The organism is Mesorhizobium sp. M0016 (assembly GCF_040324035.1).
Lineage (GTDB): Bacteria > Pseudomonadota > Alphaproteobacteria > Rhizobiales > Rhizobiaceae > Mesorhizobium.
This window is the reverse complement of sequence record NZ_JAMYVM010000025.1, coordinates 1-92,361: the sequence shown is the minus strand read 5'-3', so window position 1 is coordinate 92,361 and position 92,361 is coordinate 1. Positions and strand designations below refer to the sequence as shown.

General features: G+C 60.6%; 76 protein-coding genes and 1 pseudogene. 45 read left to right on the top strand and 32 right to left on the bottom strand.

Going from position 1 to position 92,361, the window contains the following annotated elements; genetic code table 11:
* Both NKJ88_RS27365 and NKJ88_RS27360 read left to right on the top strand, forming a co-directional pair.
* Window positions 1-214, top strand: a 214-nt coding sequence (locus tag NKJ88_RS27365; RefSeq protein ID WP_352446311.1) for a hypothetical protein, incomplete at its 5' end; no start/stop codon positions are given.
* A gap of 269 nt (window positions 215-483) precedes the next feature.
* Window positions 484-1,344 (top strand): SH3 domain-containing protein, encoded by an 861-nt coding sequence (locus NKJ88_RS27360; RefSeq protein WP_352446309.1) that lies wholly within the window; start codon window positions 484-486, stop codon window positions 1,342-1,344.
* On the opposite strand, the gene NKJ88_RS27355 is transcribed toward NKJ88_RS27360, so the two are convergent.
* The 3 genes from NKJ88_RS27355 to NKJ88_RS27345 all read right to left on the bottom strand — a co-directional run bounded on the left by NKJ88_RS27355 (window position 1,325) and on the right by NKJ88_RS27345 (window position 5,311).
* The gene (locus tag NKJ88_RS27355; RefSeq protein ID WP_352446307.1) at window positions 1,325-3,754 is read right to left on the bottom strand and encodes a caspase family protein; all 2,430 of its coding nucleotides are present in this window, start codon (window positions 3,752-3,754) and stop codon (window positions 1,325-1,327) included. The genes NKJ88_RS27360 and NKJ88_RS27355 overlap by 20 nt on opposite strands.
* A gap of 79 nt (window positions 3,755-3,833) precedes the next feature.
* Window positions 3,834-4,874, bottom strand: a complete 1,041-nt coding sequence (locus NKJ88_RS27350) for a hypothetical protein (RefSeq protein WP_352446305.1) — start codon at window positions 4,872-4,874, stop codon at window positions 3,834-3,836.
* Between the two features lie 152 nt (window positions 4,875-5,026).
* A complete protein-coding gene (locus NKJ88_RS27345) occupies window positions 5,027-5,311 on the bottom strand; it encodes a hypothetical protein (protein ID WP_352446304.1) in 285 nt (94 codons plus the stop codon).
* Window positions 5,312-5,840: 529 nt separating this feature from the next.
* Here NKJ88_RS27345 and NKJ88_RS27340 point away from each other — a divergent pair.
* The 9 genes from NKJ88_RS27340 to NKJ88_RS27300 are packed head-to-tail and all read left to right on the top strand — an operon-like array spanning window position 5,841 to window position 15,074.
* Window positions 5,841-6,113: a hypothetical protein gene (locus tag NKJ88_RS27340; RefSeq protein WP_352446302.1), complete on the top strand. Its 273-nt coding sequence runs from the start codon at window positions 5,841-5,843 to the stop codon at window positions 6,111-6,113.
* Window positions 6,114-6,131: 18 nt separating this feature from the next.
* Complete coding sequence (locus NKJ88_RS27335) at window positions 6,132-7,571, top strand: NAD(P)-binding domain-containing protein (RefSeq protein WP_352446300.1); 1,440 nt, start codon at window positions 6,132-6,134, stop codon at window positions 7,569-7,571.
* Window positions 7,572-7,595: 24 nt separating this feature from the next.
* On the top strand, window positions 7,596-8,771 hold the full coding sequence (locus NKJ88_RS27330; protein WP_023670851.1) for an acyl-CoA dehydrogenase family protein: 1,176 nt from the start codon (window positions 7,596-7,598) through the stop codon (window positions 8,769-8,771).
* A 13-nt stretch (window positions 8,772-8,784) separates the two neighbouring features.
* Complete coding sequence (locus NKJ88_RS27325; protein WP_023830927.1) at window positions 8,785-10,140, top strand: LLM class flavin-dependent oxidoreductase; 1,356 nt, start codon at window positions 8,785-8,787, stop codon at window positions 10,138-10,140.
* 10 nt (window positions 10,141-10,150) lie between these two features.
* Window positions 10,151-10,492 (top strand): DUF3088 domain-containing protein, encoded by a 342-nt coding sequence (locus NKJ88_RS27320; protein WP_023727409.1) that lies wholly within the window; start codon window positions 10,151-10,153, stop codon window positions 10,490-10,492.
* Window positions 10,493-10,496: 4 nt separating this feature from the next.
* A complete protein-coding gene (locus NKJ88_RS27315) occupies window positions 10,497-11,678 on the top strand; it encodes an acyl-CoA dehydrogenase family protein (RefSeq protein WP_352446297.1) in 1,182 nt (393 codons plus the stop codon).
* Window positions 11,675-13,030, top strand: coding sequence for an LLM class flavin-dependent oxidoreductase (locus NKJ88_RS27310; protein WP_352446295.1), 1,356 nt, complete (start codon window positions 11,675-11,677; stop codon window positions 13,028-13,030). The genes NKJ88_RS27315 and NKJ88_RS27310 overlap by 4 nt, the downstream gene beginning before the upstream one ends.
* A gap of 37 nt (window positions 13,031-13,067) precedes the next feature.
* A complete protein-coding gene (locus NKJ88_RS27305) occupies window positions 13,068-14,162 on the top strand; it encodes an LLM class flavin-dependent oxidoreductase (RefSeq protein WP_352446293.1) in 1,095 nt (364 codons plus the stop codon).
* Window positions 14,163-14,213: 51 nt separating this feature from the next.
* Complete coding sequence (locus tag NKJ88_RS27300) at window positions 14,214-15,074, top strand: NADPH-dependent oxidoreductase (RefSeq protein ID WP_352446291.1); 861 nt, start codon at window positions 14,214-14,216, stop codon at window positions 15,072-15,074.
* 6 nt (window positions 15,075-15,080) lie between these two features.
* Here NKJ88_RS27300 and gcvA read toward each other — a convergent pair whose 3' ends face one another.
* The gene (gcvA, locus tag NKJ88_RS27295) at window positions 15,081-16,094 is read right to left on the bottom strand and encodes a transcriptional regulator GcvA (RefSeq protein WP_352446289.1); all 1,014 of its coding nucleotides are present in this window, start codon (window positions 16,092-16,094) and stop codon (window positions 15,081-15,083) included.
* A gap of 335 nt (window positions 16,095-16,429) precedes the next feature.
* Here gcvA and NKJ88_RS27290 point away from each other — a divergent pair, with 335 nt between their 5' ends.
* Window positions 16,430-18,025 carry an ABC transporter substrate-binding protein gene (locus NKJ88_RS27290; protein ID WP_023824720.1) on the top strand — a complete coding sequence of 532 codons (1,596 nt, stop codon included), beginning with the start codon at window positions 16,430-16,432 and terminating at the stop codon, window positions 18,023-18,025.
* A gap of 94 nt (window positions 18,026-18,119) precedes the next feature.
* The gene (locus NKJ88_RS27285; RefSeq protein WP_023727404.1) at window positions 18,120-19,715 is read left to right on the top strand and encodes an ABC transporter substrate-binding protein; all 1,596 of its coding nucleotides are present in this window, start codon (window positions 18,120-18,122) and stop codon (window positions 19,713-19,715) included.
* Between the two features lie 80 nt (window positions 19,716-19,795).
* On the opposite strand, the gene NKJ88_RS27280 is transcribed toward NKJ88_RS27285, so the two are convergent.
* Window positions 19,796-21,250, bottom strand: a complete 1,455-nt coding sequence (locus tag NKJ88_RS27280; RefSeq protein WP_050593973.1) for an FAD/NAD(P)-binding protein — start codon at window positions 21,248-21,250, stop codon at window positions 19,796-19,798.
* 197 nt (window positions 21,251-21,447) lie between these two features.
* Here NKJ88_RS27280 and NKJ88_RS27275 point away from each other — a divergent pair, with 197 nt between their 5' ends.
* Together NKJ88_RS27275 and NKJ88_RS27270 are read left to right on the top strand one after the other, a co-directional pair.
* Window positions 21,448-22,806: an LLM class flavin-dependent oxidoreductase gene (locus NKJ88_RS27275; protein WP_352446286.1), complete on the top strand. Its 1,359-nt coding sequence runs from the start codon at window positions 21,448-21,450 to the stop codon at window positions 22,804-22,806.
* Window positions 22,803-23,894: a rhodanese-like domain-containing protein gene (locus NKJ88_RS27270; protein ID WP_023727401.1), complete on the top strand. Its 1,092-nt coding sequence runs from the start codon at window positions 22,803-22,805 to the stop codon at window positions 23,892-23,894. Before NKJ88_RS27275 ends, NKJ88_RS27270 begins: the two co-directional genes overlap by 4 nt.
* A gap of 33 nt (window positions 23,895-23,927) precedes the next feature.
* Here the strand turns inward: NKJ88_RS27270 and NKJ88_RS27265 are convergent, their stop codons facing one another.
* The 5 genes and pseudogenes from NKJ88_RS27265 to NKJ88_RS27245 all read right to left on the bottom strand — a co-directional run bounded on the left by NKJ88_RS27265 (window position 23,928) and on the right by NKJ88_RS27245 (window position 30,335).
* Window positions 23,928-25,190, bottom strand: coding sequence for an FAD-dependent oxidoreductase (locus NKJ88_RS27265; RefSeq protein WP_023727400.1), 1,263 nt, complete (start codon window positions 25,188-25,190; stop codon window positions 23,928-23,930).
* Window positions 25,191-25,198: 8 nt separating this feature from the next.
* Window positions 25,199-26,414, bottom strand: a pseudogene (locus tag NKJ88_RS27260) (acyl-CoA dehydrogenase family protein).
* Window positions 26,415-26,429: 15 nt separating this feature from the next.
* Complete coding sequence (locus NKJ88_RS27255; RefSeq protein ID WP_023701127.1) at window positions 26,430-27,467, bottom strand: ABC transporter substrate-binding protein; 1,038 nt, start codon at window positions 27,465-27,467, stop codon at window positions 26,430-26,432.
* Between the two features lie 9 nt (window positions 27,468-27,476).
* On the bottom strand, window positions 27,477-28,661 hold the full coding sequence (locus tag NKJ88_RS27250; RefSeq protein ID WP_023670870.1) for an LLM class flavin-dependent oxidoreductase: 1,185 nt from the start codon (window positions 28,659-28,661) through the stop codon (window positions 27,477-27,479).
* A 63-nt stretch (window positions 28,662-28,724) separates the two neighbouring features.
* On the bottom strand, window positions 28,725-30,335 hold the full coding sequence (locus tag NKJ88_RS27245; RefSeq protein WP_023701125.1) for an ABC transporter substrate-binding protein: 1,611 nt from the start codon (window positions 30,333-30,335) through the stop codon (window positions 28,725-28,727).
* A 313-nt stretch (window positions 30,336-30,648) separates the two neighbouring features.
* On the opposite strand from NKJ88_RS27245, the gene NKJ88_RS27240 reads away from it, so the two are divergent.
* The 8 genes from NKJ88_RS27240 (at window position 30,649) to NKJ88_RS27205 (ending at window position 37,755) form a co-directional block, all read left to right on the top strand.
* Window positions 30,649-31,635 (top strand): ABC transporter permease, encoded by a 987-nt coding sequence (locus tag NKJ88_RS27240; RefSeq protein ID WP_352446284.1) that lies wholly within the window; start codon window positions 30,649-30,651, stop codon window positions 31,633-31,635.
* Window positions 31,635-32,633, top strand: coding sequence for an ABC transporter permease (locus NKJ88_RS27235; RefSeq protein WP_352446282.1), 999 nt, complete (start codon window positions 31,635-31,637; stop codon window positions 32,631-32,633). The genes NKJ88_RS27240 and NKJ88_RS27235 overlap by 1 nt, the downstream gene beginning before the upstream one ends.
* A 2-nt stretch (window positions 32,634-32,635) precedes the next feature.
* Window positions 32,636-33,631 (top strand): ABC transporter ATP-binding protein, encoded by a 996-nt coding sequence (locus NKJ88_RS27230; protein WP_352446281.1) that lies wholly within the window; start codon window positions 32,636-32,638, stop codon window positions 33,629-33,631.
* A complete protein-coding gene (locus NKJ88_RS27225; RefSeq protein WP_352446279.1) occupies window positions 33,609-34,556 on the top strand; it encodes an ABC transporter ATP-binding protein in 948 nt (315 codons plus the stop codon). Before NKJ88_RS27230 ends, NKJ88_RS27225 begins: the two co-directional genes overlap by 23 nt.
* 20 nt (window positions 34,557-34,576) lie before the next feature.
* Window positions 34,577-35,632: an aldo/keto reductase gene (locus tag NKJ88_RS27220; RefSeq protein ID WP_352446277.1), complete on the top strand. Its 1,056-nt coding sequence runs from the start codon at window positions 34,577-34,579 to the stop codon at window positions 35,630-35,632.
* Between the two features lie 61 nt (window positions 35,633-35,693).
* Complete coding sequence (locus tag NKJ88_RS27215) at window positions 35,694-36,332, top strand: NAD(P)H-dependent oxidoreductase (RefSeq protein WP_352446275.1); 639 nt, start codon at window positions 35,694-35,696, stop codon at window positions 36,330-36,332.
* A 407-nt stretch (window positions 36,333-36,739) separates the two neighbouring features.
* Window positions 36,740-36,931: a hypothetical protein gene (locus tag NKJ88_RS27210; RefSeq protein ID WP_023670878.1), complete on the top strand. Its 192-nt coding sequence runs from the start codon at window positions 36,740-36,742 to the stop codon at window positions 36,929-36,931.
* A 638-nt stretch (window positions 36,932-37,569) separates the two neighbouring features.
* Entirely contained in the window at window positions 37,570-37,755 is a 186-nt protein-coding gene (locus tag NKJ88_RS27205) for a hypothetical protein (protein ID WP_023681021.1), read from the top strand.
* A 173-nt stretch (window positions 37,756-37,928) separates the two neighbouring features.
* Here the strand turns inward: NKJ88_RS27205 and NKJ88_RS27200 are convergent, their stop codons facing one another.
* Window positions 37,929-38,132 (bottom strand): hypothetical protein, encoded by a 204-nt coding sequence (locus tag NKJ88_RS27200; RefSeq protein ID WP_155921622.1) that lies wholly within the window; start codon window positions 38,130-38,132, stop codon window positions 37,929-37,931.
* A gap of 371 nt (window positions 38,133-38,503) precedes the next feature.
* Entirely contained in the window at window positions 38,504-38,875 is a 372-nt protein-coding gene (locus NKJ88_RS27195) for a response regulator (protein WP_023670881.1), read from the bottom strand.
* Window positions 38,876-39,368: 493 nt separating this feature from the next.
* On the opposite strand from NKJ88_RS27195, the gene NKJ88_RS27190 reads away from it, so the two are divergent.
* Window positions 39,369-40,061, top strand: coding sequence for a N5-glutamine methyltransferase family protein (locus NKJ88_RS27190; RefSeq protein WP_023824730.1), 693 nt, complete (start codon window positions 39,369-39,371; stop codon window positions 40,059-40,061).
* Between the two features lie 54 nt (window positions 40,062-40,115).
* On the opposite strand, the gene NKJ88_RS27185 is transcribed toward NKJ88_RS27190, so the two are convergent.
* Genes NKJ88_RS27185 through NKJ88_RS27165 form a run of 5 tightly spaced genes read right to left on the bottom strand, consistent with a single transcriptional unit; the run spans window position 40,116 to window position 47,745 of the window.
* On the bottom strand, window positions 40,116-40,382 hold the full coding sequence (locus NKJ88_RS27185; RefSeq protein WP_023824731.1) for an acyl carrier protein: 267 nt from the start codon (window positions 40,380-40,382) through the stop codon (window positions 40,116-40,118).
* A 55-nt stretch (window positions 40,383-40,437) separates the two neighbouring features.
* Entirely contained in the window at window positions 40,438-41,994 is a 1,557-nt protein-coding gene (locus NKJ88_RS27180) for a class I adenylate-forming enzyme family protein (RefSeq protein WP_031199694.1), read from the bottom strand.
* A complete protein-coding gene (gene asnB / locus NKJ88_RS27175) occupies window positions 41,984-44,011 on the bottom strand; it encodes an asparagine synthase (glutamine-hydrolyzing) (RefSeq protein ID WP_352446271.1) in 2,028 nt (675 codons plus the stop codon). Before asnB (NKJ88_RS27175) ends, NKJ88_RS27180 begins: the two co-directional genes overlap by 11 nt.
* Window positions 44,012-44,017: 6 nt before the next feature.
* Window positions 44,018-44,998, bottom strand: coding sequence for an NAD(+) synthase (gene nadE, locus NKJ88_RS27170; RefSeq protein ID WP_280790677.1), 981 nt, complete (start codon window positions 44,996-44,998; stop codon window positions 44,018-44,020).
* Complete coding sequence (locus NKJ88_RS27165; protein ID WP_502904773.1) at window positions 44,995-47,745, bottom strand: AMP-binding protein; 2,751 nt, start codon at window positions 47,743-47,745, stop codon at window positions 44,995-44,997. Before NKJ88_RS27165 ends, nadE begins: the two co-directional genes overlap by 4 nt.
* A 341-nt stretch (window positions 47,746-48,086) precedes the next feature.
* Between NKJ88_RS27165 and NKJ88_RS27160 the strand changes: the two genes are divergently transcribed.
* Window positions 48,087-48,812, top strand: coding sequence for an AAA family ATPase (locus tag NKJ88_RS27160; protein ID WP_023670888.1), 726 nt, complete (start codon window positions 48,087-48,089; stop codon window positions 48,810-48,812).
* Window positions 48,813-48,891: 79 nt separating this feature from the next.
* Here NKJ88_RS27160 and NKJ88_RS27155 read toward each other — a convergent pair whose 3' ends face one another.
* Both NKJ88_RS27155 and NKJ88_RS27150 read right to left on the bottom strand, forming a co-directional pair.
* Entirely contained in the window at window positions 48,892-49,104 is a 213-nt protein-coding gene (locus NKJ88_RS27155; protein ID WP_023670889.1) for a DUF768 domain-containing protein, read from the bottom strand.
* An 87-nt stretch (window positions 49,105-49,191) separates the two neighbouring features.
* Window positions 49,192-50,670 (bottom strand): M10 family metallopeptidase C-terminal domain-containing protein, encoded by a 1,479-nt coding sequence (locus NKJ88_RS27150; RefSeq protein WP_023681029.1) that lies wholly within the window; start codon window positions 50,668-50,670, stop codon window positions 49,192-49,194.
* A gap of 992 nt (window positions 50,671-51,662) precedes the next feature.
* On the opposite strand from NKJ88_RS27150, the gene NKJ88_RS27145 reads away from it, so the two are divergent.
* The 6 genes from NKJ88_RS27145 (at window position 51,663) to NKJ88_RS27120 (ending at window position 62,006) form a co-directional block, all read left to right on the top strand.
* Entirely contained in the window at window positions 51,663-52,889 is a 1,227-nt protein-coding gene (locus NKJ88_RS27145) for a glycosyltransferase family 4 protein (protein ID WP_352446268.1), read from the top strand.
* Window positions 52,886-54,145, top strand: coding sequence for an O-antigen ligase family protein (locus tag NKJ88_RS27140; protein ID WP_352446266.1), 1,260 nt, complete (start codon window positions 52,886-52,888; stop codon window positions 54,143-54,145). Before NKJ88_RS27145 ends, NKJ88_RS27140 begins: the two co-directional genes overlap by 4 nt.
* A 1-nt stretch (window position 54,146) precedes the next feature.
* Complete coding sequence (gene asnB / locus NKJ88_RS27135; protein WP_352446264.1) at window positions 54,147-56,144, top strand: asparagine synthase (glutamine-hydrolyzing); 1,998 nt, start codon at window positions 54,147-54,149, stop codon at window positions 56,142-56,144.
* Window position 56,145: 1 nt separating this feature from the next.
* Window positions 56,146-58,341, top strand: a complete 2,196-nt coding sequence (locus tag NKJ88_RS27130; RefSeq protein WP_352446263.1) for a GumC family protein — start codon at window positions 56,146-56,148, stop codon at window positions 58,339-58,341.
* Between the two features lie 69 nt (window positions 58,342-58,410).
* Window positions 58,411-60,579 carry a polysaccharide biosynthesis C-terminal domain-containing protein gene (locus NKJ88_RS27125; protein WP_031356120.1) on the top strand — a complete coding sequence of 723 codons (2,169 nt, stop codon included), beginning with the start codon at window positions 58,411-58,413 and terminating at the stop codon, window positions 60,577-60,579.
* A 221-nt stretch (window positions 60,580-60,800) separates the two neighbouring features.
* Window positions 60,801-62,006, top strand: coding sequence for an acyltransferase family protein (locus tag NKJ88_RS27120; RefSeq protein WP_050589855.1), 1,206 nt, complete (start codon window positions 60,801-60,803; stop codon window positions 62,004-62,006).
* A gap of 49 nt (window positions 62,007-62,055) precedes the next feature.
* Here NKJ88_RS27120 and NKJ88_RS27115 read toward each other — a convergent pair whose 3' ends face one another.
* A complete protein-coding gene (locus tag NKJ88_RS27115; protein ID WP_023737042.1) occupies window positions 62,056-63,192 on the bottom strand; it encodes an NAD-dependent epimerase/dehydratase family protein in 1,137 nt (378 codons plus the stop codon).
* Between the two features lie 159 nt (window positions 63,193-63,351).
* Window positions 63,352-64,029 (bottom strand): helix-turn-helix transcriptional regulator, encoded by a 678-nt coding sequence (locus NKJ88_RS27110; protein WP_023689781.1) that lies wholly within the window; start codon window positions 64,027-64,029, stop codon window positions 63,352-63,354.
* Window positions 64,030-64,283: 254 nt separating this feature from the next.
* On the opposite strand from NKJ88_RS27110, the gene NKJ88_RS27105 reads away from it, so the two are divergent.
* Window positions 64,284-66,002: a PAS domain S-box protein gene (locus NKJ88_RS27105; RefSeq protein WP_023824741.1), complete on the top strand. Its 1,719-nt coding sequence runs from the start codon at window positions 64,284-64,286 to the stop codon at window positions 66,000-66,002.
* Between the two features lie 101 nt (window positions 66,003-66,103).
* On the opposite strand, the gene NKJ88_RS27100 is transcribed toward NKJ88_RS27105, so the two are convergent.
* On the bottom strand, window positions 66,104-66,781 hold the full coding sequence (locus NKJ88_RS27100; protein ID WP_023670902.1) for a LuxR C-terminal-related transcriptional regulator: 678 nt from the start codon (window positions 66,779-66,781) through the stop codon (window positions 66,104-66,106).
* Window positions 66,782-67,415: 634 nt separating this feature from the next.
* On the opposite strand from NKJ88_RS27100, the gene NKJ88_RS27095 reads away from it, so the two are divergent.
* From NKJ88_RS27095 to NKJ88_RS27055, 9 genes are all read left to right on the top strand, one after another.
* Window positions 67,416-68,144: a nucleotidyltransferase family protein gene (locus tag NKJ88_RS27095; protein ID WP_023681041.1), complete on the top strand. Its 729-nt coding sequence runs from the start codon at window positions 67,416-67,418 to the stop codon at window positions 68,142-68,144.
* A 49-nt stretch (window positions 68,145-68,193) separates the two neighbouring features.
* Window positions 68,194-69,345 (top strand): DegT/DnrJ/EryC1/StrS family aminotransferase, encoded by a 1,152-nt coding sequence (locus NKJ88_RS27090; protein ID WP_023824742.1) that lies wholly within the window; start codon window positions 68,194-68,196, stop codon window positions 69,343-69,345.
* Window positions 69,342-70,016, top strand: coding sequence for a sugar transferase (locus tag NKJ88_RS27085; RefSeq protein WP_023681043.1), 675 nt, complete (start codon window positions 69,342-69,344; stop codon window positions 70,014-70,016). The genes NKJ88_RS27090 and NKJ88_RS27085 overlap by 4 nt, the downstream gene beginning before the upstream one ends.
* A gap of 44 nt (window positions 70,017-70,060) precedes the next feature.
* The gene (locus NKJ88_RS27080; protein WP_023711226.1) at window positions 70,061-71,065 is read left to right on the top strand and encodes an SDR family NAD(P)-dependent oxidoreductase; all 1,005 of its coding nucleotides are present in this window, start codon (window positions 70,061-70,063) and stop codon (window positions 71,063-71,065) included.
* Entirely contained in the window at window positions 71,062-72,339 is a 1,278-nt protein-coding gene (locus tag NKJ88_RS27075) for a hypothetical protein (protein ID WP_023824744.1), read from the top strand. Before NKJ88_RS27080 ends, NKJ88_RS27075 begins: the two co-directional genes overlap by 4 nt.
* The gene (locus NKJ88_RS27070; protein ID WP_023824745.1) at window positions 72,326-73,585 is read left to right on the top strand and encodes a polysaccharide biosynthesis/export family protein; all 1,260 of its coding nucleotides are present in this window, start codon (window positions 72,326-72,328) and stop codon (window positions 73,583-73,585) included. The genes NKJ88_RS27075 and NKJ88_RS27070 overlap by 14 nt, the downstream gene beginning before the upstream one ends.
* Window positions 73,586-73,655: 70 nt before the next feature.
* Window positions 73,656-74,570 carry a class I SAM-dependent methyltransferase gene (locus NKJ88_RS27065; protein ID WP_245260104.1) on the top strand — a complete coding sequence of 305 codons (915 nt, stop codon included), beginning with the start codon at window positions 73,656-73,658 and terminating at the stop codon, window positions 74,568-74,570.
* A gap of 334 nt (window positions 74,571-74,904) precedes the next feature.
* Window positions 74,905-76,617, top strand: coding sequence for a type I secretion system permease/ATPase (locus NKJ88_RS27060; protein WP_023824747.1), 1,713 nt, complete (start codon window positions 74,905-74,907; stop codon window positions 76,615-76,617).
* Window positions 76,618-76,688: 71 nt separating this feature from the next.
* Window positions 76,689-77,984 carry an HlyD family type I secretion periplasmic adaptor subunit gene (locus NKJ88_RS27055; protein ID WP_348528062.1) on the top strand — a complete coding sequence of 432 codons (1,296 nt, stop codon included), beginning with the start codon at window positions 76,689-76,691 and terminating at the stop codon, window positions 77,982-77,984.
* Window positions 77,985-78,273: 289 nt separating this feature from the next.
* On the opposite strand, the gene NKJ88_RS27050 is transcribed toward NKJ88_RS27055, so the two are convergent.
* A complete protein-coding gene (locus NKJ88_RS27050) occupies window positions 78,274-79,704 on the bottom strand; it encodes a coiled-coil domain-containing protein (protein WP_352446257.1) in 1,431 nt (476 codons plus the stop codon).
* 772 nt (window positions 79,705-80,476) lie between these two features.
* Between NKJ88_RS27050 and NKJ88_RS27045 the strand changes: the two genes are divergently transcribed.
* Window positions 80,477-80,704 (top strand): aminotransferase class I/II-fold pyridoxal phosphate-dependent enzyme, encoded by a 228-nt coding sequence (locus NKJ88_RS27045; RefSeq protein WP_352446255.1) that lies wholly within the window; start codon window positions 80,477-80,479, stop codon window positions 80,702-80,704.
* A gap of 1,074 nt (window positions 80,705-81,778) precedes the next feature.
* Here NKJ88_RS27045 and NKJ88_RS27040 read toward each other — a convergent pair.
* On the bottom strand, window positions 81,779-82,291 hold the full coding sequence (locus NKJ88_RS27040; RefSeq protein ID WP_352446253.1) for a response regulator: 513 nt from the start codon (window positions 82,289-82,291) through the stop codon (window positions 81,779-81,781).
* Between the two features lie 229 nt (window positions 82,292-82,520).
* Here NKJ88_RS27040 and NKJ88_RS27035 point away from each other — a divergent pair, with 229 nt between their 5' ends.
* The 3 genes from NKJ88_RS27035 (at window position 82,521) to NKJ88_RS27025 (ending at window position 83,330) form a co-directional block, all read left to right on the top strand.
* Window positions 82,521-82,766, top strand: coding sequence for a hypothetical protein (locus tag NKJ88_RS27035; RefSeq protein ID WP_023729558.1), 246 nt, complete (start codon window positions 82,521-82,523; stop codon window positions 82,764-82,766).
* A complete protein-coding gene (locus NKJ88_RS27030) occupies window positions 82,759-82,986 on the top strand; it encodes a hypothetical protein (RefSeq protein WP_245263537.1) in 228 nt (75 codons plus the stop codon). Before NKJ88_RS27035 ends, NKJ88_RS27030 begins: the two co-directional genes overlap by 8 nt.
* Before the next feature lie 98 nt (window positions 82,987-83,084).
* Window positions 83,085-83,330, top strand: a complete 246-nt coding sequence (locus NKJ88_RS27025) for a hypothetical protein (RefSeq protein WP_023670916.1) — start codon at window positions 83,085-83,087, stop codon at window positions 83,328-83,330.
* Window positions 83,331-83,399: 69 nt separating this feature from the next.
* Here NKJ88_RS27025 and NKJ88_RS27020 read toward each other — a convergent pair whose 3' ends face one another.
* The 8 genes from NKJ88_RS27020 to NKJ88_RS26985 all read right to left on the bottom strand — a co-directional run bounded on the left by NKJ88_RS27020 (window position 83,400) and on the right by NKJ88_RS26985 (window position 92,320).
* Window positions 83,400-83,633 carry a hypothetical protein gene (locus tag NKJ88_RS27020; RefSeq protein WP_352446251.1) on the bottom strand — a complete coding sequence of 78 codons (234 nt, stop codon included), beginning with the start codon at window positions 83,631-83,633 and terminating at the stop codon, window positions 83,400-83,402.
* A gap of 439 nt (window positions 83,634-84,072) precedes the next feature.
* Entirely contained in the window at window positions 84,073-84,312 is a 240-nt protein-coding gene (locus tag NKJ88_RS27015) for a hypothetical protein (protein WP_023696398.1), read from the bottom strand.
* A gap of 101 nt (window positions 84,313-84,413) precedes the next feature.
* On the bottom strand, window positions 84,414-85,166 hold the full coding sequence (locus NKJ88_RS27010; RefSeq protein ID WP_023729554.1) for a GGDEF domain-containing protein: 753 nt from the start codon (window positions 85,164-85,166) through the stop codon (window positions 84,414-84,416).
* Between the two features lie 165 nt (window positions 85,167-85,331).
* Window positions 85,332-86,045 (bottom strand): thermonuclease family protein, encoded by a 714-nt coding sequence (locus tag NKJ88_RS27005; RefSeq protein WP_352446249.1) that lies wholly within the window; start codon window positions 86,043-86,045, stop codon window positions 85,332-85,334.
* 13 nt (window positions 86,046-86,058) lie between these two features.
* Window positions 86,059-87,258 (bottom strand): ABC transporter substrate-binding protein, encoded by a 1,200-nt coding sequence (locus tag NKJ88_RS27000; protein ID WP_352446247.1) that lies wholly within the window; start codon window positions 87,256-87,258, stop codon window positions 86,059-86,061.
* 98 nt (window positions 87,259-87,356) lie between these two features.
* Window positions 87,357-88,106, bottom strand: coding sequence for a lytic transglycosylase domain-containing protein (locus tag NKJ88_RS26995; protein ID WP_352446245.1), 750 nt, complete (start codon window positions 88,104-88,106; stop codon window positions 87,357-87,359).
* Window positions 88,107-88,140: 34 nt separating this feature from the next.
* Entirely contained in the window at window positions 88,141-88,464 is a 324-nt protein-coding gene (locus NKJ88_RS26990; protein ID WP_352446313.1) for a hypothetical protein, read from the bottom strand.
* A gap of 130 nt (window positions 88,465-88,594) precedes the next feature.
* Window positions 88,595-92,320: an SPM autocatalytic domain-containing protein gene (locus NKJ88_RS26985; protein WP_352446243.1), complete on the bottom strand. Its 3,726-nt coding sequence runs from the start codon at window positions 92,318-92,320 to the stop codon at window positions 88,595-88,597.
* Window positions 92,321-92,361 lie beyond the last annotated feature (41 nt).

Below are 92,361 nucleotides of genomic sequence, written 5' to 3'. Positions count from 1 at the left end.
CGACGGCGCTATCACCATGAAGGAATGGCTGACCTATGCCGAGACCCGAGTGCCTGGGCTCTATCAGGACGTGCTCGCCGGCAAGGTCAGGACGACCAGAGACTCAAGCCCCGATCCCAACCTCCTCGAGGACACCACCCGCCACGCCCAGACACCAGCTCTGTTCGATTTTGTGAGAGCGGCAGCACAGGGCACTATAGTGGCAACTCAGTAAACGGTGTTGGGATACTTGCGCTGTAAGTCGTTTGTTGTTTCTGTAAAACGGCTTCTCGTTCAATTTATCACTGGATCTTAACGAAGTCACTATTGAACCGCACGAGCGAGATCCTTGGTGACGCTGTCGAGCGTCAAGAAATCATTTGAAAGCAGCGTGGACATATCACCGAAGCCATCGCCAAAATCAGCCCGCGAATGCTTGCTTGAAAGCTAATAACGCTGCTATCGTCAAAACAGCGTTGAGTTTTTCATTGAGGCAATCGGTTGATGGTCAGGGCATTTTTTTGGTCAATAATGCTGACATTTTGTTTGCTTTATAGCAACATGCAAGCGGAGGCTGCAGTCTGTGTCGTTGCTGACCCAACGGGAACGCGTCTTAACTACAGAGACCAGCCTAGTGGAGCTATTCTCGGGAGTTTGAAGAATGGATTGACTGTATTCAGCAAGGATCGCGAAGGAAGATGGGTATCTGTAGTGGATATTTCAGGATTTTCCATTGGATATGTATATAGCATGTATATTAAATGTAACGATTTCTCAGTATCAAGTAAATACCCCGTACTGCTTGGGTTTGACCAGCTTAGAAACCTGGGTATTGACTACAGTAATAAACCCAAAAATAAATCTAAGGAATGCTTTTATATAGGTGATGGTCTTATAAATTTAAGGGTTTATAGAGAAGTTCTTCGCCGTTTAGAGACTAGTAAGATTGATTTCGATGCGTACTGCTTCGTAACCAGGGCTGATGGGTTAAGATTTGACCCGGAGACCGGCGCTCGACTTAGGACGATGTGGCCATATGAACTAGGAGAAGAATTCCAGTTCGAATTCCCTCTCGAAGTTCCACGCTGCCTTAGGAAAGCAAAGGTTCGAATTCGCCCCTCGGGCTGGTTTGCGCAGATCTCGTTTGCATCTTGTGATTTGCGTTACAATCCGGTGACGGGCGCCTCAATTTCGGATGCGGATAAAGAATTTCTTCTAGACAAAGGATTGAGGCTTTCTGGTGAGGCTGGGCCTGAGCCCAGTGAGACCTCCGTCGCATCTGTGCGAAGTAAGAAGCCGGCAACATCATCCCAACTGCGAGAGTTGAAGAAGGCTCTTGAGCAGCCTAGCGAGCCTGTGCGCTGATATCGTCGATAGTTTGAAGGCGGGTGCGTGTTCTGGATGCCTCGGCATCGAGGTTGGCCGCCTCGAATGCAAGCAGAGCACTCGCACACGCATCGCGCGCGGTTTTCAAGCGGAATCTTCCTTGCGAGAACTTGTACTTCTGGAAAAGGCCGAGGCACAAGCTGTCTTGGGCATAAGGCAAATACCTTGCGACGCGGTGGGTGTTGAAAACTTCGATTGCGACCTGAACATTTTTAATGCCGGCATCGATTTCTAACTCGGAAAACGATATTGCCCCACGGACTATTCTTGCGTACCCGAGATTGTTTTGCGTCAACGACCAAGCAATCGGCGAGGCGTCCCTTGTCCGATATGAAAGTGCCAGTTCGAACGCATCGATCGCTTGCCCAAGATAAGTCTCATCGGAACGTCGGTCACCGAGTTGCAGCAACACGATTCCCAAGTTATTCTGGAGTTTCGCCCATTCAGGTCCAGGCGTCATTCCGTCTAAAGCTAGCTTGTCGTTGATTGCGGCCTCAAGGAATGCACGTTCGTCGCTCGAATGCCTCCCGAGTGTTTCCAAGGCGCTTCCAAGTCCGCTTAGGAGGCGTCGACGCTTGTTCCGCAAATCGTCAGGCGCCTGCGCTAGGGCTGTCCGATAAGTTTCTATCCCACTCTCAATCTGAGCATTGGAGTTTTCCAGCACCCCGAGCGTGACTTTGGCAGATGCGAGATTGCCCAGAATGTCCGAACGTTCTGCGGCGTCAGACATGGTTGCGAAGCTCAGCAGTGCTCGTTGATAGCCTGTAATTGCAGATTGAAGTGAAGTTGGATCGTCGGGATACAAGATCTGCAAAGCGTTGGCGTTACTGTTCTCGACTTCAGCGCGGGCCCTCGACGTTGGGGAAGAGTGTTCACGTGCCATTTGGATTGCGGTCATGATTCTGCCAGCCACAGCCTGGTTATTCTTTAATTCAAAATACTCTAGCAATGTATCTGCCTCTGATAGCTTCGCCCAAGCAGCGAAAGCGTCATCCCATTTTTCTGCAATCTCAAATGCTACCGCATAATCATTGGAAGCGTCCAAGTACTCAAGTCGCAGCATCTTCGTTTCGGCACTTCGAGCGTATACGGCGGCGTCTTCGATATTTCTCTCGCGCAGCTTATCCTCCTCGTCTTCGCGCGATGGTCTTACTTCATTGACGCGTGCTTTCGCACGCTCGCGTAGTTCATTGGCTTTGTTTAGTAGGCCGTCTTGCTCTGCACTATCGGCAAGGGCAGTCAATCGGACGATTTCTGCGTCGGGACTATCGATTGCTTTGCGTTCGGCAAGTAATCTTTTCAACCTCTCTGCTTCGGAGTGCAGCACTCTCTCTAGCTCGGCTGGATCGTTCGGCACCTCGGCGCCAAGCGCCCTCAGCATGCCGTAGAGCGCGTCCATTGGCACCTCGACGTCGGCTGCAGCGGTCTCGACCTGACGGCGTTTCGCGTCCGGTATCAGGGCTATGGTTAAGAGTAGCTGACGGCGCTCTTTGAGGATATCACCTTCGTCACCGGTAGGTGGCGCAGGAGCCCTTCCGAAGTATAGAAAGCGCCGCAGGCTGTCGTTCACCCAAGGCCGCTGCCTTCCGTTGGTCTTGAGATAGACTTCCTCGGTGACGAATCGCATGACCGTGCCAAATTCCTCGCCTGACATGGCATCAAAATGTTTTAGTAGTGCAGCGGCGTAGGGGCTGTTGCCGCCGGGCTCCCCGTCGAGAGCCGCATAACCAGGGGCAGCAGCGAACCCGATGATCGTGCCTAGACTGTCGCTTCTCCCTTCACTGCCGCGGAGGGGAGTAGCGTCGCGAGTGGCGCCGAGGCCGGCCTTTGCGATCGAGACAGGTGCGCTACCAGGCGACAATTTTAGCTTTGCACCGTCCGGGAACGGGTTGGTGCGGCAGGCATCGAGGAGCACGATGGTGATTGGTACTATTGCCTGTAGTTGCCCGACAAAAGTTGACAATGGAACCAACTTCTCCTTTGCATCATAGAGCGCTGAAAGGTCGCTATCGACGGGAACTAGGAAGTTTTCACCACCCCCCTCGATGCCGTGGCCCGAATAATAAAGCAGGGCGACATCGGCGCCTTGAGCATCGTCGACAAAATCCTCAAGGTCGCGCGTCAGACGCTTGAGGTCGAGATCGCTAGCCACATGGATCTTGAAGCCGAGACCAAAAAGCAACTGCTCGACGGCGCGAGCGTCGTTCGGCGGATTGGTGAGATGCGACAGTTTCTTGTAGTCGCCATTGCCGATGACCAGAGCCACACCCTTCAGCGTGTCTGATCGGGCGGACTGGAATGGGACCAGTGCAACAAAGAAAAGCAGTAGCAGTCGTAGTGTCAAGACTTGCTCCGAAAACTTGCGCCTCGCCATGACGACATTGCTCAAGTCCATCCCGTAAGGCAAGCTGTGCAAGTAAGATCCCCTCGCGAGCTGTATAAGTTTCCCTCTGCGTCGGGCGAGCCGGTCAATAACTCCAGGGGCTTTTCGGGGGCGCCGGATCGCCCTCTGGGTCGTGCAAGTCATCCGGATCGGGGAAGAGGTTTTGTTCTCGTAGGTTCGACGTCAGCACGTCAAGCTCGTTCTGCGCTTCTAAGTGTGCCAGCCGCTGTTCCGCCCATGCGGTCATCCCAAGATACTCGGAACTTGCTTCGGGGAGAAACTCACTCGCCTTGGCAATCGTGGTCCGAAGGTCGGCCGCTTCCTTTTGCTCGGCCAACCAACGAAGGAAGCTTAGCCTATTTGCCTCGCGCTCCTGGCGTTTTTTGTGAAGCTCCCGCCTATTCGCCAAATGCCTGCGACGGCGCTCTTCCGCTTCCCGCTCCTCCCGACGAGCTTTTTCAAAGGCCAGGTGGAAAAGAATGCCATCTGCCATCGGCTCAAGCGTGGCTTCCAAGCTTTGATGCTTGCCGTCATTCCAGCGCTTGCGGGCGCCATCTGCCAGGCTGAGTTTCCCCGAATAGATATAATCGTATTCCAGCCAGAAGCTCTCCGGGTAAAGCCATTGACCCCGCCGCTGGGCTATTTCACGGCGCCTCTCGTGCTCTTCCTGCCTTTTGCGCTCAGCAGGCGTGGGAACCTGCTTTTCCCGATTGCGGGCTTCGCTAATCTCAAGCCGCACATCGTCGGGACCAATGGCGGTCTTTATTCCCTTCTCACCGTGGCTGAGCATGATGTCTCGTTGATCGAGAGCAAGAGCTAAGTGATGGAGAACTGATATCAGCCGGGACACGGAGCTCTTGTGCACCCTCACACCAGGAACTGACACCTCGCCGTACTGGTGCGGGTTCGCAGATCTCAGCACCGCAACTGTGCTGGCCGCCGCCTCGATCGCAAAGGCGACATATGGCTTCACGGGCGGTTTGTAAGCACCAATGTGGACGGTCTCTAAAGTCGGATTGTCGATTTTCGAAAGCGGCGTTTTCGTTGCAGATTGGCCCGCTTCGAATTTTGCCCAATAGCCGCGGCCAGGAACCGGTATCTGGTAACGCGCGCAAGTCTTGGCCAATCTCGGTCCGAAATGTCGAACTGCTGGGCGAGTGTGGCTATGGGTGTCGACCAAACGAGGTCATACAATTCTTGTCTGGTAAAAGTGCGCTGCATGTAGCTATCGAGGCGATAGGACCGATCGCAACAACCCAGTCGCACTTCCCGTTAAAGTCAAGCAAATGATGGAAGCGCGCGACACAGTAGTCCCAACTCGGTGACGCCGGTTGCTTCTTGCTCCTTCGATTGAATTCGCTGTTCGTGGGCGAAAAATTCGCTGTTCACAACGCTAGGGAATTCACTGCTAAATCCTTGAATTGGCTCAGTGATTTCCCGCAAAAAATCGGGCTGCGGGTCCCAAAAGGCGAAAAATTCGCTGTTTTTTGGCGTTATCAGGGAAAACAGAGCAGAGACCGGTTCGTACGTGACTGTCACCACCACCAGTTCATTATGTATCAATATCTTACGCCTAATTATTTGAGTTTGAATTGAGCGTTATCGGGTAAATCTATGGCTTCTGGGCAAAATGGTTTTGGGGCCCGTTCGTCAATTTTCTCCGTCTCGTTGATGGCACCGTCACACCTAGCTCAAGCCCCTGGGTTCGAAATACCCTGCAACGATGCGTGCGGCAATCGGGCGGCAACGACGTGCAATTAGGCGGGTTCTGAACTCGGCCGCAGTCTCAAAATGCGCTTGCCAGTTCGGTTGATCTGTGCGGATCTGGCAGCCAATTCCGACAGAATTCTCTTCCCCAGCCCGGACAGGTAAAGGCTGAGGCAACCATGAGAATGGTAATCGTTAATGTCCCCAACCGCATCGTTTTCCATCGGTCGTGCTTTGAGATAGATCTCAATCGCGACCGCGACAGCGCCGTGTACTTGACGCCGGTGCAGGCTCAAGGCGTGGTGAGAGCCGCCACCAATCGAAGTCTTCGAGGTCTCCTTTCGGGTGCATGACGCGTTTTTCCACACGTGGGCTCGACCCCTACTTGGGTGAAGTGTCGGAAACGCAGCGTACTCCTTTCAACGGGCAAGAATTGCAGCGGAATCCGACGCGGGCAACCGAGCGTTCAGATTATGTCAGTCCTGCGCGCCAATTGTTCGCTTGTCATCACGGATTGCAGGTGGTGCCGAATATCCGGCAGCAGCCCGGTGACGCTCCGATTGTGCCGTTGGATGCAAGTGAAAAAAACTACCGGGCAATCAAAGCAGACATTTCTGGACTGTTTGCCGACCGGGGCGGAGTTTGGTGTAACGCTTGAACTTCAGCCAGGACCGAAATGGCCTTACCGTCCGATCCAGATCACGACGCCCGCGAAACACTTCGACTGATCGGTCCCGATCCGCAAAATTGGGTGCCGGATCGGGAGGGCATCGACCACAATGTCTTTGTCGTTGGCGGCGGGCAGACGGGCGCGACCTTCGCCTTCGCGTTGAGGCGGGCCGGCATCGGCAAGGTCACGGTCATCGATGCGGCGCCGGATGAGGGCAAGGCCGGCGTCTGGCTCACGCATGCGCGGATGAACCGGCTGCGAACACCAAAGGGCCTGCCGGGACCGGAACTCGGCCTGCCGGGCCTGAGCTTTCAGTCCTGGTACGAAGCGCGCCATGGTGCCGAAGCCTATGCCGGCTTCGACCGCATCGCGCGGACGGATTGGGCGAATTACCTGAAATGGTATCGCGACTTTCTCGGCATTGGCATTCGCTACGGCACGCGTCTCCTTCGCATCGAGCCGGCTGACGGGTATCTTCGCCTCCACCTCGATGCCGGCGGCACGCCATTGATCGAAACGGCGCGGAAGATCATTCTGGCCAATGGCTTTGGCGGCAGCGGCGGTCCAATGATACCGGCGGTGCTCGCTGCTCTGCCCCAGGGCTTTGTCGCACACAGTTCTGCGGCAATCGATTTTGCCTCGCTCAAGGGCAAAGCGGTCGCTGTCGTCGGGTCGGCGGCTTCGGCATTCGATGCGGCGGGGACAGCCCTTGAGGCCGGCGCGCAATCGGTGCGCCTGTTCGCGCGGCGCACCAGTATCGCCAGCGTGCCGATCAACCGCGTGCGGGGTTATTCCGGCGCCTATGACAACTATCCGCGCTTGCCCGATCCGGTGCGGTGGCGCCAGGCACTGCGCTTCCGCGAGGCCGGTTCGACGCCACCGCCCGATGCCGTGGAGCGGGTGGTGCGGCACAAGAATTTCCACCTGCATCTCGGTGCCCCCTGGACGAATGCGGATATCGACGGCGGCAAGGTCGTCACCGACATCGGCGCCGAGACGTTCGCTTTCGACTTCGTCATCGCCGGCACCGGCTATTTCGCCGACCCGACGCGCAAGCCGGAATTTAGCAATTTCGCCGCCTCGATCCGGCTGTGGCGTGACCAATACGCGCCGGCGGAAGGCGAACTGGATGAATTTTTCGGCGCCCATCCCTATCTCGGCCTCGGCCATGAATTCCTTGAGAAAGCGCTGGGGGAGGCGCCGTTCCTGAGGAACATCCACGTCTTCAATCCAGGCGGCTTCGTCAGTTTCGGCCTGCCGATCGGCGATGTTCCCTCGATCAGGCGCGACGTGCCGGCTGTCGTCGCCCGCATCAGCCGCGATCTCTTCCTTGCCGATCTCGACAGCCATGAGAGCCGCATAACCGGCAGCCATCCGGCCGAGTTCGGGGAGGAGGCCTACGCCTCTGCCGTCTGGCGGCCGGCACAGACCATTGCGGCGGAATAGACGCATTTCCATGGACAAACGCCGATGACCTTCAGCCCTGACCTTTCCGACCCGTTCGTCGCCACGGCGGTCGAGCTGCGCACCATCTTCGATCGCGATGCGGTGGCGCGCGACAAGGCCGGTGGACGACCGGTCGAGCAGATCCGCCTGCTCAAGGAAAGTGGACTGCCGTCGGCGCAGATTCCCAAAAACTATGGCGGCAAGGGCGCGCCCTGGCTGTCGGTGCTGCGCGTCGTGCGCGAATTTGCCCGCACCGATGGTTCGCTAGCCCATCTCTACGGCTACCATCATCTGCCGCTCAACGGCGTGTTGTTTCGCGGTACGGACGCGCAGAAGGACCAACTGCTGACACGCTCGGCCCGCGAGAACTGGGTCTGGGGCAATTCCGGCAACGCCATGTCGAAGACCTCTACGGCCAGGCGCAACGGCTCGGGCTGGATCCTGAACGGCTTCCGGCCGTTCTCTTCCGGCTCGCACATCGCCGACTATATCCAGGTGGCATGGGAAGACGGCCAGGACCGCCTGGCAGCTGCGATCCCGGCCGATCGTGAAGGTATCGTCATCGAGGATGACTGGGATGGCGTCGGCCAGCGGCAGACGGGTTCCGGTAAAGTCACGTTCAAGGATGTGCATATCGGTGATGACGAACTAATCGGCTCGCCCGCCGTGCCGCTGACGCCGTTCCAGACGCTGATTTCACTCTTCCAGCAGGCGGTCCTGCTCAACCTCTTCGTCGGCAGCGCGCAAGGAGCGCTGAGCGAAGGCCGCGACTATACGGTCTCGCAATCGCGACCCTGGGTCTATTCCGGCTATGAGAACCACACCGACGATCCGTTCGTTCAGCGCAAATATGGCGATCTCTATATCCGCACGCTGGCTGCCGCCGAACTCGCCGATGTGGCGGCGCGCAGCCTCGATGCCGCCTATGGCAAGGGCGAGGCCTTGACCCTGGAGCAGCGCGGACAGACGGCGATCGACCTTGCCACCGCCAATGTCTATGCCGGGCAAATCGGTCTCGACGCATCGAGCGAGGTTTTCGAGGTGATGGGCGCCCGCTCGGCCACCAAGGCCAATGGCTACGACAGGTTCTGGCGCAATGTGCGCACGCACACGCTGCACAACCCGGCCGAATACAAGAAGCGCACCATCGGCACCTGGTTGCTGACCGGGGAATTCCCGGTCGGCGGGTTGTATCGCTGAGGAGGCGCGGAAAATGGCCAGGCGCAAGGACAAGCTCAAGCTTGGAGCGTTTCTTCTCTTCACCGGCCACCATGTGGCGGCATGGCGCCATCCACAGGCGGCCGAGGGGACCAGCCTCGGCGACTATGTCGAACTGGCCAGGCTCGCGGAAGCGGCCAAATTCGATGCGATCTTCTTTGCCGATGGCGTCGCGGCGCGGCTGAGCAATCTTGAGGCTGCCAGCCGCAAGGCGCATAGCGGCGTCTATCCGTTCGAGCCCATTACGCTGCTGTCGGCGCTGTCGGCGGTGACCACCAACATCGGCCTGATCGCCACGGCTTCGACCAGCTATTCCGATCCCTACAATCTGGCCCGCCAGTTCGCGTCGCTCGACCATCTGAGCGGCGGGCGCGCCGGCTGGAACCTCGTCACCTCGTCCGATCCGGATGCGGCATTCAATTTCGGCCACGATACGCATATCCAGCACGGCGACCGCTACGATCGCGCCGAGGAATTCGCCGATGTCGTGCTTGGCCTGTGGGACAGCTGGGAGGATGATGCCTTCCCGCGCGACAAAGTGAGCGGGCGCTATTTCGACAGGGACAAGCTGCATGTGCTGAACCACAAGGGCCAGCACTTCAGGGTGCGCGGTCCGCTGAACACGCCGCGCACGCCGCAAGGCCATCCGGTCGTCGTCCAGGCGGGCGCGTCCGGCCCCGGTAAGGAGCTGGCGGCGCGCACCGCGGAAGCGATTTTCGCCGCGCAGATCACGCTCGATGAAGCCACCGCCTTCTATGCCGACGTCAAGGGCAGGCTCGGTAAGTACGGCCGTTCAGAGGATGATCTGAAAATCCTGCCAGGCATCTTTCCGGTCGTCGGCCGCAGCGAAGCCGAGGCGCAGGAAAAGTTCGAACAGCTGCAGGATCTCATCCAGCCGGAAGTGGGCCTCGGTCTGGTCTCGGCGCTGGCCGGCGGCTTCGATCTGACCGCCTATCCGCTCGACGGGCCGGTGCCGGAACTGCCGGAGACCAATGCGGGCAAGAGCCGGCAGGCGCTGGTCATCGATCTGGCGCGGCGCGAGAAGCTGACGATCCGGCAGCTCTATTTGCGCATCGCCGGCGCTCGCGGCCACTGGCAGGTGGTCGGCACGCCACAACAGATCGCCGACACGATCGAAGAGCGCTTTGAGAATTACGGCGCCGACGGCTTCAACATCATGGCGCCGATCATGCCCGGCGGCTTGAAGGATTTCATCGAGTTGGTGGTGCCGGAACTGCGCCGCCGTGGCCTGTTCCGTCGGGAGTATGAGGGCAGGACCTTGCGCGACAATCTCGGCCTGAAGCGGCCGGCAAACCGTTTTTCGCGGCATGCCGCTGCGGCGGCGGAATAGGAATGAGCCGATGGCGCGAGACACGCTCTTTCTCATCCAGCCGGGTTTCGCCGACCCAAAGCATCCGGGCCAGACCTTCGTCTGCCCCTATTCCAACAAGGTCGAAGGGCTGCTCGCAGCCTTTCCCGATCTTGCCGCCAGGCTGGACGTCGAGCGCGTGCCGTTCGCAAGGCCGAGGGGTAAGGTCATCGATACGCTCGGCGAACGCCACCAGTCGCTGCCGGTGCTGGTCGTCGGCGGTGATCCGCCAGCCGACCTACCGACCGCCAAGGGCAAGGTCTTTGCCGACGACACAAGGCGCATTCTTGCGCTGCTTGCCGAGCGCCACGGCTTCCCGCATCTGCATGAGTGACCTGATGAGCTTCGATCCCGATACCTCCAATCCATGGGTCGCCAAGGCGGTCGAGCTGCGCGACATCTTTGCCCGCGACGCGGTCGAGCGCGACCAGCTTGGCGGCAGGCCCGTTGAACAGATCCGCCTGCTCAAGGAGAGCGGCCTGCTCAGTATCGTCATTCCCAAGGAATTCGGCGGCGCCGGCGAACCCTATTCGACGGCGCTGAAGATCGGCCGCGAGTTCGCCAAGGTCGACGGCTCGATCGGCCACATCTACGGCTACCATTTCAGCGCGCTGATCGCCGCAAGGCTCAATTCGGACGAACCGCGCTCAGCCGATCTGCTGCGGCGTTCGGCTGCGGGCGACTGGTTCTGGGGCAACACCGGCAACAGCTTTTCCAAGACGCTGTTCGGCCGCAAGGATGGCGAGTGGACGATCGTCAGCGGCTTCAAGCCCTTCGCCTCCGGCTCGCATGTCGCCGACTATCTTTCGACCTCTTGGGAAGACGAGCTCAGCGGCGAGCGGAAGTTCGCGGCCATCCCGGCGGATCGTGAGGGCATCACCATTCTCGACGACTGGGACGGCATCGGCCAGACGCAGACCGGCAGTGGCAAGGTCGCCTACAAGGATGTTAGGATCCATGACAACGAACTGGTGCGCGGCTGGGTCGACGCGTCGCTGCCGATCCGCACCATCGGCCCGCTGCAGCAGCAAAGCGTGCTGCTCAATGTCTTCATCGGCACCGCCCAGGGCGCACTGCTAGCGGCACGCGACTACACGCTCAACAGCTCGCGACCGTGGATGTATTCCGGCGTCGAGCGCCACATCGACGATCCATGGATCAAGCGGCAATATGGCGAGCTCTGGGTCAAGACGCGGGCGGCAACGGTGCTGGCTGATCGCGCTGCGGCGGCGATCGATCATGCGATCGCGCGCGGCAAGGCGTTGACCGAGCAAGAGCGCGGGGAAGCGGCGGTTGCAGTTGCCGCGGCCAACGTGCTGGCCGGCAATGTCGCGCTCGAAGTCACCACCGAGATCTTCGAGGTGATGGGCGCGCGCTCGGCGGTGCGCAAATACGGCTTCGACCGTTTCTGGCGCAATGCGCGCATCCACACCTTGCACAACCCCGCCGAATACAAGGCCCGCACCGTCGGCACCTGGTATCTGACCGGCGCCTATCCCGAGCCCGGCGTCTTTCGATGAGCGACCGGCAGCTCCACCTCAATGTCAACATCCTGCACGCCGGCTTCTCGCCGGCGGCATGGCGGATGGACGGGGTCGACCCCTATGCCGCCTTCACCGTCGACCACTATGTGCAGGTGGCGAAGATCGCCGAGCGCGCCAAGCTCGACGCTATATTCCTTGCCGATCAGGCGGCAATTTCGGATCGCATCGACTATCGGCCGATTACATCGCTGGAACCGACCATCGTGCTGGCGACGATAGCCGCCGCGACCGAGCGCATCGGCCTGATTGCGACGGCATCGACCAGCTTCAACGAGCCCTACAACATCGCCCGTCGTTTCGCGACGCTCGACCATGTCAGCGGCGGGCGCATCGGCTGGAACATCGTGACCACGGCCGATCCCGCCTCGGCCCGCAATTTCGGCCTGACCGGCGCGATAGATCATGGCCGGCGCTACGAGCGGGCCGCCGAATTCACCGAAATAGTCAAGGCGCTGTGGGACAGCTGGGAGGACGATGCCTTCATCGGCGACGTCGCCAGTGGGCGCTTCGTCGATGCCGCCAAGGTTCACGCCATCGAGCACGAGGGCGCGCATTTTTCGGTGCATGGGCCGCACAATGTGCCGCGCTCGCCGCAAGGGCATCCGGTGGTCATCCAGGCCGGCGGTTCCGATGACGGCAAGGAGCTCGCCGCGCGCCACGCCGAAGCGGTGTTTTCCGCGTCGCAATCGTTCGAGGAGGCGCTCGCCTACGCAAAGGAGCTGAAGGCCCGGGCTGTCGCCCGTGGCAGAAGCGGCGGCGTGCCGCTCAACCTCGCCGGTCTGGCCACCATCATCGGCAGCACCGAGGCGGAAGCGGAGCGGCGGCAGGAAGAACTGTGGGACCGCATCCCGCTCGACTACAGCCTGACGCGGCTGTCGGGCGTGCTCGGCATCGACCGCGAGCGGCTGAGGCTCGACGAGAAGCTGCCTGACGTCATCCCGCTGCCGCCCAACGGCGGCCACACCTTCTTCAAGGCCACGCTGGCACTTGCCCGCAACAACGATTTCACCGTTCGCCAACTGATCCGGGCGCTCAACGGCAGTACCGGCCACCGCACCGTTGTCGGCACGCCGGAGCAGATCGCCGACGATATCGAAAGATGGTTTGTCGCCGGCGCCGCCGATGGCTTCAACCTGATGCCTGACGTGCTGCCGACCGGGCTGGAAGTCTTTGTCGATACGGTCGTGCCGATCCTGCGCCGGCGCGGCCTGTTTCGCAGCGACTATGAAGGGCGCACGCTGCGCGACCATCTGGGCCTTATCAGGCCTGAAAGCCGTTTCGCGCCGCAGCCGCACAAGGCGTCAGGGTTGCTCGGGGCCACCCATTGAACGATCATCAAACGATAACGGCGCGGAAGGCCCGACAATGAGCGCTGATCCCGAATGTCTCTGGTACATCCCGAACCAGGTCGATCCCGGTCACCGCGGCGAGCCGGCCGTCGAGGACCACAACAGCCTGGAGACGCTGACCAGCCACGCAAAGGCGCTTGAGGAACACGGCTGGAAGGGCGCGCTGATCGGTACCGGCTGGGGCCGGCCCGACACGTTTACCGTCGCCGCCGCGCTCGCCGCGCGGACCACCTCCTTCGAGCCGCTCATCGCGATCCGCCCGGGTTACTGGCGGCCAGCGCACTTCGCATCCGCGGTCGCCACGCTCGACCAGCTGACCCGCGGTCGCGTGCGTATCAACATAGTGTCGGGCAAGGACAACCTCGCTGCCTATGGCGACAGCGAAGGCGAGCAGAACCATCGCTATGCCCGCACCAGAGAGTTCATGCGGCTGGTTCGCAGACTTTGGACCGAAGAGAACGTCACCTTTGCCGGCGAGCACTTCAAGGTCACCGGGTCTACCGTCATGCCCCGCATCCCTGTCCGTGGAAACCGTCGCCATCCCAGGCTCTATTTCGGCGGCGCGTCGGAGGCGGCCGAGCGCGTCTCGGCCAGCGAGGCCGATGTCCAGCTGTTCTGGGGCGAGCCGCTCGACGGCGTCCGGGAGCGGATCGAGCGGCTCAAGGCCTTGAGCCGGGAACTTGACCGGGACCTCCCACCTCTACAATTCGGGTTGCGGGTCACCACGCTGGTCCGCGACACCACCGGGCAGGCCTGGGCGGACGCCGAGGCGAAGGTCGCCGAAATGGCAAAGGGCCAGGGCGCCGGCTGGAATGATCATGGTCGGGCGGTAGCGGTAGGCCAGCAGCGTCTGCTCGATCTCCACACGCGCGGCGAGGTGCTGGACGACAATCTCTACACTGCGCCGGGCAAATATGGCGGCGGCGGCGCCGGCACCACCTGGCTGGTCGGCTCGGCCGCCGACGTGGCCAGTTCGCTCGGCAAGTACCGGGATCTGGGCATCACGCATTTCGTGCTCTCGGACACGCCGTATCTTTCCGAGATCAAGCGGCAAGGCGACCAGTTGCTCCCGCTGTTGCGCAATAGGGTCCAAGCCGCGCTTGTTGAATGACGTGGGGTTGTCAGAACACCGAACGAGCCAGATCGCCAAATAGGGACGACAATGCCACAGCCGGCCGCCTTCAGCATCCGCCCTTCCGACGCCGACCTGCGCGGTGAAGCAGCACTAAGGCGGCGTTACCGGGCGCCGCAAGAGGCGAACACTGCAAACTGGAACGAAGCCCTCGAGGCGATCCTTTCACATCGCTCGGTCCGCAACTATCTCGCCAGGCCTCTGCCCGAAGGGACGCTCGAACTGATCATCGCTGCCGCCCAGTCGGCGCCGACCTCGTCCAATCTGCAGGCGTGGAGCGTCATCGCCGTCGAGGATCCGGCGCGCAAGGCGCGGCTTGCCGGACTGGCGGCGGTCAATCGCCATATCGAGCAGGCGCCGTTGCTGCTGGTTTGGCTGGCCGACCTGTCACGGCTGCGCGCCATTGCCGAGGCAAACAGCCGGGCGGGCGAGGGGCTCGATTATCAGGAGAGTTTTCTGCTGGCCGTGATCGACGCAGCACTTGCCGCGCAGAATGCCGTGGTGGCAATCGATGCGCTCGGGCTCGGCTCCTGCTACATCGGCGCCATGCGCAATCATCCTGAGGCCGTGGCGCAAGAGCTCGGCATGCCGCCGGAAACCGTGGCGGTGTTCGGCCTGACCGTTGGCTGTCCCGATCTCCTGGCTGCGACCGACATCAAGCCCAGACTGCCGCAGCGTGTTGTGCTGCATCGCGAGCGCTATCAGTCAGGCGTCGATCAGGACGATCTCGCAGCGTACAACCTGACGCTTCGCACCTTTCAGCAAGAGCAGTCGATGCCCGTTGTCGACTGGACCGACCTGATGTCGAACCGCATCGGCAGCACTGCGGCGCTGAAGGGCCGTGATCGCCTGGGTGATGCGCTCAAGGCGATGGGCTTCAAGCTTAAATAGCCAAGGCTATTCGGCGGCGACGACGATGGCGATGCGCGCCGGCAGTGCTGCCGGCGGTGTGAAGTCGAGTGCGCCAACCCTTCGCGCCTCAGCCTTCAGCCAGCCATGGAAGCGCTCGACGGTCGCGAGCTTCGCCTTGTGTGGCGTCGTCGCGAAGTAATAGGAAAACTCGACCGGCTGCGGCGAGCCGAAAGGGCTGACCAGCCGCCCTGCCGCAAGGTCAGGCTCGGCCAGTCGGAATTTGCCGAGACCGATGCCCTTGCCGGCAACCGCGGCGTCGAGTACCAGCGAGGACTGGCTAAGCCGTATGCCACCGTCGACAAGGCGGCCGGACAGGCCGTTGGATCGCAGCCAGCCCTTCCAGTCGGGGCAACTTGGATCGCGCTCCGGCCCGTCCTCATGCAGGATCGGCGCGTTACGCAGCCCTTCCGGTCCACGGAAGAGGCCGTGCGTGCGGGCAAATTCGGGGCTGCAGACAGGCAGCACCGCTTCCGAGAACAGCCGTTCCGTGATGAGGCCGCTATAGGCGCCCGAGCCGTAGCGGATGACACAGTCGATATCTTCGCTGGCAAAGTCGGCAAGCCTTGTCGATGCATCGACCAGTACTTCGAGTCCGGGCACCGCCTCACGCAGCGCGTCGAGGCGCGGGATCAGCCATTTGCTGGCGAAGGAGGGCGCGACCGACACCTTGATCGGCGCATCCTCCTCGTCGCCGGAAATACGCGCGACCGATTCGACAACGACGTCGAAAGCCTCGGTGAGCCCGGGCATCAGCGCCTGACCGGCCGAGGTCAGCAAAAGCTCGCCCCGGTTGCGCTGGAACAGCGGTTGCCCCAGGTGATCCTCCAGCAGGCGGATCTGCTGGCCGATGGCGGCGGGCGTGACATGGAGTTCTTCCGCCGCTCGCGTAAAGCTCAGATGGCGGGCGGTTGCGACAAAGGCGCGAAGCGAGGTCAGCGGCGGAAGTCTCGCCAGCGTCGGTCGTAGCTTCCTCGGTTTGGCGCGAATGAGATCAACCATGAGGCGCATTCAACACGTTCGGACCCGGCGCGACGAGGGCGGGCTTTGCGCCAAAGCGCGCGGCGGAAAATTTCGTTTGCCGCAGCGTCGCGCCAGCGGGAACGGAAATCTAAAAAATCGCAATGTCTACTATTCTTGTAGAATAAGACGGGCAGCACCGATTTGGGTGTCGGTCGGCTTCGCAGGCCTGGAATGAACCAGTCGTGCAAAGCGGCGCTTTCGGCCGACGATAGAAAATCATTCTTCCGGTTTTGCGCGACGGCAGGGATCATTGCGTCGAGGCGCCGGAGTGCGTTCGGCCGCCGGATGCAATCCGTTTTCCGGAGCCCAAGACCATGTCTGTCAATCGTCGTCATTTCAACCAGCTCTTGCTGCTTGGGGGTGCGAGTTTCGCATTGCCCGGCCTTTCCTTTGCAGCCGAAGGCACGCCCGTTCAGGGCGGCACGCTCAACTGGGCCTACTATCCCGATCCGACGTCGCTGATCGCCATCAACACCTCGTCGGGCACCGGCCAGGCGATCGGCCCCAAGGTGAATGAAGGCCTGCTTGATTTCGCCTACGACCTCACCCCGAAACCGCTGCTGGCCACGGAGTGGTCGATCAGCGATGACGGCCTGCGCTACACCTTCAAGCTGCGCCAGGGTGTCAAGTGGCATGACAGCAAGGACTTCACCTCGGAAGATGTTGCCTTCACCATCTTCCGGCTGAAGGAGGCGCATCCGCGCGGCCGCATCACCTACCAGAACGTGACAGCGGTCGAGACGCCCGATCCGCACACCGCCATTGTCGTGCTTTCGAAGCCGGCGCCCTATCTGATCACGGCGCTGAGCAGTTCGGAATCACCGATCGTGCCGAAGCATGTCTACGAAACGTTCAAGCCGGCAGAACAGCCCAAGCTGGAACAGACGATCGGCACCGGCCCCTTCGTTCTCAAGGAATGGGTGCCCGGCAGCCATCTGATCTTCGATCGCAATCCGAACTATTGGGATGCGCCAAGGCCTTACCTCGACCGCGTCGTGCTGCATGTCATTCTCGACCCGGCGGCACGCTCGGCGGCTCTTGAAACCGGCGAGATCGATATCGGCGCCAATCCCGTGCCGCTGGCCGATATCGAGCGGCTGAAGGCCAACCCCGCTTTGGTCGTCGACACCAACACCTATGCCTATTCCGGCCCGCAGCAGCAATTGTTCTTCAACTACGAGAACGAAATCCTGACCAAGCGCGACGTGCGTCTGGCCATCGCCCACGCGATCGACCTGCAGAAGCTGGTCGACATTGCGCTCTATGGCTATGCGCAGGTATCGCCAAGTCCCATCAGCACGGCACTGCCCAAATGGTATGACCCCAGCATCAAGGCGCGCGAACCCGACCCCAAACTGGCGGAGAAACTGCTCGACGATGCCGGCCATCCGCGCGGCGCCGACGGCACGCGCTTTAAGCTCCGGCTCGCCTACAACGCGTTCCTGCCGGCGTCCTATGCCGATTTCATCAGGCAGTCGCTGGCAGTGGTCGGCATCGACGCCGAGATCCTGAAGCTCGATCTGTCGACGTTCCTGAAGACCGTCTACACCGACCGCGCCTGGGACCTGGTGGTTGAGTCGCTGTCGAACACCTTTGATCCGACGCTCGGCGTCCAGCGCGCCTACTGGTCGAAGAATTTCAAGATCGGCCTCGTCTTCTCCAACGCCAGCCACTATGCGAACCCCGAGGTCGACCAGATCCTCGAAGCCGCCGCAATCGAGCCCGACGAAACGAAACGGCGCGAGCTCTGGTACAAGTTCCAGCACATCATCCATGACGACGTGGTGTCGGTCGACCTCGTTGCGGCCGGTGCCCAGATTGTTGCCAACAAGAAGGTCAGGGATTTCGCACCCGGAGCGCAAGGCATCAACAACAGCTTCGCGCAGATCTGGCTCGCGCCAAACGCATAGGCGCTCGGATTGCCTTGCCTTGGATCGGTGCGTGAAACCACCGATCCCGACTTTTCCCCATAAAGACAAATCGCGCAAACGCGGAGTACCGACCATGACCATCAACCGACGCTTGTTCAATCAGTTCCTGCTGCTGGCCGGCGCGAGTACCGCCCTACCTGCCGGGGCCTTTGCCGAAGACGCCAAGCCGGTGGCGGGCGGCACGCTCAATTTCGTCTACTATCCCGAGCCCAACCAGATCGTTTCCATCAACACCAGCGCCGGTGGACCGGCCACCATCGGGCCGAAGATTTTCGACGGCCTGCTCGCCTACGACTACGACCTCAATCCAAGGCCGCAACTGGCCACCGAATGGTCGATCAGCGATGACGGGCTCGAATATGTCTTCAAGCTGCGGCCGGGGGTGAAATTCAGCGACGGCCATGATTTGACATCGCAAGACGTGGCCTTTTCGATCTCGCGGCTGCGTGAAGCGCATCCGCGTGGACGCATCACCTTCCAGAATGTCACCGACGTCGACACGTCGGATCCGCATGTGGTGAAAATCAAACTGTCTAAACCGTCCGCCGCGCTGATCTCGGGGCTGGCCGCGACGGAATCGCCCGTCGTGCCCAAGCACATCTACGAGAAGCTGAAGCCGGCGGACGATCCGTCCTTCGAGCAGATCATCGGCAGTGGACCGTTCGTGCTCAAGGAATGGGTCAAGGGCAGCCACATCATCGTCGAGAAGAACCCGACCTATTGGGATGCGCCAAAACCCTATCTCGACCGGATCATCTTCCGCTTCATCACCGATTCCGGCGCGCGCGCCGCGGCACTCGAGACGGGTGAAGTCGACATCGGCCCGAACCCGGTGGCGTTTGCCGATCTGGAGCGGTTCAAGGCGTTGCCGCAGTTCGTCGTCGATAGCACCGTCTTTGCCTATAGCGGCCCGCTGCACCAGCTGATCATCAACCTGGAAAACCCGATCCTGAAGGAGAAGAAGGTCCGTCAGGCAATCGCGCATGCCATCGATCTCGATGCGATCAATGCCATCGTGTTCTACGGCTATGGCCAGGTGTCGCCGACACCGATCAGCGTCGTCAACAAGAAGTATTTCGATCCCGATGTGAAGGCGGCGACCGTCGATACGGCGCTGTCGGAAAAACTGCTCGACGAGGCTGGCTTCAAGCGCGGAGCGGACGGCATCCGCTTCAAGCTCAGGCTCACCAACAATCCCTACAATCCGTGGGGCTATGCCGACTTCCTCAAACAGGCACTGGCCAAGATCGGCATCGACGCCGAGATCCAGAAATTCGACTTCGGCACCTATGTCAAAACCATCTACACGGATCGCACCTGGGACCTGTCGACGGAATCCTGCGGCAACATCTTCGACCCGAGCGCCGGTGCGCAACGGCTCTACTGGTCGCAGAACATCAAGATCGGACTGCCATTCTCCAACGGCGCGCACTACGAGAACCCTGAGGTCGACCGGCTGCTGGAGGCCGCATCGGTGGAGCTTGACGAGGCCAAGCGCAAGCAGCTGTTCTTCAGGTTCCAGGAGATCATCGCCGACGAGTTGCCGATCATCAATCTGATCGCACCGCCGACCATCATCATTGCCCGCAAGACCGTCAAGAATTACGCGCCGGGTGCTGAAGGCCTGTCGGCCAGTTTCGCAGACGCATATATCGATCCGAACGCCTGAACCCGGCGGACATCAGCAAGAAAAGGGGCCGCGTCTCGACGCGGCCCTTTTCGATTCTATTGTCTTGAGGTGCAGAACGGTCAGGCCAGAGCACGCAGCCTTGGGCTGGAGCCGACCAGAAGGCCGGCAAGGGCGATGGCTTGCGCTAGCTGTTCGCCGATGGAACTCGATTCCCAGGCGACGCCGCGCAGCGGATGGCCGATGGCAAACAGATTGCCGTGGGTCCTGCCGTCGCCGGAAATCACCTGGCCGTCATGCGTGGCGTCGATGCCGAACCCGGTCGCATGCGGCCTGACGATGCCGTTCTCCAGCAGGCTCTGGACAAACGGATCGGCGATCCGCCGCCAGTCATGCTCCTGATGGCCCCGGCAGTTGACGACACCGTCGAAACGCAGCCGTTCGACCGCGCCGCTATCGCGCCAGCGGATCTCGGCGACAATGCCGCCGGCTCGCGGATGCAGTGCCAGCACCCGTCCGGCGCCGCCCGCCCAACGGCCTTGGCTTTGCGCCAGTGCGACGCGCTCAAAGCTCGGCGGCGCCGCTCGATGCGCGGTGACGTCCCAGAAAGCGCGCAGATGGCGTGCGAACTTCAGGCGCTCCTTGTCGGTAGCGCCTTGCCACAGAGCCAGGATCCACGGCCGGATCGTCAAAGGCAGCCCTTGCCAGTCCAGCCCGGCGGCCTCGATGGCCCGGCGTTCGGCCTTTACCAAGGCAAGAAGCGCCCTCGTGGTTTTCGGCAGCGGCCGCCCGGTAAGAAAATCGCGCCACGCTTCGGTATTGCGCCGAGGTTCGACGATCTGTCCGCGCCGCGACACGACGCGATAGCTGCCCTTGAAGCCGCGCGCCTCCATGCTGGCGACGACGTCGACCATGCTGAGACTCGAGCCGATCAGCAGCAATTGCCTGCTGCCGGCAAGCCGGTCGAGCGCCGCCGGATTCCAGGGGTTGGCGACATAGCGGGGATCGCCGACGATGGCTGCTTCCGTGGCGGACGGCTCGCTCTGGAACACGCCGGTCGCCAGGACGACCTCATCGGCCAGCAATTGCTGGCCATCGCTGGTGCCGACGCAGACACCACATGGACCGGTCAGCATGTCTATTGCCGAGGCGTTGATGTGGCGCAATGAGGAACGCCCGTCCGCGTCTTTGGTCGCTCTCGTCAGTTCGGACTGGACATAGCTGCCGAACAGCCAACGCGGCGGACTGGAGTCCGGGACATCTGCGGGCGGCGCCCAGCCATGCTCCGGCCCATTCGCCATGAGCCAGCGAACGAGATGATCGGGGTCATCAGGATGCAGCGAGAAGATGCGCGCCGCGCCATTGACCAAATGTTGCGGGTCGATGGTGCTGTAGGCGACGCCGCGGCCGAGCTCGGCCCGGCGCTCGATGATGGTGATTGCCAGCGGCTCGGTCGAACGGTCGAGCAGCTTGATCGCGGTAACCGCGCCGGCAAAGCCGCCGCCAATGATGATGATTGAACGAGGGATCGAGCGCGAAGTGCTGATTAAAGGCTGGGAGGACGGGGTATGAAGCATCAAGGACCTTTGTGACGCCGACGGTGCGTGGCTCTAGCCGATCACTGCGGCGGCGACCATCGTGCTGTGCCCCAACCCGATGTCAAAAAACAATAATTGCCAGTCGGCGAAAGGCATTCTTTCGCGCAGTGGGGTTGGCAGGCGCTAGAGATGAAAACCATAGCGCGACCAGCCTGAGAACGCCACGAGAGCCGACCATGACTGAAGATCGAAAGATGAGGCTTGGCGCCTTTGTCCGAGGGCCTGGCCATCATGTCGCCGCTTGGCGCCATCCCGATGTGCCGGCCAATCCTGGCCTGAGCTTCCAGCACTATGCAGACGCCGCGCGCTCCGCCGAGCGCGGCCTGTTCGACATGGTGTTTCTTGCCGACAGCCTCAGCGCGCGCAATGGCGAGCAGCCGATCGAGACTTTCGAACGCACCGGCCATGTCGTGCATTTCGAGCCGCTGACGCTGTTGTCGGCGCTCTCGACCATCACGCGGAGGATTGAGCTGGTGGCAACCGCCTCGACCACCTATTGGGAGCCGTTCCACCTGGCGCGGCTGTTTGCCTCGATCGACCATCTGAGCGGCGGCAGGACAGGCTGGAACGTCGTCACCTCGGCCGACGCTCCGGCGGCGGCGAATTTCAGCCGCGACCAGCATCCCGTTCATGCCGACCGCTACGACCGCGCCGAGGAGTTCGTCGCCGTGGCGCAGAAGCTGTGGGACAGCTGGGACGACGATGCCTTCGTCGCCGACAAGGTTTCGGGGATCGCCATCGACCGGCATGGCATCCATGCGCCTGACCATGTCGGCCGGCATTTCCGCGTCAAAGGCCCGCTCAACGTCGCCCGCCCGCCGCAGGGCCACCCCGTCATCGTCCAGGCCGGTTCGTCCGATGCTGGCCAGCATTTTGCGGCGCGCACGGCGGAGGTGGTCTTCACCGCTCATCCGACCATCGACTCGGCGCGGGGTTTCTACAGCGAGCTGAAGGGCCGGCTGGGGTCGTTCGGCCGCTCCGCCGACAGCTTGAAGATCATGCCCGGCGTCTTCCCGGTCGTTGCGCCGACGCGCGCGGAAGCCGAAGACAAGTTCGACGCCATCCAACGGCTGGTCGATCCGGTGGTCGGCGTGGCGCTGGTTTCCGGACTGCTCGGTGGCGTCGATCTTTCCGGCCATCCGCTCGACGGGCCGTTGCCGGAACTCGGCAGTTCCGATGCGGTGAAGAGCCGCCTGAAAGTCGTTTCCGAATTGGCCGCGAGCCGGAACCTGACGATCCGGCAATTATATCTCGCCGTTGCCGGCGCGCGCGGCCATTTCCAGATCGTCGGCACGCCAAAAGATGTCGCCGACATGATGGAAGAGTGGTTCACCGGCGGTGCGGCGGACGGCTTCAACGTCATGCCGCCGATCCTGCCAACGGGCCTCACCGATTTCGTCGATCTCGTCATCCCGGAGCTGCAGCGGCGCGGCCTGTTCCGCACCGCTTACGAAGGCAGCACGCTGCGCGAGAATCTCGGCCTTGCGCGTCCGGTCCGTGGCGTTGCCGAACATCAGCAGAGGAAGGCCTCATGAGCGCGAGCACGATCGATTGGAAAATTTTTCGCCAATGGCTGGCCGATGGCGAGGAACTGGCGGTGCTGGATATCCGGGACAGAGCGGCAGTCGGATACGCGTCGCCGCTGTTTGCCACCAATCTGCCGGCGGATCACGTCGAAGCGGAGATCGACCGCTTCATCCCGCGCAAATCGGTGCGCACCGTGCTGGCCGATGACGGCAGCTGCGTTGCCGAGCAACTTGTCGAACGGTTGTCCGGGCATGGTCGCAGCCAGCTTTTCGCACTGGCCGGTGGAATTCCTGAATGGACGAAAGGCGGCGTGGACGGCTTGCCGACCTTCGACACGCCGGGCGTCGATTTTTCGCTGGCGATCCGCGACGAGAAGGGAACGCCGGTCATCACCGTAGACGAACTTGAAGCGCTCAAAGGCCAGGGCGCCGACGTGGTGATCCTCGACAGTCGAACGGTGGCGGAGTTCGACAAGGACCATGTGCCGGGCGCCATCAGCGTGCCGGGCGCCGAACTGGTGCTGCGCTTCGCCGACCTGGTGCCGTCGCCGGAGACGCAGGTGGTCGTCTCCTGCGCCGGCCTGCCGCGCGCCATCATCGGCGCGCAGACGCTGATCGACGCCGGCGTGCCCAACAAGGTCGCCTATCTGCACGACGGCACCAAGGCGTGGCGCGAGGCCGGCCTCGAGCTGGAAACCGGCAGGACCGCTGCCTATGGTCCGGCCAGCGAGGACGCCAAGCGTTTCGCCGGGGAGCACATCGCAAAGCTTGCCGAGGGCGACGGTTTTCCGCGCATCGATGCGGCGACGGCCGCAGCCTGGGCGAGGGACGACAAGCGGACAACCTACCTGCTTGACGTGCGTACGCCGGAAGAGTTCGCCGAAGCGCATATTCCGGGGTCGATCACGTCGGAGGGTGGGCAGTTGCTCGGGGTCGCCTATCGCACCATCGCCGTGCGCGGCGCCCGCATCGTGCTGATCGACGATCTGCTTGGCGTCCGCGCGGCGACGACGGCGCACTGGCTGCAGCGGCGCGGCTTCGAGATCGCCATCCTCTTGCACGACTTCCAGTCGGCGAGCCTGGTGGAAGCGGCGTAAGGTAGGAGCACTGTCAGGCGATTTTTCGGGCTGCTATTCGGCGGCTTCCTGTTGACGGCGGCGGCCTGAGAGCACGTTCTTCTGCATCGCCGTCAGCGAAGAACGCACGGCTTTGGCGCCGTGCTCCAGCAATCTGGCCTCGTAGTGCGACAGTGCCTGGAGAAGCGGCTTGTCGCCGCGTTTGGCGGCCACGAGTTCGGGCACCAGCAAGCCGGCGTCGTAGATCGCGGTGTTGCCGCCGAGCGCGCGGAAATAGGTCATGGCGTGGATGGCGTCGCCAAGCAGCGTGACCCGTTTCGTCGGCCATGGATCGACAGGCTCGGAGCTGTGGACATGCAGCAGCGCCACTGTCGACGGATCGGTGTGGCGGATGAGGTTGAGGATCTCCGGATGCCAGTGGCCGATCTTCGAAACCAGCAGGTCGAGCAGGTCGGCACCGGAGAGCTTTGCCAGCATTTCATCCGTGGCCAGCTCGCCCTTTTCGTATGCGGTGTTCCACCAGACATAGCTGGTGGTGTTGTTGAAATGGAAACCGGCAATGTCCTTGTGGGTGTCGTCGTCCAGCCCGATCAGCCCATATCTACGATAGGCCTCGACATTGACGCGATGGCTGGTGACCATCAGCCCGTGACCTTCCGACGGCCGGATGCCGGCATTGTAGTCGAGCAGCAGCGGCGAGATCTGGTGAAGGGCTGCGGCATGCAGCGTCATCTTGCCGGCCAAGCGCCTGACGCCGGTGTCGAAGCTTCGCGCATGCGGCACCAACTGCTGGCGCACGCGCGAGCGGGCGCCGTCGGCGCCGACCAGCACATCGGCATGGATTGTCGAGCCGTCCTCGAAATGCGCTGTTACCGAACCGTCCGGCTGCTCCTCGTAGCGTGAAAAGACCTTGCCATGGCGCACGACACCGTCGAGGCCGGACAGCAGCACCTGGCGCAGCGTGATGCGGCTCACCGACTTTTCGATATGCGTGTCGTCAACCTCGCCCTGCGCATTGCCGCCACCCCAGGCATCCTCGCCCAAGGTTTCGAAATTCTCGTCGAGCAGGATGTTGCGGTCCGGCGCCTGGCCGAGCGTGGCGACAAAGGCTTCGTAGAGTTCCGGCGGCAGATTGGCGATCAGCGAATCGATGCCGCGCTGGCGGATGCGCAGGCGGAAACCCTGGACATAGTCGGTGCGGGCGCGATCCTTCTCGAAGACGGCGACGCCGATGCCGTTCTTCTTCAGGCCCTGCGCCAGTGTCAGGCCGCCAGGGCCTCCACCGACGATGGCGACTTCGACATGTTCGGATGCCATGACGCCGCTCACCCGACCGCCTTGAGCCTGGGTTTGACAGCAACAGCCGGCGGCTCGGCTACCTGAGGGGCAGCGTGGCGGCTGAGCGCCGCTTTGGCGGCGATCGTGCGGATCATGTGGTTCTGTGGTGCATGCGAGCGCGCGGTCAGCGTATCGCGATGGTGGCGCTCGAGCTGGAAGTCTCTGTTGAGGCCGGGATTGCCGGCAAGCTCCAGCGCCAGCGAGGTGACGGCAACGGCATTGTCGATGACGACATGCCTGACCGTCATGCCGTCGGTGCCGACCGGTCGGCCGGCATCGACATCTTCGGCGAGCGAACGCAGCAGCCGCGTGCTGGTCGCAAGCCGAACCTCGATGTCGCCCAGCCCCGCCTGGATGTGCGGCACCGTCGATAGCGGCGCGCCGAGGCTCGCCGGCGCGTGCGTGGTGACGAAGGAGGCCAGCCGGTCACGGGCCGCGCGGGCCGCACCATGGTAGACAGCGCCGATCAGCGAAAAGAAGAACGCTGTCGGCCCTTCTTCACGCCTCAGCGGTTCAGACGCCGGCTGTGCCTCGGTAATGTCTTCGGCAGGCACCACGACATTGTCGAGGATGACATCGTCGCTGGCGGTGGCCCGCATGCCGGCGGCATTCCATGTCTTTTCGACGCGCAATCCCGGCGCATTGGTCGGCACCAGGAACGAGGCGAGGCGCGGTTGCGGCTCGTCGGTCAGCGCCAGCAAGTTCACCCATTTCAGAATGGGAATGCCGGTGACGTAATTCTTGTGGCCGGATATCCGCCAGACATTGCCGTCGCGCCGGGCAATGGTTTCGGGCGGCTTGCCATGAGCGGGCGAGCCGATCCCCGGCTCGGCCTGCGCGGCGTTGATCAAAGCAGGGCCGAGGCGGCCGGCCTCGACAATCCGCTGCACCAGATGGCGCGGCCATTTGCCGGATTTCCGCAGCGCGTACTGGCTTGTAATGCATGGCCAGCACCAGCGCCGTCGACGGCTCGCCACGGCCGATCTCGGCGATCACTGCCTGGGCTTCCACCAGCCCGCCACCGAGGCCCCCATGCTCGCGCGCCGTCACCAGGCCAAGCAGCCCGGCCTGGTGAAGCCGGTCGAAATTGGCGAACGGAAAATCCCCGGTCGCGTCGTGATGCGCGGCGGTCATCGCGAAGTCGTTGGCAAGGCCGGCTGCCGTGTCGAGGAGTTGTGGAAACTCGGGAATGGTCGAGGTCATGAAGCTGGCTTCCTCTCAGGCGGCGGCGCGAATGGTCACCAGATCGAGCGGCCGGCGATCGACCCATTTCTCGACGTCGAAATCGCTGGCGAGAAAACCCCAGTCGCACAGGAAATCCTTGTAGTGGGAAACCGCCGCGATGAGCTCGGGCTGCAGCCCGAGGCCGAGATGTTTGTGGACATCCGGACCGTTGGCCGCCAGCACCTGCTCTTCGGTGGCGCCGGATTCGCGGGCAACGAAGCGCCGCGTCTCGTCGGGATGCGCCTCGGCCCAGGCGCTGGCGCGCAGGATCGTCTCGATCAGCCGAGCGATCAGTTCGGGGCGTTCTTTTGCCAGCAAATCGTCGACGGTCAGCACGCGCGGCGAACCGGAATTGATGCGGATATTGGGCTCCGGGTGGAAGCCGAATTCGGCGACCTGGATGGCGCCGATCAGATTGGCGACATTGATGCCGGCCGTGCCCTTGACATAGATGGCGTCGACGTCGCCACGGATCAGGGCTGCTGCCTCCTCGCCATAGGCCTGCTTGCGCTTGAGGCCGAACAACGATGGCCCTTCCTGGCTGTCGAGCACACTGTCGGTCAGCGCGATGTCGACGATCTCGACGTCGGCATGGCTGAGGCCCTCGAGCGACAGCGCCGATACCAGGCCCTTCAGCGCCGTCGCCCGCATGAAGTCGACGATGCCTTCGGGACGCCGGGCGATGCCGAAGCGGCGGCCTTTTAGGTCTCTGGTCGTTTTGATGCCGGAGCCGGGCAAGGCGATGATGGCCTGGAACTCGTCGGTCCAGGTGATGCCGACGAGACGCGTCTTGCGCCCTTCGGAACGGGCACGGATCGGCGGCACGTTGCCGCCGTGGCGGAATGACCAGTCGAGCGTGTGGTTGAAATGGCTTTGGCGGATATCGCGGTTGGGCGAGTCGATGATCGACTTCAATTCGATCCCTTCCTTGCGGAAGGTTTCGTCGAGAAGCCCGAGTTGTGCCGCAAGTCCGACAGGCGTCGGCACCGGGCAGCGTGTGTACCAGATTTCGGAGATCGCAGTCGTGGTCATGATTGCTCCTCAGACGTTGCGCAGGCCGGCCTGCTTCATCAGCGGCAGGATGTTCTCGCCGAAGAATTCGAGATCCGGCTTGAAGTCGAAGAAGGACAGTTGCAGTCCGTCGATGCCGGCGTCCTTGAGCTTGACGAACTGGTCGACGATCTGCTCGGGCGTGCCGATGAGATAGATGTTGCCGCCGACCTTGGCGTAGGGATCGTCACGGCCTTCTCGACCTTTCCAGGCCTGGGCGTCGCTGTTGAAGGTCTGGAAGCCTTTCGGCGTGCGGCTGTCGGCATGGGCGACGATCTGGTCGGCGACCGCCCAGGCTTCCTTCTCGGTCGGACGGCTGATGACCAGCGGGTTGAGCAGCGTGCGCACGGTGCGGCCGACACCGAGGGCCGCGTCCTTTACCTTCTTGGTATGCGCCGGCAGCGCCTCCAGCGCGCTGGCTATGTCTGAGCCGGCCGGGCTGGTGACGAAGACGATGTCGGAGTAACGGCCGGCAAAGGAAATGCCGGCGTCGGAGCCGGTGGCGTTGACCAGGATCGGCCGGCCGTAATTCGGCTTCGGCGTGACAAAGCCGCCGTTGAGCTTCCAGCTCGATTCTCCGGAGAAGGAGAAATTCTCGTCGTCCTGCCACAGCCGCTGCAGCACTTCGACAAACTCGGCGGCGAGTTCGTAGCGGCGGTCATGCTCGATGCGGTTCCAGCCGAACATCTCGTGTTCGACGGCGCGATGGCCGGTGACCACATTGATGCCCCAGCGGCCGCCGGAGATGTGGTCGAGAGTAGCGCCGAATTTCGCCAGATGCAGCGGATGCCACGGGCCGTAGAGAACATGCATGGTCGAGATCAGCATGATCCTCTTGGTGATCGCGGCCATGGCTGCGATGGACACGAAACTGTCAAGCGCCTGGCCGTTGAAGACACCGCCATAACCACCCTTGGGCAGCCATTGGCTGAGGGCAAAGACAAGGTCGAAGCCAAGCTCTTCCGCCCTGAGCGTCAGGTCGCGATTGTAGTCGAAGCGCCAGTCGGTCGAACGCTCCAGGGTCGAGTTGGTCCAACCACCGGCCTGGATCGGCAGGAACAGCCCGAGCAGCACCGGCTGCTGAAGCGCTTTCGACAGCGGGCTGTCGGGATAATCGGTGGGCGCCCTGAAGAAGGGCGTGCCGACGATGGAACCAGGCTTATGGGCGAGCGTCATGGCGAACTTTCTCGGATGGAGGCAGGGAACCCGTGCGTGAAGACCGCGCACGGGTTTGGCGGATCAGGCGACGATGTGGGCTGTTGCGAGGGAGCCGGCATTGCCCTCGGCGCCTACCGTGTGGTCGGCGATGCGCTTGTTGTAGAGGGTGATTTCCGGCTGGCTGACGATGCCGATGTCGGGCAGGTCCTCGACCAGGATCTGCTGGATCGCGGCCCATTGCTCGAAGCGCTTTTCGTGGTCGACCTCGACAGCGGCCGCTTCAAGAAGTTCATCGACCTTGGGGTTGCTGTATTTCGAGCCATTCGAGAACGGCACGCCCGGCTTGAAATTCTTCGACCAGTAGAGGCGCTGCACGCCGACCGTCGGGTCGAACAGATTGCTCATGCCGTTAAAGGTGAAGTCGAAATCACGGTCGGTGTAGATGCGCTTGGTGTAGGTGGCGAAATCCTGGCTGCGCACGGTGACCGCGATCCCGACCGCGGACAGCGCCTGCTTGATGTATTCAGCGCCACGCTTGTAGGTCTCACCGCTCGGAACATAATCGTGGACAAGCTTGAGCCGGACGCCGTCGGCGTCGCGCGGCAAGCCTGCCTGGTCGAGCAGTTTCTCAGCGGCAGCAATGTCGACCGGATAGGTCTTCAGGTCGGCGACGAACCACTTCTTCAGATTGGGATTGATCGGGCCCGGAATGGTCGCGCCATAGCCGTAGTTGATGGTGTCGCGGATGATGTCGCGGTCGATGACATGGGCGAAGGCGCGGCGGACGCGAACATCCTGGAAATAGGGTTTCTCCAGGTTGAACTCGACCCGGCTGATGCCGTTGGAATACTGGTAACCCTGCTTCTCGAAGCCGATATGCGGCAGCGTTTCGAAGCGCTGCAAATCGCTGTACGGGATCGGCGTTGCCGGCGCCAGGTCGATCTCGCCGGTCTCGAGCGCCAGTGCGCGTCCCGAGGCGTCCGGAATGAAACGCACGATCAGCCGGTCGAGATAGGGGCGCGGTGCATCCCAATAGCCGGGGTTGCGTTCGTAGACGATGTGGCTGCCACGGACCCATTCCTTGAAGACGAATGGGCCGGTGCCGATCGGAGCCGTGTTGACCGGATTCTCGGCGGCCTTGCTGCCGTCATAAAGATGCTTCGGCACGATCGGCGTTTCGGCCGCGGCCAGCGCCGTGATCAGGTAAGGTGCCGGCTTCGACAGAACCAGCGTCACGGTCAGCGGATCCGGCGTCTGGATTTCGACAAGGTTGAGGAAGGTGTTGCGGCCGCGCGGATGAACCTCCTTGATCGTGGCGATCGAATAGGCGACGTCGGCAGCGGTGAATGGCTGGCCGTCATGCCACTTCACGCCTTCGCGCAGCTTGAATGTGTATTGCAGGCCATCGTCGCTGACCGACCACTGCCTGGCCAGCGATGGCCGCGGCGTGAGATCGAAATCATAGGTCAGCAGGCCCTCGGTGGTCTTTGCCGAGACGTAGACCGAATTGAATGCGGTGTGGGCGATCGTCGTCAGCACCGGCGGGTCGGCCGAGAGCAGCAGCGTCGCCGTCCCACCCTGTTTCGGCTCGGCTGCGTAGGCACTGCGCGATGCGGGCAACAGGGTGGCTCCGAGCACTGTCGCCGAAAGGCCGAGGAACCTGCGGCGGTTCGGAATGAGGAAATGAGACATCGCGCCCTGGTCCTTTTTTGCTGCCGACCCCGATCGACCGGTTGTCGGCCGCCGGGTGAAAAATCCGTCGTTCCAAGAGCGGGGCCGTTTGTGAAAAGATTTGGCCGATCCGCTCCCGCACGTAAGATTTCATACTTCAAATGGCTATTTTTGTAGCATGAAATGAAATTCTATTCTGCAATGCTGCCATTTGCAGAACAAAATTTCTTAAATCAGGTTTGACAATGTCTATAAATCTTGTCAACTAAAAAGCACGGAACTTCCGGGAAACAGCAAACCCGCATCGTCAGCCACAGCCGGGATAGCGAAAACGATGTCGACCCTGACGCGCATTGGCAGAACCTTCCGGCGCACGGCCATCCAGGCGGTGCCAACCGTTCTGGGCATCGTCATCCTGAACTTCTTCCTGCTGCAGCTTGCGCCGGGCGATGCTGCCGACGTCATGGCCGGCGAGGCCGGTTCGGCCACGGTGGAAACCATGGCTGCGCTGCGCGAGCGCTTCGGGCTCGACAATCCGCTGCTCGTCCAGCTGTTCAACTATCTCTACAACCTGGCGCATTTCAGCCTCGGCTTTTCGCCGCGCTACGGCATGCCGGTCGCCGACCTGATCGGCCAGCGGCTGCCGGGCACACTGTTGCTGATGGCGGTGGCGCTGAGCATCGCCATCGCACTCGGTCTCGTCCTCGGATCGTTGATGGCGGTGTTTTCGGGACGCCTGCCGGATCGTCTGCTTTCGGTCGTTTCGCTGCTGTTCTATTCGATCCCGGGCTTCTGGATCGGCTTGATGCTGATCGTGCTGTTCTCGGTCAAGCTCGGCTGGCTGCCGAGCGGCGGTTCGGGAACCATCGGCAGCAACCTGACCGGCCTTGCCGGCCTGTGGGACAAGGTGCGCTACATGATCCTGCCGGCGCTGTCGCTGGCACTGTTCTACGTGGCGATCTATGCGCGGCTGACGCGTGCGGCGATGCTGGAAGTCCAATCGCAGGACTATGTGCGCACCGCCGCCGCCAAGGGCTTGTCGCCAACCATCATCACCATCCGCCATGTCCTGCGCAACGCGCTGATCCCCATCACCACCATGGCCGGCATGCATGTCGGCGGCATGCTTGGCGGCGCCGTTGTTGTCGAGACCGTCTATTCCTGGCCCGGCCTCGGGCGTCTCGCCTTCGAGGCGGTCATGGGCCGTGATTTCACCGTGCTGCTCGGCATCCTTTTGTTGTCGTCATTGCTGGTCATCATCGCCAACGCGACCGTCGACCTTCTGCACGCCTGGCTCGACCCCCGCATCGGAGTACGCTGATGGCTTCCACCGACTTTGCCGCCGGCGACATCCGCTCCCGCGGTCTCTATGGCGACGCTCGCGAGCCTGCGGCACCGGCTGAACCCGAGGCGAAGAGCTGGAGCAATCTTCACGCGCCCGACGCGCGCTCCGCCTCTGCGGCGTCGGTACCGATTGCAGCCGGCGGCCGGGCGCTGAGGATTTTCCTGCGCAATCCCAACGCCATGTTCGGCGTGGTGTTCCTGTCGCTGGTCGTGCTCGCAGCATTGCTGGCGCCCGTCGTTTATCCGGCCGATCCGCTGTCGATGGTGGCGCGGCCCTTCCTTTGGCCGGGGCAGAATCCTGGCTTTCCGCTGGGCACCGATTCCATGGGCCGCGACGTGCTTTCCGGCATTCTGCACGGTGCGCGGATTTCGCTGTTCGTCGGCCTGGTGGCGACAGCACTTGGCCTGAGCTTCGGCATCCTTGTCGGCGCCACCGCCGGCTATTTCGGCGGCTGGATCGATGACGTGCTGGTGCGCCTGATCGAGATCTTTCAGACCATACCGAGCTTCGTGCTTCTGGTCGTCATGGTGGCGATCGCGCAACCGACGGCGCTTGTCGTGACGGTGGCGATCGCCGTCATCACCTGGCCGACGGTGGCGCGGCTGACCCGCGCCGAATTCCGCGCCATTCGCGAAAAGGATTTCGTCATGGCCGCGCGCAGCCTCGGCTATGGCCATGCCCGCATCATCTTCCGCGAGATACTGCCCAATGCGCTGCCGCCTTTGATCGTGACCTCGTCGGTGATGGTGGCAACCGCAATCCTGATGGAATCGGCGCTGTCCTTCATGGGTCTCGGCGATCCCAATGTCGTCAGTTGGGGCTCGATGATCGGAGCGGGGAGGGAGCTGATCCGCACCGCCTGGTATCTGACCGCACTGCCAGGGCTTGCGATCGTCTTCACCGTGCTGGCGCTGAACCTGATCGGCGATGGCCTCAACGACGCGCTCAATCCGCGCTTCTCGCAGGAGCGCTAGAGATGGCTGCCTTGCTCAGGGTCGACAATCTTACGGTTCGTTTCCCGACCACCGAGCCGGTCAGCCGGCTGAGCTTCGAGGTTGGCGAAGGCGAGACGCTGGCGATCGTCGGTGAATCGGGCTCCGGCAAGTCGCTGACCGCACTTGCCCTGATGCAGCTTCTGCCGCGCTCGGCGAAAATCCCCAATGGCAGGATCGAATTCGCCGGCAGGGACCTGCTCGACCTCGACCAGAAGGCGATGCGCAATTTGCGCGGGCGCGAGATCGCCATGATCTTCCAGGAGCCGATGACTTCGCTCAATCCGGTGCTGACCATCGGCCGGCAGATCACCGAGGTGCTGACGCTGCACGAAGGCATACGCGGACAGGCCGCACGGAACCGTGCCATCGAGCTTCTCAATCTGGTGCGTATTCCCGATCCGCAGCGGCGCATCGACGACTATCCGCACCAGCTTTCCGGTGGCATGCGCCAGCGAGTCATGATTGCCATTGCCGTTGCCTGCCGTCCGCGCCTGCTGATTGCCGACGAACCTACGACGGCGCTGGATGTGACCATCCAGGCGCAGGTGCTCGATCTGCTCGATACGCTGCGCCGCGAACTGTCGATGGCTGTCGTGCTCATCACCCACGATCTCGGCGTCGTCGCGCAGTGGGCCGACAAGGTCGTCGTCATGTATGCAGGACGCAAGGTTGAACAGGCGCTGCCCGGCGCGCTGTTCAGAATCCCGCTCCATCCCTATACGCGCGGCCTGCTGGCCGCTTCGCCAAGGCTGAAGACCAATCTGCACTACCGCGACGCCAGGCTGACGGAGATACCCGGCAGCATCGTCTCGGCCGCTGGCGAGAAAGGCTGCCCGTTCCGGCCGCGCTGCGCGGTGGCGCGCGATAGCTGCGCCCATTTCGTGCCCGACCTCGTCGAGGTGAGCGAGGATCGCCTCGTCGCCTGCCCCTACAGCTTCATTCCGGAGGTTGCGCATGGCGCTGCTCTCGGTCTCTGACCTCTCCACGCATTTCCACGCCCAGGGCGGCGCGCTGCGCGCTGTCGACGGCGTTTCCCTCGAGGTCGGGCGCGGCGAGACGGTTGGTCTCGTCGGCGAAAGCGGCTGCGGAAAATCGACGCTCGGCAAGACCATCATGCGGCTGGTCGACCCGACCAGCGGCAAGATCGAGTTCAACGGCACCGACATCACCGTTCTCGACGCGCGCCGGCTGAAGGCGGCGCGCCGCAACATCCAGATGATTTTTCAGGACCCGTTCGCGTCGCTCAATCCGCGTCACACGATCGGCGACATCCTGACCGCGCCGCTGAAAGTCCATAGCATCGGCAACAAGGCCGAGCGGCGCAAGATTGTAGAGGATATAATCGAGCGCGTCGGTCTGCCCAAGGATTCACTTGGCCGCTACCCGCATGAATTTTCCGGTGGTCAGCGCCAGCGCATCGGCATCGCCCGGGCACTGATCCTCAATCCGGAACTGGTCGTCTGCGACGAGCCGGTGTCGGCACTCGACCTTTCGATCCAGGCCCAGATCCTCAACCTGCTGGTCGACATGAAACGGCAGCTCGGCCTGTCCTACCTGTTCATCTCGCATGATCTGTCGGTGGTGCGCTATTTCGCCGACCGGGTGCTGGTCATGTATCTCGGCCGCATCGTCGAAAGCGCCGACAATGCGGCGCTGTGGACCTCGCCAAAACATCCCTACACGCGCGCCCTGATGGACGCCGTGCCGGACCCGGCGCGCCGGCGCCAGGCGGCACCCCTCCATGGCGATCTGCCGAGCCCGCAGAACATCCCCAGCGGTTGCCGTTTCCACACGCGCTGCCCGCTGGCGACGGATCTCTGCCGTTCGCAAGAGCCTGCATTCCGGGCGATCGCGGCGGGGCATCACGTCGCTTGCCACTACGCCGAAGCAACCCTCAACTGAAAGTTCAACGGAGCAAAACAATGTCCGATTACCGCTATCTCGGCCGCAGCGCCCTGAAGGTTTCCCCGCTCAGCCTTGGCACCATGATGTTCGGCGGGCCGACCGAGGAGACGGTCGCGCACCGCATCATCGACAAGGCGCGCGAGCAAGGCGTCAATTTCATTGACACCGCCGACGTCTACCACAATGGCAAGTCCGAGGAAGTTGTTGGCCGCGGCATCAAGGCGACGCGCGATCATTGGGTGGTGGCGACCAAATTCGTCAACTCGCATGACAAGGGTCCCAATCTCGGCGGCCATTCACGCAAATGGGTGATCCAGACCGTCGAGAACAGTCTGCGGCGCCTGGGAACAGACTACATCGACCTGTTCTATTTCCACCGCGCCGTCTTCGATGCGCCGCTGGAGGAGCCGGTGCGGGCCATCGCCGACCTGATCCGCCAGGGCAAGCTGCGCTATTTCGGCGTGTCGAACTTCCGTGGCTGGCGCATCGCCGAAGTCGCGCATCTCGCCGATGAACTCGGCATCGACCGGCCGGTGGCCAGCCAGCCGCTCTACAACATCGTCAACCGCACCGCCGAGGCCGAGCAACTGCCGGCGGCAGCCTATTTTGGTCTTGGTGTCGTCTCCTACAGCCCGCTGGCGCGCGGCGTGCTGACCGGCAAATACGAGCCCAACCAGGCGCCAGCCGCCGACACTAGGGCCGGGCGTGGCGACAAGCGTATCGCCGAGGCCGAGTGGCGCCCGGAATCGATCGAGATCGCCAGGCAGATCGCGGCGCACGCAAAGTCGCGCGGTGTCTCGGCCGCCGATTTCGCGCTGGCCTGGGTGCTCAACAACCGGCTGATCACGGCGGCGATCGCCGGTCCGCGCACTGAGGAACAGTGGGACAGCTACGCCAAGGCGCTGGACTTCAGGCTGACCGCCGAGGACGAGGCCTTTGTCGACCGCCTCGTCACCGCCGGCCATGCCTCGACGCATGGGTTCAACGATCCGAGCCATCCGGTCGAAGGCCGTGTGCCGCGTTCCGAGCCGGCCGCACCGATCCCGCTGACGCGGCCTCTGCGCGCCGCCTGACGGTCAGCTGTGGACTGGCGGGGCCGGCGGCCCGGTCAGAGTCTCCAATCATTTCGCACAGATGAGAGAGACCACGAATTTCCATGTCGAACGGCTGCGCCAGAACATCGTCGTGTTGTCAGGCAACACCCATAGGCCGTCGAAATCACGGAGGCTGGCGCATCATCTGGGTGAGGCACTGCGCGAAAAACTGTCGGTCACAGTGAATTTCCTCGATCTCGTCGATGCCGGCCGCGGTCTGGGTGCTGCGTTCACGCGAAAGGAATCGACGCCGGAGGCGCTGGATGTGGTGGCCGCGGTCGAACAAGCCGACGCGCTGATCGTGACGACGCCGGTCTATAATGGTTCCTATGCTGGCCTGTTCGACCTCATCGATCCGCTGGCACTCGTCGATCGCCCAGTCCTGATCGGCGCGACGGGAGGCGGCCAGCGCCACGCGCTGGTGGTCGAACACCAGCTTCGCCCGCCGTTCGGCTTCTATTCGGCGCTGAGGGTGCCGAGCGTCGTCTATGGCAGCGACAGCGATTTTGCCGACGGCAAGCTTTTGGATCCAACGGTCCTGGGCTGGCCGCACAGGCCGTGGACCAGTTCGCGACGTTGCTTTCAGCGCGGCAGCCGAAGAGCCAACCGGTCAGGCTGGCTTCAGGCTGACGGGTATCGGGCTCGGCCAGGTGCCGGCTGCCTCGGCAAACGGAACTAAGGGGTTCGGGAAGGTCGTGAACATCTTTTAGTGTAGTAGGGTGATGGCTGCCTGGAAGTTTCGCTATTCGTGTTCCATCTGAAGGCCAAACACCGAGCGTTCGGTGCTTTGGCCGTCCTCGGAACCATACGGAACGATGCGGGAAGATTTCTGATTTTTGCCCGCGAAAAACCCAACAAAATCGACGATTTTCGTTCGCCCTCCGGGCCTACCAGTCGCCTTGATGAACAAGGCTTTGCGTCGAGGGTAGACAACCTGGTTAGACAGTCGGTCAGACAAACCGCTTCAGAAGCTTCGCCATGCCCTCCACGGCGAGCCGCTCCTGCTCCGTATCGACTTTTTTATTGAAATCCCGAATTCGGTGGCCTTACAAGACCGATGTTGCCATTGCTCGTAGGTCGGCTGTGATGGATAACGTGGTTCCATTCCGCAAGGCCGTGCCTTGCGTCGAAGTGACAGAAACCTGCGGCGAATGGTTCGTCCGCGTGGTTGAGAAAGATCAGGAAATTGCCAGGTCATTCAATCAGGAATCGTTCGCGTTGTCCTTTGCAGAAGGCCAGCGGATACGCCTAGGGCTAGCGAAGGTCGTGCGCCTGTAGGGCGCTGTGGGGCGGCATTGTAGGCATTCAAGCATGAGCGGAACCTAATTTGCAGCCGCAAATTAATGTCCAATGAATGAACTCCCAAACCGGAAAAAACTCGTGCCTGACCCTCAACCTCGGCGCGGCTCCAACAAAGGTGTGTTGCTAGCGGCTGCAGCGCTGCTGTTTGCCTTTCTCGCTCTTATTCTGTTTGGGTTTTTTCAGTAAGTGCGCGCGGCGCCGGCTTCCTAGAGAGGGCAGAGCACCTGCCGACGTGATCTTCGATCGCTCGCGTCCTTGCGGCGGGGCGACTATCCAAGCCGGCTCGGTTCGTCGCTCCTGACGGGTTCGGCGGTCCCACCACAGCAGGATGATCATTCGGCAATTTTTGGCAGCGCCGGTATTCAACTCACGCCCAAAGCGATTGAACTGAAGCTGGCCGTCGATGTCGTGACTGACGCAGCATGAGCCGAACAGGCGAGGCAAGCGCAAGCCTTGGGGCCCAACCTCAGACAGACGAAGCACGCTCGTGCAGTCTGGAGACAGCGCAACGAGTTATTCATTCGGGCGCCTTCGCATCACCAGCGGAACGAAAGAGTTAACTGGCGGTTTACTAGGGAAGGATTGCAGGACGAAAAACATTGAGGACTTCTGCCATGACAATGTTGTTCGAACCACTCGACTCTGAAGGTTACAAGCGCAGCGTGGTCTACCATGCGGCACGCTTGTCCATGCTCCACAATCGAATGCTGAAGCGTTTCGACAAGGTCGATAAAGCGGCTGAAAAGGTTGAAGCCGAGGTGGAGCTGTTTGATGAAGCTGTTCGCACTCTTTACGAATGAGCGGCATGTTGACCGCCGACGTTCCTGCTAGCGCGTATACGGGCGCGGGGTTCACCGTTGCGTCACCAGGCGATGTCGCGCCGCGTATTTGGGCTTGATAAGCACGATCTAATGTATACGATTCACCCAGCCGGCCTGGCTCCCCCGCCATCGGGCCGGTCAGGCCCGACGGTTCAACGCACCACCCCAAACGACTGTCGGGCCGCCAGGACGCTCACTGCGCAGCCGGGTTCATGCTTTGCCTTTTTTTCTCGAAAAGCGCGAGCTTGGTCATATAACCAATTCTGATTTTTGCATGGCATTGGGTGCAGTTGAAGTTGGATATCACCTTCAACCACGATCCCTTTTTTATGATGACATGAGAACAGTTTGGACATTCCAGTTCCAGGTACTCGTCCCCCATATCGTTTGAAATCGGCACTACGACACTCCCCAACAGTTGCCCGTGAAACTTGCGCTTCGAGATCGGCCGGCACCTCCGTGCTCAAACCCCGAACGTGGGTCCTTGGCAGATGTTCCGCAATCCGACCTCTGGCGACCGGGATCGGACCTAAGTCCAAATCGCCGCCAACAGGCCGAGAAGTGGAACCCCGGCGGATGCTTTTTGAACGCTGAATTTCCGTCCTCGCCGGTCGTAGTCCGCCGTCCTCATGGCCAAAGCGCCAATGTTGCCCTTTGTGAGACTGACCTCGTCCGGCCTACCAGGTCGCCAGGGCGCAACTCCGGTAATAATGCGGCGGAGCGAATGTCAGCGCGAAGCTGTGCGCAGGGACGCCAACTCGCTCACAGCAGCAAGGATGACAGCATCGGTTGCCGGCTTCGGCAGGAATCTGCAGTCGCGGAAAGCCGCGGGAACGTCGGCGGGGCCAAATCCCGACAAGAAGGCAAAGGGGATGCCTCGCGCCTGCAATATCCTCGCCACCGGCAGACCCGTTTCACCGTTCAGCTGGATGTCTAGCAACGCCACGTCAATCTTGTCCGATTCGACAAGACGCAGAGCGGCGGATACCGACGGCACAGGTCCGACCACCTGATAACCGGCGCGACGCAGCCGCGCGGCAGTGTCCTGCGCGACTAGCCATTGATCCTCAACAATCAGAACACTCACGCTTTCGCTCACGGCCCCTCTCTGCGATTGACCGGAAATGAGATGTCGATCCGAGACCTTCGGACAGTTGTTTCGACATGTCCGCAAACCTATAGGTAACCTCTCCATGCAGCAAGGTGAGGCTGATACTGGAGCGGAGGCGCTTCCACCGACCACTTGCTGAATTACTGGAGCCGAAGATTAGCGCGTCAATGCAGCTGCGGTCCGCCTCCGCTCCATCAGAGTTGGATAGGCGTTTACCCTCTCCACGATCCGCAAAATCTAAAAGCCTCCGTACCACGCCATTGGCTCTTCAAAGCATCAGCAGCACCTCTCTCTCTCTCTCTCTCCATCTTGGGCGACCTGAGATTGCGATCGGTCAATGAGCGTCAGAAGTGCGATGCACCGAGTTTGTGCCTGCAGTTTTTCGAAGGAAAGGCTTGAGAATTCATGATTTCGGAGCAGGTTTGGCTGGCGCATGAGCGCCGCAGATCTATACTGGGGAGATCAAGCGATGGGGTCGGCCATGAGCAAAGAGTTCAGTGTAGCTGATGCCTATGGCGCCGGCCGCGCCATCTTCATGGGACTTGAACTTCTGGTTTCGCCCGGTGCGCTCGTCCCCAGACCTGAGACCGAGTTGCTCGGCAAGACCGCGCTTGGTGTGTTGCATCAGATGAACCTGCCGGCTCCGCGCATAGTTGATATGTGCTGCGGCACTGGGAATCTGGCGTGCTCGATCGCCTACCATGTGCCCAGCGCCCTTGTCTGGGCAAGCGATCTCACCGATGAATGCGTCGAAACGGCACGCCGCAACACCTCACATCACGGCATGGCTGAGCGTCTTTCGGTGCTTCAGGGCGACTTGTTCGACTCTCTCATCGGCCTTGGGTTAGACGGAACTATCGACGTAATCGTCTGCAATCCGCCTTACATTTCTGAAAAGCGGCTCGAGGGCGACCGCGCCCATCTGATCGAGCTTGAGCCGCGCGAGGCGTTCGCAGCCGGCCCTTACGGCCTGAGCATTCATATGCGCGTACTGAAAGACGCACCGCGATACCTGCGGCGTGGCGGCATCCTGCTCTTCGAGGTCGGGCTCGGCCAAGACCGACAGGTAGCGGGTCTGCTGGAACGCAGCAAGGCATTCGAGAACATCCGTTCGGTCTCGAACGAAGCGGGCGAGGGCCGGGTGGTCCTGGGGCAAGTCAAGACGCAGGCATGAATCCTGCGAGAGTCAGACCAAATACGGGGCTGCTCTGGGCGTTACGCTTACCCATCAGTTCATTTTGCGGATGATGTATTGCTCGATCCCCTGGATGGAATCGAGGTTTTCAGGCAGAAGTTCGCTGTCCTCGACGATAATGCCAAAGGTCTCCTCGATGAAGCCGATAATCTCAAGCACACCCGTCGAGTCGACAATGCCTTGATCGAGCAAGGATGCGTCATCCAGCAATGCCTTGACGTCGCTGACGTAGAAATTTGAAACCAAGAAACTACGAATCTGCTCGCTGTAGATTCCGGTGCGTTCCTTGATGGTCAACATGAATTCGTCCTCCGTGGCGTCACCATTAAATCAGCGACTTGGTTCTGGCCCCGCATCATGACAGCGCCGTTTTCTTGAGTTTTCCCGTGTCCGTCATCGGCAGGTTCGCCACAACGACGATGGATTTCGGGACCATGAAGTTTTCCAGACGCTTCTGGCACTCCTTCTGCAGTTCCCTTTCGCCAATGGCTCTTCCATGCTCCATCACCACAAAGGCTTTCACCGCTTGCCCGAGGAGTTCGTCGGGAACACCGATGACAGCCGCTTCCCGGACTCCTGGAATGTCCATGAGTACGTTTTCCACTTCCCTTGGCGCCACCTTCTCGCCTCGCGACTTTATGATCTCATCCCCACGGCCAACGAAGTAGAGGTAACCCTCCGTATCCATCCGGCAGTAGTCGCCGGTGTATAGGACCTGCTCGCCGGGCAGCGGGCCGGGTTTGAGTTTCCTGGCCGTTGCCTCGGGCTTGCCCCAATACCCGTTCATCACCGTTGCGCCGCGAATGACGAGTTGGCCGACAACGCCTGGGCCTATCCGCCTGTCATGCTCGTCAACGATCCACATCTCCGTATTCGGGATTGCGATCCCTACGCTCAATGGCTTTCGCTCGAGGTCCTCTGGCGGCAAATAGGTGCAACGTTTGCATTCGGTGAGACCGTACATCGAATAGATGCGTGCACCCGAAAACAGCTCGCGAAGCATGAAAATATGCTTGAGGGGTAGGGCTGCCGCAGTGTTTGTGACGTAGCGGATGCTCGAGAAATCCTGGTCTTTGAGGGACCTGAGTTCGGAGAGTGCGGCAAAGATTGTGGGCACGCCGGGAAAGCCCGTAATGCCCTCCTGCCTGATCAACCCGAGGATCTGTGCCGGGAAAGCGAACGAGCGTTCGAGCACCAGCCGGGCGCCGGTACGAAAAGCCATGATCATCTGGTACAGTCCATAGTCGAAGGCGAGGGGTAGGACATTGAGGATCACCTCGTCCTCGGCAATCGCCAGGTAGGAAGCGATAGACGCGCACGCGGTCATCATGTTTCTGTGCGTCAGCATCACGCCCTTGGGTTCGCCCGTCGACCCGGACGTGTAGATGATGGCTGCCAGATCAACATCGATGCACTGCCGTGCCGGCGGCGTATCCGCGCCATTGGCGAGGGCGGCGTCCCAGCGCACGGCAAACGGCAGCTGGGCGAGTTCGACGTCGTCGATCGGTCCCGATACGATCACCCGCAGAAGTGACGGGCAGCCGCGCGCCGGCTCGCGGAAGATCGCGTGCAGATGGCCGTCCGTGATGAGCGCCGTCGGCCGGCAGTCGTTGAGCAGATAATCGAGCTTGTCGCTCTTGGTGAGCGGGTTGACGATGCACACCACCGCATTCGCCTTTAGCACCGCCCAGAAGCTAACCACCGTCTCGACGGTGTTGTCGGCGAAGATCATCACGCGATCGCCACGAACGACTCCGGATGCGGCCAGGTCCCGGGCGATCGCGTTGGCTCGCGTTTCGAGTTCGAGGTAAGTGACACGCTGCCTGTTGCACACCAGCGCCACCTTACTTCCGTGTCGGACGGCGGAATGGGCGAGGTAGTCATGCAGCAGTGGTACGGCATCATGCAACATACAGGCGCTCTTCCCGATGTTCGCAGTCGACGTCGACGCTGAGCGTGCATTCGAGCGTTGCACTGGGACAACCCGCGACGAACTGCTGATGAAGAAGTTGGGTCGACAACACGCCGACCAGCGCCATGTTGTCGGCATTGGACAGGTCGCCATCGCCAGTTCTGGCCTGGCATTTGGCAAGCAGGTGCGTGACCGCCTTTGGATCGAAGACATTCGCCTCGCGCAGGGCCGCCTGCGAAACCGCCTCGCGAGCGTAATCCGGAGCGTCTGCGCCGACGAAGCAAAGCGCGTTGGGCGCGCGGAAGGGCTGCTTCTTGCGGGCTACGATCTCGGAGGGCAGGATGGGTGCCGCCATGCGCTTCAGCACGTGCTTTTCGTCGAGGCCGCGGAGTTTGAAGGAGGGTGGCAGCGAATTCGCGAGCCTCACAAGTTCATCGTCCAGGAACGGGAAGCGCCCCTCGACGGAGTGAGCCATCAGCATCCTGTCGCCTTGCGAGGAAAGCAGATAGCCCGACATCAGTGTTTGCACCTCGAGATACTGGTCCTGCGCAAGGGGACTCCAACGGGCAAACTGCGCGGGCAGACGGGCGAGCAACTCGGACACGGCGTCGCGGCCCTGCGTTCGAGCCCGCATATCGGCCGTAAACAAGCGCTTGATGGCCCTGGTGGTTTGCCAGCGGGTTTCATGAGCAAAGCCCGGCGCGTCGTAAGCCTGAATATTTCGCCCGAAGAACTGACGCGCCATCGCCTGCTGTTGCACCGGCGAGCGGGTGAGATAGGGGTAAAGGCGTTCCAGGAGCCGAGAGCGTCGTGTCGAAGTCGGGTGGCGCCCCCAGAAGCGGCGGACCTTGCCTTCGCGGAACAGGTCGTAGCCGGCGAACATTTCGTCAGCGCCTTCGCCGGTCAGCACGACCTTGATTCCACGCTCGCGCACCAGGCGCGAGAGCAGGAAGAGTGGCGCCGGGGCAGTCCTCAGTATCGGGCGTTCGGTGTGTCGGATTACCTCCGGAAAGATTCCGGCTATATCTCTGCGCGAAACGACCACTTCATGGTGCTCACTGCCGGTCGCCTCGGCAACCATTCGCTGGAAGCGGGTCTCGTCATATTCGGCGTCGGCAAAACGCAAGGAGAAGGTTTGGAAGCGCTCGCCCGCGAAGCGCCTCGCGAGCGTGGCCACAAGCGAACTGTCCAGCCCTCCGGAGAGGTAGCATCCGACAGGCACGTCGGCGCGCACCATTCTGAGCGCCGTCGCGGCCTCAAGAGCGCTAGACACGCGGTCCACCGCGTCATCGCTGGACCCGGTGAACTCGCCCTGCCGCGATCCGAACTTGTCGGGATAGGAAGGCTGCCAAAAAATCCGCTCACGAACGGTGCCATCCTGATAGATGCGGACATGACCCGGCTCGAGTTCGTTGATTCCGTGGAAAACTCCTTGCGGCGGAACGACCGTCCAGAGCGTGAACGTCTGATCGATGCCGGCTGGATCAAGGGCGCGAGGTATGGTTCGATCGGCCGCGAAAATGGCTTTCACTTCGCTGGCGAAATAAAGCCGGTGCGCATGCTCGCTGAAATACAGCGGGCAAATGCCGAAGCGGTCGCGCGACAATATGAGACGATTGGCCACTGAATCCCAGATCGCAATTGCCCATTGGCCGTTCATCCGCTCGAAGGCCGTTTCTCCCCACTCACGATAGGCGTGCAGCGCGACCTCCGTGTCGCTGCGGGTTCGGAAGCGGTGGCCGAGTGCCGTGAGTTTTTCACGCAATTCGACGTAGTTGAATATCTCGCCGTTGAACACGATCCACGTCGTATCGCCTGTATCCGCCATCGGCTGCTGGCCACTAGAAAGATCGACGATGGACAGGCGCACATGCGCCAGCCCCGCGCGTCTGTCCCGGTAGAGACCGCGCCCGTCGGGACCGCGATGCGCCAGCGCGCCCATCATCTGCATCAGCGCCTGCCGCGAAGGAGAAGCCGCTGTGGCATTCAGCGCCACGATTCCAGCGATGCCGCACATGCTCGGTCAATCTCCGCCTTCGGCGGACAGCAAAGGCCGCGCGTGAAGATAGTGGGCCGCCCTTCGTTTCGCTTCGATGTCCTTGAACACTTTCTGAAGCTGGGGCTCGGTGAGGCCAGCAACCGCCGCGAGCTCATTGCTGGCGACCCCGTGGTTCAGGCCGTAGAGGCATAGATCCATCAGGTGATAGGGCAGCGCGAAATAGAATTCTTCCTGGCTTTGGGTCATGGAAAAGGTGTCGGTGGTCGGTGGCCGCTGCCGGATTTCATCATCCACCTCGAGATATTCCGCGAGTTGATAAACCTGGGTTTTGTAAAGGTGAACGATCGGCATCACGTCGGCGGCTCCGTCGCCCTGCTTGACGAAAAAGCCCTGGTCGTACTCGAGGCGATTTGGAGTGCCGACAACCGCGTATTTGAGGCGGTCGGCGTGATAGTATTCCGTCATCTTGCGCAGGCGCTGCTTGTAGTTTGTCGCAGCAACGATCTGCAGATAGGCAGCTGGCGGCAGACGCACGGTATCTACTTTACCCTGCGGATCCTGGACCGTGAGGCGGGTTATATTGAGCCCGCTGCTCTCCAGAACCGACGCGATCACCAGCTTGCATTTCCACCCTTCCCCATAGTCGGGAACGACGGTCTGGATCGCATCGATCTGCCGGCGGTAGGCCCCAATGGCCTCCAGTGCCGGTGCTATGTCCTCAAGGACGCTTTCAATGCCAAGCTGTGCCGCGACGCGGCGGCCAAGTCTCAGGGAGTCGCCGGAAGAATCCCGCTCCGGCATGAACAATCCCAGGACCTTGTCTTTCCCGAACGCGCGCATGCACAAGGTCGCGACGACGGAGCTGTCGATACCGCCGGAAAGACCGACAACCACGCCGCGACGATGCAGGGTGCCGAGAACCTGAGTGCGCAAGGTGTCAACGATGCGATCGACCTCCGCGCGGGCATCGAGCGTCAGCATGTCCTTGCTGAATTCCGGAATTATGTCGATGACAAGTCCTCCCTTTTGCGAGATTCGGCGGGGGAATAGGTCTGCACGATGGCCGTCTCGATAAGCGGACGGTTGGTGGCAAGGTTTGGTTCGACGACAAGGTCGATGTGGCTGCCCGTGATCGAAATGACGTCCAGGTGTGCCAAGACGCTGTCCCAGCCCAAGGCCCGCGGCATTCCCTCCCTGCGACATCGGAACAAGGTACCGGAGAGGGGCAGAGCCGGTTTCGGTGCCTCAAGCCACTGGAAGAATGACTTCGCCCTTAAAACCTCCTGCAGTTCCAGTTTGGTCCTGAAGATCGTCGGGTTGAACTCTCCATTAGCAAATCTGTCCAGAATCCTGGCCAGACGCGCTTCGCCGCCCACGGCGACGGTGATCTTCGCAAGGGCTCTGCAAGCCATCCGGTGCGCGGATATGCGGTTGGTGCGAATACGATAGAACGTACGGGTAAGAGTCTCCCAATGGTTGCTCGGCTCGTCCAGAAGGCTCGTGTCGAGGATGCCCAGGAACCGCACCGTTCGCCCGGCCTTCATGAGCCGTGCGGCAACCTCGAATGCAACCGCGCCACCCAGAGAATGGCCGAGAAGTCGCACGGGGCCCGCAGGTTGGATGCGGCTTATCTGCTCGAGTGCGGCCCCAGCCATGGCGCTGAGGGTGTTGTGTCCGTCCAGTATCGCCGCAAGGCTCGGATATCGGATCGGGTTTACACGGGCGACTTTTCCCATGGCGGCTGCGAACGCAGCCAGGCTCGGACCATAGCCGACGGACCCTGGAAACAGGAAAAGAATCGGTGGGTGGTGCTTCTTTTCGCGCCCTTCGCCTAACCGTGCAGAGACGACCGCCTCAACCATCTCGTCCAAGCTCATGCCGACGGTGAATGCCTCGAGGCCCAGCTCTTGCCCGATGGCGTTTTCGATCGCCATGACGCAGTGCAGCAGCTGCAGCGAATCTCCTCCAGCATCATCCCAGTTTCCCGTGGCAGTGCCTGTGTTGAGAACCTGCGTCCACGCGTGCTGCACTATTTGACGCGTGTCCTTTGCTCCTCCGGCGGGCGGAGCATCGAGAGTGGACGACCGGGCGGCTCGCGCCCTCCTTCCGTGCGAACGATCTATCTCGGCCAGTGTTGCCAAATCGACCTTACCTCCCGACAGGCGTGGGATTGCGTCAACGGTGTGCAATCGCAAGGGACGCAATGGTGCCGGCAAGGTCATTCTGAGGAGCTTGCGAAGGTCGTCTGCAAAAGCGCCGCCTGCGAAGCGCTGGGGAACCGCGAAGGCGATGAGTTCCTGCGCGGCAGTTACCATCACCACGGCATCCGCCACCGAAGGCGCGCAACGCAAGACCCGTTCGAGTTCGGCGGGCTCGATGCGTCGACCATTGATCTTGATCTGGCGCCCTTTGCGGCCGACGATCCTCAAGATGCCATCATCGTCGAGCCGAACGAGGTCCCCGGTCGAAAAAAGCCGAGCCTTGGGATCGTCGGGGTCCGGCTGAGCGGGAACGACCACACCGTTCTCCCAATGACCAAGCAGGACATAGCGGCTTTTGATCAGAAGTTCTCCACTTTCGCCTGGCCCTACATTGCGCTCCGCTTCGTCGACGATAGCGAATGTCATACCAGGGAGCAGCCTGCCGACGGGAACCGACGCGTCTTGCTCGGGCCAGTCAGGCGGCAAGAACCATTGCGAACCGATGGTTTCAGTCGATGAGTAGCCGATCTGGATCAGACACTGGTCCGAAACGGCTTTGCGCAGCAAAGCGATGTCCGTCCATGACACTTTCTCCCCACCGATCCGGGCCACTCTGAGCGGCCAGGAAGCGTCGGCGGGCGCCTCAGCCAGGAGGGCTCGAAGCAGTGCCGGCACAAGATAGGCGATCGTCACACCTTCGGACTGCAATCGAGCGCGCGTAGCGCGCAGGCCGACAGTCTCCACCTCGAGAAGATGCAATGTGGCGCCCGTCAGCAGCGCCGCAAAGATCTCCCGGCAACCGGCGATCGTGGCTGGCCCGGTCAGCGGCAGGAAAACGTCATCCGCACTGATATGGCACGCATCGACATATTGCCGGACCCGCCATAGCAGGCTGCGTTGGCTGTTGACGATTCCCTTGGGGCGCCCGGTGCTACCTGAAGTGTAAAGCACCAATGCAGGCGCATCGACCGAAACGATAGGGGGCTCATGCTGCTGTTCTGGGTGTTGATCGTTGGGCGCCACGGCGGCGGCAATTTCGATCCAGATGATCTCTTGGGCCAATTCGACCGGGCGAACATTTTCGGCGCCTATAATCGCGCCGAGCCCCGCGGCACTGACTATATCGAAAATGCGAGAGGCGGGATCTCTTGTGTTGAGCGGGACCGAAGGCCGTCCCGCCGCCATGGTCGCCAACATCGCCACAGGATACCAAGCGGAGTTTGCTTGCAGGATGCCGATGGCCTGCCCTTCGGGGACGACGGCAGCGATATGAGTTGCCAGCGTCTCGACCGCCCGGAAAAGCTCAGAAAAAGTCAGGCGGTTCGCGCCGTCGCTGATTGCGAGCTTGTCAGGATACCGCCTGGCGACATCTCCAAGGTGGTCGAAGATTGGAGTGTCCGCAAATTTGGCACCCATCTGTCGGTAACGGCGCCAGACTGGCCCCCCTTGGTCAAGATCATATTCGGGAACGACTGACCACTTTCGGGTGGGTCGCAGATCCACCTGTAGGTTTTGATTTGCCACTTCCGAATGCAAACACACTGAGGACATTCAGGGCCCCGCCAAGCTGACGGTCGAACATCGCTCGCCGCGGAGATCTTTTCATCAATCATTCGGATGATGCCTCGATCTTGCCTAGCCAGCGCTTCCCGAGCGTCCTTCAGAAGTTTTGCCATCTGTGTCCAGCACCGGTCGTTTTTCCTTGCAAGCTCCGTCGAGCGCAAGACGGCTTGCCCAGGCGAACGGAGCGATCGGCATCTCCGCTAGAATCCGGGCTCGGTGCCCAGATTCACTGACTGGAACAATCATTCAAATGAACGTTGGTGTGATCTGAAATCCGGCTAAGCTTGATCCGTAGGGGAATGACTGCTCGTTCGGAGACGCTTGAGCATATGATCATCGAGTTGTTTGGGCCGCCTGGCGCGGGTAAAACCACGCTGCTTCGCGGCCTCTGCCAAGGGCTGGCGAGACACGGCATCAATGTGAAGACAGTAAATGGGTATCGCCTGATTGAACCTGGATCGGCTCAGGATGACGCTCCGGAAATCCGCCATGGCATAGGAAGAATTGGCAAAAAGATTGCCACATCCGGTCCTATCTTGCTGTCGACCTTGCCAAAGGACAGTGTCGCGGCCCGGCTTCTGGCATCGATCCCTCTTCGAAGCCGCGTGTGGTCATGGCGAATGAAGGTCGACATCGCCCAACTGTGCCAGTCCTGGCGCCAAGCGCGGGAGTCGCCCGGTTGCTTCATCTTCGAAGAGGGCATGATTCAGGCTTTGTGTGCGCTGGGTGTGCTGGCTAGAACTCCAAGCCTCGACGCGGTCCGCGAGTGCCTGGCGTTCCTGCCGCGGCCGGATCTCGTTGTGCAACTCGACGCGCCCCAGGAAACGTTACGCCGCCGTCTTGTGGATAGGCATGCGCAGCAACCGCTCCTCGAGGTTATGCTGTTCGAACTTGGCGTGGACAAAGGATTAAGGCAGGCCGAAATCTCAAGAGAGGTCGGCGAGTGCCTGCGCCAGGACCGATGGCCGTTGATACAAGTCAATGGTGCTGAACCTCACGACGTGGACGGGGTCGTCGCGCGCGTTCTGGGAGAGCATGTTGGTCATGCTGCCTAGGCTGGCCCATGACCTATGATCCATGACACATTTATGCATTTGGCGCCAAGCCGGGCAGCATCTGCCGCCAAGCGCGCAATCATGTCGAATCGTGCTGATCGAGCACTTCGAGCATGGTCGTCAACATGCTTCCGACTTCCTCAGAGATTTCCTCGGGGCGGATTCCCGCTCTGATGGCATCCGCCGTTGCTTGGTCCGCAAGTTTCGCCGCAAGAGCCGGATCGGCCTTGGTGTAGAGTGGGATCTTATCCTCTACCCATTTCTGCAGGAATTCGATGCCGCGCGCGCTCATACCAAGTACAAGCTCGGCGGGGCTTCTTGGTTCCGTCAGCCATATTCAAGAACGTCAGACCATCTTGCTCAGGCTGACGTCCCACGGTCACGTCACGATGAACGAGGACGCCGTCAGAGCCAGATGTGGCGATAGAGTGGCAAATTGGATCTGATGTGCGCCGCCCGAGCCGTCGCTGTCAAAGGAAAGCGCGCCGGTCGTGCTGTTATAGACGATGTGATCGCCGCTGTCGTGCGCGGCCCTGCCGGCGTAAAACGCCGAAGAGGGAAGGGCGCCTGTATGCAGGCCGGCAAACACGGTGTGGTCGAGTTGGATCTTGTCGTGGCCCACTTTGAAATCGGTGACCTTGTCGATATTGCCGACCTTGAGAGCCGAATCGAAGACAAAGACGTCGTTGCCGCCATGTCCGGTCAGAACGTCTCTCCCGCCACCGCCGTTGATAGTGTTGCTCCCGGAATTGCCATCGATGGTTTGGGCGAATTCGTTTCCCGTGAGCTTGATGGCGGCAGTTCCCAATTTGCTGGTGGTCGCAAGATGCTCGACCTGCGAGCCGGCCGACAGCGCGTAGCTCACCGATGCCAGCACGCTGTCGTTGCCGCTGTGCCGCAGTTCCACCACCTTGTCGCCGGCGTTGTTGACATAGTAGGTGTCGTTGTAGCCGCGGCCCATCATCGTGTCCGCGCCAGCGGTGCCGCGAAGCACATCCGCGCTACCCGTGCCGTAGAAAATGTGATCGCCGGTGCTGGTCGGAGGGACACTTGTGGGCGGAGGCGCTGTGCTGGTAGGCGGCGGCGTCGGTTCGCTGGCCGAAGGACCGCTTGCGGTGCTCTGGTTGTGTTGAAGGAACAGAGCCTGCAGCGTCGGCGAGCTCTCAAGCGCCGTGTCGCCCTGTTGAGAACCCCAAGCATAGGCATAGTCGAAGGCCGGCGAAGGCGCTACCTTGGCCCAGTGGTCCAACATGGTCTTTTCCTGAGCAACGCTGGGCAGGACATAGCGACCGCCCGTGTCGGTCGTCCAGTCGCCGCCGCCGAAGGTCTGATACACGGGAACGACCTGACTGAGCGGGATGCCCGAGGCGACGGCCGCCGCCACAGTCCTGTCGATCATGTTGTAATCAATCGTGCTTGTTCCGGTCCGTACCGGGTAGGGATCCAAGCCGTAATAGTCGATATGCGTGTTGGCAGGATTGAAGGTGTTTGAAAAGTCGGGGTTAGCGGAAGACCCCATGTTCATCATTGTTATGAAGGTCTTGGCGCCGGGCAGGTGGCTGTGGATCCAGTCTGACTCCGCCTTCAGATCAGCGGCGGTGGCATAAGTTCCCCATTTGCCGGTCGGGTCCGGCTCATCGACGAGGAAGAAGCCAAACACTTTCGGATTGCCGATGAAGGGCGTGACCTTCTGGATAAAGGAGGAGGTTGCACCATCTGCTTCATTGAGCCACACCAGGCCTTTCTGGCCGGCCGGCAAGGCGTTGAGCTGGTCCAAGGAAGATACATCAACAAGATTGAATCCGGCTTTCGCGACCTCGGAGGCCGACCCGCCCGAGGCGTAATGGAGTGTTGTCATTGACATACCCTTCGTCCGATTCGGTAGGCGCCCCACACCTGCCTAGGGAAAGGATCCATTAGCGACAAATCAAATACCGGCGTCCCTTGATAGAATCTTTGATCATCGTCCGGAAAACACAACAGCCTCGATGCTACGCTTGCGTCAGAGGTTTGTAGATGATCCAAGTATGTCGGGCGCTCAAGCCTGCAACGAAAGCATTGCAGCGAAGTCTGCCGGAGCGCCTGCGCATTTGCAGTGGCGGCAATCGGCCAATGCGCGCTTCGGTTGCGCGAGCCACCGCCCAAATGCGCGCTTCCGCAGGATTTATTCGAGCTCAGACCGCAAAAGAATCGCGTCCTGGCGAAGCCCTCCCATTGCAGCCGCTCAATGCTCCTCGTGAGCAAAGCCTCGGCGCCAAATGTCCGCAAGGTCATGCGAGGCGCTCGCCGCTGGCAATTGCGGAGAGGCACTGAACTGGATCCCGCCGGGTTCAACCGAAAGGCGGGCGTGCGGGTCCGAATGACGGGGAGCATGGCAACGCGGTCGCCCATCCGCAGGAAGAGGCGGCTGGTGGTCCGACCGTATCCAAAGACCGGGTGAAAGCCTGTTCCAGACGAAGCGGTCGGGAGAACTGCCGGTGCGAGTCATCACACCATCTGGGTGCGATGTTGATCCGGCGTGAGAAGGCGGGCAGAGAACGCGAGCGCGCGGACCCCGTCGAACACAGCCCTCTTTTTCTAAATATCCGGCCCGCCGTGTCGTACGCGAACGTGTCGTCGTTGCACCGTCAGACCGGATGATCCAACGCACTGACCGAGGCGACAGCGATTGTGGCTGCATTGCCGCATCGTTGATCAGCTTGCTTCATGCAAACAGACGAGGACAGCACGAAAGCCTGCTCCTAGCGTGGGACTGGCTGTTGTGTGTTCAGGGGCGATGAAACCGGCCATGGAAACCGCGGATAGGGTCAGCTGTTTTACGAGATTGGGATCGCATCCAGGAGCGACAGGATGAGTCCGCATCTGGTTTGCGTTGGCGGCGAGGATCATAGACTAAGAATCCCGTTTCTTTTGGCGCTTCGCGAAAGGGGTTTTCAAGTCACTGCCGTTTCGAGTGATCTCGGAGCCGCCTTTTCACCCCATGGCATTGCCCATCGCCGATTCGGGTTCGACCGCTTTGGCAGCGGCGGTGCAGAATGGGGTGCTGTCAGCGCGATCCGTGAACTGATGTCCGAACTGCGTCCGGACATCATTCAAAGTTTCGACACCAAGCCCAATCTCCTAACTCCACTGGCGGTGCGCGGGCACGTTCCCGTCGTTCGCACCATCAACGGGCTTGGTTGGACATTCTCGTCGCGGGAGCCGCGGGCCCTGGCATTGCGTCCTTTCTTTTGCGGCCTTCAGGGGGTGGCGTCTCGTTGGACAGCCATGACCGTCTTCCAGAATAGTGATGATCAGGCCTTCTTCGAGCGCTACCGGCTGGTGGCTCGCGGCAAAGGGCGACTGATCCGGAGTTCTGGCATCGACCCCGATGCATTCTCGATGGCAAGGTATCGTGGTCCTTCGGCTGCCACGATGCGCGAGGAACTTGGCCTACAATCGGCCCAGGTCATAATATTTGTCGGCCGGCTCACGCGGCAGAAGGGGATTCCAACCCTCATCGAGGCGGTTCCTCGCGTTATCCGCGAGAGGCCCAACGCGCGTTTCGTACTTGTCGGCCCGCAAGACTCCGAAGGTCCGTTTGCCGTCAGCAGAGCCGATATCGAGCGCCATGTTCCCCACGTTGTCGCATTGGGGCCAAGGCGCGACATTCCAGCCCTCCTTGGCATGGCGGATATCTTTGCGTTTCCGACGCAATATCGCGAGGGAATTCCGCGTGTCCTGCTGGAGGCGGGATTGTCCGGATTGCCGATCGTCGCCTCGAACATGCCGGGCTGCAACGATGTGGTTGAGGATGGCTGGAACGGCTATCTAGTGGCGCCGCACGACGCGGATGGCTTGGCCTCCCGGATAGTCGATCTTCTTTCCGACCCCGCCCGTGGCAAGACGATGGGCAGCCGTTCCGTCGGATTCGTGCGGGAGCGGTTCTCGCTGTCGTGGGTGATCGACCAGTATTGCGACCTGTACAAGACAATACTGGGTGGCAGATATCGCAGCAGGCTTGTTCAAGCTGCGCAGGCGAATCCGAGGGAAGAGGCGGTGCCAAGCCCCCATCGACTGGGTGAGGCGCGGCAATGATGCGTGATGCGCTTCTGGCCTTCGGCGTCGCGATGTCCTACGCGGCGCAACTCAGCATCCCAGGGCTGCCCTTCGGCTACAGCGAACTGTGCCTCACGCTCTGGATAATGCTGTCGATGACGCGAATCCTTGCTGGCGGCCAACTGGAGGTTACGCCGGCACTGGCCAAGCTTGGGCTTTTCTGGCTGATCCTGGCGCTTGCCATGGGCGTGGGTTACATCATCGGTTTTCTGACAACCACGTTGTTCCTGGATCCGTTGTTGCACGACACGCTGGCCTATGTGCTGTTGGCGTGCGTCACCTGTCTGGCCGCTGCGGAGCCCGCCGCGTCTTTCCGTTTGCGTCGTATCGCCTGGTGGATGGTTGCTGTCGCGAATGCGGGCTTCATCATTCAGGTAGGGCTTGGTTTCGGCTGGCTCCATCAGGCTGGGGTCGAACCCTGGTACTGGGACCGCTTCTGCGGGTGGTCCGACAATCCGAACCAGCTTGCGCTCTACTGCGCCCTACTCGGTCCACTGGCCTTGCATCTTGCCACAACCACCAGCAATAAATGGGGAAGATGCCTTGCCCTATGCAGCCTCATATTCACCGTTTACGTCGGAAGGCTGACAAAAAGCGATACCTACCTTTATACCACGGTCCTGGCTTGTCTGATCCTTCTCGGGCTGCGGGTCCGGGCCTGGCTGACGAGCGACGGCAATAAGGCGAGCCTTTCAAGGCAGCTTGCCGTCCTGTTGGCCGTTGGCTTCCTGCCGCTGGCCCTGTCTATAGCGCCCTATGCCCTCAGCGAGGCCTCCAGCGCCGAAGACTTCGCCAAGAGCCTGACCAAAGACAAGGGCGGGGAAGCGACTGCCCAAACCGCGGCGCTTCGCCTCTATCTCTGGAATGCAGCCTTGGAGAAGGGGGCACGATCGGGATCGCTTGGACTGGGTCCGGGCCCGCACCTAGATAGTCCCCCCGTGGTCAATCAACAGTTTTTGCCGCGGCCCTTCGAGGCGCACAGCACCATCCTGGATCTCTACACTCAGGGCGGCCTGATTTCGGTTCTAGCCCTGATGTGGATCTTCGGCTCAGCTGCGTTGTCCGCCTGGCGGGCGAAGCTGGATGCTCTGGTGGCGCTCGTGGCATCGATCGCCGCCTTCAGTGCTCCGCATTTGGTCATCCGCCATCCGATCGTGTGGTTCTGTCTGACCCTCTGCCTTGTCGCTGGGACGCCGGAAGCGATCCCCGCGATCGTTCGCCAGAGGAGATGCTAGAATGTGTGGGATCGCCGGAATTTTGTTGGCGCCCGATGCACCCAACGCAAGTGCGCTCAGGGCCATCGGACCGATGGCGACGGCGCTTCGTCATCGCGGACCTGACGGTGAGGCCTTCTGGGTGAGCCGTGAAGGGGGGGTAGCCTTCGGCCACCGGCGACTGGCCATCGTCGATCTGTCCGAAGCGGGTCGCCAGCCAATGCTCTCCGCGAGCGGTCGGTATGTCATCACCTTCAATGGCGAGATATACAACTTTCGCGATCTGCGCCGTGAACTGGAAGGGTCGGGCCATCATTTCCGCGGCGCCAGCGACACGGAGGTCATGCTGTGCGCGATCGAAAGCTGGGGCCTTGATGCAGCCCTCGCGCGCTTCGCTGGCATGTTTGCTTTTGGGCTGTGGGACCTGAAGACCCGAACGCTTCAGCTTGCCCGCGACCGAATGGGGAAGAAGCCACTCTATGTCGCCCTGACACGTGATGCGCTCGTCTTCGCCTCGGAGTTGAAGGCGATCACTCGCTTCCCAGGCTTCACCCCGGAACTCGATGTCGATGCGGCGACGACAATGGTTTCCAAAGGCTGGGTGCCGGATGACCGTTGCATTTGGCAAGGCGTGTTCAAGCTGCCACCTGGATCAGTCCTGTCGGTCACTGCGGCGCAATTCGCCAACGCCCGAGGCACCGGTTCGCTTGCGCATCGCATTCACCCTTGGTGGTCGCTGGCCGATGTCGCCTGCAAGGGACAGCGCGATCCGATAGCCGCCAGCGACGAGGACCTCGCGACCGAGCTCGACAGCCTGCTCCGACTGGCCGTCAAGGAACGAATGGTTGCAGATGTGCCGCTGGGCGCCTTTCTGTCGGGCGGGATCGACAGCTCGACTGTCGTCGCCCTGATGCAGGCACAGTCCCGAAACCCCGTTCGGACGTTCACCATAGCGTTCGGGGAAGGTGGGTTTGATGAAGCTCCCCATGCGGCCGCGGTTGCTCGGCATCTGGGCACCGATCATACGGAACTTCATCTCTCGCCGGCTGCCGCGCTTGAGGTCATTCCGGAGCTGCCCCGGATTTGGGACGAGCCGTTTGCCGATGAATCGCAGATACCGACGCTGCTGGTGTCGCGCCTCGCGCGGCAACACGTAACCGTGGCGCTTTCAGGCGATGGCGGCGACGAGTGCTTCGCAGGCTATTCTCGACACTTCCTGGCAACCCGCCTCACAAAGCAGCATGAGCTGCCATTGTCATTTCGCCGGCTGTTGGCATCGGGGGCTGGGTTGCTGGCCCAAGCCTCTCAGAAAGATATCTTCGGCAATCTGCCGCTTTCGGCGAATATGCGGCATGGCTTGCGCGGTGACCGCCTGGCTCGCCTTGCCCGCCTGCTCGCGGCGCGAGATGAGGACGAACTCTTTCTGCAACTGACAAAATCTTCAGCCAACGACCTTGTTCATCGCAAGCCGTCGACAGCACCTACCGACACCACAAAGCTCGACGGCCTGCTCTCGCGTCTCCTATTCGCCGACATGACAGGCTATCTACCGGGCGACATTTTGGTGAAGCTCGATCGAGCCACCATGGCCAACAGCCTCGAGGGGCGATGCCCGATCCTGGACCATCGCGTCGTTGAATTCGCCTGGCGCTTGCCAGCCCGTGCCAAAGTCCGAAACGGGAAGGGCAAATGGTTGCTTCGCCGACTGCTTGATCGTTATGTACCACGCCGACTGGTCGACCGGCCCAAGCAAGGTTTCGACGTTCCGGTCGGGACTTGGTTGAAAGGGCCCTTGCGCGGCTGGGCAACCGATATCATTGCCACGATCGGCCGCTCCGGGGACGGGGTCATCGACCGTGAGAAGGTCGACGCATGCTGGCGCAATCATCTGCATGGAAGCCAAGATAATTTCCGCGACCTGTGGCCGGTGCTCATGTTTCAGGCGTGGCGCAACGAAGCCATGCGGCCATCGACGGTCGCCACGCACCCTTCTTACCATATCGAACTGACAGGGGATTGAGATGGAAGGTTCCATAGCCAACCGCGCCCGGCGTCCGCGCGCCAAGCAGATGGAAGTTGGGACACTTGAAACCAATCTGCGCTTGATGCGGCCGCCACGCGAGCCAACGCAATCGTCACCCTTCCACCAGCTCGTCATCATCCTGGCGACGCGAAAATGGTTCTTGCTTGCCATGGCCCTTCTGGGCGGCATCCTGGCCGGACTGGCAGGCTTCACCCGCCCGGTGCTGTTCGAGGCAACGACCCAGGTCATTATCGATGCCCCGAGCAGCAGTGCTTCGGGCGGCGTGGCGTCCGCCCAGGACTCGCTGGAATCGAACATCGATGATCATCTGACGATGCTCTCCTCGCAAGGCCACCTGCGTCGGGTCCTGGCAGCACTGCGCAAAGCCCAACCAGACGACGGTACCGGAAAGAGCGTCGTCAATGCCGTCCCGCCCGCGGCTGGCTCGTTCCTCATCGATCTCCTGAGCAGGGCCTGGAGACAGGATAACACGGTGGCGGAAAATCCGGACGCAGCGGACGCGCCCGAGTTGAAGGCGCTACGCAACGGAATGAGGGTCGGACAAGAGCTGCGATCGCGCGTCATCACCATCGGCTTCACCGATCCAAGTCCGGCGCGTGCGGCACTTGTCGCGAACACGTTTGCCCAGGTCTACATTCAAGATCTGGTACAAAAAAGCCGGGCATCGGATCAGGTTCATCTGGATTCGATAGTCGCCAGCCTTCCGCAAATACAAAGGGATCTTGTCGAAGCGACAGATCGGCTGGAGACATACCGGCTCACGCATGGCGCCGTCGATCAGACCGCGGCCAACAACGCAGCCAGTGAGACAGCGGAACTCGGCCGGCAGATATTCCTATCGAAAGCCAGTCTTTCCGCGTCGGAAGCGCGCCTTCGCCGTATTGAGGACCTGCGCAAGGCGGGCGCCCCGGTCACGGCCATCGCTGAAGAAATCGGGTCGCCCGTGTTGACGGACCTGGTGACACGCCAGTCGGGTGCCGACGGCGATCTGCGCAACGCGATCGCCCGCGAAATGGAGCAAAGCGTTGCCCGAATCGCTGCCGAGGCAAATGTCTACCGGTCTCAGGCTACGGCTCTTGAAAGTCGCAAGTCGATGCTCGACGCGGCCGTGGCCGACACGGCGAGCCAACTTTCGGGGCTGCGTTCCCTTGAGCCTCGGGTAGCCATCGTGACGCAGCATTACAACGAACTCCTGAGCCGACAGCAGGATCTGATACGTCGCATCGCCGCTCCTTCGCCAGGCGTAGCGGTCCTTTCGACCGCCTGGCCGCCGTCGACCCCCATGACATTGTCGCCAATTTTCCTGATTCCCCCCGGCATGGTCGTCTTTGGTCTCATGGGGGCGGTCATTGTCCTGGTCCGCAACGGTTTCAACCAAACCTTGCGCAGCGAAGCCGAAGCCGAGGCCGAGCTTGGAGTCCCGTGCGTAGGACTGCTTCCCAGGGTTGCGGGACTTAACGCCAGAAAGCTGCGGCATCTGGTTCTGAGCCAGCAGAACTTGCCGTTCAGCCGCGCCGTGACTTCGCTGCTCGTCACTGCGGCGCCAACTCAGGGGAAGGGGCAGCCGCCGCATATCATTCTCGTGACGTCCAGCATCCAGGACGATGCCAAGACCGAGTTGGCATGGAGCCTGGCGCTGGCGGCAACGCGGCTGGGAGGAAGAGTGCTTTTCCTCGATCTCGATCGCAAGGATGTACGGCTCACGAACGGGTTTCGTGGTGAATTCAGCACCGACAAGGCCCGGAACTCCTTCGGCGACTATGTGAATGAACGTTGCGTGCTGAAGGATGCAATTACGAGGATGCCGGAAATCGGTATCGACCTCATGGCCGCTCCAGCACCTTCCGATGATCTCCTGACCCTTCTGTCCACCGTCGACAAATGCCAGTTCACCGAGGAGCTGCGTTCGGCCTACGACGTGGTCATCATGAACGGTCCCCTGGGCCTCGGGGGGCCTGAAACCAGGCTGCTTAAGCGCTGGGCCGATTCGGTGCTTTTTGCCGTTCGCTGGGCAAGGACGAGGCGCAGCATTGCCCGTGGTGCTCTGGATGCAATAGGGACCGGCGGATCCGCCACCGTTCCAGTAGGGAGTGTGCTCACCCGGGTGAACCTGAAGAGGCTAGCCGGCTCCAGGCTCGGAGACAACGCCGATCTTCTGTTGGAGAGGGTTTGAAGATGCGTGTGCGATCTTCAACAGAAGCTCCAGGGAGCGATCGCGCCCCTAAATCGAGCCAGCTACACGATGATCATTGAATTTTTCGGACCTCCAGGATCCGGCAAAACAACCTTCGCACATGCGCTTGCGCAGCAGCTGCGCGGGAAAGGCTATCACGCCAAGGTCGCTCTCAGCTACAAGCCAAGCACCAGGGCCGCCAAATATGATCTCGGAATCTTTCTGTTCATATCACGGATCGTATCGGCGATATTTTCAACAGCCAGAATACTGCTTTTTTCGGCAGGGCGAGCAGATGATATTTCCAATTCATTTGCAATGGTGAGGATGATACCGCCAAGAAACCGAATATGGCGCGCGCGAATCTGGCGATACATCCTGCACCTTTCGCGTTGCTGGAAGTCTGCGGAGCAATCGCCCGAAATTATAATTTTCGATCAAGGATATGTTCAAGCGATTGGTTCGCTTGCGATGTTTAATGGGAGCACCAACCCCGGAGCGCTGGAAAAGGCGCTCAGCCTCGCACCGGCGGCCGATCTCACCGTCAGGCTCTTGGTGCCAGCTGCGGTCGTGGAAAGTCGCCTTCGTCGGCGGATGGAGCTTGAGCCGCCGGCGGAACGGATTTTCGAGGCCGACTTGAACGTGAACATGCGCTCGTTCGCCGTTTTTGAAGCGATGCATGACCTCCTTACAACATCTGGCCGGGAAATCATCTCCGTCGAAAACACCGATGGTCCATCGACCTTTAAAAGTATTTGTCGGATTGAGAGACAAATACTTTCTGCATTGTCGCGCTTCGATAGGGCGGTCGGCGAAAAGCAAATTGAGTTGCCGGCTCATCGCGCAGATGTAACTGGTTCAGCAACCGCGCCGCCGCGCAACAAGGACATGGGCTCGCGGCTCGCTTGGGCAAGCATATTCGCCTTGCTGATCTATATTGGTGGCGCTGGTTTGACCAGTCTTGCCCAGTTGGCAATTGCACGCCTTATCGGACCTCACAACTACGGCATCTATTCCTACGTTCAGGCTTGGACGTCAGTGCTCGCCTATCTGGCAACGCTTGGCTTTAATGTATCATTGTTGCGTTTCCTCCCGGCCTATAGGGCCAGTGGCAGGCTTGATCTGGCCCGCGGGGTGATAAGATTTGCGCTGCAGAGATCGCTGATAGCGGCAACCTTATTCGGGATGATCGGCGCTGCGTCCGTCCTGTTCCTTTCAGATCCAACGGAAAGAGGGCTTGAGACAAGCATCGTGCTCGGCATGATGGCTGTGCCCTTGGTTACGGCCTATGCTCTCGGAGCCACGCTTGTGCGTGCTTTCGGCGGCGTTGTCTCGGCGTTGTTGCCGGAGCGCATCATGCGAGACGGACTCCTGCTCGTGTTGGTAGCGCTCCTGGCATTGTCGGGATTTCGAACAGTGGATGCGCCCTCGGTGACGATGGCGGTGCTTGTGAGTTCCGCTTTCACAGCGGCGCTGGTGTTCATCATCGCAAGGAGGTTTGAACCACCCGGCCTGGGACACGCCAAGCCAAGTTATGCCTCGAGGGAATGGTGGCTTGCCGTCCCCCCGCTCATGCTCATCACTGGGCTCGATGTTTTCGTCAGTCGGGCAGGAGTCCTGGTTTTGGGCTGGACAAGCCATATTGCTGAAGCGGGTATTTTCGCGCTGGCCTTGAATGTCGCGATGCTCGTGGGCCTGTCCCGTATCGCCGTGGCAACCATGTTTTCGCCAACAGCAGCCGATCTCTACGTCAGAGGCGATCGCAGAGGCCTACAACAGCTGTTCGCGCGCGCAACCCTGCTTTCTGCTGGCGGTGCCATCCTGGTGGCCGTCCCAATGATGGTGATAGTCGAGCCGTTCTTGAGCTATTTCGGTGAGGGTTATAGCGCGGGAGCGCCGATCGCACGGGTTCTGATTTTGGGATATGTCTTTGTCGCGCTGTGCGGGCCCCAACAGAATCTCCTGACCATGACTGGAAATGAATGGGCTGCGGCAACGACGATGGTAGCGGGTGCTGTGGCCAATATAATTGCCTGTGCAGCCGGAGTTGCGGTGTACGGCCTGCTTGGCGCTGCGGTGGGTGTGGCACTTGCACTGAGCATCTGGAGCATTGCCATGGCCGTTTATATCCGCAAGCGACTGAAAATCATGCCAGGCTTGGTTTTTGCCTTGCTGTCGATGAGGCCGAGCGCGGTCGATGCCCGTCAATGGCATTGGTTCTTGAGGGCGAGCAAATGAGACCACTGTTTTCGCTACGGTGATCGCCGTCGTTCGGGCAGGAAGTCACGAAGCCCGGATCGCACAAAGGCCATAGGGCTGCGCAGACGCTTCGGCGTATACCTGTTCCGGACACCCGCGTCCCCGCGGGCAGCCGATACTTTGCGGGCGGTGTCCGTCATTTGAAGGATGCATCAGTTTCGGAGGTGCACCACGGTGTGCTCACAATCTGCGGAGCATCCATGGAACAAGCCCGAATGGCGAGCGCCTCGGCGCCTGCAGTGCGCCGTCGCTCGGAGAGATCGACGCCTGTCGAGCGCAGCCAACGCGAAACCCTCACCCAGGTCCAGGTCCTGCGCGCCCTCGCGGCTAGTTCGGTCGCGCTGCGACACGCCCAGCATGATGCGGCCACCCTGGAATTACAGGCCGGCCGCACCTTTCAGAGCTGGAATCCGATACCATGGAGCGCTGGAGTCGATATTTTCTTCGTGATTTCCGGCCTTATCATGGTGCATACGTCGCGACAGCTGTTCGCAAAGCCCGGGGGCGCGCGTCTCTTCATTTCCCGCCGGATCGCGCGAATTGTCCCGCTATATTGGGCGCTCACCTCGCTCTACATTGCGGTAGCGGTGGCCGCCCCAAATCTTCTCAACCAGAGCTACGTCGATTTCAGGTTTGTAGTCGAATCCTACTTATTCGTTCCGGCCAGTCGCCCTGACGGCGTCGTTCAGCCGGTCTACGAGTTGGGTTGGACGCTCAATTATGAGATGCTGTTTTACGTGCTGTTCACGGCGACGATCGTGCTGCCCATGCGGTGGGCAGTTACGGTCCTGCTCACGATCCTGGTTGGGATGGTGCTCTTGGGCGCTCTTGCGGCTCCTTTGCCAGAGCCTTGGGGTTTCTGGACCAATCCGATCATCCTCGAATTCGCTTTCGGCGCGATGATCGGGGTCATGTGCGCCTCGGGCCTGCGGCCTTCCGGCCCAATCAGGGCCTGTGTCGCCGCAACGGGACTGGGTGCCCTGATGCTTGCGGCGGCGTTTCCCGATATCTCGGCCGGCCTTGGTCGCCCTGTCGTGTATGGCATTCCGGCGTCTCTAATTGTTTGGAGTGCTGCCCTGGCAGAGCCGGGTAAACTGAGGCATGACAGCCTGGCGGCGAGGTGGGCCGCTGGCGTTGGCGATGCGTCATACGCTCTTTACCTCATGCATCCATTCGTGATCCGCGCCATGCGCATAATTTTCTGGCGTACAGGCTTGATCTTTGTGCTCGGCCCGTGGGCTTTCATCGGTTCGGCCTTGGCGATAACCCTGGGCGTGGCATTTATCACCCACCGTCTGTTCGAGAAGCCGCTCACCCGCTATGCGCGGCGCCTTTTGGGGGTCGGGCACAGCACAGGGCGGCAGCTTGGGTCCCTTCCATTGCCGGCGTATCCCAAGACAGATTGAAGGCGAGCCGCGACCCTGCCACACCAAGGAAATGCCGCTGTTGTGCTCACTATGCCGTTGCCGTAAGGCCGGCTGGTCGCACCTGTCCGACGGGGCATGCATGGAATTCCCGATACCATTCCACGAAACGTTGCACGCCGTCCTCCAGTGTTGTCGCCGGTGCGAAGCCAACGGCGCGGCGGAGGTCCCTGACATCGGCGCGGGTTTCCAGGACGTCACCTGGTGGTAAAGGTACGTTGACGCGAAGGGCGCGGCGGCCAAGGGCCGTCTCGATGAGCGCGATCAGATGGTTGATTTCTTCAGGCCGATCATTGCCGATATTGTAGAGCCGATACGGCGCCGAGCTGGTGGCAGGATCGGCAGCGCGACCGTCCCAATCGGGATCCTGACACGGTGGTTTGGCGAGCACGCGAACAACCCCCTCTACGATGTCGTCGATATAGGTGAAATCCCGCCATACGCGCCCGGCATTGGCGATTTCGATCGTTCGGCCCTCGGCGATGGCATGGGTGAAAGTATAGACAGCCATGTCGGGCCTGCCCCAGGGACCATAGACGGTGAAGAAGCGCAGTCCGGTTGCGGGCAAGCCGAACAGATGGCTGTAGGAATGCGCCATGCACTCGTTGGCGGCCTTGGTGGCGGCGTAGAAGCTCACCGGATGATTGGCACCATGATGCTCGGAAAAGGGTATGCGTCGATTGGCACCATATACGGAGCTCGACGAGGCATAAACGAGATGGCTGACGCCGGCGTGTCGGCAGCCCTCCAGAACGTTGAGAAACGCGACTATGTTTGACTCCACATAGGCATGCGGGTCCACGAGCGAATGACGTACCCCGGCCTGGGCGGCCAGATGCACGAAGTGCGATGGCTGGAATTCGCAGAACAGCGCTTTCACCAGCGACCGGTCCGCCAGGTCGAAGCGCATCGGCGTGAACCTCGGCTCGGCGCAGAGCCGTGTAAATCGCGCCTCCTTCAGCTTCAGGTCGTAGTAAGGCGTGAAGTTGTCGACGCCGATGACCTCGGCGCCGAGCCGCAAAAGGCGTAACGCAACATGAAATCCGATGAACCCAGCGGCGCCCGTGACGATGATCGGCCCCGTGTGCGTAAGGGTCGACGCAGCACCATCCTGCAGCCCGTGAACGATATCCGCCAGCTTGTTGACCTTCGAATCTGCTTCGGCCATGGCAAGTCACTCCCGTTTCCAGGTTCCGCGTTCCGCGCTATCTCGGCAGCGCTTGAACGATCGGAAATGGCGCCGCCGGCCTTGTGATCTACGCGACAGCGCGCTCAATGCGGGCCGCCGCTGTCTGAATCAAAGCGGATGCAGACAGCAGTCGATTTCTCATGGCAAAACCGAAATGCGCCCCAAAAGAGCCACTAGTTCCGCCTGACGCCTCGTGTCGGTCTTGGCGAACAGCGAGGCGAGCTGAGAGCGAATAGTCGTGCGACTGAGATGCCAGCTACGGGCGATCTCCAAGGGCGCGTCGCCATGGGCCAGGCGTAGCGCCAACTGCGTTTCCGCGCTGGTCAAACCGAACATCCTTTGCAACGTGCGAGGGTTGGCCGCCGATTTGTTATCCCGGTCCAGCAATGCGACGACGGTTGTCCCGTCCGGTGTAACGACGCCCGTCTCGTTCATGGTCACCGGCCTGTCGCCTCTGCTGTGGATCACTACCCATGAGAGTGAGCCCGGCTGGAGGTGGACCGGAACATTCGCGACCAGCCGCCTCAACCCGGCAGCAAGCTCGACGGCTGTATCAGTTGCTTCGCCCTGGCGTGCGAGGGTGTCCCGAGCGGCAGCGTTCCATTCTATTACTTTCTTGTCTCGGTCCAGGACGAGATAGCCGCAACCCATACGATCAAGCATGCCGGTGATGGATTCCAGGCTGCGTCGTCGAGATCCGCCGACCCTTGCGTCCGGCCGGTCCACAAGGCTTATCGGCCTTTCGTGGCGGGTATCGTTCAATACAATGTATTGCCTGCCTGCAAGCGCATCGTTTCGCGTTTCAATCAGTGTCATCGCTTCCACCCAACCCATTGCTACTGACGCAAATCAAATCTGATGAAGTTGCTGCTTCAACTTGAATTTCCACATACTGCGAGAAATCTGCGAATGGTTTTTCCGCAGCGTCTCTTGGATATATCTTTCTGAAGAGCGCTCCTGACACCATGATTTTATTCGCCGGCAAAGTCATGGCAATCGGGCATTGGGATTAGGTGCCACCCCTTCGGCCTAGTCTCGACGGACTAGACCGAAAGTTGTAGTCTTTGCGCATGGGTTCGGACCTGCGCTGGCTCAAATCGAATGTGTCGAGCACTACGTGGGCTCATCTAGCTTCGCTTTTGGTGTTTGCAGCATCGATAGCATTCGAGGCGATAAGTACGGTATATGGCGGCCAGCCGTTGCCGCTTGTTGCGTTTATCCCCATAACCGTTGTCATCGTGTATCTTGAGGGCCGTTTTGTTGCCATCGCAGCAACGCTTCTGATGGCGGTCGCCGGCTTGTGGATGCGACACCTGTTGGACGGTCACCTCACTGGTGGAGACTGGACCGGGGCCGTCTTCCTTCTGGGTTCGGGTAGCCTGATCGCAGCTGTGTTCCACCGCCTGCGACAAGATCTGCATGGTGCGCTCAGGGTGGCAGAAGCGAGGCTCGGTGCCATCGACGCTGCCGCCTTGGGCTTTGCTAATACCAATCGCCATGGCGAACTGCTGCAGTCGAATAGACGGCTTTTGGAGATGACCGGCTACGCGCACAAGGAACTTGCCCAACTCAAGCTGGAGGAACTCATTGTCCCCGACGATCGAGGTACTGTGCGGAAACTTTTGGAAGATTTGGGCAATGGGACCGCGTCTGCTACGGATATCCGCGTTTTGCGCAAGGATGGCACGGCATTCTGGGCTCACCTGGCCCTGTCTTCGTCGCGGCCGGAAGAGGCGCCAAATGAGAGCGTATTCGCGGTGATTGACGATATTTCCGAGCGACAAGCGGCACGCGAGGCCCTTCGGGCTCAGAAGGAATGGCTCGATCTCGCCGTATCTGCCGGGCGCCTGGGCACATGGCAAATAGACATTGAGGATGGGACAGTCGCCGGCTCCGGCAAGTTCTGGGACATCCTTGGTCTGCCTCCGGCCCCAGTCCGCCGCTTGGAAGAACTCTCGGCCGTAATCCATCCCGTCGACTGGCCGAAGTTGTCCGCCTCGGCAAAGCCTTCATCGGCATTGAACTTTGACGTCGAGATTCGCGTCCGGCAAGTGGATGGTCACACACGCTGGATTGCATTGCGTGGACGGCAGGAAGAGCACGGCGACCGCAAAATGCGCATCGGGGTGGCGGCGGATCTGACCGAACGTCGACAAACAACTTTGCTTCGCGCCGCCGTAAAGAGACGCGAGCGCATAATGCGCGAAGAGCGCCATCGGTTCAGCAATGTGTTTCCAGTGATTAGAGCTCTGGTCAACATGATCGATATTCCCGACAATGATGTTGCCAAATACAAGGAGATGTTGATCGATTGGATTCGAACACTGGAGGCGACCCATCGCATCCTTTCTCGTCATGCCAACCTGTCAGGGATGCTCCATGAACTCGTGGACCGGGAATTGCAGCCCTTCAAGGAGACACGCGACATTACGATCAGTGGACCTTCCCTCACTGTGCCAAGCGGCGCCGCCGAGGGCTTGGCGATGATCCTTCACGAGTTGACGACAAACTCGGTGAAACATGGTGCGCTGGGTGACCCGAATGGCAAGGTCGAAGTTAAGTGGCGATTTGCATCCGAGGACGAAGGTGACGACCTCGTGTTCGATTGGGTGGAATCGGGCCGACGGAAGAGTTCAAAAGTCGTACGCCGCGGGTTCGGGTCACTGATAATCGGTGTGGACAGCACGCCGCTTGTCGGGCATTCCCCGAATATGGAAATAACCGAAGATGGCCTTCGATATTCGCTGCGTGTATCGCGCAAAGAAATTGAGGAATTTGGATTGCAATAGAGCCCCTCCAAGTCGAAGCCGAATTGGCCAATTAACCGATGGTGTGGGCCCTTTGCTGCGATTTCCTGCAAGCAAACTCGGGCCGGTTCGAGGGGCATACGTCAACTCGCCTGTCTCGTCAGCCAGCTTTGGAGCAACACAGCTGCTTCGGTACGGTTTCTAACCCCAAGCTCACGCAGCACGGCTGCGGCATGGATTTTCGTTGTCGCCTCGGCAATGTCCAGATTACGGGCAATCTCCTTATTCGAGTACCCCTCTGCCATCAGCTTGAGGACGTCCTTCTGTCTAGACGTCAGCCTAGCGACGTCGCCCGAGCCCTCGTGCCGGCGGCTGGGATTTTGAACCGGAGGTGGGGGGGCATGCGATCTCTGGTCGGCAGACGTTCGAGATAGCAGAGATGGCACATAGATCCGGCCAGCGAGGATTTCGTTTACAGCCAGCACGACTTCTTCGTCGCTCTGCGATTTGACGATATACCCGTGAAGTCCGATCGAAAGCGCGGTCAGTATCTCCGAGCGGGAATCATCCCCGGAAACGATCGCAAAGCGAGTGTCAGGATAGGCAGCCATAAAGTCGCTGAGCACTTCCTGATGGAACAGCCCAGGCATGTTCAGATCGAGGATCGCAAGATCGATGGAAGCCTGCTCCTCTAGAAGATTGACCGCGGCATCGAAACACGAAGCTTCGAATATTTCGGCGCTTGGAATTCCAGCCATGAGAGCCAGCCGGAGACCACGCCGATATAAGCCGTGATCGTCGGCAATGACGATCCGAGCCATGCAACTACCCCAACGCGTTACTCGGTTCCCGACGAGAAAACCCGCTGGAACCTCCCATTCGCCTATGATCGACAATCCGTGGTGGTCCTAAAATGGCGGCCATCCACTGGTCAACGCATCACAGTGATGTCCGCAGCGTCCCATCCACGCACATCCAGAACGTCTAATATAATACTAAATTGCGAAGCTCATCCATAGATTTTTAACCCTGGCGTGCGGTGCCCGTCCGCAAAACGATGCCGGTTTCCCATTTCTGGGTCCAAAGCCAGCTGTTCAGGACCATCGTAATCATGTGACATCTGTTATGTCGCCACCCGCTGTCGCCGGACCTGTAGGCCGGTCCGCCCCTGGCGGATCGCAGCTTTCTTGAAAGCAATTGCTTTCGTTTTATCGGCGTCATGATCAGTGCCCAATCGCGCTTCTATCGGCTGTTGATCTCGTGGCCATCTAATACCTTGAACGTTTTGAATCCCTACCATTCGAATGCACGACGACAGCCGCCCCGGCTGTCACATACCTTTTCGCATATGATGTTCGGATTGCCGCCGAGGTTTGGCCGGATTTGAGGGTGTGCCCTGGCCGGACAATGGAACACCGATCCCGAACAAAGCCAACTGCAGATCAGGAGGATCGAATGAAAGCGGTGATTCAATGTGGTGGGATGGGTACGCGCCTTCGACCGTTTACATCGGTCCTGCCGAAACCATTAATGCCGATAGGGGCCAGGCCTGTTCTTGAGTTGCTTTTGAAGTGGCTGCGGCGCAACGGCATTGAAGAGGTATATATTACGACAGGGTATCTAGGACATTTGATCCGGAGCGTCTGCGGCGACGGATCGCAATGGAACTTGAAGATCAAATATACCCAGGAAATGGAGCCACTCGGCACCGTCGGACCTCTCTCTCTGATTAGGGATGAACTGAACGAAACATTTGTCGTTCTGAACGGCGATGTCCTCACAGATCTAAGCCTGAGCCGGTTTGTAGCCGCGCACCGCTTGCATAGGGATCCCGTTACGATCGCCACGGCGTGCCGTCATATCAAGATGGACTTCGGGGTCATCGACGAGATCGACAATACCGTCCAGCTCTTCCGGGAAAAGCCGACGCTTTCCCATCTCGTCAGCATGGGTATTTACTGCATGAACCCAGATGTCCTGCGGTTCATTCCGTCCGGGATCCCATTTGGGTTCGATGACCTGATGCTGCAGATGATGCAGGGCGGCACGACCGTGCATGTTTACAAGCATGACGGTCTTTGGCTCGACATCGGTCGTGTCGATGACTTCCAGAATGCACAGGCAATTGCCTGGGAAGATCAGTCGTCCTCAATCGAGGTCGCGGCTGCCGCTGCAGCCGCATGAAAGTCTGATGCAGAGGTCTAGCCACTAACAAGGCTTTCAGGAGGTCAAGATGCTCTTGGTGAGCGCCCCGATCCTAGGCGTGCCAGAGAAGGCAGCCCTGTCGCAGGTGATTGATAGCGGCTGGCTTACGATGGGGGACAGGGTACGAGAGTTCGAACAGGCCTTTGCCAGCATGCATGGCGCGCGAGATTGCGTCGCGGTTGGTTCCTGCACCGCAGCGCTCCATCTTCTCCTCCATGCTTTGGGCATCGGCCCTGGCGACGAAGTACTGGTTCCTTCGCTGACGTTCGTGGCGACGGCGAATGCGGTGCTGTATGTAGGGGCGACGCCGGTCTTCGTCGACATCGAGTCCGTCGACGTGCCGTTGATCTCGGTTGCGGAAGCCGAAGCGCGGTGCACGACGCGCACGAAAGCGGTCATTCTCGTTCACTTCGCCGGGTATCTCGCCGATCGGGAACAATGGCAGCGGTTCGCCCGGCTTCGCGGGCTGCATATCATCGAGGACGCTGCGCACGCGCCCGGGCTTAGGGAAGTCGGGACCTTCGGCGCCGCGGCCGCGTTCAGCTTCTATGGCAACAAGAACATGACAACGGCCGAAGGGGGCGCCGTGATTGCACGTGACCCCGATCTGCTCGACAGGGTTCGCCTGGCCCGCGGGCACGGAATGACCACGGGGACGCATCAGCGGCTGAACAGTCGTACGCCGCAATATGATGTCACGATGCTCGGGTTCAACTACCGAATGGACGAGATGCGAGCGGCAATAGGGCTGGTTCAGTTGCAGAACCTGCAAGAGTGGAACGAAATCAGGCGTATCATAGCTGTCTTGTACCGACGCCTGATCGCGGACCGTTGCCCAGCCATTGTCATTCCATTTAGCGAACCCCGGACGTCGGCTTACCACATCATGCCGATCGTCCTGCCGCGCTACGCGAGCCGGCAGGATGTCATCGACGAGCTGCGGACACAGGGCATACAGACCACCATCCACTACCCGCCGGTGCACCAAATGACGTTCTACCGCGAGCGCCTTCCCGGCGTGAGTTTGCCCCGAACAGAGGATTTCGCTGAGCGAGAGCTCACAATTCCGCTGCACCCCCAGATCACTTCCGCCGCCGCCGAATCAGTCGTGGCTGCCCTGGCAGCCGCGCTCAAAACAGGCGCGCTCAAAGCAGGCGCCCAAAGAGGAACTGCTGCATGAATGCGTTAGACCCTGCCTTTCACCGGATGTTCGTTCCCAATCCTGATCACGGCTTTGCGAGACGCGCAATCGATCTTGCGGTGGCGGGCATCGCTACCGTCGCATTGGCGCCATTGATGCTGCTGATCGCCGGAGCGCTTCTGCTCGAGGGCGGTGGCTCGATCTTGTTCGCTCAGACCCGCATCGGGGCCGGCGGCCGAACCTTCCGCATGTACAAATTTCGCAAATTCGGTGTGAACTGCGGCTCTCAAGGCCTTGCGCTGACGGTCGTGGGCGATACACGCATGACCACCGTTGGCCGCTTTCTCGCAGCGACGAAGCTGGACGAACTACCGCAGCTGTGGAATGTCCTCAAAGGCGAAATGGCGATCGTCGGCCCACGGCCCGAGAGCCTGGCTTTCGCCGATTGTTTCCGGGGCGAGCTTAGGGCCGTGCTGCAATACAAGCCAGGCCTGCTGGGACCAGCCCAGGTCGTTTTTCGGCACGAAGCGCATTACTTCCCCCAATCCGTAGATCCGATCGTGTTCTACCGGGAGGTCATGTTCCCCGCCAAGGCAACACTGGACCTCTCATATTATCCGCGACGCACCATCGTCTCCGACCTCGCGTGGATGGTGCGGGGAGTGCTGGCAGTGGTCGGTTGGGTTCCGGTACCGCCGATCGACGTTTGAATATCCAAGGGAAGCGTTCCAAACAGCCAAAGGAATGCGCAGTGATGAGCTACAATGGAAAGAAAGTCCTGGTGACCGGCGCGGACGGATTCATCGGTTCGCATGTCACGGAGGCGCTTGTTCGCAACGGGGCAGATGTCACAGCCCTTGCCCTTTACAATTCCTTCGACAGCCATGGATGGCTAGACGATCTGCCGGACACCATCCGCAGCCAGTTGAGGCTCGTCCGTGGTGACGTCCGCGACAGTGCGTTCCTTAACCGGATCATGCGCGGCCAAGCCGCGGTTTTTCATCTGGCGGCGCTTATTGCGATTCCATACTCCTACGCCGCTGCCCAGTCCTATGTGGAAACCAACATCTTAGGCACGGTGAATGTCCTCGAAGCGGCGCGCCTGTGGGAGACGGAGCGGGTGATCCATACCTCGACGAGCGAGGTCTATGGAACTGCCCAAACCATGCCGATCGGCGAAACACACCCCCTGCAGGGACAGTCACCGTATTCGGCGTCCAAAATCGGCGCCGACATGATGGCGGAGTCCTACGCCAGGTCGTTCGATGTCCCTGTGGTCATCATGCGACCCTTCAACACGTATGGCCCGCGCCAGAGTGAACGCGCCATCGTGCCGACCATTATCCGGCAGGTCCTCGACCCGAAATGTCCTGCAATCATGATCGGGGATACCAGCCCGATCCGCGACCTGACCTATGTCGAAGATACCGCGACAGCGTTCCTGACCGCAGGTCTCGCCCAGCTCGAGTTCGGCCACGCCTACAACGCTGGCAGCCAACGCGCTGCGACCGTCTCGGACGTATTGGCCATTGTTCTTGAGTTGACCGATTGCAAAAAGCCGGTCCGTCGTGATGAAAGGCGCCTGAGGCCGCAAAATTCCGAAGTTCGCGCCTTGCTCGCCGACTCCTCGCGCTTTGAACGCGAGACTGGATGGCGGACACAGACCAGCCTGCGCGATGGGCTGGAGCGAACAATCACGTGGTGGCGCGAGCGCCTTAGTGAAGGCCGGGTACGGCGCGAAGTGGGTTACATGACATGACCCTGGGCGGCCGTCATGCGTTGGCGCTGTTGCTGGCTGCCGGTGCCATATCTCCCAACATCTACGTTGCCGGTGGCCGTCAAAGCAAGGCAGCGGAGGCGGCGGCCACTGCGGTCCTGAACAACCTGCCGGGCTATGTGCGCGAAACAAGGGATCCTTGGTCTGGCATGGTTTTCGCACGGATCACCAGACCGGGCGTTCTCGGCCGGGCGGGTGTATGCGGGAAGAAGTACTGCACCCACCGTTACTCAAGCGCACAGGCTTGGAATGCCGACCAGAGCCTGCTCCTGATCGCGAATGGCTGCGGTGGCCTGTGCTTTCTCGACGGACAAACCTACTTGCCTTTGTTCCACCGCAACCGCGCTACCGAATGCGAATGGCATCCCACTGATCCCGAGTTGATGATCTGCGTCGGGGGCCGGCAGATTGCGACATGGGCGCCACGTACCGATCATGAGGACGTCGTGTTTGCCTCCGCAGCGTACTCCAACCTCAAATTTGGACCCAACAAAGGCAATCCGAGCCGCGACGGCAGCCGGATTGCGGTGCGTGCAACGAACAATGACGGCAGAGCGGTGGTCTTTGGCTACGATCTAAAGCAACGGCGGAAATTCCCGGATATCGATCTTGCCGAATTACCGGGAACAACCGGCTCCTGCTCGATCTCACCACTCGGAATCAACATAGTGTGTTCCCAGCAATTACCGGACGGAATCGAAGCGAGTTTCGTCTTCTCCATAGACGGCATATTGCGCCAGAAGTGGATGGAGCACCATCGACCGGGCCATGGCGACATGACGGTCGATTCCGACGGAAGCGAAATCTATGTCGGGATCAGCAAATCGGATCCTGACAAATATCAGGTGATCAAGCGCCGCTTGGCTGATGGCAAGGCTACCTCGCTGATGAAATATGGCGAGGCCATGCATGCGTCACTCAGGTCGCTCGGCAGGCCCGGCTGGGTGTTTCTGAGTTATGGCGGCACGCCAGCCGAACTATCGCAGCATCCCGACTGGGCGCCTTACGCTCAGCAAGTCATTGCGCTGCGTCTAGACGGCAGTGGAGAGGTCCGCCGTGTCGCAGACACGCACAACGCGCCCTTCGACTACTGGAGCGAGACGCATGCCTCTCCGTCTCCAGACGGCACCCAGGTGGTCTGGTCCAGCAACTGGGGCGTGCCCGGTGGCCCGGTATACGATTTCGTTAGTCGTGTTGAATGGCCTTTGAAGCCGGTGTTCGACCGGAAGGAGATTGTCGCAAATGACCTTCAGTAGACGATACGTTCTTGGCGCAGTCGTGATGATGTCGCTAACCTCGATGGCTTGCGCAGGCGAGGTCGAGCCCTATCAACTCTCACCTGGCGATACGGTCGAGATAGGAATAGCGCCGATCCCTGATCGGACGCAGCGCGCCGTAGTCCAGATGGATGGCAATATCGCCCTTCCGGAGGCTGGAATGATCATGGTCGCAGGCCTGACGGCGTCCCAATTGCAAAGGCGCATGCAAGAGGTCTTGCCAAGCAAGATTTTTCACGTGCGTCTGACTGATGGGCGGGAGCAGACAGTTACTGTCGAGCCCGACGATGTCACAGCGATCATAGCGGACTATCGCCCGATCTATGTAACGGGCGATGTGCTCACCCCGGGACAACAGGCCTACCGTCCGCTCATGACTGTACGGCAGGCGCTGGCCGTTTCCGGCGGCTTCAGTCTTTTGCGATCACGGGCGGGCCAGGCCGGGCCTGATCCGGTCGATCTCAAGCGCGATTACGAAATGCTCTGGGGAGATTACACGAAAGAATACCTTCACGCCGCCCGCATTCGCGCCGAGCTTCAGGGCCAGGCGGATTTCGACAAGAAGACACCACAGGGATCACCTCTTTCGCCGAGCGTTGTAGCCGCGATGGCTCAGGCTGAAGCAGAGGCGCTGAAGGTTGCGCTGAGTGATTTCCGGCAAGAGCAGGATTTTCTGGAGAAGGGCCGGACGGACGCTGCCGAGCAAATTGGCGTTTTGCAGAAACGCGAACGAGTCGAGGGCGAGAGCGTGAAGGCGGATGAGCAAGATTTGGCGCGAGTGACGAAGGCATTCGATGCAGGCAATCTGACCAACACCCGGCTCGCGGATGTCAGGCGCGCGTTGCTTCTGTCTTCAAGCGGCGCGCTTCAAACCTCGGTCGAACTGATGAGGGCGCGGCGCCAGCAGGAGGACTTTGTCAGACAGCACGAACGCAACGACAATCAAAGGAGGATTGGCCTGCTGACGGATCTGAAGGACACCAACGCCCGGCTGGCGGATGTCACCGCCAGGCTCCATGCCGCCAGCGAGAAGCTGCAGCCGACCGGAGCATCCACACAGCCATTGCCGATTGCCGGCGAAACGGTACGGGCCCAGGTGACCATTGTGCGCAAGATCGGCAATGAATGGCGCAAGCTGTTGGCTGACGAAGATGCGATTGTGCTGCCGGGGGATACTCTCGAAGCCAGATTCAGCAGTGAACTGCAAAGTGTGGCAGTCCAATAGGGCGTCAGCGCAGTCCGTGCGGAGCTTACTGTTCTATCGGGGGGGCAACCCAACTGAACGGAGATCCAAGGTGAGGCGCATTTTCAACCAGGGAGCGACCCTGACACCCTCAACGAACGCGGATCAGATGACGCAGTCTGCAAGTTATGCTTCCCATATGCCGTCAGCGCGAATTGTGCGGTCCAGGTCGCGCGCCGGTGAGTCCGGAAATTGGCATGAATTTACGTCCAGCAAGGAGAGCAATGCGCAGGGCGGCTGGGTGTCGGACGGCTACAGGACCAGCCATTGCGCGCCCGGCTACGGCCTACATTACAACAAAACGCACAGTTCCGGCTATTATGGCGCGCTTTGGGAGAACATCGAAAAGCCCCTGATCCTCGACGTTCTTCGCCCCTTGAGCGGAGCGAGCCGAAACTGCCTCGATTTCGCATGCGGAACAGGTCGCATCGCCGAGGTAGCCGCCGGCCTCTTCAGCGAGGTGGTTGGCGCCGACGTTTCCAGAACTATGCTCGACAGCGCTCAAGTACCGCCCAATGTGAGTTTGCGTCACGTCGACGTGACAAGGGAGCAGTTGGGTATGACGTTCGATGTGGTAACCGCATTTCGTTTTTTCCTGAACGCAGAGGATGAACTGAAATGGCATGCACTGAAAGCGATCAATGAGCACCTGAAAGATGGCGGGCGGCTTGTGTGCAACGTTCACATGAATGCGACGTCGCCCGTCGGCCTGGCGTGCCGGCTGCTCAATCGAGTGTCTGGACGCACAATTCGCCACACGCTGAGCGCGGCGAGGTTCAAGGCCCTCCTGACTGCCTCGGGATTCACCGTCGAGCAGACGATACCGTACGGTTACCTGCCTCGGCCGGGAAACCTGTTGCCAGGGTTCTGTGAAATGATGATGCAGCCTGTCGAGAAGGCCTGCAGAAGGCTTTGCGTTCCTGGCCAGCTGGCGCAACACTTCCTGGTTGTTGCGAGGAAGCGCTAAATCCCGAGAAAGCCCCGAAAACGGCAGGCAGCGGTTTTCTTGGGGTGGCTCGCCCTGCATGAAACCCCGTCTAAATACGGTGGAACGGCAGTTTTCCCCCGATTTGACATGTGGGTTCCGGGTTTCTAAGGGCAGCGCCACGATTTTGCTACATTTTGACTAAAGTCCAATCATGTTAGTGGGGCGTAATATTAGAAGGCTAAGGGGATACGCTCCTGAACAGCAAGAGATTGTCCGTGCCCAGTGGGGCCAGTGAGCTTGCGCAACGATCTCTCACGGGAGGTCGAAACCCATGAACCCTGGTGGAAGGAGTTCGTCGGATCTGCGAGGCGCAATGCTTGGGACCGTGCCTGGCCTGGTAGGCGTCGGCGTATTCTCGGCAGTCATAAACCTTCTCGCCCTGACCGGCTCGGTCTATATGCTGCAAATTTACGATCGCGTTTTACCTTCGCAGAGCGTTCCGACGCTTGTCGGGTTCACCATCGGAATGCTGGGTCTTTACGCTGTCTACGGGCTGCTGGATTTCGTGCGGCTGCGCCTGCTGGTTCGAGTGGGCAATCGTGTCCATAGGAATTTGAAGCAGAGGGTGTTCGGCCTCTCGCTGTCCTTGCCGCTCATTGGCGGGCAGGATGCGAACCGGATACAGCCCCTCCGTGATCTCGATCAGCTACGCGGCTTCCTTTCCGGAATGGGGCCGACTGTCATCTTCGACGCTCCGTGGATTCCATTTTACCTGCTGATCATCTATTTCCTGCATCCCGCGCTCGGTCTGTTGTCCACAAGCGGTGCGATCATTGTCGTGCTGCTCACGGTCATGGCGGAAGTTCTTGGCCGCACATCGGTGACACGCGCGTCCGAGACGCTGGTGTCGCAGCGCAATCTCGCCGAATCCGGACGCCGCAACGCGGAGGTCGTACGCGCGATGGGCCTTTCCGCACGGCTTGCCCACCGCTGGGGCGAGATCAATAACGCATATCTGAGGCACCAAGAGAAGCTTTCCGACGTCGTCGGCGCCACCGGGGCACTCTCTAGGGCACTGCGTTTGGCCTTGCAGTCCTGCGTTCTTGGACTGGGTGCCTACCTGGTGATAGGAGGCGAAGCCTCGCCAGGTGTGATCATCGCATCCTCCATCTTGCTGGGCCGCTCATTGGCTCCTGTTGACGCCGCTATCGCGAACTGGCGAGGCTTCGCCGCGTTCCGGCAAAGCTATTCGCAACTGGCAACGGCCCTGGCCGCTTTTCCTGACCGGGACGAACATATGGAACTTCCGCGCCCCCAAGCGGAGCTTGCGGTCGAGGACCTGACTATAGCGCCACCGGGCCAGCAAAAACCGACGGTAGCCAATGTCAGCTTCCGCCTGGCTGCAGGGACGGGAATGGCCGTTGTCGGCCCGAGCGGTTCTGGCAAAAGCACGCTTGTGCGCGCGCTGGTGGGCGTCTGGCAGCCACTTCGCGGCACGGTGAGGCTGGACGACGCCTCGCTTGACCAATGGGACCAAGAACGTCTTGGCGCACATATTGGCTACCTGCCCCAGGACGTCGAACTGTTTGATGGAACGGTTGCCGATAACATTTCGCGATTTGGCGGGAAGGGCGACGCCAAGGGCGTGCTTGCAGCTGCCAAGGCAGCGGGCGTCGACAAAATGATCCTGCGATTGCCGAACGGTTTTCAAACTCGCATGGGCGAGGGAGGAACAGCGTTGTCGGCTGGACAGCGGCAACTCGTAGGGCTTGCCAGGGCACTTTACGGCGATCCGTTTCTCGTCGTTCTGGACGAGCCGAATTCAAATCTGGACGTCGATGGCGATACCGCCTTGGCCGGCGCGATCCTGGCAGTGCGCAGACGTGGAGGCATCGTCATCGTAGTTGCGCACCGTCCTTCTGCCCTTACCAACATCGACAGGGTACTCGTAATGTCCAATGGGATGCTTCACGCCTTCGGCTCACGCGAGGAGGTCCTGGCCAACGTCATCCGCCCCTTTGCTGCGCCTGTTGAACGCCCGGCAGCGGCCGTCGCGATGCACAAAGGGGTGAGCGGTCATGCATGAGGGATATTTTTTTGTCTGAGGCGACGATGGCTCCATCGGCCCCGATCGGCAATGGGAGCCGGCGCAACGCGATGATTTCGGGCACGCGCGATGGAATCAGGGCCAACCTGATCCTGGGGGCGGCGGTCACGGTTACGTTAATTGCCGGCGGCGGGCTCTGGCTCGGTCTGACCAAGATTGCTGGCGCGGTAATTGCGCCTGCGACCGTGGTGGTCGAGAGCAACATAAAGAAGGTCCAGCATCTGACGGGCGGCACGATAGGGGGCATCTTCGCGCAAGATGGGGACCATGTACGGGCCGGCGATGTGATGGCACGGTTGGACGACACACTGACACGGGCCAATCTGCAGATAATTAGCAAGGATCTTGATCGGGCAACGGTTCGGCTTGTGCGGCTGGAGGCAGAGCGGCAAGGCCTGTCGGAGATGCAGCTTCCGTTCAGCCTTCAAGCGCGAATGGGCGAGCCGGAGCTGGCTGCGCTGGTGAACGGCGAGCGCACGCTGTTCGACAGCCGCGCTACGGCCCTCAACGGGCAGAAGGCACAGTTGCAAAGCCGCTCAAAGCAACTCGAACGCCAAGTTGAGGGCCTCAAGGCGCAACAGACCGCGGAAGAACAATCCGTGGTCCTGCTGGATGGCGATCTTGTCGATGTACAGGCGCTTTTTACAAAGAAGCTGGTGTCCAAAGAGCGACTTAGCAACATCAGACTGGATGCCACCCGGGCGCACGGAGAATCAGGGCGCCTCGCGGCGGCGGTTGCCGAGGCGCAGGCCAGGATCAGCGAGACCGAACTGCAGATACTTCAGCTCGATGAACAAAGGCGTAGTGACGTAACGAGCGAACTTCGTGAAACGGAAGCCAAGCAGACCGAACTCAGCGAGCGCAAGGTTGTGGCGCAGGACGAACTGGCCAAAACCACCATCCGCGCTCCGCAATCGGGAACGGTACAGGAATCTTCCATTCACACGATCGGCGGCGTGATTGCCGCGGGCGAAGTTCTGATGATGATCGTCCCTGACACCGGCAACCTTGTGGTCGACGCGCTGATTGCGCCGTCGCGCATAGATGACGTTCGTCCAGGTCAGCGGGTCTCGATCCGGTTTCCGGCTTTCGACGCCGGTACCACGCCTGCCTGCCAAGGGTCTGTCAAGCGCATCTCGGCGGACCTGATAAAAGATCAACAGCGCCAGCTTTCTTATTTCTCGGCGCGCATCAATGTCGAAGACAAGTCCACATGTCTGACCGATGCCAAAGTGCTCAAACCCGGTATGCCAGCGGAGGTTCACATAAGTACGGACGAACACAGCGTCTGGTCTTATCTGCTGAAGCCACTTACCGACCAGATGTCGAGGGCTTTCCGGCAATGACATGGCGGCTGTGGGCGGTCGACCGCGGGCACACTGCAGGCGTGCTTGCTGACATACTGGCTGGTAGGCGACGTGATGCCGGACAGGGGTGACGCCGGCGGACGACGCGCGAGCTCGTCTGGGACATTGTCCCGGCTACAAGGCCCCAACAGGATTTTCCTGGCCGCCTCACCAAGTCCTGCTCCGACAACAGCGTTAGCGTCCTGTCATCTTTTGCGCAACAAAGAGCGCATACCGTTCCACGATCATCGACAGGGGCAATTGCCTCACGAGGAGAGGTTCTTTGCCCCTACGACGCGGCGAGGGCCCTCCGGCGGACACGGCGTGCGGCATGCACCGTTCGGTCTGCAGTCACCGCTACATTTGCCACGTCAGATGTATGCGGCAAGGCGTTCGCGCTTCCATGCGACCTCTTGTAGGGCAGCAATTCCCTGACCCGAGCATTGACCGAGGCAATTTCGACCCGCAAGTCCTCACATTCCTGCCGTCTCACATCGAGTTCAATCTGATCGGATGCCTGCTGCATGGACAGTTGTGCAAAATCTGCGGTGATCTTGGAAAGGTTCACCTTGTTGGTTTCGGCCTCCTCAGCGAGTGCGGCCAACCTTTCGTCAGTCACCTGTTTTTCCGCTAGGGCGTCGCTCCATTGTAGCTGGAGCCTGGCGATCTCGGCCGCGGCCTCGTTGTTTGCGATTGAGGCGAGTTCGAAGCGCGATTGGAGGCTTTGAACTTCTGAGCGCAATCCTCGGTTCTCAGCCTGGCAGCGTTTAAGCTCGCCATCCATGTCCGCCTGCATAATCCTGGCTGCTTCGGTCACCTCCCATAACTTCGCCTGCGCAACCTCGAGTGAGGTGTGCAATTTGATTGCCTCTTTTTCGCTCTTGCCGAGCGCACTCAGCATTTCGGAATTTCGCGCAGCTTCGTTGGCATGGATCGTCGAGAAGGCATCCAGCCTATGCCGTGCCTCTTCCTCCCGCTTCATGGCCTTTTCCAGGTCAATAGACAGGCTCACATTCTTTTCACGCAGCTGTTTGTTCTCTCGGGAGCGCCTGTCGGCCTCGACATTTGCGGCGGCAAGCATGTTCGTGAGGTCGCCAAATTCCGCTTCGTTCTTTGTGGTGGTGTTCGCCGCTTCGACCAGCTCCAGCCTTGCCGCGGCCAACGCGCCACGGAGCACTTCACACTCCTGAACAAGGCTTGCCTGGCGCTGCTGCAATGTCTCGATGGTGCCTTGACGCTCACAGTACCGTCTGTTCAGGTCATTGAGTGTTTCCGACAAGTTCCTTTGATCTGCGATCAGATTTTGATTCGCCAGCTCCAGTTCGTTCGCACGGAGAATGTCCGCGTGAAGGATGTGAAAAAACTCGAACGTCAGTTGACATGTGCTTGTAATTTCGGAGATTTTTGCGTTGATCTCCTCGAAATGGAGCTTGGCATCGTGGAACAAGCCGTTAAACGAGCTCACGGCAGCAATTCGGCTCTGCGTATGTGAGGTCATCCGATGCGCTGGTATCGGCGAGCTATCATCGTCGTCGCCGGCACCGTCCTCGCTTGGTACGCTGTCATCCTGTTCGTTGTTGTCGCCTGCCATGTTTGGCACGTCGGCGACATCCTCCAAATCGAGGCACTGGTCGACAGCGTTAGCCAAGTCAGCTTCGAGATCGTCGAACGACCTCTCCACATTGTCCTCGGCGCGTCTGATCAAATCCCTGAACTTCATGACTTCATCCCCTGCAGCCGCATGCCCGGAACCATTGAGGCACGAGGACTGAGATGCTTTTGTATCGAGAGCTCAACTCAGCGTCTTCGTTCAATCAAACGATGCCAGGGCGCCGGCGCCGCGAGGAGCCGAGAGCTGCGATTGGAAGGCCCTACATCGGTCTAGGTGCCTGCTGACTTATTCTTGAGGACTGCGCGGCTCCCCTTCTTGCCATCGTCTTGGCGTCAATGGTGTGTTGCCTGGGCACATTAACGCTCAGGTGCAGAAGCCCCGACGAACGGCCCGGCACAGCCTCTTGTGGGGCGCATCAGGCGGCCGGGCCTAACCGGCGGTTGAGTGTTTTGGTTTGCCGGCTGACTCACCATGCGACATTGGCGAGGCAAGCGCATCATTCGAACGAATTGGGGACCGGCCGCCTGGCCGCTCAATCACACTAAGCTTCCGTTGCCGGAGCTGGCGACGAGGTGCTTTGCCTCGAGCCTTGGTATCTACATACGAAGCGGCAATACGCGCCGATGGAGCAGTGGTCCGACCCGTCAAACTATCGCTGCAAAATGCGCGGCGGAAGGCATCCGAGGATATTCTCCGTTCAGCGGTAGGAGATCGAACGCGGGCGATCTTGCTGAATTCCCCAAACAATCCCGGCGGATATGTGTTCGGCAAGGAGGATCATTGCCACATTTGCCGAGCGGCACAATCTATGGATCATCAGCGATGAGGTTTACCGCAGCACAGTGTTCGACGGCGAGTTCCTCTCAATAGCATTCCCGGAATGAGAGAGCGGACGATAATTGTGAACAGCCTGTCGAAGTCTCATGCAATGACCGGCTGGAGGCTAGAGTGGACGCTTGGGCCGGTCTCGGCATCAGTTCATCTGGAAAATCTTGCGCAATGCACGCTCTTCGGATCGCCGACCTGTATTCAGGATGCCGCTGCGGTGACTCTCGATGAGGCGGTGACGCAGAGATGCGTTTCTTTTCGGACGCCCTTCTGCCGTTGATGTTGACCATTGCTGTGCGGATGTTCGCCGGGATATGCGTGAACCTTATCGTCCGCTGCGGCGCTCAATTTGCTTGGGGTTCTTGGAACCGTTCCGAACTTTCTCCTTGCGCCTCCGATCGAGTTGCGCGTGCTCATGCGGGGCGCTGAGGTGTCTCGATCCGCGGTGGCGCGGCCATTATGCGACGAAGCCTATTAGCTTAGTTGAAATTTGTCCCCAGCGGACGGGAACGACGCTTGGCCATGTTAGTTGATGTGAATGGAGCAGCTAAGAAAAGATCTGGCATTGCTTACGCGACCCGGCTTCTGGATAGCTTTCGGCATTTTGTTGCTGCTTTACGGGATTCAGGTCTTTTTTCTAATTCGGGCATGCCAATGCCTTTAGCCTGGAACATCGATCCCCCTAGCTGGAACGCGGTCTGTCCATCTCCCGGCGGCTGCGCCGATAGCGTTGATCAACGATATATTCATTTATAAGCCTGCTATTCCCGGGGATGCCGAGGTTGGCAGCGCCTGCATCGTTGAATACGCACGTGGCGCTCCTCTCAAGGTAGGTGGTTACCATTCTCGCGCAGCCGGTGAGCATTGGAGCCCGCACTGTGTTGGACGTGCGCTCATGCGTCGGGAAATTTCTTATAGACAGGGGAGGGTCTGTCAGGCTGGAAAATCACAAGCTGCCCCGCGAATGAGGAAGCAAAAAAGGTGCAAGACCAGATCGATTTCTTCCGGGCAACTCGGTCCTCGCATCATCGCCGATCAGCGGCCGTACCGTCGAGAACCAAAATGCGCACGATCTCAGCCGGTCGGCCTCGCCAAAACATCCGGACTTCCGGACGGGACAGTCGGTGCCGCGTCTCGTCCTGTGGCCCGCGCTATGCTGACGCTCCTACGGTATCCCGTTCACCGCCCGCGGCAGGAGGGCGAATTTCCTCCGTCCTGCGCGCGACAACCGTCCACTGTTGCGGCCGCACGCAGGACTGCGGCTTATACGCCGTTCTTCCTTTGAGCGGCGTCCAGTTCGCAGGGCTAAATCACCATTGGTATGCAGACGAGCCTCTCGGCGTCTGGACAGAGATCAATTGCGCTTTGCACCAGGGTTCCTGGATCGTAAGCTCCAAACACGCTGCAGTCGCCTGATATGGTCCACTACGTTGGCCGGCTCATACGGCTTCGCAAGGTGCGGGCCTTGCTGACAAAGGTCGCCCGCCGCGATCGCAGTTCGTTCTACTGCGGCAGAAAGCACTATTTTGACCTCGGGCTTGTTCTCGCGAACCCACTTCGACAGTTGGAACCCGTTCATGTTGCCCGGCAGGTCAACGTCACACAAGACGGTGTCCACACCGAACTCCGCATAGTTCAACGCTTGCTGCGCCTCACGTGCGAAATGGGCCTCAATCACCCTGTAGCCACAGTGGCGGAGATAGTCCGCGATGACGCATCGGGCGATGACGTCGCCGTCAACCACGAGGATCGTTTGGCTCTGTTGGTTCGGGGCTTCCATTGACGGAGAACGGTCAGCAACCGGCAGCGTTCCAAGCATCATGACCTGCGCGGGATGCCGACCGAAGATCGCGGCGAGATCCTGCACGAAATGATCCCTGCCGGCGGGCGCATTCAATTCAGCGGAGCGATGCCGCACTGGTGACGCCGTTTGCCACCTGGTCGACGAGACGGGCTAGAAGGCATGGTCTCGAAGCTCAAGGGCAGTCCATATCGCAGCGGCAAACGAGCGCTTGGCGCAAGATCAAGTGCTTTGAGGAAAAGGAAATGCAAATCACGGTGCACAGCGCGAGCGCGGCAAAGCTACCCAGGTGATCATGGCTGAAAAGGGCCTCTACAAAGGCGGCGCACTCGTCAACTTCAATGCCGATGAGCGGCAAGCGCTTTGGGATCGTGTCCAGGGCAAGGTTGGCGGCCCGGTCCCGAAGGGACATAAAAAGGAAAAGGCCGAGTGGCTGAAGCCCGGACTGGTTGGCTGGGTCGAGACCCTCAAAGGCGAAGAGAAGCTGCGGCACGCAAGGCTGCTGGATTTCCGGGAGGATGATGCAAATGGCCATGCCTAAGAAAGATCAGGAACGCGCCACCTACGCCTGGATGTACGGCGCCCAAGCGCGCAAGGATGGCAAGGAGCGTGAGGTGCCAGCTTACTGGCAGGAACATGCCGACGCGTGGCTGCAGGGCTTTGACGGTGTGGCGATGGACGGTTTTGGCAAGACCAAGACCGTCAACGACGAGATGGAGGCCGAGGTCGACGAAGCTGCCGTCGAGCGCCCCGACGAATAGCCATTTTGCCGTATGCCGTATGGTCGTTTTTAATTGGAGAAGGGTTTCGTTGGGCCTATAAAGATTGCGTTTACCATTGCCTTTTTAGGGAGAATGCGATGGTTGCAACGCCCATAGAAATCGCTCAAGCCGCTACTGCGACTACGGCCACCTTGCTGAAGTGGCAGAAGTCCATGGAGGAACGCGCCACGTTTCGTCAGAACATGGATCAATCGCGCAGGGCGATTCAAGCCTCACGCGATCTGCTGAAGCGCCTTCGCCAACGTCATCGCGACGACATGGCGGAAAGTTCGGAAAATGCCAACCCGTCTACTGTGCCGATATCGCAACGCGCCGGCAGCTAGCGGGAGGCGACCAGAGCCGATGTGAAGGAGAAAGTTTCAGTGGGCTGTTCCTGGGGTCGGCAACGAAGTTTAAGCCTTGTCAAACAGCGACTTTTTTGGCCCGCGTGGAAGTGCCACATGTCTTTCGACAAGGCGCACGTGCTCGGCCTCGACAGTCACCAATGGCCGGAGGCTGACGGTTACCTTGTCCCCGTCGATGCGTGTGACAGGGCCGATCAATTCCATATGCTGGCCAATCACAGTCTTCCAAGTCGAATCGACAACAGAATGCGGGAAGTCGTAGGAGGGGATCGTCACGCTCATGCGATCGGGCGTCACCCGGCCGCGCACAATCGCCGTGACTGCGACCTCGTCGCCAACTTTGATACTTCCCCGAGCGATGCCCAAGACCTTGGAGCAGCCGGCGCCGGCGTCAAGATGAGGGCGAGCTAATAAAACCCCTCCGCGCCGCGATTGTGACGCGGGGCGATCCGATCGCCGCCAGCGACTTAGCAGACCAATTGACGACAGCGGCCGAGAAGCCTGGCATCCCTGCCGACCAAATCAACGGCGAAATCGAAAGCGTCTTCGAACTGTGAGAGAGGGCCGGGGCTGTGGCCGGCTGGCTTGCGGTTAATATCGACCACAAGCTGAATGGACGAGGCGACGAGGTCATCAGCCTTGCTGGTTCCGACGTCGACGTGCTTGTGATCCCCACGGATGAAGAGAGAGCCGTGGGGATCCAGCTGCTATCTGTGCGCCCTCAAGCTTTGTCGCTCGTGCCCTGAGCGCCGAACCTGATGCTACTCGCGCGGCGGGTGTCTCGACCTGTCAGGAGTTCGGCGGCAGCAGCATGGTCCGATAGCCGGCCATCAAGGCGATCAAGGTTGCTGCAACCAGCGGCAACCAGAACTTGGTCGGTCCGGCAAATACTGCCAGCGATGCGCGGCGATGCCGTCAGCACCGTCAGGAACCAGACCTCCCACGGGTTGAAACCGCCCATGGGTCAATCGTCCGGTTGGCAACAAGGGCCAAGATGATCGCTGCCGCAGCCGTGCGGCAAGACATTTGCGGCGGTGTTCCTCCGGCAACGACTTGTTTCAGCTAGTTGTGGAGGTGCGACAATTGAAATCCGGGCTGGCGTTCGACGCCGGATAACAGCGATTCCGCCGATCGGAACATGTCCTCGAATTCCAACTCGTTTTCAAACACCACGCCGCCGACGCTGATGGTCAGCGTGTCCGCGGTTCCTTTTGGCGCGAAATAGGCTTGGGCCACGCGCGCCCGGATACGGTCGCCGATCTCCCTGGCGTCGTCTTCTGTCGCACCGGGCAGAAAGACCCCGAACATGGAGGTTCCGATCCGGCCCACCAGATCTTCCTTGCGTACCGATGACTGGATGGTCGAGGCTATGAGCCGCAAGGCTTCGTCACCCCAGCCAAGGCCGAAGCGCAGATTGATGGACCTGATGTGTTCGGGATGAATGACCAGGAAGGCGCCAGATCTTGGACCAGACGATTCCGGCCTGGTTGCTCTCCTTTCGACCATCGACGTGAAGACTGTCCGGTTGAGGCAGCCTGTCAGGCTGTCAAAGGTCGCCGACTTGTTGAGTTCTCTTCGATAACGGACGAGCTCGGTCCGCTGCAGGCCAATGAACAGCAAAAGCGGGCCACCGACGATGACCGGCAACAGGATCGCTGTGACCATGCTGCGGCCGAACGGCGTCAAGGCTTCCGAGAACAGAAGCAGATAATTTAGGCCAACCGAGAGGAGCAGAATTCCCGCCGATCCCAGGGCAGTCAGCCATGCGATATCTTTCCATTGCCGGGGCGAGCTATTCGCCATTGGTGTCATCATTAGCCAATCTCCCGCCTGATCGGCTGTCATAAGGCCAAGGTGCTGCACTTTCAGTTTCGAGGAAACATACAATTTTAGTAATGGCGCAATCACCTACCATCGGCCCGAAACCAGGCTTTCAAAAGCAAGGCTACGGCGGTAAAAGCGACGACACCGAATTATCGGCTATTGCGGCGGGCCGAATATCCCCATCTGCGCGTCTCTGGCCACTGCCTCCGCCTTGCCGTAGATGCCACTCGCCAGGGCCGTCGCCCAGCCATTGGAAACAAGCCACGCGCCGACATCCTGCTTGCCCAAGCTGCACGGTGCTCCAATGGCAAAACGATCGATTTCCGGCGGCACGACGCATTTCAGCGCCCGGCCGCGCAGCCAGGAATTGAACGTCGCGCGCGCACGCTGGCCGCAAGGCCAGGCGATGCCACGAAAGGAACAGGTCTCATCCAGGTCAATGCCTTGGATCCCGCTGATGGCTACCTTGCGCCCCATCGATTCGAAGGTTGCCGACGAGGTGGCAACCGGTTGGTACAGCAGGACCTCTTTCCAATCCTTTGGCATCCGCATCCCTGCAGGCGCGGCCAGACCAAGGTCGCTGAGCGGCAGGCGCGGCTCGACCCGTTCGATTTGCGCCGGATCAAGCTGTGGCGGCGCGATAAGGTCCTGAGCAATCTTGCGTGCCCGTCCTCGCCATGGCGTATTGGCGACGGTCGCAGTTGGTCGCAGTGGCTGGCTATCGTCGATGGATTGACGCGACGCTGGTATCGGCCGATCGATGGGAAGCAGATCGGCGGCCCGCATGATCAACAAGACCCCGGCCAGGAGGAGCAGGCTTCCGAGCGCTATCAAGCGATTGTGCCTCAGCCAGCCCATCAACTCAAGCAAGGTTCCTTGCCCCTCAATACCCCGATGTCGATTTGGCGACCAGCTTGAGTGCGCCTTTTCGAACCTGGTAGAAGGGCATGGATCGCTCACTGGAGCCATCCGCCCGAAACCGGAACAGGCCGGTCGATCCGCGAAATCCGCTCCGATTTTCGAGCACCTGCTTGCTGAAGCCGTCAGGCCCGGCCGAACTTGCAATTCCTGCTGTCAGGGCGACCATATCATAGGCGTAGGCGACATTGGCGTCGGCTGGATAATTGTAGGTCGTCTTGAAGCGGTCGGCGATCGGGCCGGTTTCGGTTGGGTCGAGCGTGGCGATGTAGGAGCCTTCAAACAGCGGCTCCATCGGATGTTCCAGCCAGCGGTTGGTTCCAACGACGGCAATTGCTTTTCCAGGAATGCCTTTCGTTTTGAGCGCCGCAAGGATCTGCGCCGGATTGTCGTCGCCGCTGGCGATGATGATGGCATCGGGAGCCTCGACCAGCGAGCCCATATCATTGACCACTTTGGTGCCGCCATCGCCGGCCGGATACGGAATGGTGACGGCGAGCGTCGCGCCATAGATGCTGAGGCTGTTGGCGACCCGCTTTTCAACCGCGCCGGCATTCGCTCCTGCCGCAACGAGCAACACGAACTTCTTGCTGCCTTTGGCCGCCAGGCCGGCTGCGCCCGCGGCCGCGCTGTCGGCCTCGTTGAGGCGCACCGCATAGACGCCCGGGCCGCCGGCGAAATTGTCGGCCAGCGCCAGCACCGGCGGCCGCTTCGATCCCGACAGCTTGGCTATGTGCTGCGCGGCCGCGAGTTCGACCGGGCCGATGACGATCTTGGTTCCAGTGGTGATTGCCTTCACAGCCAATTCGCTGGCGTGCGCGCTGTCGCCCTTGGTGTCCTCGACCGTAACCGTGAGCAGTGCGCTGCCAAGGTCGGCCATTGCCAGCTTGGTCGCATCGAGCATCTTCCGGCCGTTTTCGCCGGCGTTGCCCGGGGCCGACAAAGGCAGCAGCATCGTGACCTTCGTCGATCCCGTGCCGAGCGATTGCGTCGCCTGGGCGGGACCGGCAACGGCGCCGGTGACCGGCGCTCCAGGTGCGGCGATCGCCGCCGGATCGAGCGCGTCCGAGACGCTGCCTTTCGACTGGCAGCCCGACACTATGCCCGCGAACGCAAAGACGATCGCCCACGTCCACGAACCGTGTCGCTGCCGGCCAGAATCCATGATGCCTCCCTCATATCCCGCCGGGTATTTGTCCCGGTCTCATCCGTTCATCTTACGGCAGACTTGCCTCGCCGTCTTTGCAATTGCTGGATTATGGCTCAGCCGTCGAAAAGTTTTGCCCGGAGCGCCTTGATCATTCTGGCTTGCCCGGCGCTTCGATAGTCCGTGCATTTCATGTATCGCGGGCCCGGCACGAACAGTCGGCGCACACAAATCCGCCTCGCCGGGGCAGGGGCACCATCGTCTCCTGCTGTCGGGAATGCGGAGAATCCGAACGTCGCCACCGGTAGCGGGCCGGCCACCGCAAAACCTTCTCTCGCCAGGATTGCGCGCGCATGCCGGCAGTAGCGGACCGAAAGTTCGGAGAACCGGGTTTCACCGTGCCCGGCGCGATATTTCATGACGGTCGTGCAAAGATCGCCTTCGGCAAGGCTGTTTGCCTGCGCCAGATATCTGACGCCGAGCGCGATGTTGGTCGCAGGGACCGCGAGTTCGTCGAGCGAACCGCGAAAGCCTAGCATTCGGGCCGTCGCGGGCATTACCTGCATCAACCCGACCTCACCATCGGCGCCGTGCACATCGGGATCGAATCCGCTTTCGATCTCCATCACCGCATGCGCCAGCACCGGCTCCAGGCCGTAGAGCGATGCCTGGCACGTCGCGAACGCCTTGAATGTCTCGCGCGTCCATTCCGGAGCGACATCGCAGCGAACCGGCCGCGTCAAGCCGGACGGAGCTTGCTGCTCGAGGGCAGGTCGTTCCAGCCAGTTGGCACGGGCTTCAGGGGCAAAAACGGCCAGTGCGATCGCTCCGGCAATCGCTCTCGACAATCTTCCACGGGCGATCATCGTCAGCCTGTCGGCGCGACTTGATCCCTTTCGGTCAGTTCATGTACTCGACCATGCGGTCGTGGAAGCACTCGCACTTGTTGAGCGTGTCCTCGTCCTTGTAGTTCGTCTTGAGGTAGCCATAGGCCATGCCGCAGGCGACCTTGGCTTCCGACGCCCAGACGAAGGCGGGGCGGGACGAATTGATCCATTCCGAGCTGTTGGCGACGGCCACCGACTCGTCCATCAGCTTGACCACCTGGACCTTGAGATCGACGATGTTGTCGTTCAACACCAGGTTCGATGTGCCGACGGTCCGGCAATAGTCGGCCACCGGCCCGTCGATGATGTCGGCGGCCTGAAGTCCTGTCGCGCACATCGACAGCAGCCCGGCCCCGAAAGCCACTCGCAAAATTCTGTTCATGCTCCTCACCCCGTCCCTTTCGCCCTTGTCATTTGTTCTGCCGCATTTATGCGAACGCCAAATGTTCCCATTTGGCTGCAAAATGCTAGGCCACGTCCGTCTTGGTGCCGTGGCTGTCATCGTAGAGTATTTTAACCGCATCGGCGGCGCTGTGGAATGTGTAGTTCTCCAGCACGGCGACCGTATGATAGTTGTCGCCGCCGCCGTCGGTATCGACCTTGACCTCGGCATTGGCCGCATTGGCCGAGGACTGCGCGATCTCCACGAAACCGCCGCCTACGAGATCGGTGACGCCGGCAAGGCCCTTGAGCAAGGAGGAAAGATCGATCTTGTCGCCATCGTGGAAGTCGGCGATCAGGTCGGCGACCTCCAGCGAGCCGATGGCAAAGGTCTTGCTGCCGTCGGAAGCGATGGCCGGCTGCGCCGGGGCGGCGAGCGAAGTGTCGAGCTCGACCTCGACATAGTTGCCGGTCGTCCCGTCGGCCATCTGGAAGGTTCCGTTGCCGGTCACGGTCTGCCCATCGATTTCGCCGACAGCGGAGGTCGTTGTCGTGCTGATCGAAGTAATATCGTTATGGGCGAGGTTCGACAACTCCCCGGCGTCGCTTATGCCGTTGGCGTTGGCGTCTTTCCAGATCAGCAGGCTGTCGAATGCCGCGTCGCTGTGGTCGATGACGCCGTCATGGTTGCTGTCGAGCGAGGCAAGTGCCGCCGCGCCGCTGGCGAAGTTCCGGCCGCCGAAGCTCGGCGTGAACAGCTCGGTGCCGTCGTCGACCTTGCCGTCATGGTTGAGGTCGATGGCCAGCATGCCATCGTTCGACGTGTTCCAGGCCACCTGGTCCTTCGTTCCGTCGCCGTTGATGTCGAACTGGACACCGTGGTTGAGGTCGCTGAAGGCGAAGCCGTCATGGTTGAGATCGAGGATGATGGGATCCACGGCACCATTCGTGATGAGCGTATTGAGGTTGGTAATGTTGGTGATGCCCGTCAACTGAACCAATGTGCCACCCGCGTTGGTGGTGGTCTGCTCATAGACATAGGTATTCCCGTTGCCAACGAAGGCCACGGTCGTGCCAGCGCCGCCAATGTCATTCGCCATCAGATATTGAACTGCTGCGGCCACGCCGCCGGCTGTGTTGAGGCTCAGCGCATTTGCGTAAGTGTCTGCGTCATCGAAGGTGATGATCCCGTTCGCGCTGATTGCGTCCGACTTGATCGTTTGCCCGCCGAACGTCAAGGCCGAGTCGGTGCCGTCGAAGCCGCTGATCGCGATGGCTGCAATAGGGGCGACACCGAAGTCGAGCTTGTCCGCCGTTCCGCCAAAGCCCCAGTCGATGATGGTGTCATAGCCTGAGATCGTGCCGGCATTACCCGACCCACCGATGACAGGCGTCGAGTCGCCAGCTCCAAACACGAAGGTATCGGCGCCAGCACCGCCTGTCAGCGTGTCAGCGTTCGCGCCACCGACAAGGGTGTCATTGCCGCCGCCACCGATAAGGGTGTCAACGCCGCTGCCGCCATACAACTGGTCTGCTCCCGAGCCACCATTGAGAGTGTCATCTCCGCGCCCTCCGGCCAAAAGGTTCGACTGACCATCAAGACCGGTAAGCGTATCATTGCCATCAAGGCCGAAGAGGTTGTGGATCACGGAGGTGGCAATGAGAGCATCGCCACTGTTCGTTCCTTCCAACGTCGCTGGATCAGGTGTCAAACTTGCATTGACGGTGGCGGAAATCGGGTCGCCATCACCATCGGTGCCAATGACGGGAATGGCAACGTTGAACGGCGAGGCCTCGTCGGTTGTCGTGAACTGGGCCGGACCAAGTTTGAAGTTATCGCTTTGCGATGTCGCAGGATTGTCCACTCCAGTGAATTCGATAGCACTGAATGCATCAGTCGTAGCAACAACCTTGATGATGTCGCCTTCTTCCAACCCGGTAACCGTTGCAATTCCGCCAGCATACGTGACAAGCGGCGTAAGTGAGCCGCCGGCGTTGGTGACAAAAACCACGATACCCGCAGCCGTCGTATCACCAGCGTCACCAAAGAACGCGGTGTCACCGTCCGCGTTCACCCCGCGGATAGTCATAATCGGCTCCTTGTTGGTCTTTGTTATACTTGTAGTGAAGCTTGATGCCTCGTAGTATCCGCCAAATATTTTCGACGAACCATCCGTCGAGGCGTTTTTGACGAAGTCAAAGCGAACGGTTTCTCCTCCGGCGATACTTTGCCCGCTGCCTACGCCGAAGTTACCTGTAGAGGTATTTACCGTGTTCGAACCGTTCGCGGTTACGAGAAGATCCTGGGTCCCAGGGAAATTGAATGCGATTACCTGGTTATTGCCCCCTGATGGCGCAACGCTGGCAGTGTTCAGAGGATTTCCGGCGTAGAGCGTTCCTGCCGGAGTGAACGACCAGGTGCCGTTAAGCGGGTCCAACGTTGCTGTGAACGCCAGATCATTACCATTGGCAAGTGATGTCCGTCCTTCAATCGTATGCGGGTTCACGACGTGGTAAAGTACCTGCTCTCCGTTGAAGAATATGTTCTGGCCGGTAAGGTCAGTCACGGGTGACAACTCGGTCACGTTGAAAACGACATCTCCAACGCCATCGGCGCCGGCCGCGTTAGCGAAATTCAGATTGCCAACAACTGCGGACACGTGCGCCACATCTTCAGCAAAGATCGTATCCGGAGTGAACGGCAGCGGAGCGTCGTCCAGAACCGTCAGATTGACCGAGCCGGAAACATGATCACCGCTGGTGTCGGTGGCCACCACCTGAAGCCCGTTGATGGTGACGTTGCCCGAGCCGGCAAGATGCTGGAGCTGGTCGGTCAGTGTCGCGGTAACGACGGGTGTCAACGAACTGTTGGCGCCGGCGTGCGTGTTTGACAGCGCCAGATAGACGAATGCGCCGAGGTTCACGCTGCCGGCCGTTTGTATCAGACTGCCGACGAGTTGGTTGCCGACGAGCGCCCAGCTGATTGTGTATCCAGAGGCTAGGCCAGAAACAGTCGGCGCCACCCAGTTTGGATCGCCGGTCGGGTTGGCGAATGCAACATCAATGGCTTCGCCGGTCGTGGTGAAGGTGATGCCGCTGATTGCTTGCGCCGTCTCGCCGCGGCTGCCTGGGTTGGTGCCGGTCACGGCCCCGGCTTGGAGATCCGCAGGCGCCGAAGCATCGAGCGTGGTGTCGAGCGCGGCTTCGTTCAATGTCAACGATGCAGTCCCGCCACCCGATGGAACGGTGTTGGTCTGCACATTCAGGGTCACCGTGGCCGTCGAAGTGTCGCCGTCACCGTCCTTGATCGTGTAGGTGAAAGAGTCCGAGCCGACATAGATGCCCGTCGGCGTGTAGGTGAACGTTCCATCGTTGTTGTAGGTGACGGTGCCGTGAGCACCGTTGGTGGCGGTCACCTGGCCGCTGACCGGATTGTTGTCGGTGTCGACGCCGTCGGCTCCGAATTTGTCGTTGGCGAGCAGGTCGATGAGAACTGTGGGGCCTGTAACCGTGGATGCCCAGGTATCGTTCGCAGCCGTAGGCAGGTCGTCGTCGATGACCACGGTGAAGGAGGTGGTTCCGGTTGAGCCGTCGGCGTCGGTCACCGTGGCGGTGACCGTGAACGGTGCGGTGTCGTCCTCGGTGCCGGCCACTGTGTGCTTGACCGGCTGCAGCAGGGTCATGGTGTAGTCGGCGCCGGTATCGTTGACGCTGCTCACCGCGATGGTGAACACCTGGTTGGCGGCCACGCTCGGGTCGGTGTTATGAACGTAGCCGATCAGCTGGCTGCCGACCCATGTCGTGTCGACCACAGCGCCGGCCAGCGTCTGCAGGCCCGTCGCATTGCCGGCCG

What these genes read in the sequence shown, in the direction of transcription:
- NKJ88_RS27360 (WP_352446309.1), top strand. Translation starts at nt 484, where the DNA reads ATGGTCAGGGCATTTTTTTGGTCAATAATGCTGACATTTTGTTTGCTT.
- NKJ88_RS27335 (WP_352446300.1), top strand. Translation starts at nt 6,132, where the DNA reads ATGGCCTTACCGTCCGATCCAGATCACGACGCCCGCGAAACACTTCGA.
- NKJ88_RS27330 (WP_023670851.1), top strand. Translation starts at nt 7,596, where the DNA reads ATGACCTTCAGCCCTGACCTTTCCGACCCGTTCGTCGCCACGGCGGTC.
- NKJ88_RS27325 (WP_023830927.1), top strand. Translation starts at nt 8,785, where the DNA reads ATGGCCAGGCGCAAGGACAAGCTCAAGCTTGGAGCGTTTCTTCTCTTC.
- NKJ88_RS27320 (WP_023727409.1), top strand. Translation starts at nt 10,151, where the DNA reads ATGGCGCGAGACACGCTCTTTCTCATCCAGCCGGGTTTCGCCGACCCA.
- NKJ88_RS27315 (WP_352446297.1), top strand. Translation starts at nt 10,497, where the DNA reads ATGAGCTTCGATCCCGATACCTCCAATCCATGGGTCGCCAAGGCGGTC.
- NKJ88_RS27310 (WP_352446295.1), top strand. Translation starts at nt 11,675, where the DNA reads ATGAGCGACCGGCAGCTCCACCTCAATGTCAACATCCTGCACGCCGGC.
- NKJ88_RS27305 (WP_352446293.1), top strand. Translation starts at nt 13,068, where the DNA reads ATGAGCGCTGATCCCGAATGTCTCTGGTACATCCCGAACCAGGTCGAT.
- NKJ88_RS27300 (WP_352446291.1), top strand. Translation starts at nt 14,214, where the DNA reads ATGCCACAGCCGGCCGCCTTCAGCATCCGCCCTTCCGACGCCGACCTG.
- gcvA (WP_352446289.1), bottom strand. Translation starts at nt 16,094, where the DNA reads ATGGTTGATCTCATTCGCGCCAAACCGAGGAAGCTACGACCGACGCTG.
- NKJ88_RS27290 (WP_023824720.1), top strand. Translation starts at nt 16,430, where the DNA reads ATGTCTGTCAATCGTCGTCATTTCAACCAGCTCTTGCTGCTTGGGGGT.
- NKJ88_RS27285 (WP_023727404.1), top strand. Translation starts at nt 18,120, where the DNA reads ATGACCATCAACCGACGCTTGTTCAATCAGTTCCTGCTGCTGGCCGGC.
- NKJ88_RS27280 (WP_050593973.1), bottom strand. Translation starts at nt 21,250, where the DNA reads ATGCTTCATACCCCGTCCTCCCAGCCTTTAATCAGCACTTCGCGCTCG.
- NKJ88_RS27275 (WP_352446286.1), top strand. Translation starts at nt 21,448, where the DNA reads ATGACTGAAGATCGAAAGATGAGGCTTGGCGCCTTTGTCCGAGGGCCT.
- NKJ88_RS27270 (WP_023727401.1), top strand. Translation starts at nt 22,803, where the DNA reads ATGAGCGCGAGCACGATCGATTGGAAAATTTTTCGCCAATGGCTGGCC.
- NKJ88_RS27265 (WP_023727400.1), bottom strand. Translation starts at nt 25,190, where the DNA reads ATGGCATCCGAACATGTCGAAGTCGCCATCGTCGGTGGAGGCCCTGGC.
- NKJ88_RS27255 (WP_023701127.1), bottom strand. Translation starts at nt 27,467, where the DNA reads ATGACCACGACTGCGATCTCCGAAATCTGGTACACACGCTGCCCGGTG.
- NKJ88_RS27250 (WP_023670870.1), bottom strand. Translation starts at nt 28,661, where the DNA reads ATGACGCTCGCCCATAAGCCTGGTTCCATCGTCGGCACGCCCTTCTTC.
- NKJ88_RS27245 (WP_023701125.1), bottom strand. Translation starts at nt 30,335, where the DNA reads ATGTCTCATTTCCTCATTCCGAACCGCCGCAGGTTCCTCGGCCTTTCG.
- NKJ88_RS27240 (WP_352446284.1), top strand. Translation starts at nt 30,649, where the DNA reads ATGTCGACCCTGACGCGCATTGGCAGAACCTTCCGGCGCACGGCCATC.
- NKJ88_RS27235 (WP_352446282.1), top strand. Translation starts at nt 31,635, where the DNA reads ATGGCTTCCACCGACTTTGCCGCCGGCGACATCCGCTCCCGCGGTCTC.
- NKJ88_RS27230 (WP_352446281.1), top strand. Translation starts at nt 32,636, where the DNA reads ATGGCTGCCTTGCTCAGGGTCGACAATCTTACGGTTCGTTTCCCGACC.
- NKJ88_RS27225 (WP_352446279.1), top strand. Translation starts at nt 33,609, where the DNA reads ATGGCGCTGCTCTCGGTCTCTGACCTCTCCACGCATTTCCACGCCCAG.
- NKJ88_RS27220 (WP_352446277.1), top strand. Translation starts at nt 34,577, where the DNA reads ATGTCCGATTACCGCTATCTCGGCCGCAGCGCCCTGAAGGTTTCCCCG.
- NKJ88_RS27215 (WP_352446275.1), top strand. Translation starts at nt 35,694, where the DNA reads ATGAGAGAGACCACGAATTTCCATGTCGAACGGCTGCGCCAGAACATC.
- NKJ88_RS27210 (WP_023670878.1), top strand. Translation starts at nt 36,740, where the DNA reads ATGGATAACGTGGTTCCATTCCGCAAGGCCGTGCCTTGCGTCGAAGTG.
- NKJ88_RS27205 (WP_023681021.1), top strand. Translation starts at nt 37,570, where the DNA reads ATGACAATGTTGTTCGAACCACTCGACTCTGAAGGTTACAAGCGCAGC.
- NKJ88_RS27200 (WP_155921622.1), bottom strand. Translation starts at nt 38,132, where the DNA reads ATGTCCAAACTGTTCTCATGTCATCATAAAAAAGGGATCGTGGTTGAA.
- NKJ88_RS27190 (WP_023824730.1), top strand. Translation starts at nt 39,369, where the DNA reads ATGAGCAAAGAGTTCAGTGTAGCTGATGCCTATGGCGCCGGCCGCGCC.
- NKJ88_RS27185 (WP_023824731.1), bottom strand. Translation starts at nt 40,382, where the DNA reads ATGTTGACCATCAAGGAACGCACCGGAATCTACAGCGAGCAGATTCGT.
- NKJ88_RS27180 (WP_031199694.1), bottom strand. Translation starts at nt 41,994, where the DNA reads ATGTTGCATGATGCCGTACCACTGCTGCATGACTACCTCGCCCATTCC.
- asnB (WP_352446271.1), bottom strand. Translation starts at nt 44,011, where the DNA reads ATGTGCGGCATCGCTGGAATCGTGGCGCTGAATGCCACAGCGGCTTCT.
- NKJ88_RS27165 (WP_502904773.1), bottom strand. Translation starts at nt 47,745, where the DNA reads ATGTCCTCAGTGTGTTTGCATTCGGAAGTGGCAAATCAAAACCTACAG.
- NKJ88_RS27160 (WP_023670888.1), top strand. Translation starts at nt 48,087, where the DNA reads ATGATCATCGAGTTGTTTGGGCCGCCTGGCGCGGGTAAAACCACGCTG.
- NKJ88_RS27155 (WP_023670889.1), bottom strand. Translation starts at nt 49,104, where the DNA reads ATGAGCGCGCGCGGCATCGAATTCCTGCAGAAATGGGTAGAGGATAAG.
- NKJ88_RS27150 (WP_023681029.1), bottom strand. Translation starts at nt 50,670, where the DNA reads ATGACAACACTCCATTACGCCTCGGGCGGGTCGGCCTCCGAGGTCGCG.
- NKJ88_RS27145 (WP_352446268.1), top strand. Translation starts at nt 51,663, where the DNA reads ATGAGTCCGCATCTGGTTTGCGTTGGCGGCGAGGATCATAGACTAAGA.
- NKJ88_RS27140 (WP_352446266.1), top strand. Translation starts at nt 52,886, where the DNA reads ATGATGCGTGATGCGCTTCTGGCCTTCGGCGTCGCGATGTCCTACGCG.
- asnB (WP_352446264.1), top strand. Translation starts at nt 54,147, where the DNA reads ATGTGTGGGATCGCCGGAATTTTGTTGGCGCCCGATGCACCCAACGCA.
- NKJ88_RS27130 (WP_352446263.1), top strand. Translation starts at nt 56,146, where the DNA reads ATGGAAGGTTCCATAGCCAACCGCGCCCGGCGTCCGCGCGCCAAGCAG.
- NKJ88_RS27125 (WP_031356120.1), top strand. Translation starts at nt 58,411, where the DNA reads ATGATCATTGAATTTTTCGGACCTCCAGGATCCGGCAAAACAACCTTC.
- NKJ88_RS27120 (WP_050589855.1), top strand. Translation starts at nt 60,801, where the DNA reads ATGGAACAAGCCCGAATGGCGAGCGCCTCGGCGCCTGCAGTGCGCCGT.
- NKJ88_RS27115 (WP_023737042.1), bottom strand. Translation starts at nt 63,192, where the DNA reads ATGGCCGAAGCAGATTCGAAGGTCAACAAGCTGGCGGATATCGTTCAC.
- NKJ88_RS27110 (WP_023689781.1), bottom strand. Translation starts at nt 64,029, where the DNA reads ATGACACTGATTGAAACGCGAAACGATGCGCTTGCAGGCAGGCAATAC.
- NKJ88_RS27105 (WP_023824741.1), top strand. Translation starts at nt 64,284, where the DNA reads ATGGGTTCGGACCTGCGCTGGCTCAAATCGAATGTGTCGAGCACTACG.
- NKJ88_RS27100 (WP_023670902.1), bottom strand. Translation starts at nt 66,781, where the DNA reads ATGGCTCGGATCGTCATTGCCGACGATCACGGCTTATATCGGCGTGGT.
- NKJ88_RS27095 (WP_023681041.1), top strand. Translation starts at nt 67,416, where the DNA reads ATGAAAGCGGTGATTCAATGTGGTGGGATGGGTACGCGCCTTCGACCG.
- NKJ88_RS27090 (WP_023824742.1), top strand. Translation starts at nt 68,194, where the DNA reads ATGCTCTTGGTGAGCGCCCCGATCCTAGGCGTGCCAGAGAAGGCAGCC.
- NKJ88_RS27085 (WP_023681043.1), top strand. Translation starts at nt 69,342, where the DNA reads ATGAATGCGTTAGACCCTGCCTTTCACCGGATGTTCGTTCCCAATCCT.
- NKJ88_RS27080 (WP_023711226.1), top strand. Translation starts at nt 70,061, where the DNA reads ATGAGCTACAATGGAAAGAAAGTCCTGGTGACCGGCGCGGACGGATTC.
- NKJ88_RS27075 (WP_023824744.1), top strand. Translation starts at nt 71,062, where the DNA reads ATGACCCTGGGCGGCCGTCATGCGTTGGCGCTGTTGCTGGCTGCCGGT.
- NKJ88_RS27070 (WP_023824745.1), top strand. Translation starts at nt 72,326, where the DNA reads ATGACCTTCAGTAGACGATACGTTCTTGGCGCAGTCGTGATGATGTCG.
- NKJ88_RS27060 (WP_023824747.1), top strand. Translation starts at nt 74,905, where the DNA reads ATGCTTGGGACCGTGCCTGGCCTGGTAGGCGTCGGCGTATTCTCGGCA.
- NKJ88_RS27055 (WP_348528062.1), top strand. Translation starts at nt 76,689, where the DNA reads ATGATTTCGGGCACGCGCGATGGAATCAGGGCCAACCTGATCCTGGGG.
- NKJ88_RS27050 (WP_352446257.1), bottom strand. Translation starts at nt 79,704, where the DNA reads ATGAAGTTCAGGGATTTGATCAGACGCGCCGAGGACAATGTGGAGAGG.
- NKJ88_RS27045 (WP_352446255.1), top strand. Translation starts at nt 80,477, where the DNA reads ATGAGAGAGCGGACGATAATTGTGAACAGCCTGTCGAAGTCTCATGCA.
- NKJ88_RS27035 (WP_023729558.1), top strand. Translation starts at nt 82,521, where the DNA reads ATGGCTGAAAAGGGCCTCTACAAAGGCGGCGCACTCGTCAACTTCAAT.
- NKJ88_RS27030 (WP_245263537.1), top strand. Translation starts at nt 82,759, where the DNA reads ATGCCTAAGAAAGATCAGGAACGCGCCACCTACGCCTGGATGTACGGC.
- NKJ88_RS27025 (WP_023670916.1), top strand. Translation starts at nt 83,085, where the DNA reads ATGGTTGCAACGCCCATAGAAATCGCTCAAGCCGCTACTGCGACTACG.
- NKJ88_RS27020 (WP_352446251.1), bottom strand. Translation starts at nt 83,633, where the DNA reads ATGAGCGTGACGATCCCCTCCTACGACTTCCCGCATTCTGTTGTCGAT.
- NKJ88_RS27015 (WP_023696398.1), bottom strand. Translation starts at nt 84,312, where the DNA reads ATGGGCGGTTTCAACCCGTGGGAGGTCTGGTTCCTGACGGTGCTGACG.
- NKJ88_RS27010 (WP_023729554.1), bottom strand. Translation starts at nt 85,166, where the DNA reads ATGATGACACCAATGGCGAATAGCTCGCCCCGGCAATGGAAAGATATC.
- NKJ88_RS27000 (WP_352446247.1), bottom strand. Translation starts at nt 87,258, where the DNA reads ATGGATTCTGGCCGGCAGCGACACGGTTCGTGGACGTGGGCGATCGTC.
- NKJ88_RS26995 (WP_352446245.1), bottom strand. Translation starts at nt 88,106, where the DNA reads ATGATCGCCCGTGGAAGATTGTCGAGAGCGATTGCCGGAGCGATCGCA.
- NKJ88_RS26990 (WP_352446313.1), bottom strand. Translation starts at nt 88,464, where the DNA reads ATGTGCGCGACAGGACTTCAGGCCGCCGACATCATCGACGGGCCGGTG.